Source organism: Frankia sp. CgMI4 (genome assembly GCF_001756285.1).
Classification (GTDB): domain Bacteria; phylum Actinomycetota; class Actinomycetes; order Frankiales; family Frankiaceae; genus Frankia; species Frankia casuarinae.
In genome coordinates this window covers 57,672-173,014 of record NZ_MAQZ01000003.1, presented here as the reverse complement: position 1 = coordinate 173,014, position 115,343 = coordinate 57,672, and the positions used below count along the sequence as shown (strand labels likewise).

General features: G+C 70.3%; 95 protein-coding genes, 1 tRNA gene and 2 pseudogenes (2 of these 98 cut by a window edge). 45 read left to right on the top strand and 53 right to left on the bottom strand.

Going from position 1 to position 115,343, the window contains the following annotated elements:
• Together Manayef4_RS01810 and Manayef4_RS01805 are read right to left on the bottom strand one after the other, a co-directional pair.
• On the bottom strand, positions 1-787 hold the 5' portion of the coding sequence (locus tag Manayef4_RS01810; RefSeq protein WP_011436113.1) for an enoyl-CoA hydratase/isomerase family protein. It extends 35 nt beyond the left edge of the window; the window shows 787 of its 822 coding nt (coding positions 1-787); it begins with the start codon at positions 785-787; the stop codon falls past the left edge of the window.
• 3 nt (positions 788-790) lie between these two features.
• Positions 791-1,009 (bottom strand): helix-turn-helix domain-containing protein, encoded by a 219-nt coding sequence (locus tag Manayef4_RS01805; protein WP_009399485.1) that lies wholly within the window; start codon positions 1,007-1,009, stop codon positions 791-793.
• A gap of 801 nt (positions 1,010-1,810) precedes the next feature.
• On the opposite strand from Manayef4_RS01805, the gene Manayef4_RS23745 reads away from it, so the two are divergent.
• Positions 1,811-3,151: a hypothetical protein gene (locus tag Manayef4_RS23745; protein ID WP_139139956.1), complete on the top strand. Its 1,341-nt coding sequence runs from the start codon at positions 1,811-1,813 to the stop codon at positions 3,149-3,151.
• Here Manayef4_RS23745 and Manayef4_RS01790 read toward each other — a convergent pair.
• From Manayef4_RS01790 to Manayef4_RS23740, 3 genes are all read right to left on the bottom strand, one after another.
• Positions 3,059-4,084 carry a cation diffusion facilitator family transporter gene (locus Manayef4_RS01790; RefSeq protein ID WP_023841552.1) on the bottom strand — a complete coding sequence of 342 codons (1,026 nt, stop codon included), beginning with the start codon at positions 4,082-4,084 and terminating at the stop codon, positions 3,059-3,061. The genes Manayef4_RS23745 and Manayef4_RS01790 overlap by 93 nt on opposite strands.
• Before the next feature lie 38 nt (positions 4,085-4,122).
• The gene (locus tag Manayef4_RS01785; protein WP_011436109.1) at positions 4,123-5,736 is read right to left on the bottom strand and encodes an ABC-F family ATP-binding cassette domain-containing protein; all 1,614 of its coding nucleotides are present in this window, start codon (positions 5,734-5,736) and stop codon (positions 4,123-4,125) included.
• Positions 5,737-5,943: 207 nt separating this feature from the next.
• Positions 5,944-6,192, bottom strand: coding sequence for a hypothetical protein (locus tag Manayef4_RS23740; protein ID WP_023841553.1), 249 nt, complete (start codon positions 6,190-6,192; stop codon positions 5,944-5,946).
• Between the two features lie 3 nt (positions 6,193-6,195).
• Between Manayef4_RS23740 and rfbB the strand changes: the two genes are divergently transcribed.
• Entirely contained in the window at positions 6,196-7,200 is a 1,005-nt protein-coding gene (gene rfbB / locus Manayef4_RS01780; RefSeq protein WP_023841554.1) for a dTDP-glucose 4,6-dehydratase, read from the top strand.
• A gap of 22 nt (positions 7,201-7,222) precedes the next feature.
• Here rfbB and glgA read toward each other — a convergent pair whose 3' ends face one another.
• From glgA to Manayef4_RS01730, 10 genes are all read right to left on the bottom strand, one after another.
• Complete coding sequence (gene glgA, locus Manayef4_RS01775; protein ID WP_070130412.1) at positions 7,223-8,458, bottom strand: glycogen synthase; 1,236 nt, start codon at positions 8,456-8,458, stop codon at positions 7,223-7,225.
• A 112-nt stretch (positions 8,459-8,570) separates the two neighbouring features.
• Positions 8,571-9,809, bottom strand: a complete 1,239-nt coding sequence (gene glgC, locus Manayef4_RS01770) for a glucose-1-phosphate adenylyltransferase (protein ID WP_011436106.1) — start codon at positions 9,807-9,809, stop codon at positions 8,571-8,573.
• Between the two features lie 227 nt (positions 9,810-10,036).
• Positions 10,037-10,486, bottom strand: coding sequence for a metal-sulfur cluster assembly factor (locus tag Manayef4_RS01765; protein WP_070130411.1), 450 nt, complete (start codon positions 10,484-10,486; stop codon positions 10,037-10,039).
• On the bottom strand, positions 10,483-11,001 hold the full coding sequence (gene sufU, locus Manayef4_RS01760; protein WP_070130410.1) for a Fe-S cluster assembly sulfur transfer protein SufU: 519 nt from the start codon (positions 10,999-11,001) through the stop codon (positions 10,483-10,485). Before sufU ends, Manayef4_RS01765 begins: the two co-directional genes overlap by 4 nt.
• A complete protein-coding gene (locus Manayef4_RS01755; RefSeq protein ID WP_011436103.1) occupies positions 10,998-12,326 on the bottom strand; it encodes a cysteine desulfurase in 1,329 nt (442 codons plus the stop codon). Before Manayef4_RS01755 ends, sufU begins: the two co-directional genes overlap by 4 nt.
• Entirely contained in the window at positions 12,323-13,117 is a 795-nt protein-coding gene (gene sufC, locus Manayef4_RS01750; protein WP_175443294.1) for a Fe-S cluster assembly ATPase SufC, read from the bottom strand. Before sufC ends, Manayef4_RS01755 begins: the two co-directional genes overlap by 4 nt.
• An 8-nt stretch (positions 13,118-13,125) precedes the next feature.
• Positions 13,126-13,503: a non-heme iron oxygenase ferredoxin subunit gene (locus tag Manayef4_RS01745; protein ID WP_011436101.1), complete on the bottom strand. Its 378-nt coding sequence runs from the start codon at positions 13,501-13,503 to the stop codon at positions 13,126-13,128.
• Positions 13,500-14,759 carry a Fe-S cluster assembly protein SufD gene (gene sufD, locus Manayef4_RS01740; protein WP_070130408.1) on the bottom strand — a complete coding sequence of 420 codons (1,260 nt, stop codon included), beginning with the start codon at positions 14,757-14,759 and terminating at the stop codon, positions 13,500-13,502. Before sufD ends, Manayef4_RS01745 begins: the two co-directional genes overlap by 4 nt.
• Positions 14,759-16,171: a Fe-S cluster assembly protein SufB gene (gene sufB / locus Manayef4_RS01735; RefSeq protein WP_070130407.1), complete on the bottom strand. Its 1,413-nt coding sequence runs from the start codon at positions 16,169-16,171 to the stop codon at positions 14,759-14,761. Before sufB ends, sufD begins: the two co-directional genes overlap by 1 nt.
• The gene (locus Manayef4_RS01730; protein WP_023841556.1) at positions 16,168-17,079 is read right to left on the bottom strand and encodes a helix-turn-helix domain-containing protein; all 912 of its coding nucleotides are present in this window, start codon (positions 17,077-17,079) and stop codon (positions 16,168-16,170) included. Before Manayef4_RS01730 ends, sufB begins: the two co-directional genes overlap by 4 nt.
• 327 nt (positions 17,080-17,406) lie before the next feature.
• On the opposite strand from Manayef4_RS01730, the gene Manayef4_RS01725 reads away from it, so the two are divergent.
• The 7 genes from Manayef4_RS01725 (at position 17,407) to Manayef4_RS01695 (ending at position 24,818) form a co-directional block, all read left to right on the top strand.
• Positions 17,407-18,111: a hypothetical protein gene (locus Manayef4_RS01725; protein ID WP_070130406.1), complete on the top strand. Its 705-nt coding sequence runs from the start codon at positions 17,407-17,409 to the stop codon at positions 18,109-18,111.
• 155 nt (positions 18,112-18,266) lie between these two features.
• On the top strand, positions 18,267-19,799 hold the full coding sequence (glpK, locus tag Manayef4_RS01720; protein WP_070130405.1) for a glycerol kinase GlpK: 1,533 nt from the start codon (positions 18,267-18,269) through the stop codon (positions 19,797-19,799).
• A gap of 241 nt (positions 19,800-20,040) precedes the next feature.
• Positions 20,041-20,580, top strand: a complete 540-nt coding sequence (locus Manayef4_RS01715) for a transcriptional regulator (protein WP_023841558.1) — start codon at positions 20,041-20,043, stop codon at positions 20,578-20,580.
• A 123-nt stretch (positions 20,581-20,703) separates the two neighbouring features.
• Complete coding sequence (locus Manayef4_RS01710; protein WP_070130404.1) at positions 20,704-21,828, top strand: ABC transporter ATP-binding protein; 1,125 nt, start codon at positions 20,704-20,706, stop codon at positions 21,826-21,828.
• On the top strand, positions 21,825-22,610 hold the full coding sequence (locus Manayef4_RS01705; protein WP_023841560.1) for an ABC transporter permease: 786 nt from the start codon (positions 21,825-21,827) through the stop codon (positions 22,608-22,610). Before Manayef4_RS01710 ends, Manayef4_RS01705 begins: the two co-directional genes overlap by 4 nt.
• Positions 22,611-22,766: 156 nt before the next feature.
• Complete coding sequence (locus tag Manayef4_RS01700; RefSeq protein WP_070130403.1) at positions 22,767-23,795, top strand: COX15/CtaA family protein; 1,029 nt, start codon at positions 22,767-22,769, stop codon at positions 23,793-23,795.
• A gap of 480 nt (positions 23,796-24,275) precedes the next feature.
• A complete protein-coding gene (locus tag Manayef4_RS01695; RefSeq protein WP_083282228.1) occupies positions 24,276-24,818 on the top strand; it encodes an NADPH-dependent FMN reductase in 543 nt (180 codons plus the stop codon).
• Positions 24,819-24,865: 47 nt separating this feature from the next.
• Here Manayef4_RS01695 and Manayef4_RS01690 read toward each other — a convergent pair whose 3' ends face one another.
• The 3 genes from Manayef4_RS01690 to Manayef4_RS01680 all read right to left on the bottom strand — a co-directional run bounded on the left by Manayef4_RS01690 (position 24,866) and on the right by Manayef4_RS01680 (position 26,998).
• On the bottom strand, positions 24,866-25,159 hold the full coding sequence (locus Manayef4_RS01690) for a hypothetical protein (protein ID WP_011436090.1): 294 nt from the start codon (positions 25,157-25,159) through the stop codon (positions 24,866-24,868).
• 396 nt (positions 25,160-25,555) lie between these two features.
• Positions 25,556-25,939 (bottom strand): hypothetical protein, encoded by a 384-nt coding sequence (locus tag Manayef4_RS01685; protein WP_070130402.1) that lies wholly within the window; start codon positions 25,937-25,939, stop codon positions 25,556-25,558.
• 189 nt (positions 25,940-26,128) lie between these two features.
• The gene (locus Manayef4_RS01680; RefSeq protein ID WP_011436088.1) at positions 26,129-26,998 is read right to left on the bottom strand and encodes a heme o synthase; all 870 of its coding nucleotides are present in this window, start codon (positions 26,996-26,998) and stop codon (positions 26,129-26,131) included.
• A gap of 811 nt (positions 26,999-27,809) precedes the next feature.
• Here Manayef4_RS01680 and tal point away from each other — a divergent pair.
• The 4 genes from tal to pgl all read left to right on the top strand — a co-directional run bounded on the left by tal (position 27,810) and on the right by pgl (position 32,527).
• Entirely contained in the window at positions 27,810-28,925 is a 1,116-nt protein-coding gene (gene tal / locus Manayef4_RS01675) for a transaldolase (protein WP_070130401.1), read from the top strand.
• Between the two features lie 142 nt (positions 28,926-29,067).
• Positions 29,068-30,600 carry a glucose-6-phosphate dehydrogenase gene (zwf, locus tag Manayef4_RS01670; RefSeq protein WP_083282227.1) on the top strand — a complete coding sequence of 511 codons (1,533 nt, stop codon included), beginning with the start codon at positions 29,068-29,070 and terminating at the stop codon, positions 30,598-30,600.
• Positions 30,601-30,620: 20 nt separating this feature from the next.
• The gene (locus Manayef4_RS01665) at positions 30,621-31,733 is read left to right on the top strand and encodes a glucose-6-phosphate dehydrogenase assembly protein OpcA (RefSeq protein ID WP_011436085.1); all 1,113 of its coding nucleotides are present in this window, start codon (positions 30,621-30,623) and stop codon (positions 31,731-31,733) included.
• Entirely contained in the window at positions 31,730-32,527 is a 798-nt protein-coding gene (gene pgl, locus Manayef4_RS01660; protein WP_011436084.1) for a 6-phosphogluconolactonase, read from the top strand. Before Manayef4_RS01665 ends, pgl begins: the two co-directional genes overlap by 4 nt.
• A 69-nt stretch (positions 32,528-32,596) precedes the next feature.
• Here the strand turns inward: pgl and Manayef4_RS01655 are convergent, their stop codons facing one another.
• The 12 genes from Manayef4_RS01655 to uvrC all read right to left on the bottom strand — a co-directional run bounded on the left by Manayef4_RS01655 (position 32,597) and on the right by uvrC (position 46,776).
• Positions 32,597-32,986, bottom strand: a complete 390-nt coding sequence (locus Manayef4_RS01655) for an SHOCT domain-containing protein (protein WP_011436083.1) — start codon at positions 32,984-32,986, stop codon at positions 32,597-32,599.
• A 228-nt stretch (positions 32,987-33,214) separates the two neighbouring features.
• A complete protein-coding gene (locus Manayef4_RS01650) occupies positions 33,215-34,819 on the bottom strand; it encodes a serine/threonine-protein kinase (protein WP_011436082.1) in 1,605 nt (534 codons plus the stop codon).
• Positions 34,820-34,930: 111 nt separating this feature from the next.
• Positions 34,931-35,266 (bottom strand): RNA polymerase-binding protein RbpA, encoded by a 336-nt coding sequence (locus tag Manayef4_RS01645; protein ID WP_011436081.1) that lies wholly within the window; start codon positions 35,264-35,266, stop codon positions 34,931-34,933.
• A gap of 257 nt (positions 35,267-35,523) precedes the next feature.
• Positions 35,524-37,290, bottom strand: coding sequence for an ABC transporter substrate-binding protein (locus Manayef4_RS01640; RefSeq protein WP_070130400.1), 1,767 nt, complete (start codon positions 37,288-37,290; stop codon positions 35,524-35,526).
• A gap of 74 nt (positions 37,291-37,364) precedes the next feature.
• Positions 37,365-37,595 carry a preprotein translocase subunit SecG gene (gene secG, locus Manayef4_RS01635; protein ID WP_011436079.1) on the bottom strand — a complete coding sequence of 77 codons (231 nt, stop codon included), beginning with the start codon at positions 37,593-37,595 and terminating at the stop codon, positions 37,365-37,367.
• A gap of 276 nt (positions 37,596-37,871) precedes the next feature.
• On the bottom strand, positions 37,872-38,798 hold the full coding sequence (tpiA, locus tag Manayef4_RS01630) for a triose-phosphate isomerase (protein WP_256388604.1): 927 nt from the start codon (positions 38,796-38,798) through the stop codon (positions 37,872-37,874).
• Positions 38,799-38,867: 69 nt separating this feature from the next.
• Entirely contained in the window at positions 38,868-40,070 is a 1,203-nt protein-coding gene (locus Manayef4_RS01625) for a phosphoglycerate kinase (protein WP_070130399.1), read from the bottom strand.
• A gap of 165 nt (positions 40,071-40,235) precedes the next feature.
• Positions 40,236-41,243 (bottom strand): type I glyceraldehyde-3-phosphate dehydrogenase, encoded by a 1,008-nt coding sequence (gene gap / locus Manayef4_RS01620; protein ID WP_070130398.1) that lies wholly within the window; start codon positions 41,241-41,243, stop codon positions 40,236-40,238.
• A 467-nt stretch (positions 41,244-41,710) separates the two neighbouring features.
• Complete coding sequence (whiA, locus tag Manayef4_RS01615) at positions 41,711-42,688, bottom strand: DNA-binding protein WhiA (RefSeq protein WP_175443295.1); 978 nt, start codon at positions 42,686-42,688, stop codon at positions 41,711-41,713.
• A gap of 14 nt (positions 42,689-42,702) precedes the next feature.
• Positions 42,703-43,785 (bottom strand): uridine diphosphate-N-acetylglucosamine-binding protein YvcK, encoded by a 1,083-nt coding sequence (gene yvcK / locus Manayef4_RS01610; protein WP_070130397.1) that lies wholly within the window; start codon positions 43,783-43,785, stop codon positions 42,703-42,705.
• Between the two features lie 7 nt (positions 43,786-43,792).
• On the bottom strand, positions 43,793-44,662 hold the full coding sequence (rapZ, locus tag Manayef4_RS01605; protein ID WP_070130396.1) for an RNase adapter RapZ: 870 nt from the start codon (positions 44,660-44,662) through the stop codon (positions 43,793-43,795).
• A complete protein-coding gene (gene uvrC / locus Manayef4_RS01600) occupies positions 44,659-46,776 on the bottom strand; it encodes an excinuclease ABC subunit UvrC (protein ID WP_070130395.1) in 2,118 nt (705 codons plus the stop codon). The genes rapZ and uvrC overlap by 4 nt, the downstream gene beginning before the upstream one ends.
• 250 nt (positions 46,777-47,026) lie before the next feature.
• On the opposite strand from uvrC, the gene Manayef4_RS01595 reads away from it, so the two are divergent.
• Positions 47,027-47,440, top strand: coding sequence for an SsgA family sporulation/cell division regulator (locus tag Manayef4_RS01595; RefSeq protein WP_011436071.1), 414 nt, complete (start codon positions 47,027-47,029; stop codon positions 47,438-47,440).
• Here the strand turns inward: Manayef4_RS01595 and uvrA are convergent.
• Positions 47,383-50,313: an excinuclease ABC subunit UvrA gene (uvrA, locus tag Manayef4_RS01590; RefSeq protein WP_070130394.1), complete on the bottom strand. Its 2,931-nt coding sequence runs from the start codon at positions 50,311-50,313 to the stop codon at positions 47,383-47,385. The two genes, Manayef4_RS01595 and uvrA, sit on opposite strands and share 58 nt — an antisense overlap.
• Before the next feature lie 245 nt (positions 50,314-50,558).
• Here uvrA and Manayef4_RS01585 point away from each other — a divergent pair, with 245 nt between their 5' ends.
• Complete coding sequence (locus Manayef4_RS01585) at positions 50,559-51,257, top strand: MBL fold metallo-hydrolase (RefSeq protein ID WP_070130393.1); 699 nt, start codon at positions 50,559-50,561, stop codon at positions 51,255-51,257.
• 97 nt (positions 51,258-51,354) lie between these two features.
• Here Manayef4_RS01585 and Manayef4_RS01580 read toward each other — a convergent pair whose 3' ends face one another.
• From Manayef4_RS01580 to Manayef4_RS01570, 3 genes are all read right to left on the bottom strand, one after another.
• Positions 51,355-52,380, bottom strand: a complete 1,026-nt coding sequence (locus Manayef4_RS01580) for a glycosyltransferase family 2 protein (RefSeq protein WP_254665411.1) — start codon at positions 52,378-52,380, stop codon at positions 51,355-51,357.
• A 326-nt stretch (positions 52,381-52,706) separates the two neighbouring features.
• Positions 52,707-53,711, bottom strand: coding sequence for a TerC family protein (locus tag Manayef4_RS01575; protein WP_070130391.1), 1,005 nt, complete (start codon positions 53,709-53,711; stop codon positions 52,707-52,709).
• Between the two features lie 42 nt (positions 53,712-53,753).
• A complete protein-coding gene (locus Manayef4_RS01570) occupies positions 53,754-55,076 on the bottom strand; it encodes a peptidase M50 (protein ID WP_070130390.1) in 1,323 nt (440 codons plus the stop codon).
• 211 nt (positions 55,077-55,287) lie between these two features.
• On the opposite strand from Manayef4_RS01570, the gene uvrB reads away from it, so the two are divergent.
• The gene (uvrB, locus tag Manayef4_RS01565; RefSeq protein WP_070130435.1) at positions 55,288-57,420 is read left to right on the top strand and encodes an excinuclease ABC subunit UvrB; all 2,133 of its coding nucleotides are present in this window, start codon (positions 55,288-55,290) and stop codon (positions 57,418-57,420) included.
• Between the two features lie 25 nt (positions 57,421-57,445).
• Here the strand turns inward: uvrB and coaE are convergent, their stop codons facing one another.
• Positions 57,446-58,135, bottom strand: coding sequence for a dephospho-CoA kinase (coaE, locus tag Manayef4_RS01560; protein WP_011436064.1), 690 nt, complete (start codon positions 58,133-58,135; stop codon positions 57,446-57,448).
• 163 nt (positions 58,136-58,298) lie between these two features.
• Between coaE and Manayef4_RS01555 the strand changes: the two genes are divergently transcribed.
• Both Manayef4_RS01555 and Manayef4_RS01550 read left to right on the top strand, forming a co-directional pair.
• Positions 58,299-58,970 (top strand): hypothetical protein, encoded by a 672-nt coding sequence (locus Manayef4_RS01555; protein ID WP_011436063.1) that lies wholly within the window; start codon positions 58,299-58,301, stop codon positions 58,968-58,970.
• A gap of 162 nt (positions 58,971-59,132) precedes the next feature.
• Complete coding sequence (locus tag Manayef4_RS01550) at positions 59,133-60,242, top strand: M4 family metallopeptidase (RefSeq protein ID WP_070130389.1); 1,110 nt, start codon at positions 59,133-59,135, stop codon at positions 60,240-60,242.
• A 9-nt stretch (positions 60,243-60,251) separates the two neighbouring features.
• On the opposite strand, the gene Manayef4_RS01545 is transcribed toward Manayef4_RS01550, so the two are convergent.
• The 5 genes from Manayef4_RS01545 to Manayef4_RS01525 all read right to left on the bottom strand — a co-directional run bounded on the left by Manayef4_RS01545 (position 60,252) and on the right by Manayef4_RS01525 (position 69,363).
• Entirely contained in the window at positions 60,252-62,204 is a 1,953-nt protein-coding gene (locus Manayef4_RS01545) for a bifunctional diguanylate cyclase/phosphodiesterase (RefSeq protein WP_254665407.1), read from the bottom strand.
• A 376-nt stretch (positions 62,205-62,580) separates the two neighbouring features.
• A complete protein-coding gene (gene polA, locus Manayef4_RS01540) occupies positions 62,581-65,301 on the bottom strand; it encodes a DNA polymerase I (RefSeq protein ID WP_070130387.1) in 2,721 nt (906 codons plus the stop codon).
• A 237-nt stretch (positions 65,302-65,538) separates the two neighbouring features.
• Positions 65,539-66,744 carry a branched-chain amino acid ABC transporter substrate-binding protein gene (locus Manayef4_RS01535; protein WP_175443293.1) on the bottom strand — a complete coding sequence of 402 codons (1,206 nt, stop codon included), beginning with the start codon at positions 66,742-66,744 and terminating at the stop codon, positions 65,539-65,541.
• Positions 66,745-67,055: 311 nt separating this feature from the next.
• Positions 67,056-68,615, bottom strand: coding sequence for a branched-chain amino acid ABC transporter substrate-binding protein (locus Manayef4_RS01530; protein WP_235186897.1), 1,560 nt, complete (start codon positions 68,613-68,615; stop codon positions 67,056-67,058).
• Positions 68,616-68,763: 148 nt separating this feature from the next.
• The gene (locus tag Manayef4_RS01525; protein WP_011436057.1) at positions 68,764-69,363 is read right to left on the bottom strand and encodes a response regulator; all 600 of its coding nucleotides are present in this window, start codon (positions 69,361-69,363) and stop codon (positions 68,764-68,766) included.
• A gap of 246 nt (positions 69,364-69,609) precedes the next feature.
• Between Manayef4_RS01525 and Manayef4_RS01520 the strand changes: the two genes are divergently transcribed.
• A tRNA-Leu gene (locus Manayef4_RS01520) sits at positions 69,610-69,685 on the top strand.
• A 453-nt stretch (positions 69,686-70,138) separates the two neighbouring features.
• On the opposite strand, the gene Manayef4_RS01515 is transcribed toward Manayef4_RS01520, so the two are convergent.
• The gene (locus Manayef4_RS01515; protein WP_070130385.1) at positions 70,139-70,921 is read right to left on the bottom strand and encodes a DUF899 domain-containing protein; all 783 of its coding nucleotides are present in this window, start codon (positions 70,919-70,921) and stop codon (positions 70,139-70,141) included.
• A gap of 168 nt (positions 70,922-71,089) precedes the next feature.
• Here Manayef4_RS01515 and Manayef4_RS01510 point away from each other — a divergent pair, with 168 nt between their 5' ends.
• Both Manayef4_RS01510 and Manayef4_RS01505 read left to right on the top strand, forming a co-directional pair.
• A complete protein-coding gene (locus Manayef4_RS01510; RefSeq protein ID WP_011436055.1) occupies positions 71,090-71,635 on the top strand; it encodes a hypothetical protein in 546 nt (181 codons plus the stop codon).
• 517 nt (positions 71,636-72,152) lie between these two features.
• On the top strand, positions 72,153-72,701 hold the full coding sequence (locus Manayef4_RS01505; protein WP_011436054.1) for a flavodoxin family protein: 549 nt from the start codon (positions 72,153-72,155) through the stop codon (positions 72,699-72,701).
• 193 nt (positions 72,702-72,894) lie between these two features.
• Here the strand turns inward: Manayef4_RS01505 and Manayef4_RS01500 are convergent, their stop codons facing one another.
• A complete protein-coding gene (locus Manayef4_RS01500; RefSeq protein WP_070130384.1) occupies positions 72,895-73,737 on the bottom strand; it encodes an SAM-dependent methyltransferase in 843 nt (280 codons plus the stop codon).
• Positions 73,738-74,434: 697 nt separating this feature from the next.
• Here Manayef4_RS01500 and Manayef4_RS24670 point away from each other — a divergent pair.
• Both Manayef4_RS24670 and Manayef4_RS01495 read left to right on the top strand, forming a co-directional pair.
• The gene (locus tag Manayef4_RS24670; protein WP_023840896.1) at positions 74,435-74,575 is read left to right on the top strand and encodes a hypothetical protein; all 141 of its coding nucleotides are present in this window, start codon (positions 74,435-74,437) and stop codon (positions 74,573-74,575) included.
• 60 nt (positions 74,576-74,635) lie between these two features.
• Positions 74,636-76,417, top strand: coding sequence for a GGDEF domain-containing protein (locus tag Manayef4_RS01495; RefSeq protein ID WP_070130383.1), 1,782 nt, complete (start codon positions 74,636-74,638; stop codon positions 76,415-76,417).
• 357 nt (positions 76,418-76,774) lie between these two features.
• On the opposite strand, the pseudogene Manayef4_RS22230 reads toward Manayef4_RS01495, so the two are convergent.
• Positions 76,775-77,105, bottom strand: a pseudogene (locus tag Manayef4_RS22230) (SAM-dependent methyltransferase); the annotation flags it as partial.
• A 244-nt stretch (positions 77,106-77,349) separates the two neighbouring features.
• Between Manayef4_RS22230 and Manayef4_RS23730 the strand changes: the two are divergent.
• The 11 genes and pseudogenes from Manayef4_RS23730 to Manayef4_RS01440 form a co-directional block, all read left to right on the top strand.
• Positions 77,350-77,553: pseudogene (locus Manayef4_RS23730) on the top strand (NlpC/P60 family protein); the annotation flags it as partial.
• A gap of 82 nt (positions 77,554-77,635) precedes the next feature.
• On the top strand, positions 77,636-78,136 hold the full coding sequence (locus tag Manayef4_RS01485; protein ID WP_011436050.1) for a hypothetical protein: 501 nt from the start codon (positions 77,636-77,638) through the stop codon (positions 78,134-78,136).
• A 91-nt stretch (positions 78,137-78,227) separates the two neighbouring features.
• Positions 78,228-78,911 (top strand): DUF305 domain-containing protein, encoded by a 684-nt coding sequence (locus Manayef4_RS01480; protein WP_070130382.1) that lies wholly within the window; start codon positions 78,228-78,230, stop codon positions 78,909-78,911.
• 195 nt (positions 78,912-79,106) lie between these two features.
• Positions 79,107-80,303, top strand: coding sequence for a chromate efflux transporter (chrA, locus tag Manayef4_RS01475; RefSeq protein ID WP_070130434.1), 1,197 nt, complete (start codon positions 79,107-79,109; stop codon positions 80,301-80,303).
• A gap of 181 nt (positions 80,304-80,484) precedes the next feature.
• The gene (locus Manayef4_RS01470) at positions 80,485-81,735 is read left to right on the top strand and encodes a cytochrome P450 (RefSeq protein ID WP_070130381.1); all 1,251 of its coding nucleotides are present in this window, start codon (positions 80,485-80,487) and stop codon (positions 81,733-81,735) included.
• Positions 81,736-82,070: 335 nt separating this feature from the next.
• Positions 82,071-83,087: a fatty acid desaturase gene (locus tag Manayef4_RS01465; protein ID WP_175443292.1), complete on the top strand. Its 1,017-nt coding sequence runs from the start codon at positions 82,071-82,073 to the stop codon at positions 83,085-83,087.
• A 12-nt stretch (positions 83,088-83,099) separates the two neighbouring features.
• Positions 83,100-83,357, top strand: a complete 258-nt coding sequence (locus Manayef4_RS01460; protein WP_011436045.1) for an acyl carrier protein — start codon at positions 83,100-83,102, stop codon at positions 83,355-83,357.
• 5 nt (positions 83,358-83,362) lie between these two features.
• The gene (locus Manayef4_RS01455; protein ID WP_070130380.1) at positions 83,363-84,265 is read left to right on the top strand and encodes a class I SAM-dependent methyltransferase; all 903 of its coding nucleotides are present in this window, start codon (positions 83,363-83,365) and stop codon (positions 84,263-84,265) included.
• A gap of 11 nt (positions 84,266-84,276) precedes the next feature.
• Positions 84,277-85,572: a cytochrome P450 gene (locus Manayef4_RS01450; protein ID WP_049760874.1), complete on the top strand. Its 1,296-nt coding sequence runs from the start codon at positions 84,277-84,279 to the stop codon at positions 85,570-85,572.
• Positions 85,569-86,369 carry an alpha/beta fold hydrolase gene (locus tag Manayef4_RS01445; RefSeq protein ID WP_083282226.1) on the top strand — a complete coding sequence of 267 codons (801 nt, stop codon included), beginning with the start codon at positions 85,569-85,571 and terminating at the stop codon, positions 86,367-86,369. Before Manayef4_RS01450 ends, Manayef4_RS01445 begins: the two co-directional genes overlap by 4 nt.
• 53 nt (positions 86,370-86,422) lie before the next feature.
• A complete protein-coding gene (locus Manayef4_RS01440; RefSeq protein WP_070130379.1) occupies positions 86,423-88,159 on the top strand; it encodes a fatty acyl-AMP ligase in 1,737 nt (578 codons plus the stop codon).
• A 90-nt stretch (positions 88,160-88,249) separates the two neighbouring features.
• On the opposite strand, the gene Manayef4_RS01435 is transcribed toward Manayef4_RS01440, so the two are convergent.
• The 3 genes from Manayef4_RS01435 to Manayef4_RS01425 form a co-directional block, all read right to left on the bottom strand.
• Complete coding sequence (locus Manayef4_RS01435) at positions 88,250-89,875, bottom strand: fibronectin type III domain-containing protein (RefSeq protein ID WP_070130378.1); 1,626 nt, start codon at positions 89,873-89,875, stop codon at positions 88,250-88,252.
• 542 nt (positions 89,876-90,417) lie between these two features.
• Positions 90,418-90,612, bottom strand: a complete 195-nt coding sequence (locus Manayef4_RS01430) for a (4Fe-4S)-binding protein (RefSeq protein ID WP_023840904.1) — start codon at positions 90,610-90,612, stop codon at positions 90,418-90,420.
• Positions 90,613-90,655: 43 nt separating this feature from the next.
• On the bottom strand, positions 90,656-91,855 hold the full coding sequence (locus Manayef4_RS01425) for a cytochrome P450 (RefSeq protein ID WP_070130377.1): 1,200 nt from the start codon (positions 91,853-91,855) through the stop codon (positions 90,656-90,658).
• A 558-nt stretch (positions 91,856-92,413) separates the two neighbouring features.
• Here Manayef4_RS01425 and Manayef4_RS01420 point away from each other — a divergent pair.
• The 3 genes from Manayef4_RS01420 to Manayef4_RS01410 all read left to right on the top strand — a co-directional run bounded on the left by Manayef4_RS01420 (position 92,414) and on the right by Manayef4_RS01410 (position 94,869).
• Complete coding sequence (locus Manayef4_RS01420; protein ID WP_011436037.1) at positions 92,414-92,662, top strand: hypothetical protein; 249 nt, start codon at positions 92,414-92,416, stop codon at positions 92,660-92,662.
• 304 nt (positions 92,663-92,966) lie between these two features.
• Positions 92,967-93,227 (top strand): hypothetical protein, encoded by a 261-nt coding sequence (locus tag Manayef4_RS01415; RefSeq protein WP_011436036.1) that lies wholly within the window; start codon positions 92,967-92,969, stop codon positions 93,225-93,227.
• Positions 93,228-93,375: 148 nt separating this feature from the next.
• On the top strand, positions 93,376-94,869 hold the full coding sequence (locus Manayef4_RS01410) for a hypothetical protein (RefSeq protein ID WP_070130376.1): 1,494 nt from the start codon (positions 93,376-93,378) through the stop codon (positions 94,867-94,869).
• A 54-nt stretch (positions 94,870-94,923) separates the two neighbouring features.
• Here Manayef4_RS01410 and Manayef4_RS01405 read toward each other — a convergent pair whose 3' ends face one another.
• Together Manayef4_RS01405 and Manayef4_RS01400 are read right to left on the bottom strand one after the other, a co-directional pair.
• Positions 94,924-96,846, bottom strand: a complete 1,923-nt coding sequence (locus Manayef4_RS01405) for an ABC transporter ATP-binding protein (RefSeq protein WP_254665406.1) — start codon at positions 96,844-96,846, stop codon at positions 94,924-94,926.
• A gap of 184 nt (positions 96,847-97,030) precedes the next feature.
• Entirely contained in the window at positions 97,031-97,705 is a 675-nt protein-coding gene (locus Manayef4_RS01400; RefSeq protein WP_254665405.1) for a DUF308 domain-containing protein, read from the bottom strand.
• Between the two features lie 406 nt (positions 97,706-98,111).
• Here Manayef4_RS01400 and Manayef4_RS01390 point away from each other — a divergent pair, with 406 nt between their 5' ends.
• From Manayef4_RS01390 to Manayef4_RS01355, 8 genes are all read left to right on the top strand, one after another.
• The gene (locus tag Manayef4_RS01390; protein ID WP_070130374.1) at positions 98,112-100,781 is read left to right on the top strand and encodes an AMP-binding protein; all 2,670 of its coding nucleotides are present in this window, start codon (positions 98,112-98,114) and stop codon (positions 100,779-100,781) included.
• Positions 100,782-100,879: 98 nt separating this feature from the next.
• On the top strand, positions 100,880-101,893 hold the full coding sequence (locus tag Manayef4_RS01385) for an iron ABC transporter substrate-binding protein (RefSeq protein ID WP_023840907.1): 1,014 nt from the start codon (positions 100,880-100,882) through the stop codon (positions 101,891-101,893).
• Between the two features lie 74 nt (positions 101,894-101,967).
• Positions 101,968-103,446 carry an iron ABC transporter permease gene (locus Manayef4_RS01380; RefSeq protein WP_254665404.1) on the top strand — a complete coding sequence of 493 codons (1,479 nt, stop codon included), beginning with the start codon at positions 101,968-101,970 and terminating at the stop codon, positions 103,444-103,446.
• Complete coding sequence (locus Manayef4_RS01375) at positions 103,443-104,585, top strand: ABC transporter ATP-binding protein (RefSeq protein WP_070130373.1); 1,143 nt, start codon at positions 103,443-103,445, stop codon at positions 104,583-104,585. The genes Manayef4_RS01380 and Manayef4_RS01375 overlap by 4 nt, the downstream gene beginning before the upstream one ends.
• A gap of 168 nt (positions 104,586-104,753) precedes the next feature.
• Entirely contained in the window at positions 104,754-105,146 is a 393-nt protein-coding gene (locus Manayef4_RS01370; RefSeq protein WP_023840909.1) for an RNA-binding S4 domain-containing protein, read from the top strand.
• A 381-nt stretch (positions 105,147-105,527) separates the two neighbouring features.
• Positions 105,528-107,396: a polysaccharide deacetylase family protein gene (locus tag Manayef4_RS01365; RefSeq protein ID WP_139139952.1), complete on the top strand. Its 1,869-nt coding sequence runs from the start codon at positions 105,528-105,530 to the stop codon at positions 107,394-107,396.
• Positions 107,393-108,727 (top strand): glycosyltransferase, encoded by a 1,335-nt coding sequence (locus Manayef4_RS01360; RefSeq protein ID WP_070130371.1) that lies wholly within the window; start codon positions 107,393-107,395, stop codon positions 108,725-108,727. The genes Manayef4_RS01365 and Manayef4_RS01360 overlap by 4 nt, the downstream gene beginning before the upstream one ends.
• A gap of 32 nt (positions 108,728-108,759) precedes the next feature.
• Positions 108,760-109,530, top strand: a complete 771-nt coding sequence (locus tag Manayef4_RS01355; RefSeq protein ID WP_175443291.1) for a class I SAM-dependent methyltransferase — start codon at positions 108,760-108,762, stop codon at positions 109,528-109,530.
• Here Manayef4_RS01355 and Manayef4_RS01350 read toward each other — a convergent pair.
• The 5 genes from Manayef4_RS01350 to Manayef4_RS24665 all read right to left on the bottom strand — a co-directional run.
• Positions 109,476-110,726, bottom strand: coding sequence for a hypothetical protein (locus tag Manayef4_RS01350; RefSeq protein ID WP_175443290.1), 1,251 nt, complete (start codon positions 110,724-110,726; stop codon positions 109,476-109,478). The genes Manayef4_RS01355 and Manayef4_RS01350 overlap by 55 nt on opposite strands.
• A gap of 118 nt (positions 110,727-110,844) precedes the next feature.
• Positions 110,845-112,743 carry a hypothetical protein gene (locus Manayef4_RS01345; protein ID WP_070130368.1) on the bottom strand — a complete coding sequence of 633 codons (1,899 nt, stop codon included), beginning with the start codon at positions 112,741-112,743 and terminating at the stop codon, positions 110,845-110,847.
• Entirely contained in the window at positions 112,740-113,129 is a 390-nt protein-coding gene (locus Manayef4_RS01340) for a hypothetical protein (RefSeq protein ID WP_011436021.1), read from the bottom strand. Before Manayef4_RS01340 ends, Manayef4_RS01345 begins: the two co-directional genes overlap by 4 nt.
• Positions 113,126-114,526: a glycosyltransferase gene (locus Manayef4_RS01335; protein ID WP_070130367.1), complete on the bottom strand. Its 1,401-nt coding sequence runs from the start codon at positions 114,524-114,526 to the stop codon at positions 113,126-113,128. Before Manayef4_RS01335 ends, Manayef4_RS01340 begins: the two co-directional genes overlap by 4 nt.
• Positions 114,523-115,343 carry the 3' end of a glycosyltransferase gene (locus tag Manayef4_RS24665; RefSeq protein WP_070130366.1) on the bottom strand. The gene runs 976 nt beyond the window's last position, so only the last 821 of its 1,797 coding nucleotides appear in the window; its start codon lies beyond the right edge, outside the window; its stop codon occupies positions 114,523-114,525. The genes Manayef4_RS01335 and Manayef4_RS24665 overlap by 4 nt, the downstream gene beginning before the upstream one ends.

Genomic DNA, 115,343 nt, shown 5'->3' with positions numbered 1-115,343 from the left:
GGGCGATGACGACGCGTTCCCAGGCCTCGTCCTCGGCCCGCTCGTTGAGACGGCCGGAGCGGGTGGCGGGACGGGAACGCCGCGCGCCGCGCATCAGCGCCTTCACCTCGGCCGCGATGTCGCGGGGAACCGCGAGGAGCGCCGCGACCAGCACGCCGACCTGCTCGTCCAGCAGCTCACGCGGCAGGACCCGCTGGGCCAGCCCGATCCTGGCCGCTTCGTCGGCGGCGAGCTCACGGCCGGTCAGGCAGAGGTCCAGGGCATTCGCGTATCCGAGGAGCTCGACCAGCCGACCCATGGCACCGGCCGCGGGCAGGAAGCCGTCACGCGCCCAGGTCAGCCGGAAGCGCGCATCCGCGGCGAGGACCCGCAGGTCACAGGCGACCGTCACCGCGAGACCGAGGTCGCCGACCGTCGTGTCCACGACGGCCACACTGATCAGGTCGGACCGGTCGGAGACCCGCCCCATCGCGTCGCGCCACGCGCGATAGCCCGCGGCCGGGGACAGCCGCCCCTCGGCGGACGCAGGTCCTCCCTCGCCCACCCGGGGTGCGGGGTCGGTGAGGTCAGCGGCAGGCGGGGGGCAATGACCTATCCGGACAACCAGGACCCGGACCTCACCGGTCAACCGACGCAGTTCGCCGACCAGCGCCGACGCGAGAGCCGGGAACGAACCGGCCCCGCCGGTATCACCGAGGTCCGTCATCCCGATCGTGACGAGAGGCCCGGCGACCCGCACGCGCAGCCCGGCCGCCGCCGCCGCTACAGCGGCGGCGGGGACCGCCATGATTCAGGCGCTTTTCTTCTTGGTGCCCCGGGTCGCACCACCCCGGCCGCGCAGGGTCGTACCGGACTCCGAGAGGATCCGGTGGACGAACCCGTACGAACGACCAGAGGACTCGGCGAGCAGGCGGATGCTCTGCCCACCTTCGTACTTCTTCCGAAGTTCGGCGGCAAGCTTGTCCCGCTCGGCGCCGGTGATCCGGGTTCCTTTCCTGAGCTCGGCCAACGTGGCCCCCTCCGTGTTCGATGATCTGCGAACCGATCTTCACTCAGCTTGAGTAAACGCGCCACTCGAAGCAGATGTGATCCATCACACGCGACGCCGGTGCATGACCGTGCCCTCGCGTTCCTTCCTCCATGCCGGCGGTCACCAGCGATGGCACGGGTCRCACCCACCCGCTGGCACAGCAGGCGCGCATGGCCGACAGTGCTACCGAGACCAGTGTCCCCAATCCCCGGTACGCGGCCCGACAACAGCATCGGCGCGTCGCCACGAACATCGTCATCTTCGCGATCAAGATCTTCTCTCGATGCAACGCTGCAGGTACGACCATCAGTCGATCACTGTACAGAGCGAGCCGACGGACCGCGAACGCGGYCGATCGATTCGACTGATTCCTCACATCCGACACCGGTTGTCCACCTCGTCGGGGCCGGGCCCGCTCCCGTGYCAAGGCCCGATCCGGCGAGACCGCGGACGGCTCGTCGCACCCCCGCCGGCACCTCCGGCATCCGGCTCGGGAGCAACTGCGGCGCTGGGAGCGAACCGGACTCGTTACCGTGCAGTGGTGGTCGGTGACGTAATGATCTCCGGGTCGGCACCGAAGGTGCCCAGCTACGCGGCCTGCCTCGGTACGGACCGGTGAGCGCGACGGACGGCGCCTCCGACCCGACCGCTGTCGCCGCCTCCAGCCGGTCGCCCGGACCGCGTGGCGGCCTGTCCCGGCCCTGGGCTGGGTCCGCCGGGCATACCGAGGCCAGCGAGGCGGCGCTGTGGCTCATCCTGGTGGCCTGCGGTCTCGTCGGCATGTTCCTCGTCTCCACCGGCGACCTTGATCTGGGCATCGGTGACCCGCCGCTGCGCGGCGGATGGGCTCCCCGTCTCGATTCCCTCGTCCTGGTCCCGCTCGCGATCGCCGTGGTCGTGATTGCCCTCACCGCCTGGTGGGCCTCGACCATCCCCCCGGCGGCCACCCCGAACACCCCGAACACCCCGGCCATCCCGAACACCCCGAACACCCCGAACACCCCGGCCATGGCGACCGGCCCGACGAACAGGCTGCCCTGGACCGTCCTGCTCGTCCTGGGCTACGTCGGATCGCTGGCGTGGAGCGGCACGCTCGCGCTGGTCGCACCCGGGGAGATCACGGCGGATCTTCGCATCCCGGCGGATCTCCTGGCGGCGGCAAAAGCCGTCGGTGACGATCCGCTCGGCTTCCTCGCCTCCTACACCGCGACCACCACGCACGCCGCCGCGGGGACTACGGCCGTCCTGCCGACCCATCCTCCGGGCCCCGTCCTGACCGTCTGGGTGCTCACCAGGGTGGGGATGCACGGCGCGGTCGCGATCGGGATGCTGTTCACCGCCCTGGGCACGCTGGTCGTCCCCGCCGTCTCGATCGCGGTGCGCTCGTTGTGCCATGAGACGRCCGCCCGGCGCCTGGTCCCCGTCCTCGTCCTGGCCCCGTGGAACGGATGGATGGCGGCGTCCCCGGACGCCGTCACGGCTACCCTGGCCACCCTGGCCGTCGCGGTGGGGGTGGTCGGATGCGAACCGGGTCGGCGCTCGATGTGRTGGGCGCTGGCAAGCGGGCTGCTGCTCGGCCTCGCGGGGCTGTTCGGCTACGCCTCGGTCTGGCTTGGCGTGGCGGTCGCGGCGGCCTACTTCGTCCGCCGTCGCCCGATCCTCAACGTCATGACCGGCCTGGGCGCGCTCCTGCCGCTGTGGCTCTTCTACGCGTGGGGTTTCTCCTGGCCCGACGGGCTGGCCCTGGCGAGCGCGCCACGGCCGGGGCTCGCCGGCACGCTGGCCTGGATCGCCGTGGATCTGACCGTGGTCGTCCTCGTCGGCGGGCCGGTTCTCGTCCGGGCGGCGCGCCGCCTGCGGCTGACCCCGGGCTGGCCGCTGCTGGTGGGGGCCGGCGCGACGATGCTGTTCGCGACGGTCCTCGGACTGGCCGAGGGCGACGTCGAAGAGTCCTGGCTGCCGGTTTTCCCCTGGTTGCTGGTGGCCGCGGTGGYGCCCCGTCCCCGACCGGAACTGCCTGGGGACAAGCTACGGGCGGGAAACCTGCCGGTGGTACTGATGTCCCTCGGCGCCCTGAGCGCGCTCGCGCTGCGGCTCTGCCTCGCCGGCGGCACCGGCTGACGGATCCCGTCGTCGACCCGGCTCGTCGCGGAGGATGTCGGGCTCGAGGAAGATGCGCAGCGGAACCGCCACCGCGGCCCGCAGCGCCGCCTCCGCGCCGTTGATGGTGGCGGCCACCTCGGGCATCGCCAGTTCCGCCCCGATACCGATCTTGGCGGCGACGAGCAGCTCGTCCGGCCCGAGGTGCAGCGTGCGCAGGTGGATGACCGTGGCGACGCCCGGGGCGGCGGCGAGCGTGCGGCGGATGGTGGCGACCATTGCCGGGGCTGCGGCCTCGCCCACCAGCATGCCGTACGCCTCGGTCGCCACGATGACGGCCACGATCAGCAGGAGCACGCCGATGGCCAGCGTTCCCGCGCCGTCCCAGATCGGGTCGTCTAGTGCCAGCGTCAGTCCGACCCCGAGCAACGCGAAGATCAGCCCCAGCTCGGCTGCCAGGTCCTCCAGCAGGACGATGGGCAGTTCCGGGGCCCGCGCCTCCCGAATAAACCGCCACCAGGACCGGTCGCCCTTCGTCTTCTTCGACTCGCGCATGGCGGTCGCGAAGGAGTAGGACTCCAGCAGCACCGCGATCAGCAGGACGACGACCGCGACCAGCCCGCTCTCCAGCTCATGCGGATGGCGCAGCTTCTCGACGCCCTCATACACCGAGAACAGCCCGCCGAGGCTGAACAACACGATCCCGACCAGGAAGCCGGCGATGTAACGCGCCCGCCCGTACCCGAAGGGATGCTCCTCGTCCGGCGGCTGGACGGAACGTTTCTGGCCGAGCAGGAGCAGGCCCTGGTTGCCGGAGTCGGCCACCGAGTGGATGGACTCGGCCAACATCGACGACGACTGAGTGACCAGGAACGCGACGAACTTCGCCAGCGCGATACCCAGATTGGCGGCCAGTGCCGCCATTACCGCCTTGGTGCCGCCCTGCGTACTCACAAAGGTTCTCCGTTCGGTTCCCGGCGCAGGGTCCCTGCTCAGGCCAGGGTGATGAGCTCGGCCAGATCGGGTGACCAGTTGTCCTCGACCCCGTCCGGCAGCATCAGGACCTTCTGCGGGTCGAGTGCCTCGACGGCCCCCGGGTCGTGGGTGACTAGGACGACCGAGCCCCGGTACGTGGCGAGCGCGGCAAGCACCTCGTCGCGCGAGGCGGGGTCGAGGTTGTTCGTCGGCTCATCGAGCAGGAGGACGTTGGCGGAGCTGCAGACCAGTCCGGCGAGCGCGAGGCGGGTCTTCTCGCCGCCGGACAGGGTCTCGGCGCGCTGCTCCACGCTGTCTCCGCTGAACAGGAACGCGCCCAGGATGCGACGCAGCTCCACGTCCGACGTCCCCGGCGCGGCGGCCCGCATGTTGTCCAGCACCGAGCGGCTGGTGTCCAGCGTCTCGTGTTCCTGCGCGTAGTACCCGAGACGTAGACCGTGACCGGGATGCACCTGGCCGACGTCGGGTGCCTCCTGGCCCGCCAGGATGCGCAGCAGCGTGGTCTTGCCGGCACCGTTCAGCCCGAGGACCACGACCCGCGAGCCGCGGTCGATCGCGAGGTCCACACCGGTGAACACCTCCAGCGAGCCGTAGGACTTCGACAGTCCGGTGGCGGTCAGCGGCGTGCGGCCGCACGGAGCCGGGTCCGGGAAGCGCAGCTTGGCCACCCGGTCCGCGACGCGCGCCTCGGCGAGCCCGGCCGCGAGCCGCTCGGCCCGCCGGTCCATCTGATGGGCGGCCCGCGCCTTGGTCGCCTTGGCGCGCATCTTGTCGGCCTGCGCCTTCAGYGAGTCGATCTTCTTCTCGGCATTGGCGCGTTCCCGGCGACGGCGGCGCTCGTCCAGCTCGCGCTGGTTGAGGTAGGTCTTCCAGTTCACGTTGTAGACGTCGAGGGTGGCCCGGTTGGCGTCGAGGTGGAAGACCTTGTTCACGCACTTGTCGAGCAGGTCGACGTCGTGGCTCACCACGATCAGGCCGCCCGTGTGGGCGCGCAGGAAGTCCCGCAGCCACCCGATCGAGTCGGCGTCGAGGTGGTTCGTCGGCTCGTCGAGCAGCAGGGTCGCGTCGGCGTTGCCGGACCCGGCGAACAGGATGCGGGCGAGTTCGACCCGCCGCCGCTGCCCACCGGACAGGGTGCCGATGGGCTGGGCGAGCACCCGATCGGCCAGGCCCAGCGACGAGCAGATCCGGGCAGCCTCCGCCTCGGCGGCATAACCGCCGAGCGTCCCGAATCGCTCCTCCAGGCTGCCGTAGCGGCGGATCGCCGCGTCCCGCGCCGTGGCGTCGACCAGCTCGGCCATCTCCAGCTGCAGCTTCTCCATCTCGCGCAGGAGAACGTCGAGACCGCGCGCCGACAGCACCCGATCACGGGCGGTGTCGGCCAGATCGCCGGTACGCGGGTCCTGGGGGAGGTAACCCATCTCACCCCGGATGTCGACGGTGCCGGCGAACGGCAGCCCCTCCCGGGCAAGCACCTTCAGCAACGTTGTCTTGCCGGCCCCGTTGCGCCCGACGAGACCGATCCGGTCGTTCGGCTGCACCCGGAAGGATACGGGCTCGATCAGAGTGCGGGCTCCGGCACGCAGTTCGAGCTCGGACACAATGATCATCGAGGTAGGGCCTCTTTCGGGCTTCCAGACAACGCCGGGYGAGCGTCAGAGCGTTACACCGGCGACGTCGGGTTGACACGGACAACGGCGGGGACCCCACCAGAGCACGGCGAACCGGGACGACCGAGGTCGGGCACGGGGTAGGTCGGGCACGGGGTAGACCGCGCACCGTGCCCACCAGGGACGGCACGGTCGGGCGCGCGACGATCACGATACGACGATGCTCATGACCTCAAGAGTACGGAAGCCATCGGGCGCCGTGGCCGCCGGATAGCCCTCGAACAGGTCCGCCACGCGCCAGAGCGTAAGGTGCCCCGTGCGCCCACGGTCACCCGCCGTCGTCCGGGTGGCCGCGCGCCGGCCAGGCCGCTGCCCGCCCGCCACGAGAACATGGGCGACGTCCGTCCACCGCCCAGCCGCATGCGTCGCCGCGCAGGCGCACCGATCGAAAGGCACACCATGTCGACGCTCCTCGTGACCGGAGCCGCCGGGTTCATCGGATCGAACTTCGTCCGCTACTGGCGGACGCGGCATCCGGAGGACGCGGTCGTGGCGCTCGACGCCCTGACCTACGCCGGCTGCCGGGAGAACCTCGCCGACGTCGCGGACCGCGTCACGTTCGTCCACGGCGACATCCGTGACCAGGAGCTCGTCGAGTCGGTGCTGCGGGAGCACTCCGTGGACGTGGTGGTGAACTTCGCCGCCGAGTCGCACAACAGCCTGGCGATCATCCGCCCCGGCGAGTTCTTCGCGACGAACGTGATGGGTACCCAGACCCTGCTCGAGGCGGCACGCACGGTCGGGGTGGCCCGCTTCCACCAGATCTCCACCTGCGAGGTCTACGGCGACATGGACCTCAACGACCCCGGTGCCTTCACCGAGGACTCCCCCTACCTCCCCCGCACGCCCTACAACGCGGCGAAGGCCGGCGGGGACCACGCCGTACGCGCCTACGGCTTCACCTACAACCTCCCCGTGACGATCACCAACTGCTCGAACAACTACGGTCCCTACCAGTTCCCGGAGAAGGTCATCCCCCTGTTCGTAACCCGGGCGCTGCAGGGCGAGTCGCTCCCGATGTACGCCTCCACCACGAACCGGCGCGAGTGGCTGCACGTGATGGACCACTGCCGGGCGATCGACGCGGTTCTGGACCGTGGGCGGCTCGGCGAGACCTACCACGTCGGATCCGGCGTCGAGGCGGACATCGAGACGATCGCCGACACGGTGCTCGCCGAGCTCGGTCTGCCCGCGTCGTTGAAGACGATCGTGCCCGACCGCCCCTCGCACGACCGCCGCTACCTGCTGGACTCCACCAAGCTGCGGACCGAGCTGGGCTGGACGCCGTTGATCGACTTCGCCGAGGGCATGCGGTCGACCATCGCCTGGTACAAGGAGAACGAAGCCTGGTGGCGTCCGCTGCTCGGTCGCTCCCCGGTCTCCGAAACGGCCTGGACGAGCTGACGGCTCCAGCCGAGCTGAGGCGTCAGCCGCCGGTCAGCGATGCGTACAGYCGCGCGGTGCGCTCGGCGATCGCCGCCCAGCCGAACTCGGTGACGGCCCGGTCCCGGCCCGCATGGCCCATCGCGGCCGCCCGGACCGGGTCCGCGAGCACCTCGTTGACGGCCCCGGCCAGCGCGCCGGGGTCGCCGGGCGGCACCAGCAGACCGGTGACGCCGTCGTCGACGACCTCGGGAATGCCACCGACCCGGGAGGCGACGACCGCGGTGCCGCACGCCATCGCCTCCAGGTTGACGATGCCGAGCGGCTCGTAGACCGACGGGCAGACGAACACGGTGGCATGGCTGAGCAGCTGGATCACCTCCGGCTTCGTCAGCATCCCGGGCAGCCAGACCACGCCGTCGCGGCCTGCGCGCAGGCCCTCGACCAGGTCGGTGATCTCCGTGAGCAGCGCAGGGGTGTCCGGGGCCCCGGCACAGAGCACGAGCTGCGCCCGGGGGTCGATCGCCGCAGCCGCCCGCAGCAGCACCGGCAGCYCCTTCTGCCGGGTAATCCGCCCCACGAAGATCACCGTCGGCCGGGCCGGATCCACCCCGTGACGTTCCAGCACGTCGGTCGCGGTGTCCGGACGGTACTCGTCGGTGTCGATGCCATTGCGGATGACGTGCACACGGGCCGGATCGACCGCCGGGTAGGCATCGAGGATGTCCACGCGCATGCCCGCGCTGACCGCGACCACGGCGGCCGCCGACTCGATCGCGACCCGCTCGCACCAGGACGACACCCGGTAGCCCCCGCCCAGCTGCTCGGCCTTCCAGGGACGCCGGGGCTCCAGCGAGTGCGAGGTCATCACGTGCGGGACGCCGCCGAGCAGCGCGGCGAGATGGCCACCGAGATTCGCGTACCAGGTGTGCGAGTGGATCACGTCCGCGCCGACCGCCGCGGCGGCCATGGACAGGTCCATCGACACGGTCCGCAGCGCGTCGTTCGCGTCGGCGAGCGCAGCCCAGCCCCGGTGCGCCGCGACCGCGGCGACCCCCGGGGCACCCGCCCTCTCGACCACCGGTCGGTCGACGGCGCCGGTCGACGGCGCCGCACCCGCGGGCCCGCCGCCCGCCGACCCGCCGCCCGGCGCCGGCCCCTCGCGGTGGACGGTGAGGTCGACAAGCCGGGCGAGCTCCCGGCTCAGGTACTCGACGTGCACACCCGCCCCGCCGTAGACGTCCGGGGGGTACTCCCGGGTGAGCATGGCGACGCGCATGTGCGGTCTCTCCCAACGGTGCCGTGACGGGACGGGTGCAAACGGGACGGGTGCGGGCGGTGGAGGCGAGGAGCGGGGCGGGTGCGGGCGGATGGGGCGGATGGCGGCCGGTTCAGTCGGCGATCGTGACGCCCTTGCCGACGACGGTGATGCCCTGCTCGCTCACGGTGTAGCCGCGGGCGCGGTCCCGGTCCTTGTCCACCCCGACCTGGGCGCCCGCCGGCACGTGCACGTTCTTGTCCAGGATGGCGTCGCGGACGACGGCCCCCCGGCCRACGAGCACGTTGTCCATGAGCACCGTGTGGTCGACCTCGGCCCAGGAGCTCACCCGCACTCCCGGGGACAGCACCGACGAGCGCACCGTGCCCCCGGAGATGATGACTCCATTGCTGACGATGCTGTTCACGGCCGTGCCGGTGCGCTGCAGGCCGTCGTGCACGAACTTCGCCGGTGGCAGCGAGGGGATGCTGGTGAGGATCGGCCACTCCCGGTTGTAGAGGTTGAACACCGGGTCGAGCGCACACAGATCCATCTGCGCCTCGAAGTACGAGTCGACGGTGCCGACGTCGCGCCAGTAGCCGCGGTCACGCACCGTCGTGCCCGGGACGACGTTGCCGGCGAAGTCRTACACCGCCGCCGCCCGCTGGGCCACGAGCATCGGGATGATGTTCCCGCCCATGTCGTGGACGCTGTCCTCGTCCGCGGCGTCCTTGCGCAGGGCGTCGATCAGCACGTCCGTCGAGAAGACGTAGTTACCCATCGAGGCGAACGTYTCCTCGGGGCTACCCGGCAGACCCGGCGGATCGGCGGGCTTCTCCAGGAACGCCTCGATCGTGCGGCCGTCGGGCGCCGTCTGGATGACCCCGAACGCCCTGCCCTCGGATCTCGGCACCCGCAGCCCGGCGACGGTGACGCCGGCTCCGCTGTCGAGATGCTGGGCGACCATCTGCCGCGGGTCCATCCGGTACACATGGTCCGCGCCGAAGACCACGACGATGTCCGGGGCGTCGTCGTAGACGAGGTTCAGCGACTGGTGGATGGCGTCGGCGCTGCCGGCGAACCATCGCGGCCCCAGCCGCTGCTGCGCCGGCACCGGCGTGACGTAGTTGCCGAGCAGGTTGCTCATCCGCCATGTCGTCGTGATGTGCCGGTCGAGACTGTGGCTCTTGTACTGGGTCAGGACCGCGATGCGCAGGTAGCCCGCGTTCACCAGGTTGGACAGCACGAAGTCGATCAGGCGGTACAGCCCGCCAAAGGGGACGGCGGGCTTCGCCCGGTCCGCGGTCAGCGGCGCCAGCCGCCGTCCGGCACCCCCGGCCAGCACCAGACCGAGGACCCGCGGGCTCGGCACAGACAGGCTCCCGTCTTCCGGCTCGATCTCCGAACGACCGGCGGGGCCGGACACCACGCCACGAGGCGGGAAGCCCGCCGAAATGGGCCGATGACGACGCCGATCGCCTGGTTCCGACCCTACAAGCCTGGCGGGCGGATACGGGCGGAGTGAGCGGTGGTTGCTGGGTAGCCAGCCGTACGTTGCGCGAACCCCACCGGTTGTTCATCCAGTGGGCCGGGGGGACGTCAGACGTTGAAGCCGAGCGCGCGCAGCTGCTCGCGACCGTCGTCGGTGATCTTGTCCGGCCCCCACGGCGGCATCCAGACCCAGTTGATGGTCACGTCCGCGGCCAGCCCGTCCGGGCCGTCGACCAGGGCGGAGCGGGTCTGGTCCTCGATGACGTCGGTGAGCGGGCAGGCCGCCGAGGTCAGCGTCATGTCGAGGGTGAYGGTGTTGTCGTCGGCGACGTGGATGCCGTAGACGAGGCCGAGGTCGACGACGTTGATGCCGAGTTCCGGGTCGACGACGTCGCGCATCGCCTCCTCGATGTCCTCGAAGCTGGYGAGCTCCGGCGGGGCGTCCGGTCCCGTCGGGTCCGGGTCCAGCACCGGCTTCGGGACCCCGGCGGGCTGATCCGCCGCCTCGGCGGTTTCTCCCGTCGCGKCCGAGCGCGTCTCGGTCACCGTCTCGCTCATGGCTTCTCCTGCTCGGGTACGTCGAGGGGGGCGACGCGGGGGTACGCGACAGAGGTGGATGCGCCGGCGACGGCGACACTCGGATCCATCGCCTTAGCGGTCGCGTCCTTCCACGCCATCCAGGACAGCAGGGCACATTTCACCCGGGCGGGGTACTTGGAGACGCCGGCGAACGCCACGGCGTCCTCCAGCACGTCCTCGTCACCCTCGATGGTGCCCCGCGACTGCATCAGCGCCAGGAACTCGCGTTMGAGCTTCAGCGCCGCGTCGACCGACTTGCCGATCACGAGGTCGCTCATGACGCTCGCCGACGCCTGACTGATCGAACAGCCCTCGCTCTCGTAGGAGACGTCCTCGACGACCCCGTCCGAGACCTTCACCCGCAGGGTCACCTCGTCGCCGCAGGTCGGGTTGACGTGGTGCACTTCGGCGTCGAAGGGATCCCGCAGCCCCCGGTGGAGCGGGTTGCGGTAGTGGTCCARGATGATCTCCTGGTACATGGAGTCGAGTTTCACCTCAGAAAGAACCTCCGGACCCCGTGCAGTCCTTCCACCAGGGCGTCGACCTCGCCGGTCGTCGTGTAGAGGTGGAACGACGCGCGGGTCGTCGCAGGTACCCCGAACCGCAGGCAGACCGGCCGGGCGCAGTGGTGCCCGACCCGCACGGCAATGCCGCGCTCGTCGAGGATCTGTCCGACGTCGTGGGGATGGATCGGCCGGCCGTCGTCCTCGTGCAGCACAAAGGAGATCGCCCCGCCGCGGGCGTCCGCCGCCGGCGGACCGATGATCCGCAACCCCGGCACCTCGGCGAAGGCGTCCAGCGCGTAGGCCGTCACCGCGTGCTCGTGCTCGGCGACGGCCGGCATGCCGAGCGCGGTCAGGTAGTCGACGGCCGCGCCGAGCCCGACCACCTGGGCAATCATCGGGGTGCCGGCCTCGAACCGGTGCGGCGGCGCCGCGTAGGTCGAGCCCTCCATGGTGACAAGCTCGATCATCTCGCCGCCGCCGAGGAAGGGCGGCATGACCCCAAGCAGCTCGTAGCGTCCCCAGAGCACCCCGACCCCGGTGGGCGCGCACATCTTGTGCCCGGTGAAGGCCAGGAAGTCCACCCCGAGCTCGGTGACGTCGACCGGGTTGTGCGGTACCGACTGGGAGCCGTCGAGCACGGTCAGCGCGCCGACCTCGCGGGCCCGCGCCACCACCTGCGCGACCGGGTTGATCGTGCCGAGAATGTTCGACTGGTGGACGAAGGCGACGACCTTCGCCCGCTCGGTGATGATCGAATCGAGGTTGCTCAGGTCGAGCCGGCCGTCGTCGGTCAGCCCGATCCAGCGCAGCGTCGCCCCGGTGCGCCGGGCCAGCATCTGCCACGGCACGAGATTGGAGTGATGCTCCATCTCGGTGACGACGATCTCGTCACCCGGGCCGACCCGGAACCGCTCCGCCTCGGCGCCGGCGGCCCCGGCGTTGCTCATCGCGTAGGCGACGAGGTTCAGCGCCTCCGAGGAGTTCTTGGTGAACACCACCTCCCGGCGGTCGCCCGCCCCGATGAAGGCGGCGACCTTGTCCCGGGAGGCCTCGTACAGCCCGGTGGCCTCCTCGGCCAGCACGTGGATGCCGCGGTGCACGTTGGCGTTGTGCAGCTCGTAGTAGGTCCGCTCGGCGTCGAGCACCGCCAGCGGCTTCTGCGAGGTGGCGGCGCTGTCGAGGTAGACCAGCGGCCGGTCGCCGTGCACCGTGCGGGCCAGGACGGGGAAGTCCCGGCGGACCTGCTCGACGTCGAACCCGCCGACGAGCCGGGGTCCGGACCCCGGGCGCACGGCCGCGTCGGTCAGCGTCATGACACCGCTCCCACGCCGGCCGGCGTGGCCGCGCCGCCACCCTTGACGTAGCGGTCGTAGCCGGACTCCTCCAGCACGGCGGCCAGTTCCGGGCCGCCCTCGTCGACGATCCGCCCCGCCGCCATGACGTGGACGAACTCGGGACGGATGTAGCGCAGGATGCGGGTGTAGTGGGTGATGAGCAGGATGCCCGTCTCCCCCTTGGCCCGCACCGACTCGATACCTGCGGAGACGATGCGCAGCGCGTCGACGTCGAGGCCGGAGTCGGTCTCGTCCAGCACGGCGATCTTCGGCTTGAGCAACGCCATCTGCAGGATCTCGTGACGCTTCTTCTCGCCGCCGGAGAAGCCCTCGTTGACGTTGCGCTCGGCGAACGCCGGGTCCATCTCGAGCGCGGCCATGGAGGTCTTGACCTCCTTGACCCAGGTCCGCAGCTTCGGCGCCTCGCCGCGCACGGCCGTGACCGAGGAGCGCAGGAAGTTCGACACCRAGACCCCGGGGATCTCCACCGGGTACTGCATCGCCAGGAAGATCCCGGCCCGGGCCCGGGCGTCGACGCTCATCGCGAGGACGTCCTCGCCGTCGAGCGTGATGCTGCCCTCGGTGACCGTGTACTTGGGATGGCCCGCGATCGAATAGGACAGCGTCGACTTACCCGACCCGTTCGGCCCCATAATCGCGTGCGTCTCGCCCTTGCGGACGGTCAGGTCCACCCCGCGCAGGATCTCGCGCGTGCCCTCGCCGTCCGTCTCCACCGAGACATGCAGATTGCGGATCTCCAGTGTGGACACCGCTGCCGTCACCCTCGTTCCGGGTTCGAATGTGTGACGTCGACGAGCACGTCGTCGCCGTCGATGGTCACTGCGTACGTGGGCACCGGCTCAATCGCCGGCAGGCTCAGCGGGACGCCGCTGGCCAGGTCGAACTGGGACCCGTGCAGCCAGCACTCGATCTTGCCGTCCTCGGCCTCGCCCTGGGAGAGCATCACGTCGGCGTGCGAGCACTCGTCACGCACGGCGTAGACCGCCCCGCCCGACCGCACCACGCACACCGGCACGCCCTCGATCTCGGTGCCGATCGCGGTGCCCTCGGCGAGGTCCGCGGCGGCACACACCCGGTGCCACCGCGGGGCGACCGAGGAGCCGCCCGCGGCAGAACCGCCGGTCGCGGTCGTCATCCGCCCACCTCCACCGACAACTCCGCCGACGACGGCTCCGCAGCCTCGTCCGGGAGGTCGGCCGACAGCTCGCCGGCAATCTTGATCATGATGCGTTCCCGCAGCTCCGGCACGTCGATCCGGTCGATGATCTCGGCGAAGAAACCGTGCACCACGAGCCGGCGGGCCTCCTCGGGCGAGATCCCCCGCGACTGCAGGTAGAACAGCGCCTCGTCATCGAACCGGCCGGTGGCACTGGCGTGACCGGCACCGGTGACCTCACCGGTGAGGATCTCCAGGTTCGGGACCGAGTCGGCCCGCGCGCCGTCGGTGAGCACGAGATTGCGGTTGAGCTCGTAGGTGTCCGTGCCCACGGCGCCGGCGCCGATGAGGACGTCGCCGATCCACACCGCGTGGGCGGCGTCCCCGCGCAGCGCGCCCTTGTAGGTGACCCGGCTGCGGCAGGAACGCGGCTCGTGCGTGACGAGCAGCCGGTGCTCCTGGTGCTGGCCGGCATCGGTGAAGAACACGCCGTAGAGCTCGGCGTCGCCGCCGGGCCCGCGGTAGTCCACGGTCGGGTTGAGCCGCACCAGATCACCGCCGAGGGTGATGGTGAACGAGCGCAGCCGAGCGTCGCGCCCCAGCGAGTAGGCGTGCGCGCCGAGGTGCACGGCGTCGTCGTCCCAGTCCTGCAGGGTGATGAAGGTGAGCGAGGCGCCGTGCCCCACGTACACCTCGACGTTGCCGGCGTAGGTGGCGCTGCCGGTGTGGTCGAGCACCACGGTGGCGGACGCAAACGGGCCCACTTCGACGAGGACGTGACCGTAGGCCACCCCGCCCGGGGAGCCGCGCCGCCCGCCGTCGCCGCTCGTCGCGACGAACCCGGCCGGGGACCTGGGGCTCTCACCGTGCAGGTGCACGACCACCGGCTCGGTGAGCGCGGCCTCGGCCGGGACGGTGACGGCGAGCGCGCCCGCCGACCGGGTCAGGGCGAAGGCGGCCACCCGGTCGGCCGGGGTCAGCACCCGACCGATCCGGGCGTCGGCGGCGGCGAGCTGCTCCACCTCGACCCCCGCGGGCGCGGTGACCGACACGGAGACCTTGCCGTCGGCCTCGGGGCCGGTCGGCAGTCCGCGCAGCCGGCGCAGCGGGGTGAACCGCCACGCCTCCTCGCGTCCGGTGGGCACGGCGTGGTCGAGCGGGTTACGGGACCGTACGGGACGGGGTACGGCACCGGAGGCGGCCGGGGGCCGACCGGTGGCGTCGATGACGAMCATCAGCCGACCGCACCTTCCATCTGCAGCTCGATGAGGCGGTTGAGCTCGAGGGCGTACTCCATGGGCAGCTCCCGGGCGATCGGCTCGACGAAGCCGCGCACGACCATCGCCATCGCCTCCTCCTCGGACAGACCCCGGCTCATCAGGTAGAACAGCTGGTCCTCGCCGACCTTGGAGACGCTCGCCTCGTGCCCGATGGAGGCGTCGTCCTCGCGCACGTCAACGTAGGGGTAGGTGTCCGAGCGGCTCACCGTGTCGACGAGCAACGCGTCGCACTTGACCGTCGAGCGGGAGGCCGACGAGCCCTCGTTGATCTGGACGAGCCCGCGGTAGGACGTCCGCCCGCCGCCGCGGGCCACCGACTTGGAGACGATCGTCGAGGAGGTGCGGGGCGCGGCGTGCACCATCTTCGCGCCCGCGTCCTGGTGCTGACCGGCACCGGCGAAGGCGATGGAGAGCACCTCGCCCTTGGCGTGCTCGCCGAGCAGCCACACGGCCGGGTACTTCATCGTCACCTTGGAACCGATGTTGCCGTCGATCCACTCCATGGTGCCGCCCTCGTGGCAGGCGGCACGCTTGGTGACCAGGTTGTAGACGTTGTTCGACCAGTTCTGGATGGTCGTGTACCGGCAGCGCGCGTTCTTCTTCACGACGATTTCGACGACCGCCGAGTGCAGCGAGTCCGACGAGTAGACCGGCGCCGTGCAGCCCTCGACGTAGTGCACGTAGGCGCCCTCGTCGACGATGATCAGCGTCCGCTCGAACTGGCCCATGTTCTCGGTGTTGATCCGGAAGTAGGCCTGCAGCGGGATCTCGACCTGCACGCCCGGCGGCACGTAGATGAAGGATCCGCCCGACCACACCGCCGTGTTCAGCGCGGCGAACTTGTTGTCCCCGACCGGGATCACCGAGCCGAAGTACTCCTGGAACAGCTCCGGATGCTCACGCAGCCCGGAGTCGGTGTCCAGGAAGAGGACACCCTGCTCCTCGAGGTCCTCCCGGATCTTGTGGTAGACGACCYCGGACTCGTACTGGGCGGCGACCCCGGCAATGAGGCGCTGCTTCTCCGCCTCGGGAATGCCGAGCCGGTCGTAGGTCGCCCGGATGTCCTCGGGTAGGYCCTCCCACTCCTCGGCCTGCTTCTCGGTGGAGCGGACGAAGTACTTGATGTTGTCGAAGTCGATGCCCGACAGGTCGGCACCCCAGGTCGGCATGGGCTTGCGCTCGAACAGCCGCAGCCCCTTGAGGCGCAGGTCGGTCATCCACGACGGCTCGGACTTCTTGGCCGAGATGCCGCGGACAACCGCCTCGGACAGGCCGCGCTCCACGTCGGCGGCGTAGGCGTCGGTGTCAGCCCATCCGAACCGATAGGAACCAAGGCCTTCCAGGGCGGTCTCGGCAGAGGTGGTCATAGGGCGAAACCCTCCGAAGACGAGGATGGTGGACAGGCCAGGGACGCGGGCCGGGCCGGGCCGGATCCGGCCACGGCGGAATCGGGCAGCACCCGAGCGGAGCCGTCCTTCCCGGACCCGCTCTGATCGGACCCGTTCCGATCGGACCGGGCACGCGAAGCCATGCCGGGCGCCGTGCCCGCGGGCGGATGATCCGCGGCGGTGTGGCTCACGGCAGTGTGACCCGCGGGCGGGTGACCCGCGGGCGGGTGACCCGCGGGGATGTGGGTCGTGCAGACGCCGTCGCCGTGCGCGATCGTCGCCAGGCGCTGCACGTGGGTGTCGAGCACGCGGGCCAGCACCGCGGTCTCGGCGTCGCACAACGCCGGGAAGCGCTCCGCGACGAACTGGACCGGGCAGTGATGCTGGCAGATCTGCAGACCGGTGGGCAGCTCGGAGACGCTGGCGGTGTACCCGGCGGCGGTCATCGCCTCGGCGAGCGCCGCCGGGCGATCCGCCGGCTCCGCCGCCACGACCGCCTCGCGCACCCGCCGCTCCAGGTCGACGGCGCGGGTATCGGCGAACTGGGTGACCGCGCTCGCGCCACCCACCTCGGCCAGGAAGTGCAGCGCACCGGCCGCGAGATCGGAGTAGGCGTTGGGACCGGCCTGATGGCCGGCTTCGGTGAGCGCGTAACGCCGGGCCGGGCGTCCCCGGCCACGCGGCCCCCGGGACCGGCTCTCCGTGGGCGTGATGATGCCATCCGCGACCATGGCATCGAGATGCCTGCGGATAGCCGCCGGGGAGACCCCGAGCTGACGGGACAGCTCGGCTGCCGTGGCCGAGCCGCCCTCCAGGAGCAGACGCACGACCCGGTCGCGGGTACGGCCGTCCGCCGTCCCGCTCGTCCCGTCGTGGTCGTATTTCACAACGCCAGTGTGCCTTATTTCCTGGGCGCAGTCGAACCGGGGTCGCCGGAACTACAGCCCAATGGGGCGATCTTCGCCACAGCCATGACGCAGATCACATCCGCCGGACGTGAGCACACAACGGATACCCACGGGCCGTACCCGACCGACGACCGCAGGCGGCGGAATGCCAGACTTGCGCCCACTGCCATACCTGCGCGCCCACCCGGGCGCGCACCCCGGGTGGGCACACCAGGTCGGCACACCAGCGGGCCGACGGTCGCGACGCGCGGTCGCGCCCGGCCGCCACCGACCCGGAGACGATCTCAGGCGGGAGGCGACGGGCGGATGCGATCACAACTGTGGCGCGGCGGGGTCCGGCGGGCGCTGCTCTCCCTCGGACTGACTTTCCTGCTCGCGACCTCGGCGGCCTGCAGTGGCGGCGGGGAGAAGAGCAACGGGCTGGAGAAGCTGCCTGCCGGCGAGGTCGGCACGCGCACCCTGCAGGCGTTGCGCACCGCGACCGGCGTCCACGTCGTCGGCACCGAGGCCGACCCGCGCTCGGACGCCCCCGCCGGTTACGACCTGGTGATGTCCGGCACGGTCACCCGCGGCACCATTGACGAGTACGGTCAACGGACCCAGATCTTCAAGATCAAAGACGACACCTACGTCCGCCGCGGCCGCGCCTACTACGAGGGGACCGGTGACGCCGCGGCCGGGAACCTCCTCGCCGACCGCTGGGTCCGCCTAGCCCCCGCCGACGCCGCGAAATACAGCTACTTTACCCTCGACCGGCTCRCCGCGTCGCTGACCAGCTACGTCGTCGGGCTGTCCGGCCCGGTGCGGACCGAGAAGCTGGCCGGCACCCAGGCCGTCCGGGCCGCGGGCCCCGACGGAACAGCCTTCTGGGCGGCCAACACCGGGCCCGGCTATCCGTTGAAGGTGGTCGTCGCCGGCCGCTCCACCAACGAGATCACTTTCGACGATTACGGGACGCCCGCGACCGGCACCCCGCCCGGCGACGTCGTCGACCTGTCCAACCTCGGCTGAGCCGCCGTTCCCGGCACGCCGGGTCCGCCTTACCTACCCCTTGTCTATCTTTCCTCCCCCGCGTCCCTCTCCTTACCGTGCATCGCTCCCCTACCATGCCTCCTTACCATGCGTCCTTACCATGCGTCAGCGGACCCGTGGGCGGGAGGAACGAGATGAGCGTGCCGGCACGCGGATCCCTGGTGGCGGCGGTCGACCAGGGGACCACCGGGACCACGGTCTGCCTGCTCGACCGGGACGGGGTGGTCGTCGGCCGCGGCTACACCGGGATCCGGCCCGGGTTCCCCCGGCCGGGCTGGGTCGAGCAGGATCCGGACGAGCTCTGGCGCAGCGTCGTCGACACCGTCGCCGCGGCCCTGGCCGGCTGCGGTCGCCGGGCCGGGGAGCTCGCCGCCCTCGGCATCACCAACCAGCGCGAGACCACCGTGCTGTGGGACCGGCGGACCTCCGCCCCGGTCCACCCGGCCATCGGGTGGCAGGACCGGCGGACGGCCGCGGTCTGCGAACGCCTCACCGCCGAGGGGCACGCGGGTGCGGTGGGGGAACGCACCGGGCTGGTACTCGACCCCTACTTCTCCGGTACCAAGATCGGCTGGATCCTGGACGACGACCCCGGGCTGCGCCGGCGCGCCGGCCGGGGGGAGATCGCCTTCGGCACCGTCGATTCCTGGCTGGTCTGGAAGCTGACCGCCGGGGCCGCGCACGTCACCGACGTCACGAACGCCTCCCGCACCCTGCTGCTCGACCTCGCCGCCGCGACCTGGTCCCCGGAGATGCTCGATCTGCTGGGCGTTCCCGCCGAGGTGCTGCCCGCTGTCGCGCCGAGCTCGCGGGTCTACGCCGAGACCGATCCGGACGCCTTCCTCGACGTGCGGATCCCGGTGGCGGCCGTGATCGGCGACCAGCAGGCCGCTCTGTTCGCCCAGGGCTGCTTCGAACCCGGCCAGGCCAAGAACACCTATGGCACCGGTTCCTTCGTGCTGGTGAACACCGGCTCGGCCCTGCCGGCGCCRCAGTCGACGCTGCTGCGGACCGCGGCGTTCCAGCTCGACGGCGAACCGGTGCGGTACGCGCTGGAGGGAGCGGTCCTGTCCACCGGTGCCGCCGTCGACTGGCTACGGGACTCCCTGGGGATCATCCGGGATGCCACCGAGACCGCCGACCTGGCCGCCTCCCTGACCGGCAACGACGGCGTCTACTTCGTCCCGGCGCTCGCCGGCCTCGGCGCCCCTCACTGGGATCCCCGCGCCCGCGGCGCACTGCTCGGGATCACCCGGGGGACCACCCGGGCGCACGTCGTCCGCGCGGTGCTCGAGGGCATCGCCTACCGCACCCGGGACGTCGTCGAGGCGATGGGTGCCGCGGGCTTCCCGGTGCGCGAGCTGCGGGCCGACGGCGGGGCCGCCCGCAACCACTGGCTCATGCAGTTCCAGGCCGACCTGCTCGGCGTCGAGCTCGACGTCCCGGACAACATCGAGACGACCGCGCTCGGTTCGGCCTACCTCGCGGGGCTCGCGACCGGGTTCTTCGCCGACCGCGAGGAGCTCGCCGGGCATCGGCGCAGCGCCGAGCGGTACCGGCCGAGGCTGTCCCGGGCCGAGCGGGACCGGTCCTACCGGCGATGGCTGCGCGCCGTGGACCGGGCCCGGGACTGGGCCAAGGACGCCGACGACGCCGACTGGGACTGACCGGGCCGACGGTGCCGACCGGGCCGACCGGGACTGACCGGCCGACCGGGCTGACGGGGCTGGCGCGGCCGGAAAAACACTGTCGCGATTCCCGGATTGCGCCCCGCGACCGCGGGACCACGCCAGGGCCACGTTCCCTCGCGGCTTCTYGGTCGAACCGGCTGCCAGACGAACCGAGGCCTGACAATCTGTCACAGGGGGCGGTTGGCGTCTCCTGTCGACCTTGACCCGGACGGAGACCGTGACCGAGGCGGACTACGCCCTGGAGCTCGGCCGCCGGCTTCGCGCGGCGCGCAACCGGCGTGGCTTGTCGCTGCTGGACGTCCAGGAGCGCACGCATGGCCGGTGGACTGCCGGGACCCTGGGCGCCTACGAGCGAGGCTCTCGGACCCTGCGCGTGCATCGACTGGTCGAGCTCGCCGAGCTGTACGACGTTCCCGCGACGCTGCTGGTACCGCCGGCCGCCGATCGCCGCGAGACCGACCATCTGCCGCCGCTGGTCATCGACCTGCGCCGGCTGCGCAAGCTGCCCCCGACCCGCACCGGACCGCTGCGGCGCTGGATCGCCATCGTGCAGGTCCTGCGGTCGGACAGTTCACGCGACGTCCTGCGGCTGCGTCGCTCCGACCTGCAGTCGTTGTCCCGGCTCTACAGCACCACGCCGGCGATGCTGTACGAGCGGCTGGGCGCCTGGGGAGCGCTGGTGGAGCCAGGCGAGCCGGTGGCGGTCGGCGGGCGCCGCCGGGCGCTGCCCGTCCGCCCGCCGCAGCAACGGGGCTAGCAACGGGACTGGCAACGGGACTAGGGCACGGCCGCCCGGTGGTGCCCGTTCCACCCAGCCGAAGGCCTCGTGCCGGGGCGGACCGGCCCTCCGCCCGACCCGCGATGTCCGTAGGATCGCAAGGTGGCCGAGATCCTGGCAGTCAGTGTCACGGACCTCGTGAAGACGTATTCCTCGCGGTCCGCTTCCCCGCGTTCCGGTCGTCGTCCTCACGGGTCCGGGCGGCGGACCCGCACCGGTCGGGCCGGGCGCGGTCCCGCGGCGTTCTCCACGTCCCCTACGCCGTCCCCTACGCCCCCCGTGCGCCAGGCGCCCCCGGCGCCGCCGGTCCCTTCCGGCGACGCCGCTCGACCGTCGACGACACCCGATGGTCGGATACGCGCCGTGGACGAACTGTCACTTACCGTCCCGACCGGCACGGTCACGGCGCTGCTCGGGCCGAACGGCGCCGGCAAGACAACCACCGTGGAGATCTGCGAGGGATTCCGCCGTGCCGACGCGGGCGAGGTGCGGGTCCTCGGACTCGACCCCTGGGCGGACGCCGTTGCCCTGCGCCCCCGGGTCGGGGTGATGCTGCAGTCCGGGGGGATGTATCCCGGCGCCCGCGCCGGCGAGATGCTGCGCCTCGTCGCCTCGCACTACCGCCACCCGCTGGATCCCGCGGCGCTGTTGGACCGGCTCGGGCTGGCCGGGTCCGCCGGTACCCCGTTCCGCCGGCTCTCCGGCGGCCAGCAGCAGCGGCTGTCGCTGGCGATGGCCGTGGTCGGYCGCCCGGAGCTGGTCTTCCTCGACGAGCCGACGGCCGGGTTGGACGTCCAGGGCCGGYGGGACACCTGGGAACTCGTCGAGGAGCTGCGCACGGCCGGGGTCACCGTCGTGCTGACCACCCACGCCATGGACGAGGCCGAACGGCTMGCCGATCAGGTGATCATCGTCGACCACGGCAGGGTGGTGGCGGTCGGCTCCCCCGCGGAGCTCACCCGGGGCGGCGCCGAGGGGCAGCTGCGCTTCCGGGCCCCCGCCGGGCTGGATCTCGGCCGGCTGCTGCTMGCGCTGCCCGACGGCACCACCGTGCAGGAGGGCCCGGCTGGGCACTACCTGTTGCAGGGCACGGTCGACCCGCAACTGCTCGCCGCGGTGACCGCCTGGTGCGCGGGTAACGRCATCCTGGCAGAGGATCTCCGGGTCGAACAACGCACGCTGGAGGACGTCTTCGTGGAACTGACCGGATCGGAGCTGCGCTCATGACCGGCGTCCCGCTGCTCGATCTGCGCCCGGCTCCGGCGCCCGCGTCGCGGGCCCGGATGCTGGCGGCACAGACCAGGCTCGAGCTGGTACTCACCCTGCGGCGCGGCGAGTCCGTCCTGCTCACCCTGATCATCCCGGTCGGTCTGCTGGCCTTCTTCACCGCCGTCGACGTGCTGCCGAGCTCCACCGAGCGGCCGGTGGACTTCCTCGTCCCCGGGGTGCTCGCGCTGGCCGTGATGTCGACCGCCTTCACCGGGCAGGCGATCGCGACGGGCTTCGAACGCTCCTACGGCGTACTCAAACGCCTCGGGGCGACCCCGCTGCCGCGCGTGGTCCTGCTCGCCGGCAAGACGTTGGCGGTGCTCGCCGTCGAGGTCATCCAGCTGGTGCTCCTGGTGGCGGTCGGATTCGCGCTGGGCTGGGACCCGACCGGCGGGCCGGTCGGGGTTCCGGCGGTGCTGGCGCTACTCGTCCTGGGCACAGCCGCGTTCTCGGGGCTCGGCCTGCTGATGGCCGGAGCCCTGCGGGCCGAGGCGACGCTCGCCGCCGCCAACGGCGTCTACCTGGTGCTGCTGCTGATCGGCGGGGTGGTGTTCCCGCTGTCGAAGCTTCCCGGCTGGCTGCGGGCGGTCGCCGAGGCGCTGCCGACCGCGGCGCTGTCGGACGGGCTGCGGGCCGTCCTGGCAGAGGGCGACGGTCCGGGGGCACGCCCCCTGATCGTGCTCGTGGCCTGGGCGGTGGCGAGTCTGGCGCTCGCCGCCCGCACCTTCAGTTGGGAGTAGAGCCGACTGGGAGTAGAGCCGACACCGCGACCGTCCGGTCACCGGGCACCATCCGGCCGGCAGGCACCATCCGGCCGGCAGGCACCATCCGGCCGGCAGGCACCATCCGACCAACGGAGAAGGATCCGAGCGGCCCGTGCCGGACAGGGCGTTACCATGGCAGTCGTGCCAGCTTCTACAGAGCGTCGGAGTTTGCCGCTGATCAGCCTTCGCGCCTTCCGGCTCCTCACCACGCTCAACGTGGTCTTGCTGTCACTGATCGTGGTGAGTRGCGGCGTGGTCCGCCTGACCGGCTCCGGCCTCGGCTGCCCGACCTGGCCGCAGTGCGGGGACGGCTCGTTCGTGCCGCACTCGGAATACGCCCTGCACGGAGCGATCGAGTTCGGCAACCGGGTCGTCGGCCTGGTGGTCGGCCTCGTGACGCTGATCACCCCGCTGGTCGCGCTCCGCCTGCGGGGCGGACGGCGGCGCGATCTTCGACTGCTGTCCTTCGGCCTCTGGGTGGGTTTCCTCGGGCAGGCCGTGCTCGGCGGGATCACCGTCCTGACGAAGCTGCACCCGGCGACCGTCGCCGCCCATTTCCTGCTCTCCATGGTCCTGCTGTGGAACGCGGTCCTGCTGGACCACCGGGYCCGCCAGGACGCGGGTGCGCCGACCCCGGGGGTCGGTCCCGCGCTGCGGTGGCTGGCGCGCCTGCTGGTGGTCGTCTCGGCGGGGGTGCTCGTCCTCGGCACGGTCGTGACCGGCGCCGGGCCGCACAGYGGTGACAGCGACCATCCGGCCCGCTTCGGGTTCGACCTCGTCAACGTCTCCCAACTGCACGCCGACGGCGCGATGCTGCTGGTCGGGCTCGTCGCGGCCATGGCGTTCGCGGTGCGGGTCGCCGAGGCCCCCGACGAGGCCAGGCGGACCTCCCTCGCCCTGGTCGGGACCGTCCTCGCGCAGGCCGCGATCGGATTCACTCAGTACTTCCTCGGCGTTCCCGCCCTCCTCGTCGCCCTGCACATGACCGGGGCGACCGTGATGTGGGTCGCCGCGCTGCGGCTCTGGCTCGCCCTGAGCTCCCGGCACCCCCGGCCGGCACCGGACGCGGCGCCCACGCTCGCGGCGGCCGGCGCCGAGGTCCCCGCGCCCGCCGGGCCGGTCGGGACCACCGCCCCCACCGGCGCCGGCATCGGCTCCTAGACCACCGACACCCTGGGACCACCGACACCCTGGGACCACCGACACCCTGGGACCACCGACACCCTGGCCACGGCGGCCACGCCCCGTTCCTGAGACGGGAAACAGTCCCGGCGGCCGGCTCGACGTCCGACGACCCGCCGCGRCACGGCCTCCGCCGAGGGGCCGACGTCGCGACGGAAACGCGACGGACAAGTGTGGAGGGTTGGGCATGGTCTGGAGACCGTCCCCCAGACCGGGCGCCAGCGCCACTACCGAGTGTAACCGATCACAGCCTTATGTGATCTTGTCGAGGCCCTGCCCCGACTCCTCACAATGCAACAGCGCCGTTGCGGGGGTCTCGCCGGATGACCGATGATTTGGAGCTCGRTTATGATGGATGGAGGCTTGGACAAGCCTGACCTTCCCAACTCAGGAGTAATTTTCCATTTCTGGCACACCCAACGAAGGACCAGGTGAAAGTCGGCGGCTAGAATCGGCCGTGTGGATGCCACCCAAAAAATTCYTCTGCTATGCGGAAGCCTCCGCGCCGGGTCGTCCAACTCGGCGCYGCTACGCACCACGCGAGCATTGACCCCGCCGGGATTCGTTGCGGACGACTACGACGGTATGGCCAAGCTGCCGCACTTTAACCCTGACGACGACCAAGATCCTTTGCCTGTGTCGGTAGTGGACCTGCGGGCCCGCATTGCATCGGCCGCTGCGATCCTGATCTGCACGCCGGAGTACGCGGGCGCACTGCCGGGTTCCTTTAAGAACCTGCTCGACTGGACCGTCGGTGGGATCGAGATCGGGGACAAACCCACGGCATGGATCAACGTATCGCCGTCCACGACAAAGGCCGCGGACGCGCACGATTCCCTGCGCAAGGTGCTGCGTTACACCGGCGCCATGATCGTCGAGGAAGCCTGCATGCACATCCCCGTCCACAGATCGACCATCAACGACCAGGGCGTGGTCACCGATGACCAGATCCGGGCCGGTGTGCTCAAGTCACTGGCCGCGCTGACCGCAGCGGTCTCGTGAACCAGACCGGTCCCCGGGGTGGAGCGACCCGGGGACCGGGTCGACCGCTACAACACCTGCGCCGATTCATGCAGGTCCCGCTGCCGGATGAAGAAGAAGGCAACCAGGGCGCCGACCGCGCACACAATGGCGCAGACGACCATGACGCTGGTGAAGCTATGCACGAACGCGGCCCGACCGGCGTCGCCAGCCCGGGTGATGTTGCCGACGGCAACTTCCCGTCCCACGGCCGAAGGTCCAGCGTACTTCGACAGCACCAGCTGCTGAAACAGCGCGCCGAAGCCGGCGATCCCGATGGCGACACCAACCTGCTGAAAGGTCTCGCCGATGCCGGTGGCCATGCCCGCCTTCGCGGCCCTACCTGCCAGCGCTGGCGTCGTTCGCCCGCCACCTCCGCAACGACTACGACGCCGTCGTCGCCGGGCTCACCCTGCCGCACAGTTCCGGGCCCGTCGAGGGCGCCGTGATTCCACGTAACTGTAAGTAGGCGGAATGAAATAACCTGTGCAACTTGAGCCTCTCGCGGCCCTGTGACCTGCTAAGATGCTCCCGAACATGCATTTGTTATTTCATTACGATTCCTAAAGATGGTGAAGAGGCAGATGTATGGACGGGCGAACTTCGATCTCCTGCGTAAGCGCGTGTTGATCAGACAACTCGGAAACCAGGCCATCACGTGATCGTCGCCAGAACCGAATAACGCGATCGCCTCCGCTGCCGCGGGAGACGGAACGGGATCAGGCGGGCGCGGACCCGGCGGAGGCTGGCCGGCCAGGACGGCAGTGTGCGGGTCGGGACCGGACGCGGGCTGCCGCCGGGTGGGGTGGTGGGTGTTCGGGGGTGTCGTGCCAGCACAGGCTGAACGCGCAGTTCACCAGGGCCGGGTGGCGGGCGATCGCGGTGGCGGAGCGGACCTGGACGTCGGCCCAGCCGAGTTCGTGTGTGATCTGTTTGTAGTCTTGTTCGACCCAGCCGTGCGGCCCGTACAGGCGGTCGATCTCGCTGTGGGCGGCGGGTGGGAACGCCGATGCCGCCGCGGTGGGCAGGTCGGGGTGGGGCAGGGTGGTGGCCAGATACCAGGTGCTGGTCGATGRCAGGGTCGCCGGGTCGGTGGTGGCCACGACCAGCCGCGGTGGTCCGCCGGGTCTGGGTGTGCCCGTCCGGTAGACGCGCCGCACTGGTGTCAACTGGCCAGGACGGGTGGGCCCGTCCCAGACCCGTTCGCGGGCGGCCCGCCGGCAAAACAACGCCCCGTCCCGCCCGGTGACACCGGGATCAGGACGGGGCGGGGTCGGTGGGGTCGGGCGAGATCAGACGAGAGCGGTGACGGCGATCGCCACGAACAGCAGGGTCAGATACGTGATCGACATGTGGAACAGGCGCATCGGCCTCGGGTCCTCGCCGTGCCGGGCCCGGCGGGCGACCCGGTGCGACTCGACCAGGAACCAGGCTCCCACCGCGACGGCGGCGACGAGGTAGACCGGGCCGGTGGAGGCGACGGGAGCGACCGCGAGCGAGGCGGCGACCATCGCGTAGGCGTAGCCCAGCATCCGCCGGGTGACGACCTGGACGGAGGCGACGACCGGCAGCATGGGGACGCCCGCCGCGGCGTAGTCGTCGCGGAACTTCATCGCCAACGCCCAGAAGTGCGGCGGGGTCCAGAAGAAGACGACGGCGAACAGCAGCACCGCGGCCCAGCCGACGGTCCCCGTGACCGCCGACCATCCGATCAGGACGGGGAAGCAGCCGGCCGCGCCCCCGATGACGATGTTCGACGGGGTGCGGCGCTTCAGCCCGAGGGTGTAGACGAAGACGTAGAAGGCGATCGCCCCGTCCGCCAGCAGCGCGGAGGGCCAGTTGACCAGGAAACCGAAGAGCAGCGTCGAGACGATCCCGATCACGATGCCGAAGGTCAGCGCCTCCGTGGGCGTGACGGTCGCCCGCACGAGCGGACGGCGCTTCGTGCGGCCCATCATCTGATCGATGTCACGATCGACGTAACAGTTGATCGTGTTCGCGCTGCCGGCGGCGAGGGTTCCCGCCACCAGGGTCACGGCGATCAGCCGGAGCGACGGCACGCCCCGTTCGGCGAGCATCATGACCGGGACGGTGGTGATGAGCAGCAGTTCGACCACGCGCAGCTTCATTAGGGCGACATAGCCGCGGGCCTTCGCCGACACGGCCGCCCAGCCCCCGCGAGTCGCGTGCCCGGCGCCCGGGAGCCCGTCGGCGGGCGGATCGGCTGCGGGGGCTGGCGGGCCGGCTGCGGGGGCTGGCGGGCCGGCTGCGGGGGCTGGCGGGCCGGCTGCGGGGGCTGGCGGGCCGGCTGCGGGGGCTGGCGGGCCGGCTGCGGGGGCTGGCGGGCCGCCGACCCCCGGCGCCGGTGCGGTCGTTGGCTTGGAGGCGCCCGCCCGCCCCGGTCCGCGGGCGGGGACATGCCGGTGACGAAGGACGGCCTCGGTAGACAGAGCGACCTCGCGATCGGCGGGATCGACGGGCGACCCACGCGGGACGGTGCCCCGAAAGTCGGAGCGGACGGTGTTCTACGACGTGTCGGAGTCTAGCCGCCGCGGCGCTGCGTACGCGCGTCGACCGCGCCCGGACCCCCGCCGCCGTCCTGCGTCCTCTCTCACAACCGCGCCACGCGGCCCCCCGGGCGGCGGCGACCGACATGTACTGGCGTGGGGCATCGGACAGCGACGGTGGGCATGGCGCATGGACGGCGGGCATCGGGCATCAGGCATGAACCGCAGGGACCGGGATTCCACTCGTCGTGCGCGTTGTTCTCCCAACCGCCACCCGACTGTCACGGGGATCCGCAGACTGGGATCAGACTGGAAACAGACTGGGATGGAGCCGGCCCCAGAGGGTAGTGCCCTGAAGGGGGTGCGCCCATCCGAAGCGCGAGAACGGCCATGAAGCGMGAGAACAGCTTGGAGGCCTTGGAGACATGGTGAGGACGCCACCGCCCGCGGAGAGGAAGTCAGCCCGATGAGCAATCCCCTGTCCGAGCTCTCAGCCGCCGGAGTGGCGGTCTGGCTGGACGACATCAGCCGGGACCGCCTACGCACCGGCAACCTCGCCCACCTGGTCGAGAACCGCGGCGTTGTCGGCGTGACGAGCAACCCGACCATCTTCCAGAAGGCGATCAGTTCGAGCGACCTGTACGACGAGCAGCTGCACGACCTGGCGATCCGCGGCGTGGACGTCGGCGAGGCCGTCCGGGCCATCACGGCCGCCGACGTGCGCGACGCCTGCGACGTGCTGCGCGGCGTCTACGACGCCAGCGGCGGCGTCGACGGCCGGGTGTCCCTGGAGGTCGATCCCCGGCTCGCCCACGAGGCCGAGCGCACGCTCGCCGAGGCGCGTGCCCTGTGGTGGCTGGTCGACCGACCCAACCTGTTCATCAAGATTCCCGCCACCCGGGCCGGCCTCTCGGCAATCACCGAGACGCTTGCCCAGGGCATCAGCGTGAACGTGACGCTGATCTTCGGACTCGACCGGTACGACGCCGTGATCGACGCGTTCATGACCGGTCTGGAGAAGGCCCTGGCCGCGGGGCGCGACATCACCGACCTGGCCTCGGTCGCGTCGTTCTTCGTCAGCCGGGTGGACACCGAGGTCGACCAGCGGCTGGAGAAGATCGGCACCTCGGAGGCGAAGGCGCTACGCGGCCGGGCCGCCGTCGCCAACGCCCGGCTGGCCTTCGAGCGGTACGAGAAGGCGTTCGCCACCCCCCGCTGGGCGGCCCTGGCCGCGGCGGGCGCGAAGCCCCAACGCCCGTTGTGGGCGTCGACGTCCACCAAGGACCCGTCCCTGCCGGACACGATCTACGTCACCGAGCTGATCGCGCCCGGAACCGTCAACACGATGCCGGAGGCGACCCTGGAGGCGTTCRCCGACCACGGGTCGGTGACGGGTGAGACGATCCGCCCCCGCTACGAGGAGGCCCACGAGGTGTTCGCCCAGCTCACAGCCGTCGGAATCGATCTCGACGACGTGATCGAGACCCTGGAGAGCCAGGGCGTACAGAAGTTCGAGGACTCGTGGACCCAGCTGTTGGACACCATCGCGGCGCACCTGGGATCAGCCGGTTCGTCCGCGTAAGGCCTGGCGCCGGCCGTGGCCGTGGCGGTCGCCACGGCCGTCGCCACGGCCGTGATGATCGTCTCAGCGTCGTTCATGGACACCCGACGGTCCCCGGTGAAACAACCTCGGAGAGACCACAAGCAGAACGAAGGGGGAACGGGTGGCGCCCACGGTGAGTACCAACCCGCTGCGGGACCCACGTGACCGCAGACTGCCGCGCCTGCCGGACGCGAGCGCCCTGGTGGTGTTCGGCGCTACCGGCGACCTGGCCCGCAAGAAGCTGATCCCCGCCGTCTACGACCTGGCCCACCGCGGCCTGCTGCCGCCGGGTTTCGTCCTGCTCGGGTTCGCCCGCCGGGACTGGCCCGACGAGGACTTCGCCGAGTTCGCCCGRCAGGCCGCCGAGAAGGGCGCCCGCACCCCCTTCCGTGCAGAGGTCTGGGACCGGCTGGCGGGCTCCGTGCGGTTCCTGCCAGGGTCCTTCGACGACGACGCCGCGTTCGACCGGCTCGCCCGCACGCTGGAGAGCCTGGAGCACTCCCACGGTATCCGTGGCAACGCGGCGTTCTACCTGTCGATCCCGCCGTCGGCCTTCCCGGTCGTGCTCAAGCAGATGCAGCGCACCGGGCTCTCCTCGGCCGCGGKTTCGGGCGGCTGGCGCCGGGTCGTCGTCGAGAAACCGTTCGGTCACGACCTGGAGTCGGCCCGGCAGCTCAACGCGCTCGTCGACGACGTCTTCACCCCGTCCGGGGTGTTCCGCATCGACCACTACCTGGGCAAGGAGACGGTCCAGAACCTCTTCGCGCTGCGCTTCGCCAACACGCTGTTCGAACCGATCTGGAACTCCCAGTTCGTCGATTCGGTGCAGATCACCATGGCCGAGGACGTCGGGATCGGCACCCGGGCCGGCTTCTACGACGAGACGGGCGCCGCTCGGGACGTGCTCCAGAACCACCTGTTGCARCTGCTCGCCCTGACCGCGATGGAGGAGCCGGTCAGCTTCGGCGCGGAGACCATCCGCACCGAGAAGCTGAAGGTGCTCCGCGCGGTGTCGCTGCCCATGGACCTCACTCGCTACGCGGTAAGGGGGCAGTACGAGCAGGGCTGGCTCGCCGGGGAGCGGGTCCCGGGCTACCTCGACGAACAGGACATCCCTGCGCAGTCGCGGACGGAGACCTTCTCGGCGGTGCGCCTCGGCATCGAGACGCGCCGGTGGGCCGGGGTGCCGTTCTACCTGCGGACCGGCAAGCGGCTGCCACGGCGGGTCACCGAGGTCGCCATCTTCTTCAAGAAGGCGCCGCACCTGCCATTCGACGAGACCGCCACCACCGAGCTCGGCAACAACCAGCTGGTCATCCGGGTGCAGCCCGACGAGGGGGTCACGCTCAAGTTCGGCTCCAAGGTCCCCGGCTCGGCGATGGAGGTCCGGGACGTCGCGATGGACTTCCTGTTCGGTGAGGCGTTCACCGAGGCGCTGCCGGAGGCCTACGAACGGCTGATCCTCGACGTGCTGCTCGGCGACGCGACGCTGTTCCCGAACAACGCGGAGGTCGAGGAGTCCTGGCGGATCGTCGATCCGCTGGAGCGGCACTGGGCGGGCACCACCCCGCACCGCTACCGGGCCGGCACCTGGGGTCCGGCTGCCGCCGACGAGATGCTCGCCCACGACGGTCGCCGGTGGCGGCGGCCATGACCATGGATTAGGAGCCCCTCGTGACCACATTGTGGGACACCACCGGTTCTGAGGTGGTCAAGGCCCTCGCCGCCGAACGACGGGCGGCCGGAGCCCTGGCCTTCGGCCTGGCGCTGACCCTCGTCGTCGTCGTCGACGAAAAGCACGTCAGCGCCGCCGAGGGCGCGGCGACGCTGGCGGCCTCGGCCCATCCGTGCCGGCTACTGATCGTCGTCCGCCGGCAGGTCGACGTGCCGCATCCCCGGCTCGACGCCGAGGTCTCGATCGGCGGTCGGCTCGGCCCGGGCGAAGCGGTCGTGATGCGGATGTCCGGCCGGTTGGCGCTGCACGCGGAATCGGTCGTGCTTCCCCTGCTCGCACCGGACGCCCCGGTGGTCACCTGGTGGCACGACGAGCCGCCGGCCCGGATCGCCTACGACCCGCTCGGCGTGTTCGCCGACCGGCGGGTCACCGACGTCACCGCCAGCCCGGATCCGCTGTCGGCCCTGTTCCAGCGGGCCGCGGACTTCGCCCCCGGCGACACGGACCTGTCCTGGACCAGGCTGTCGCCCTGGCGCACCCTGCTCGCCGCCGCCTTCGACGCGGTGGTCAGCGAGCGGCCGGACTCGGCCGTCATCACCGCCGGCCGGGCCGATCCGAGCGCCCAGCTGTTCGCCGGCTGGCTCCAGAACAGGCTCGCCGTCCCGGTGACGGTCGACGAGACGGGCGGCCGGCCCGGTATCACCGCGGTCGCCGTCGCCCTCGACGGGGACCGGCTGGCCGTCTCCCGCACCGACTCCCGCTCGGCGATGATCTCCCGCACCGGGTACCCGGACCGGGTACTGCCTCTGGCCGACCGGGGCGTCGGGGACCTGCTCGCCGAGGAGCTGCGCCGGCTTGACGAGGACGCCGTCTACGCCGAGGCCCTGGGTACCTGGAGCGGCCTGCCGAACCTGACCAGACGCTCGCCGCACCGAGAGCACATCTGGCGGGACCCGATGGACCAGACCGTGGGCACCACGGACGCGTTGGCCGCCGGCGCCGCGACGTCGGGCGCCGTGACGTCGGGCACCGTGACGTCCAGCACCGCGGCCCCGGGCACCGCCCCGATGACGAGTGCCCCGAACAACGAACGGACGGTGGGTGGCGCATGACGGCCGAGCCGGAGCTCGTCCTCCATCGTGACGCCGGGGTACTGGCCAGGGCGGCCGCGGCCCGGCTGATCACCCGGCTGGTGGACGCCCAGACGGCCCGCGGGGAGGCCTCACTCGTCCTGACCGGCGGTGGCATCGGCATCGCCCTGCTGCGGGCGGTGCGATCGAACCCGGCTCTCGACGCGGTGGACTGGGGCAAGGTCGACATCTGGTGGGGCGACGAGCGGTTCGTCGCGGCCGGCTCGCCCGACCGCAACGAGCGGCAGGCGCGGGAGGCGCTGCTCGATCACATCCCGGTGGATCCCAAACGGATCTTCCCGATGGGCCATCTGGCGGCCCCGACCGCGGGCGGTGACGTCGAGGGACGGGCCTCGGCCTCCGGCTATACCGATCCGGAGTCCGCCGCGGCGGAGTACACCGCGCTGCTGGCCACCCGTGCCGTCGCCGGATCGGCGGTGCCGAGCTTCGACGTGGTGCTCCTCGGGCTCGGCCCGGAGGGCCATGTCGCCTCGCTGTTCCCGGACTCCCCCGCGGTCGTCGCGACCGAACCGGTGGTGGCCGTGCATGACTGCCCCAAACCACCGCCGGAACGCGTCACGCTGACCCTGCCGGCCATTCAGTCCGCCCACGAGGTCTGGGTGATCGTCGCCGGGGAGGAGAAGGCCGATGCGGTCGCGGCGTCGTTCTCCGGAGCGGGACCGATCACGATCCCGGCGACGGGAGCCGTCGGCCGCGACCGCAGCCTGTGGCTCGCCGACCGGGCCGCCGCCTCCCGGCTGCCCGGCTGGCAGTGACACGGTCCGTGGACGACCTGTCCCGTAGACCTGTCCCGTGGGCCGGGCCCACGGGACGGCACCGGCGGATCAGGTCAGGATCTTGGTCTTGCCCCGCTCGAACTCGGCCTCGCTGATGATCCCCCGGTCGCGCAGGTGCGCGAGCTTGCCGAGTTCGTCGGCGTCGCTCGTTGTCCCGGCGGCCTCCTGGAGGTAGGCGCGCCAGGCCTGTTCGTCGCGCTGCGCCGCGGCGCGGCTGCGCTCGTGCATGCTGCCACCCCGCACGATCAGGTAGGCGATCACGCCGAGCCAGGGCAGCACCACGATCGCGACCGTCCAGGCGGCCTTCGCCCATCCGGACAGATCCTGGCTGCGGAACACATCCATGATCACCGCAAACAGCAGCCACAGCCACAGGATGAAAGCAAAAAACCACAGCATATAGAGGAAGACACTGAGTAGCGGAAAATCGGGATCCACGGAGTACCTCCTGTCCACCTGTCCACGCCGTGGTCGGGCGGTGGCCTGGACGGGCCACGGCCGTCCCGGCGTCCTGGGCCCCGGTTCCGGCCCGGACCCGGTTTCTGACCCGGTCCGTTCATACCCGCGCCGGGCCGTTCCCCCCGTCTCGCCGCCTCACCCGCCGGGGGTGGACCGCCCAGCGCGCTCACCCGCTCACCCGGCAGTCCGGTCAGCCGGCAGTCCCGGTCAGCCCGGAGGCGCGGGGGACGATGGGGACATGGGGGGCGCCGAGCGGCGCATGGTCGCCTGCCCCGCCGAACTGATCTCGGTCGCCGGATACGAGCAGTCGAGCGTGCCGTCGCCGTGGAGCACGAGGTCCAGCCAGGTGGCGGCGAAGCACAACGCCCCGACCCGGGTGAGACGTTCCTCGAGCCGGACCGAGGCGCCGGACACCCCCCGCAGCACGAGCTCGCCGGCGCATCCACTCTCCGGGTAGGCACTCGTGCCGATCACCTCGCCGATCCGGCCGCCCCGCAGCACCAGCTCGGCGTTGAAGTGCACGAACGCCTGCGTCACCGATCCGCTCCAACTGCCGATCATGCCCGGGGGCAGCGCCTCGCCAGCCTCGGCGCCCGGTTGCGACCCGACCCCCGCCGGATCYCGCGTGGCGACCGTCGGCGGCGAGGCACGACGCCGGTCGCCGTCGCCGCCGTCGTCCGCGCCGAACAGCTGGTACGCCCCGGCGGCCACGGCGGCGAGCAGCACCAGGAGGATCATCGCCCCGGCCATCAGCCGGGGTGCCCGCCACGACCGGACCCACCCGACCGCGCCGGGGGGCCGCGCCGTCCCTGGCCAGGCCGGCGGGAACGGCACGGGTCGCGACCCGTGCCGGCGCCGGATCACCGCGTCCGGCGCCGGGGACGGCGGCAATGACGCGGCCGGGGATGCCGGAGATGCCGGAGATACCGGGGATACCAGGGATGCCGGGGATACCAGGGATGCCGGGGCGGAATCGGCTGGGTGGGACGCGGCCCAGGTCAGCAACGCCTGCGCTCCCTCCGCGCGCAGCCGGCTCGCCGGGTTCTTGGCCAGCAGCCCGGCGATCGCTGCCGACAGCCTGCCGCCCCGGAGGAAGGGTGGCGGATCGGCGTGCAGCACGGCGCCGATAGTGGTGGGCAGCGTGTCGCGCTGGAACGGTGAGACCCCCTCGACGGCAAAGTAGAGGGTGGCGCCGAGGGCGAACAGGTCGCCGGCCAGGGTCGCGGGGCCGCCGAGGAGGCGTTCGGGCGCCATGTAAGCGGGCGTCCCGCCGCTGCCGATGCCGCCGGTGAGGGTCGGGTCGGCGGCGTGGGTGGCGATGCCGAAGTCGGTCAGCAGCACCCGGCCGTCGTCGGCCAGCAGGATGTTCGATGGTTTGACGTCCCGGTGCAGCACGCCCATCCGCTGACCCGCGACCAGGGCGTCGAGGACCGCGAGCCCGACCTGGATGGCACGCTCGGGCGGCAGGGGACCGTCCCGGTTGACCGTCGTGGCGAGTGTGCCGGCCCGGACCAGCTCCATCACGATCCACGGCAGGCCGTCGTGTTCCACGGCGTCATGGACGGTGACCACGTGTGGGTTCCCCCGCAGCCGGGCGGCGTTGCGGGCCTCGCGCATCGCCGTCTCCACTCCGGCGGCACGCTCGTCGTCGTCGAGGTCGGCGGAGACCCGGATCTCCTTGATCGCCACCTCGACCCGGAGCACGTCGTCGTGGGCCCGCCACACGGTGCCCATCCCACCGGAGCCAATCCGTTCGACGAGCCGGTACCGCCCGGCGACGAGCGGGCCGATGCCGACACCATCCACAGTCACAGGGGCATCCTCGGCGACGGCGCAACGGCTGCGGGAGCGGGGGCGGGGCGCGCGTGCGCCGACGGTCGCCGCCGGCGGCGACCGTCGGCCGGGGCCGGGGCCGGGGCCGGGCTAGGATGCGCCCCGAAGCTTGGCGAGCGCCTCGGCGAGGATCGCCTCGCCGTCCTTTTCGTTCCGTCGTTCCCGCACGTAGGCGAGATGGGTCTTGTACGGCTCGGTGCGCGGCGGGGCCGGGGTGTTGTCCCGATCCCGTCCCGCCGGAAAACCACAGCTCGGACAATCCCACGTGTCGGGGATCGCCGCGTCCGCGGCGAACGACGGTCTCGTCTCGTGCGCGTTAGCGCACCAGAAGGAGATACGTTGCCGGGGCGCGGTCTCGCCCCGTTCCGCCTCTCCCATCGGTCCTGCCCCGACCCGGCTCCCCCGGATGGCGTTGCCACCTGCCACGGCCCGCGTGCTCCTTCGTCTCGTCCCATGGGTGGTAGCACGGAAACCGTGCCTGCCGATTTCGCTGCCTCGAGTGCCKCGAAACCTCGTACCCGGTTTCGTAAACCTGACGTTCCCGGCGCTTTTCCCCAGATGTTCCTCCGGGTACGTCCTGGAGGGAGTGTAGGCCGCGAGAGCCACCCATGGATGCACCGGCCACCCCCGCCTGGTTACCCCTGGCGTTACCCCCGGTGGGAGGAGCGTGTTCAGGTCGGCTGTCATCCGGACCCCAGCGAGACCGCGGTCGGATCGGCGGTGCCGATCGACGGCACGATCGTGAACGCGGTGACGTTCGTGCTGTGGAACTGCGGGGTGTGCACGACGGCCAGCGGGATCACCGCGACCTGCTCGACCAGCGTGTGCTCCAGGTCGGCCCAATTGCTCGCGGCGGTCGCCTCGCTGGTGGCCCGCAGCGCCGTGGCGAGCAGATGCAGGGCGCCCGGATCCCGGTAGCCGCCGTCGGCCGGCCTGGGGCCGGCCCACGTCTCGTCCAGCAACGGCTGGAAGACGGTGCGGCCCGCGTCGCCGTACCAGTCCGGGGCGATAGTAGTGAGCGCCAGGTCCCAGAACTGCCCGGTGGGGTGGACGGCTGCCGCACGGTAGCGCTCGCCGGTCCGGATCCGGATGTCGAGGCGGATACCGGAACGGGCGAAGGCGGTCCGCAGTGCTTCGGCGGCCGCCACGTCGGTGGCGCTGTCCGTGGTGAGCAGGGACAGCGCCGTGACGGGTCCGCCGGGGGTATGGCTCAGCGCCTCCCGGCAACGGGCCGCGTCGCCGAGTCCCGCCGGGCTCGGGAAGGGATCCGCGTCGGTGTAGCCGGTCATCGTCTCCTGCAGCAACCCGGTGGCGGCAGCGGCGAACTCGGGGCCGCCGAGCGCCGCCGCGAGGCTCACCCGGTCGATGCAGTAGGGCAGCGCCCGGCGGACCGACAGCTCACGCAGCGCGGCYGCGGAGGGCCCATTGAACCCGACGGTGAGCGCCAGGGTGACCCCGACCCCGTCGACCACGAGACGGGGGTCGTTCGCCCTGGCGAGCTCCACGGCCCGGCTGTCGGGTATCTTCCCGTCGAGCGACATGTCCGCGTCGCCGCTCTCCAGCTCCTGCTGCATGGCCTCCGGACTCAGGCCGTCGAAGATCGTTATATGGTCGGGCAGGGCGCGGCGGATCCCGTCCGAGGACGCGCTCCACGATGGGCTGCGCGACAGCCGGTACCCCTCGCCGGGGGCGACCGTGAACCGGTACGGCCCGGCCGAGACCAGGTTGTGCAGGTACTCCAGCGAGTCCGGCGGGTAGGCCAGGGCCTCCAGCGGCACCGGGGAGGCCGCCGGCAGCGCCAGCACGTCCACGAAGTCGTTCACCGGGGCCAGTAGGTGGAACGCGAGCGTGTCGTCGCCGACGATCTCGATGCCCTCCACGGTGCTGCTCTCGACGAAGGCCGCGGCGTCGGCGACCGGGGTCGCCGCCAGCTGGGCACAGAACTCCCGGAATCCGACGATGGTCGCCGTGAAGTAGCCGCGCAGCGGTGACGGGTTCGGGGGCGTGCACAGTCGCTTGATGCCGCGGGCGACGTCGTTGGCAGTGATCCGGCGCTGGTTGGGGGTGTCCCAGCGCGCCGCGGGACGCAGCCGCACCGTGTAGACCAGCCCGTTCTCGGTGACGACCGGCGCGCCGACGGCGAGGTCCGGCCGCGGGATGGTCGACTTCGTCGTGTCCTCGTCGGAGGGATAGCTGTACAGCTGGCGGGTCACGAGCCGGCTGACCGCCCGCTCGCCGGGCTGGTCGGCCCAGCCCGGATCGCCACTGGGCATCCACTGGGTGACGATCCGCAGCGTGCCGCCCGGCTTGCCGGACGGAGGGGGCGTGGTGGTCGTCGCCGGGGTGGGACTGGCAGCGAGCYCACGCGATCCGTCCCCCGAGCCACCGCTGCAGGCGGTCACCGTGGCAGCCAGGACCGTGGCGAGCAGGATCGTGGCGAGCACGGACACGAGGCGAGGCAGCCGGCCTCCACGGCCGCGACCACTCCCGCGGCCGGGACCAGGGCGCGGGCCGAACTGGGCGTTCAATTCTTCAGCAGCAGACCGAGACCGACGATGCAGGTGAACCAGATGATCCCAACAGCGATGGTCAACCGGTCGAGGTTCTTCTCCACGACCGAGGACCCACCCAGCGACGAGGACACGCCGCCGCCGAACAGGGTGGACAGCCCGCCTCCCTTGGCTCGGTGCAACAGCACAAGCATGATCATCAGAATACTCGCGACAATCAGGGCGATCGACAGACCGATCGTCATCTAGACCAGCTCCCGCTCCTCGGGGAAGTGGCAGGCCGCTCGGTGCCCAGGCCGAACCTCCGACAAGGGCGGTTCCACCGTCCTAYACACCTCCTCGGCCTTCCAGCAACGTGGGTGGAACCGGCACGCCTTGAGGGGATCGGGCGGGCCGGACACGTCGCCACGCAACAGTATCCGCTCTCACCGACAGTGCTTCGCCTGGTCCGGTGGTCCGGCACCGGGACGGCCGGCGRCAGGGCGAGTGCGCGGTAGGCGAGTGTACGGACGCGTCCGCCGTCAGGCCGGCGGCCCGCTGCGCACGACGCCGACGAACTCCTCGGCGACCAGGCTCGCCCCGCCGACCAGCCCGCCGTCCACGTCCGGCATGGTGAACAGCTCGCCGGCGTTCRCTGCCTTCACCGAGCCGCCGTAGAGGACACGGATCCCCGCGGCGATCTCATCGCCGTACTGACTGGCCAGCTGGCCGCGGACCGCCGCGCACATGTCCTGGGCGTCCTGCGCGGAGGCGGTGCGGCCAGTGCCGATCGCCCACACCGGCTCGTAGGCGATGACGATCGTCGCGGCCTGCTCGGCGGTGATGCCAGCCAGCGACCGCTCGAGCTGACGCAGCACGTGCTCGACCTGGGTGCCGGCGGCCCGGATCTCCTCGGGCTCCCCCACGCACAGGATAGGGGTGAGCCCCACGGAGAAGGCCGCCTTCRCCTTGGCCGCCACCAGCGCGTCGTCCTCGTGGTGGTCGGCCCGGCGCTCGGAGTGCCCGACGACGACGTAGTCGCAGCCGAGCTTGGCCAGCATCGCCCCGCTGATGTCACCGGTGTGCGCACCCGACGCGTAGGGGGAGAGGTCCTGCCCGCCGTAGGCGATGGCGAGCTTGTCCCCGTCCACCAGGGTCTGCACGCTGCGCAGATCGGTGAACGGCGGGAGAACGACGACCTCGACGGTCTCCAGCTCGGCGGGCTTGAGATCGAAGGCGATCTTCTGCACCAGCGCGATCGCCTCGAGGTGATTGAGGTTCATCTTCCAGTTGCCGGCTACCAGCGTCCGTCGGCCGGTGCCCTTGACGCCGGCGGCGCCCTTTGAACCGGCAGCGCCCTTCACCGACCTGTCCTTGCCCACGCCGTCCTCGTCCTTCCCGGATCCCCTGTTCTTCCCGGATCCCCTGTCGGAACCTCGCTCAGATCTTCCCCGGCCCAGCAGGGCCATCAGCCGGCCCCGGCCCCGGAGGTCCCGCGGACGCCGGACGTCCCGCGGAGGCCGGACGTCCCGCGGAAATCAGACATCGAGGGCCGCGAGCCCGGGCAGCGTCTTGCCCTCCAGGTATTCCAGGCTCGCGCCGCCGCCGGTCGAGATGTGACTGAAGGCATCCTCCGGGATGCCGAGCGTGCGGACCGCCGCGGCGGAGTCGCCGCCACCCACGACGGAGAACCCCTTGCCGGCGGCGACCGCCTCGGCCACCCCCCGGGTGCCCGCGGCGAACGGCGCGAGCTCGAACACGCCCATCGGCCCGTTCCAGAAGACCGTGGCCGCTCCGGCCAGCCGCGCGGCGAACAGCTCCGTCGACGCCGGGCCGATGTCGAGCCCGAGCCAGCCGGCGGGGATGGCGTCAGCCGCGACGACGGCGGTGTCCGCGTCGGCGGCGAACCTGTCCGCGACGACGACGTCGGTCGGCAGCACGATCCGCTCCCCGCCCTCGGCGAGCAGCTCCTTGCACGTTTCGATCATCTCGGTCTCCAGCAGCGACCCGCCGACCCCGTGACCGAGCGCCGCCAGGAAGGTGAAGCACATCCCCCCGCCGACGAGCAACGCGTCGACCTTGGGCAGCAGCGCGCGGATCACGCCGAGCTTGTCGGACACCTTGGACCCGCCGAGCACGACACTGTAGGGACGCGCCGGGTCGCTGCTGAGCCGGCGGAGCACTTCCAGCTCGGTAAGCACGAGCCGACCCGCGGCGTGCGGCAGCCGCTTCGGGACGTCGGCGACGCTGGCATGGGCCCGGTGGACCGCGCCGAAGGCGTCCCCGACGTAGAACTCGGCGAGCGCCGACAGCTCGTCGGCGAAAGCCGSGCGGATCGCCGCGTCCTTGCTGGTCTCCCCGGCGGCGAAGCGCAGGTTCTCCAGCAGGGCCACCTCGCCGTCCCCGAGTCCGGCGACCACCTCGCGGGCATGCGCACCGGCGATGTCACCGCTGCCGTCGCCGGCGAACGCCACCGGCCGGCCCAGCAGCTCGGCGAGCCGACCCGCCACCGGCTCCAAGGAGTACTTCGGGTCCGGTTCGCCCTTCGGCCGGCCYAGGTGCGAGCTCACGACCACCCGGGCGCCCCGGTCCAGCAGCGCGGAGATGGTCGGGACGCTGGCGCGGACCCGGCCGTCGTCGGTGATGCGCGGGGTGTCACCGGAACGATCCAGCGGCACGTTCAGGTCACTGCGGACCAGCACTCGGTGCCCGGCGACCTGCAGGTCGTCGATCGTCCTCACGCTTCGTTACTCCATTGGGGAGAGAAATTGTCGAGGAAGAGCCGGAGAGGATCCTCTCCGGCCCGGTCGGGAGGAACGGCCGGGGAGGACCGGCGCCGCCCGACGGGTTTCGCCTGCCGGCGGCGCGCGGGCCCAGCGGCGCGCGGCGACCAGCGGCGCGCGGGCCTAGAGACGCGCGGCGACCAGCGCGGTCAGGTCGACCAGCCGGTTGGAGTAGCCCCACTCGTTGTCGTACCAGCCGACGACCTTCACCTGATTGCCGGCGGACATCGTCAGCAGCGAGTCAAACGTGCAGGACGCCGGGGTGTTGACGATGTCAGAGGAGACGATCGGGTCCTCGGTGTAGACAAGGTAGCCCTTCAGCGGGCCCTCCGCCGCCGCTTTGRACGCCGCGTTGACCTCTTCCTTGCTGGCCTTCTTGTCCAGGGTGGCCACCAGGTCGGTGACCGAGCCGTCGAGGACCGGCACCCGCATCGCCAGTCCGTCGAGCTTGCCCTTGAGGTGGGGCAGGACCAGCGCGGTGGCCTTCGCCGCACCCGTGGTGGTCGGGATGATGTTCTGCGCCGCAGCCCGCGCCCGCCGCAGGTCCGAGTGCGGGAAGTCCAGGATGACCTGGTCGTTGGTGTAGGCGTGGATGGTGGTCATCAGCCCCTGGCTGATACCGAAGGCCTCGTCGAGCACCTTCGCCATCGGCGCGACGCAGTTCGTCGTGCAGGATGCGTTGGACAGGATGTGGTGCCTGGCCGGGTCGTAGGCGTCGTCGTTCACGCCTATCACCACAGTGATGTCCTCGTCCTTGGCCGGCGCCGAGATGATGACCTTCTTGGCACCCGCCTGCAGGTGCTTGCCCGCATCCGCCGCCTTGGTGAAGCGGCCGGTGGACTCGATGACGACGTCCACGCCCAGATCGGCCCAGGGCAGCGCCGCCGGGTCGCGCTCGGCCAGCACCTTGATCACGGTATCACCGACGCGGATACCCTCGTCAACGACACCGACCGCAGCGGAAAGCGTACCCAGCGTGGTGTCGTACTTGAGCAGATGCGCGAGAGTCTTGTTGTCGGTCAGGTCGTTGACCGCGACGATCTCGAGATCGTTCCGGTTGCTCGCCGCGAGCGCCCGCCAGAAGTTACGACCGATTCGCCCGAAGCCRTTGACACCCACCCGCGTAGCCACGTCCAGGACTCCCTACCGTCTTGTCTCGTCGTTTCGATAGTCACGCCGTCGTTCCATCGCGACGTCGTCGTTCGGTTGTGACGTTCTCGTTCGTGTGGCGCTGTCGTTCGTGTGGCGCTGTCGAGGCAGGAGCCTAACGAGTTTGCACATCATCGGCGGGAATCCGAACCGTGCGATGTTGGTCTCCTCACACGGTGCGGGCACGCCCCACCCGGAAACTACATCCCATCACATGGCTGCGCTGCCRCACCGCCGGTGCGCCTCCGCGCAGGGCCGGGGGCCGGCAGATCCCGTGGACCCGCGCTGACGCCGGCCGAACCGCCCAGGCGGGCGCCCCACAGGGCGGGTCCCACCCCGAAGAGCCCCGAAGAGCCATCCGATCCCGATGGTGCTACTGGGCCAGTAGTCCACTTGCGGGTATGACTTGCAGGTATGAAATGTCTGGGCCTGACCTGGGCCGCTGTTGCTCAGGCGTTCTCAAGGAGATCCGGGGAGACGCTCGCCTCGGTGTTGGGGATACCGAGCGCGTTGGCCCTCTTGTCGGCGAGCGCCAGCAGCCGGCGGATCCGGCCGGCGACCGCATCCTTGGTCAGCGGCGGGTCCGCGAGCGCGCCCAGCTCCTCCAGGGAGGCCTGCGCGTGCTCGATGCGCAACCGGCCGGCCGCCAGCAGGTGCTCCGGGGCGTCGTCGCCGAGGATGCGCATCGCGGYCTGCACCCGGGCGCCGGCGGCCACCGCGGCCCGGGCGGAGCGGCGCAGGTTGGCGTCGTCGAAGTTCGCCAGCCGGTTGGCGGTCGCCCGGACCTCCCGGCGCATCCGCCGTTCCTCCCAGGCGAGCAGGCTGTCGTGCGCACCGATCCTGGTCAGCAGCGCGCCGATCGCGTCGCCGTCGCGGATGACGACGCGATCGACGCCGCGCACGTCCCGGCTTTTGGCCWGGACCCCCAGCCGACGCGCCGCGCCGACCAGGGCGAGCGCGGCCTCTGGACCAGGCGAGGTCACCTCCAGCGAGCAGGACCGACCCGGCTCGGTCAGCGAACCGTGGGCGAGGAACGCGCCCCGCCAGGCCGCCGCGGCGTCACAGGCGGAGCCCGTGACCACCTGCGGCGGCAGCCCGCGCACCGGACGGCCACGCTGGTCGAGCAGGCCGGTGGACCGCGCGAGCTGCTCGCCGTCTCGCTCGACGCGCACGATGTAGCGCACCGAGCGGCGCAGCCCACCGGCGGCCAGCACGGCCACCGTCGAGGGGAAGCCGAAGACCTCGGCGACCTCACGACRCAACCGGCGGGCGGTCGCGCCAGTATCGAGTTCCGCCTCGACCACGATACGACCACCGACGATGTGCAGCCCCCCACCGAAGCGCAGCAGGGCCGCCATCTCGGCCCGCCGGCAACAGGGCTTCGCGACCCGCAGCCGGCTCAGTTCGTCCTTGACGGTGGCCGTCATCGCCGCCACACCGATCACTCCTTGGCTTCACCGGATGGGGTCCGGCGGACCGGTCCGCCGGACGATGAGTACTGCGTGACCGGCCGCCGGGACGCGGGCGTCGGGCAGGTCGCCTCCGGGAGTCCCGCGAACACCGCACGGAAGGCCGCGGCGAGCCGGACCGGATCGTGCACGGGCGCGCCGGGGATCCGCACCGGCGCCAGATGGAGCCGGGCACCGACGTYCGCCGCSGCCCGGGCGAGCAGATCGGGGTCGGGCACGGCGGTCGGATCGGCGATCACCACGTCCAGCCGCAGGCCGGGAACGTGCCGGCCRAGGGAGTGGAGATGGGCCTGGGGGGTGTATCCCTCGGTCTCCCCCGGCTGGGCGGTCAGGTTCAACACCATCACCCGGTTCGCCCGGGACGTCGCGATCGCCCGGTTCATCTCAGGAACCAGCAGATGCGGCAGCATGCTCGTGTAGTGCGATCCCGGTCCAAGGATGATCCAGTCGGCCGCGCCCGCCGCGGTCACCGCCTCCGGACAGGCCGGCGGTGCCGCCGGCGACAGCCGGACACCCGCGACCCGTCCACCGGTCGTGGCCACCGCGGCCTGCCCGCGCACCTCGACCTCGGCGGTGGGCGCCGCCGGATCCAGCCCCACGACGTCGGCGACGATATCGATGCCCCTGGTCGACAGCGGCAGCACCCGCCCCCGCACGCCGAGGAGGGTGGCGGCCAAGTCGAGCGCGGCCACCGGTGATCCGGTGCGCTCGGCGAGCGCGGTCAGCACGAGGTTGCCGACCGCGTGCCCGGCGAGCGGCCCGTCGCCGCCGAACCGGTGCTGGAACACGTCCGCCCAGGTGGTCGACCATCCGTCCGGTCCGGCCAGCGCGGCCAGGGCCATTCGCAGATCGCCCATGGGGAGCGCGCCGAGCTCCGCGCGCAGCCGCCCGGAGGATCCACCGTCGTCACCGACGGTCACCACGGCGGTAAGCGCCGAGGTGATCTGCCGGAGCGCGGCGAGCGAGGCGGCGAGCCCGTGGCCGCCGCCGAAGGCGACGACCGCCGGTGCCCGGTCCGGACCGTCGGAGCGCGCGGCTACGCCCTTGAGGTTCACGGATGGTTCACTCCCGTCCCAGGTCACGGTGCACCACCCGGACTCCCACGCCGCCCGCGGCGAGCCGGATGCCGAGCTGCTCGGCGATCGCGACGCTACGGTGCTTGCCGCCGGTGCACCCGACGGCCAGCGTGAGATACCGCTTGCCCTCACGGGCGTAACCCTCGCCGACCAGGCGGAGCAGCGCCGAGTACTGGTCGAGGAAGTCCTGCGCTCCCGGCTGGGCCAGCACATAGTCGCGCACCTGCGGATCGCGGCCGGTGAACGGGCGCAGCGCCTCCACCCAGTGCGGGTTGGGCAGGAACCGGCAGTCGGCGACGAGATCCGCATCCAGCGGAAGTCCGTACTTGTACCCGAACGACACCACCGTGGCGTTGAGCCGGTYGGCGTTCGGCTGCCCGAACGCGGCGTCGATCTTCGACCGCAACTCGTGGACGTTCAGGTCGGTGGTGTCGAGGACCAGGTCGGCCTCGCCGCGCAGCTCGGCGAGCAGAATCCGTTCCCGGCCGATGCCGTCGACCACCCGCTCGTCGCGCTGCAGCGGATGCGGCCGGCGGACGTGCTCGAACCGGCGGATCAGCGCGTCGTCGCTGGCCTCGAGGAACAGCATCCGGGGATGCATGCCCCGCGCGTCGAGCGCCGCGATCGCGGCGCGCAGGTCAGAGAAAAACGGCCGGCCCCGCACGTCCACCACGACGGCGATGCGGCTGATTGCCCCACCGGAACGACGGCCCAGCTCAGCCATGGTGGACAGCAGCTCCGGAGGAAGGTTGTCGACGACGAACCAGCCCAGGTCCTCCAGACACTTCGCCGCGGTGCTGCGCCCGGCGCCGGACAGCCCGGTGATGATCGCCAGATCCAGGGTCGGGGTGGTCATGAGACGGTCTCCGTGTCGAGAATCTCTCCGGTGCGCGGGTCGACGACGGGGGCGGGCGCGTCGGCGCGGCCCGGCGCCGACCGGGCCAGCGCGGTGACGATCGCCGCCGCCGTCCGCGGGCCGATGCCGGACACCTGCGCGATCTGCTCGGCACTCGCCKCCCGTATCTTCGCCACCGAACCGAAGTGGCGCAGCAGGGCCTTGCGCCGGGTGTCACCCAGGCCGGGGACCTCGTCGAGGGCGGAGGCCACCATGGCCGTGGACCGCTTCTGCCGGTGGTAGGCGATGGCGAAGCGGTGCGCCTCGTCGCGCACCCGTTGCAGCAGGTAGAGCGCCTCGGACGTCCGCGGGAGGATGACCGGGTCCGCGGTGTCCGGCAGCCAGACCTCCTCCAGCCGCTTCGCCAGCCCGCACAGCGCCACCCCGCCGGGGCCGGCGTCGATGCCGAGCTCGTCGAGCGCCCGGGCCGCCGCAGCCACCTGGGGCGCCCCGCCGTCCACCACGACGAGGTTCGGCGGGTAGGCGAACCGGCGCGGCCGCCCGGTCCCCGGATCGATCGGCTGCGCGGCACCCGGCGCGCCGGCGATGTCGCCAAGCTCGGCGATGTCGGCGATGTCGGCGATGCGGGACCGCTCGGCGAGGTAGCGCGAGAACCTCCGGTGGATGGTTTCGTACATGCTCGCCACGTCGTCCCCGGCACCCTCCCGGCCGGCACCCTCCCGGCCGGCGATGCCGCGGATCGCGAACCTGCGGTACTCGGACTTGCGCGGCAGGCCGTCCTCGAACACGACCATGCTCGCCACGACGTTCGTGCCCTGGGTGTTCGAGACGTCGAAGCACTCGATGCGCAGCGGCGCGTYGGGCAGCTCCAGGGCCTCCTGAAGCTCGGCGAGGGCACGGCTGCGGGCGGTGAGGTCACTGGCCCGCTTCGTCCGGTGCAGCGCGAACGCCTGCTTGGCGTTGCGCTCCACCGTTTCGAGCAGGGTGCGCTTGTCCCCACGGCGGGGCACGCGGACCTCGACGCGGCTACCCCGGGCCGCGCCGAGCAGTTCGGTGACCGCCTCGACATCGGGCGGCAGGGCGGGCACCAGGATCTCGCGGGGGATGCCTTCCCCCTGGGATCCCGCGGTGGTCGTGGGCACCGTCGAACCGGCGGTCCCGGTCGAGGCCGCTCCCGTGCCGTCGAGGTACTCCTGGGTGAGGAACTGCTCGACGAGGTCCGCGGTCGTGACCTCGTCGAGCTTGTCGACGACCCAGCCCCRCTGGCCGCGTACCCGCCCGCCACGCACGTAGAACACCGCGACGGCGGCCTCCAGCTCGTCCTCGGCGAAGGCGATGACGTCGGCGTCGGTGCCGTCGGGCAGGACCACGGCCTGCTTCTCAACCGCACGGCGCAGGGCGCCGATGTCGTCGCGCAGCCGCGCGGCGCGTTCGTACTCCTGGGCCTGCGCCGCCTGCTGCATCTCCCGTTCGAGCCGACGCAGGTAACGGCCCGTCTGCCCGGACATGAAGTCGCAGAAGTCCTCGACTATCTCCCGATGGGTGGCCGCGTCGACCCGTCCCACGCAGGGTGCCGAGCACCGGTCGATGTACCCGAGCAGGCACGGCCGTCCGACCTGCGCGGCCCGTTTGAAGACCCCGCCCGAGCATGTGCGGGCGGGGAAGACCCGCAGGAGCAGATCGAGGGTCTCCCGGATGGCCCRGGCATGCGCGTACGGGCCGAAGTACCGGACGCCCTTGCGCTTGGGYCCCCGCATGACCTGCAGGCGCGGGAACTCCTCGTGGAGGGTCACGGCGAGACTCGGGTAGCTCTTGTCGTCGCGGTAGCGGACGTTGAAGCGCGGGTCGAACTGCTTGATCCACGTGTACTCGAGCTGGAGGGCCTCGACCTCGGTCGAGACGACGGTCCAGTCGACCGAGCTCGCCGAGGAGASCATGTGCTGCGTACGCGGATGGAGGGTGTGCAACTCGGCGAAGTAGTTGGCCAGCCGGGCCCGCAGGTTCTTGGCCTTGCCGACATAGAGCACGCGACCGTGCTCGTCACGGAAACGATAGACACCGGGTGTCTCGGGGATCGAGCCCGGCGCGGGCCGGTAGGACGCCGGATCAGCCATGAACCGAGCCTACGGCGACCTTCATCCCGAGCAAGCAGCACCTGCACGTAACCATTTCATCACGCATAGCGCGCGGGCTTGGCGGCGGGTTCCCTCCGGTGGTGGCGGTAGGGYGACGAGCGGCGACGGCCACCCGGCAGCATCGTGACCGATTACACACCTTCCGCTGTTTCGGGGGCCCCCGTTGGCGTCCGGGGCGGAGGGCTGCGACCCTCGAGACATCGGGCAAGCGAACCGAGGGAGCCAGCGCGTGCTTGGTAAGGACGTCACGGCGGAGTTCGTCGTGGACGACGCGTCCAGCCGTGGGCGGATCACCGTGTTCCAGATCTGCTGGGGCGCCCGCGACCCGTTGGCCGTGTCCATGACGCTGGTGTCCAGGCCGGAGCATCCCGCGCTGCCGCAGGGCAGCTGGGTCGCACCACGCGACACCCTGCGCGCCGGCCTGGAGACGGCGGTGGGCGACGGGGACGTCCGGATCGGTCCCGACGCGGATCGGCGCGGCGTGCGGCTCGACCTGGTGCACGGCGACCGCCAGTCCGTGGTAGTGGTCGCGGCGTCGTCGCTGCGCAGCTTCCTGGACCGCACCGAGCGGCTTGTCCCGACCGGTCAGGAGCACACCGAACAGGAGCTGGACGCCGTCCTCGCGGACCTGCTGCGGACCTGAGAGGGCGGGAGCGGTCCCACCTCGGCGACCCGGTCACTGAGGATCTCCCGGAGGAAGACCGCGGTGTGGCTCTCCTCGACCGCAGCCACGGCCTCGGGCGACCCCTGCGCGACGACACGGCCGCCTCCCGTGCCCCCCTCCGGACCCAGGTCAATGATCCAGTCCGCCGTCTTGATGACATCGAGGTTGTGCTCGATCACGATGACCGTGTTCCCGGCGTCGACCAGCCGGCCGAGCACGCCGAGCAGCTTGCGGATGTCCTCGAAGTGCAGACCGGTCGTCGGCTCGTCGAGCAYGTAGACCGTCCGGCCGGTGGAGCGCCGCTGCAGCTCCGAGGCGAGCTTGACCCGCTGCGCCTCGCCGCCGGAGAGGGTCGGCGCCGACTGGCCGAGCCGGACGTACCCCAGGCCGACGTCGTTCAGCGTCCGCAGGTGGCGGGCGATGGCCGGCACCGCGGCGAAGAACTCCGCCGCCTCCTCAATCGGCATGTCGAGCACCTCGGCGATGTTCCTGCCCTTGTAGTGCACCTCCAGCGTCTCCCGGTTGTACCGGTCGCCGTGGCAGACCTCGCACGGCACGTACACGTCTGGCAGGAAGTTCATCTCAATCTTGAGGGTGCCGTCACCGGAACACGCCTCGCACCGCCCGCCCTTGACGTTGAACGAGAACCGGCCCGGCAGATAGCCACSGACCTTCGCCTCGGTCGTCTCGGCGAACAGCCGGCGGATGTGGTCGAACACGCCGGTGTAGGTGGCGGGGTTGGACCGCGGCGTGCGTCCGATCGGGGACTGGTCGACCCGGACCGCCTTGTCGAGATTGTCGAGCCCGCTGACAGTGCGGTGCCGGCCCGGCACCTGCCGGGCGCCGTTGAGCTTGTTCGCCAGGACGGCGGCGAGGATGTCGTTGACGAGGKTGGACTTCCCCGAGCCCGACACCCCGGTGACGGCCACGAAACAGCCCAGCGGGAACGACACGGTGACGTCGCGCAGGTTGTGCTGCCGGGCCCCGTGCACGGTCAGTGCCCGGCCCTTGGCCGGCACCCGGCGGATGTCGGGCACCGGGATCCGCCGCCGCCCGGACAGGTAGGCGCCGGTCATCGACTCCTCGCTGGCGAGCAGCTTCTCGACCGGCCCGGAGACGACGACCCGACCGCCGTGCTCGCCGGCGCCGGGGCCGATGTCGACCACCCAGTCGGAGGCGCGAATCGTGTCCTCGTCGTGCTCGACGACGATGAGCGTGTTACCCAGGTCGCGCAGCCRCAGCAGGGTCTGGATGAGCCGGCGGTTGTCCCGCTGGTGCAGGCCGATCGACGGCTCGTCGAGCACGTACAGCACCCCGACGAGCCCGGAACCGATCTGGGTGGCCAGCYGGATGCGCTGTGCCTCGCCGCCCGCCAGGGTGCCGGCGGCCCGGTCGAGGGAGAGGTAGTCCAGCCCCACGTCCAGCAGGAATGTCAGCCGCGCGTCGACCTCCTTGAGCACCCGACCGGCAATGGTCCGCTCCCGTTCGGTGAGGTCGAGCCCGCGCAGGAACACGGCGCACTCGCCGATCGCCAGACCCGAAACCTCGGCGATCGACCGGCCACCCAGCGTCACCGCGAGTGACTCCGGCTTTAGCCGCGCGCCGCGGCAGGCCGGGCAGGGGATGTCGCGCATGTAGCCCTCGTACCGCTCCCGGCTGCTGTCCGACTCGGCCTCGCGGTGCCGGCGGCCCAGGAAACCGATCACGCCCTCGAAGGAGGTGTGGTAGGAACGCTTGCGGCCGTAGCGGTTGGTGTAGCCGACGTGGATCTCGGTGTCGCCGCTGCCGTACAGCACGGCCTTGCGGGCCCGCTCGGGCAGCCCCTCCCACGGGGTGTCCATCCTGAAGCTGAGGTCCTCGGCGAGGGCCGTGAGCAACCGTTCGAAGTACTCCTTGTTGTGGCCGCCCGACCAGGGGGCCACCGCGCCCTGCGCCAGCGACAGGGTGGGGTCGGGCACGACGAGCTCCGGGTCGACCTCCTTGCGGGTCCCGATCCCGGTGCACTCGGGGCAGGCGCCGTACGGCGAGTTGAACGAGAACGACCGCGGCTCCAGCTCCTCAAAGGAGAGGTCGTCGTAGAGGCAGGCCAGATGCTCGGAGTACATCCGCTCGCGCTCGGGATCGTCGGCGTCGCGGTCGACGAAGTCAACCAGGACGAGCCCGCCGCCCAGCTTCAGGGCCGTCTCCACCGAGTCGGTGAGCCGCCGCTTCGCTGACGACTTGATCGCGAGCCGATCGACGACGACCTCGATCGTATGCTTGCGCTGCTTCTCCAGCTTCGGCGGATCGGTGAGCGGCACCACCGTGCCGTCGACGCGGGCCCGTGCGAACCCGGAGCTCTGCAGCTCGGCGAACAGGTCGACGTACTCGCCCTTGCGGCCACGCACCACCGGGGCCAGCACCTGGAAGCGGGTGCCTTCGGGCAACTCCAGCAGCCGGTCGACGATCTGCTGCGGGGTCTGCCGGGAGATCAGCCGCCCGCACTTCGGGCAGTGCGGACGGCCGGCGCGGGCGAAGAGCAGCCGCAGGTAGTCGTAGACCTCGGTGATCGTGCCGACGGTGGACCGCGGGTTGCGCGAGGTCGACTTCTGATCGATGGAGACGGCCGGAGACAGCCCCTCGATGAAGTCGACGTCGGGCTTGTCCATCTGCCCGAGGAACTGCCGCGCATAGGCCGACAGCGACTCCACGTAGCGCCGCTGCCCCTCGGCGAAGATTGTGTCGAAGGCGAGGCTGGACTTGCCGGACCCGGACATACCGGTGAAGACGATCAGCCCGTCGCGGGGCAGGTCGAGGTCGACGTCACGGAGATTGTGTTCACGCGCGCCACGCACGACAAGACGATCGGCCATCGACAAACCCTCATGATCTTCAGTAAGACCGGACCTGGGCGAGTGTGGCCATGCTACGGATGAGGACCGACACTTTTCCGGGGGCGGCCACCTAACCATCAGCCGGACGAATCCGTCGCATCCGGCAGAGACCTCAGAGGCGTCAGAGGCGTCAGATCTCCCGGTGCCACCCGACGGACCGTAACGACCGGCAGCTATCCCCTGTTCCCGTCCCATCCGCGCCATCCACTCCGGAGAGGATCGTCATGAGCGACGCCAACGGCGGCGACACCAGCCGCACCGGCTACACCGAGTACACCGGGAAAGTCACGGTCGGCGGTCCGGCCGACGTGCGGACCCTGCCAGGCCTGACGATCACCAAGGTCGCCGTCGGCCCGATGAACAACAACGCCTACCTGTTGCACTGCCCGGTCACCGGGGAGCAGCTGCTCGTCGACGCGGCGAACGAGGCCGACACGCTGCTGCGGCTTGTCGGGGACGCGGGGCTGGCAACGGTGGTCACCARCCATCGGCACGATGATCATGTGCAGGCCCTCGCAGATGTGGTCACCACCACCGGGGCCAGCACGGTCGCCCATCCGGACGACGCCCCGGCCATTCCGGTGCCCACCGCGCGGCAGGTGCGCGAGGGGGACGAGATCGCCGTCGGGACGGCGGCCCTTCGGGTGATCCACCTGGTCGGGCACACACCCGGATCCATCGCCCTGCTCTACGACGCCGATCCCGCCGCTCCCCACCTCTTCACCGGAGACTGCCTGTTCCCTGGCGGCCCTGGAAACACGTTCGGTGACGAACAGGCCTTCACGACGCTGATGGACGATCTCGAACGCAAGATCTTCGGCCCACTGCCGGACACCACCTGGATCTACCCCGGCCACGGACACGACACCACCCTCGGCGCCGAACGCCCGCACCTGGCGGAATGGCGCGCCCGCGGCTGGTGACGGTGGGGGTGAGGCCGGCTGCGGCGAGCTCGCGCACTCACGCCACCGGATACGCTCACTCCCCCGAGACCCCCTCCGGCACGAGGTGATGCTGGCGCTACGTCCGCTGGCCAGAGGAGCCGGGGGAGCCGTCGGCGAGATCATCGATCAGATCGTCCTGCCGCTGCCGCGGCGTCCGCGGGACCGGGCGGAGATGGCCGAGACGCAGCCGCGTCTCGGCCGGGACGGCGTGCCACCGTGAGCTGACCGCGGGCTCCCAGCCTGGCCGGGCCAGCCCGCTCACCAGCCCGGAGAGGATCCGGACCGCGCGCAACGCGTCGTGCGACCGGCCCACGGCCAATTTGCGCGCGGCGAGGACGGTCAACTGGGCCGCGTGCACCGCGGTCCACGACCGGCCCACGTCGTGACGGTGCCGCCGGGCATAGGTGGCTGCCGACCGGCCGAGTTCGGCGTACAGCAGCCCGGACCGCCCGACGGTCTCCCCGCCCACATGAACGACCGGCCAGGCGTCGTCCGCCCAGACGATGCGCCCACCCGCGGCGTGCAACCGGGCGAACAGATCCGTCTCCTCGTAGTACATCCAGTACGACGGGTCGAATCCGCCCAGCCGTAGGAAAATCTCCGAGCGGACGGCGAAGAAGGCGCCGACCGGATAGCGCAGTTCCGGCCACCTCTCCACCGCGGCGATCTCGCCCCGTACCGCCGTGTAGGCGTTCGTCCGCGGGCGCGGCAGGACGGCACTCGCCCGTCCCCRCTCGCCCGCCGTGCCGCGGATCGGGAAGCCGACCACGTCGGCGGACGACGGGGCCCAGGCGAGYAGCTTCGGGATCATCGTCGCGGTGTCGGCAGGGACCGTCACGTCACTGTTGACCACCAGGATCCACTCCGGCCGCAGCCCGTCCTCCAGGGCACGGCGGACAGCGAGGTTCACCGCGGTGCCGTATCCGACGTTCCCGTGCCCCTGGACCACGCGCACACCGTCCGGCAACGCATCATGTCGGGATTTCCCATCATTTTCTACCAGAAACACCCGACATTCCGCCATGGCATCCAGTGTGGTCAGCAACCGGTACAGAGACGTCGATCCCCCGTGAGAAACGACGACCGCCAACAGCCTGTGCATCATCCGCCTTCGGCTAGTACGCCCGCAACGAGCTGCGAAATTTCGGGAAGAATCGGCAAGAAAGGACCACGACTCACACCGAACGAGTACACACGATCGGTCCCGGAACGTCGAGTATTCCCGCCCGCGCGTCTCCTCGCCCACGTCAGAGAGATACGTTCCGGCGGCTGGATGTGCACCGAATGTACCGCAGTACCCGCCGGAGCCAGCATAACCGCTGAGCCAGGACTGTCAGGCATCCTCGTTCCCGGCGCGTCGCGACACCATTCCTCGATATGTTTCCGGGCAAGTGGCGAACCGGGCCCGGTTCGCCACCCGCCCACCGGTCATCGGGGCACCTCCTGGGAGCCTTCGGCCACRCCCCCCGGCTCGGCTACCCCCYCCGGCTTGGTTACCCCCTCCGGCTCGGCCACGGACCGCGGGGCCGGCGGGGTGGTGCGCAGCGACCAGACGATGGCCACGATCAATGTCACCACAATGACACCGAGCGACAGCGCGATCGGCGGGTGCCACACGTCGGTGAGCAACATCTTCACGCCGATGAAGGCCAGGATGAACGCGAGCCCCGTCGCCAGGTGGTGGAAACGTTCCATCAGACCGGAGAGCAGGAAGAACAACGACCGCAGCCCCAGGATGGCCAGGGCGTTGCTCGTGTAGACCAGGAACACCTTGTCGGTCACACCGAGCGCGGCGGGCACCGAGTCGAACGCGAACAGGACGTCGGCGGTCTCGATCACGACGAGGACGGCCAGTAGCGGCGTGGCGACCAGCTTCCCGGCACGCCGAAACACGAAACGCTGCCCCTGATAGTCGTCGGTGACCGGAATGACCTTGCGAAGCAGCGCGACCGCCCTGCTTCGGCCCGGATCCATCTCGACGCCGTCGCCCCGGAGCATCGTGACCGCCGTGTAGAGCAGAAAAGCCCCGAAGACGTAGATGACAAAGCTGAACCGTTCGAGCAGCGCGATGCCGGCCGCAATGAACAGGAAACGGAGCACAAGCGCTCCCAGCACACCGTAGAACAGGACGCGGTGCTGGTAGGCGCGAGGCACCTTGAAATAAGAGAAGATCAGCGCGAAGACGAAGAGGTTGTCGACGGACAGGCTCTTTTCCAGCAGCCACGCGGCGGCGTACTCGCCGGCGGGCCCCGGGCCCTGCCAGGCCCAGATGACACCGGCGAATCCGATGCCCAGCGAGACCCACAGAACGCTCCACCACGCGGCCTCGCGAAAGCCGATGACGTGAGCCCGACGATGTGCCAGCAGGTCGATGGTCAGGAGTGTGAGCAGGACGCCGACGAAGGCGGCCCAAGCCCAGGGGGGCACGTACACAGATGATCTCCAGCGGAGTCGGGTGCCCGCCACGGCGGGCGGTCAGCGCCAGAAGCCGCCGGGATGGGCGGGGCGGACCGTGGTGGCGCGCCCGCGCAGCGGGGCGGTCTCCACCGCCTGCTTCAGCTCCACCGGGCCCACCGTTCCGATCAGGCGAAGGCGACCGTCATCCGGGGCGGCGCCAATGACGGCGACGCAGCCCGCGGMCGGCCGCTCCAGAAGCCGGCCGGTGACGTCCGTCAGCTGCTCGTCCGGACGGGCGGTGGCAACCATCTCCAGCGGAATCATGACCCGGTTGATCCGGGCGAGACCTCGATCGTCCATCGGCACGGCGGCGAGGTCACGCAACAGCGCCACCCCGGCGAGGGATCCGTCGAAGTCCTCGACTCCGAACACCGCCCTCCGCGACGGCAGTACAACCTCGTCCAGCGCGCTTGCGACGGTCGTCCAGGCGGACAACGGCGGCGGCGGCGGGCTCATCACGTCCCGGACGGTCAGACCCTCCAGCGCGACGTAGGTCCGCTGCTGCGCCTGGGCGAACCGGGAGGTGCCCAGCGCCAACCAACCCAGCAGGACAGCCCACAGCGCGACGAACCCGACCAGGAACGACCCGACCAACCCGACGGCGATCAGTGACCAGCCAGTGATCACGCCGGCGCGGGCCGCGGCCTGCTCGGCGCGCGCACGACTGCCAGTGCGGCGCTCCACCCGGGCTGCGATCAGCCGGCCGCCGGAGCTGCGCGGGGAGGGAAGGACGTCAACGAGGGTCACCAGCAGCGCGAAGGTACCCACCCACAGGGCCACCTCGCCGGCCAGTTCCCAGGTGCCGGCGGGTGCCAGGGCACCGAGCACGACAAGCAGGGCCCCGGCGGCAGCGGTGACGAGCAGGCCGGCCCGCGCGATCCGCGCCTCGACCTGGGTGCCGACCTGGGTGCCCGTCCCCGGCGTGGGATCGAGGGCCGCCACGGGCGGCGGCGCGAGATCGATACCGTGGAGTGCCGGCTGGTGGGCGGCCGGGTGAGGGGTTGTCGGGTGAGGGGCGACCGCCACGCCCGCGGAGCGGTCGGGCGCACCGGCCAGGACCAGCCGGCTTCCGAAGGCGCCGAGGGTGATGCCGAGAACGGTCACCCCCGACCGACGGGCCGACCGGGCCCGCATCAGATCGGCGGCCAGCAGGACGCCCACGAGCAAGCCCGCCCCGATCAGACCGCCGGACAGGTAGGCGAATCCGGGCCGGCCGGGCACGGTGGCCGGCAGCGTGATCGCGGAGAGGAGGACAGTGACGATCGCCACCGAGACAGCCAGTCCCGGACGCACCGTGATCGGCGGGAGATGTCCCCGTCGGGTGGCGTCGTGGGTGGTCATGTCCGCTCAGAGCTCCTTTCGCCTTCACCGGGCCGCGGTCACGACCGGGTGTCATACATGCTCAACGCATAGCCTGCCCGTCAACGTCCCGGCAGACACCGCAGGGAGTCCGCGACTTTGCCGACGATTTCGTTGCCGAGGTTCGGCAACATCGAAGTTCGGCAACATCGAGATTCGGAAACTGTCGGAGGCCTGTGGTGTGCTAGAAGCCGTGAGCACAACGTTCGAACGGCCCACCATCGACATCGAGCGGACGCGGGCGCCGTTTCAGGTCGTGTCCGACTTCTCCCCGTCGGGCGACCAGCCTGCCGCCATCGACGAGCTGGCCCGGCGGGTCGGGGCCGGCGAGTCCGACGTCGTCCTCCTCGGCGCCACCGGCACCGGAAAGTCCGCGACCACCGCGTGGCTGGTCGAGCGCCTGCAGCGGCCGACGTTGGTGATGGCCCCGAACAAGACGCTCGCCGCGCAGCTCGCCAACGAGTTCCGGGAGCTGCTGCCGCACAACGCCGTCGAGTACTTCGTCTCGTACTACGACTACTACCAGCCCGAGGCGTACATCGCGCAGACGGACACCTACATCGAGAAGGACTCCTCGATCAACGAGGAGGTGGAGCGGCTACGGCACTCGGCGACGATGAACCTGCTCACCCGTCGGGACGTCGTCGTGGTCGCGAGCGTCAGCTGTATCTACGGCCTCGGCACACCGCAGGAGTACATCGACCGGATGGTGCGGCTGAGGGTCGGCGACGAGATCGAGCGGGACCTGCTGCTGCGCCGCTTCGTTGACGTGCAGTACACCCGCAACGACCTCGCCTTCACCCGCGGGACGTTTCGGGTCCGGGGGGACACGGTGGAGATCTTCCCGGTCTACGAGGAGCTCGCCGTCCGAGTCGAGATGTTCGGCGACGAGATCGAGCGGCTCACCTACCTGCATCCACTGACCGGGGAGGTCGTCAGCGAGGCGGAGGAGATCTACGTCTTCCCGGCCACGCACTACGTCGCCGGGCCGGAGCGGATGGAGCGGGCGATCGCCGGCATCGAGGCGGAGCTCGCCGAGCGGCTGGCCACCATGGAGCGGCAGGGCAGGCTGCTGGAGGCACAGCGGCTGCGGATGCGCACCACCTACGACATCGAGATGATGCGCCAGGTCGGGTTCTGCTCGGGCATCGAGAACTACTCCCGGCACATCGACGGCCGCGAGGCCGGGAGCCCGCCGCACACCCTGCTCGACTACTTCCCCGACGACTTCCTGTTGGTGATCGACGAGTCGCACAACACCGTCCCGCAGATCGGCGGGATGTACGAGGGCGACATGTCCCGCAAGCGCAACCTCGTCGAGCACGGGTTCCGGCTGCCCAGTGCCATGGACAACCGCCCGCTGCGGTGGGAGGAGTTCCTCGAGCGCATCGGCCAGACGGTCTACCTGTCGGCGACCCCGGGCCCCTACGAGCTGGGCCGGTCCGTCGGCGTCGTCGAGCAGATCATCCGGCCTACCGGCCTGCTCGACCCCGAGGTCGTGCTCAAGCCGACGAAGGGGCAGATCGACGATCTCGTCCACGAGATCCGGCTGCGCGCCGAGCGGGACGAACGGGTCCTGGTCACCACGCTGACCAAGAAGATGGCCGAGGATCTCACCGACTACCTGCTCGAACTCGGCATCCGGGTGCGGTACCTGCACAGCGAGGTGGACACCCTGCGCCGGGTGGAGCTGCTCACCGAGCTGCGCCGCGGCGAGTTCGACGTGCTCGTCGGGATCAACCTGCTCCGCGAGGGTCTCGACCTGCCAGAGGTGTCGCTGGTGAGCATCCTCGACGCCGACAAGGAGGGCTTCCTGCGCTCGGACAAGTCACTGATCCAGACGATCGGCCGGGCCGCCCGTAACGTGTCCGGGCAGGTCCACATGTACGCGGATGCGATCACCMCGTCGATGCGCCGCGCCATCGACGAGACGAACCGGCGGCGCGAGAAGCAGATCGCCTACAACACCGAGCGCGGGCTGGATCCCCAGCCCCTGCGCAAGAAGGTCGTCGACATCCTCGACGACATGGTTCGCCAGTCGGCCGACGGCGAGCTGATTGGCGGCGGCGGCCGATCGCAGTCCCGCGGCAAGGCCCCGGTTCCGGGGATGAAGTCGCGCGCCGGCAGGGAGGGCGCCGTCGGCCGGTACGCCGCCGAACTCGCCGGCCTGCCCTCCCACGAACTCGCGCAGCTTATCCGCCAGCTCGACGACCAGATGCACGAGGCGGCGAAGGAGCTGCAGTTCGAGCTGGCCGCCCGGCTGCGCGACGAGATCGCCGAGCTGAAGAAGGAGCTGCGTGGCATGGGCGCCGCCGGCGTGCAGTGATGCCGTGAGCGCCGGCCTGCCACGATCAGCCGGCTGGGGCGGCGGTGTCCGTGCCGCTGGCGGCAGTATCCGTGCCGCTGGCGACGGTCTCGGCCTTGGCGGTGGCCTTGGCGGTGGCCTTGGCGTCGCGGCGGGCCAGCAGATCCTGCCAGACCTCCTCGATGCGGGCGTCGAGGTCGTCCAGGCTCCCGCCGTTGTCCACCACGATGTCGGCAGCGGCCCGGCGCTGGGAGTCCGTGGCCTGGTTCGCCATCCGCGCCAGCGCCTGGTCGCGGGGCAGGCCGCGGCCCTCGAGGCGGTGCAGCCGCAGCTCCCGCGGCGCCTCGACGACCAGCACCACGTCGTAGGTGCCCTCGGCGTGCACCTCGACGAGCAGCGGGATGTCGTGCACGGCGATTCCGCTCGGTGACACCTCCCCCATGCGCCGCGCCGTCTCCTCGCGGATCAGCGGATGGACGATCGCTTCGAGCCGGCCGCGGGCGGCGGGATCGGCGAACACGATCCGGCCGAGCGCCTCGCGGTCCAGGCCGCCGTCCGCGTTCGCCAGTTCGGTGCCGAACTCCGCCAGGACCGCGGCGAGCCCCGGGGTGCCGGGCGCCACCACGTCCCGGGCGACCTGGTCGGCGTCGATCAGCAAGGCGCCCCGGGCCGCGAGGCACGCTGACACCGCGCTCTTGCCCGAACCAATGCCACCCGTCAGACCTACTGTGAACACATCGCCGAGTCTGCCAGCTCCCGGAGCCAGCCACCCAGCCGGTCCGCCCGGCTGCGCCCTCGCGTACTTGGCAGCTCGCGTACTTGGCAGCTCGCGTACTTGGCAGCTCGCGTACTTGGCAGCTCGCGTACTTGGCAGCTCGCGTACTTGGCAGACTGTGCGGATGGAGGTTGCCCCGGTCGCGCACCGGCTCTGGCCGGCCCTGCTCACCGGCACGCTGCTCGGTCTCGGTGCCCTCGGCCTCGCGCTGGCACCGGCGCTCGCCGGTTCGGCACCGTTGCTGCTCGTTGCGCTGCGACCCACGTGGGCGATCCTGCTGCTGGTCGGCGGCACGGTGCCGTTCGTTCCCGCCCTGCTGATCGCCGCGTTTTTCCGCGGGCTGATCGACGTCGGCTACTTCGGTCTGGCCCGCAACAACATCCGCTCGGTGCTCCTACGGCGCATCAGCACCGGCCGCGTCGTGGCGGCGCTGTCCCGCCGCGGCACCCAGCGCCCGCTGCTGTGGTTCTGCCTGCTGAACACCAACGCGGCGGTGGACGCGGCGCTCGGCGCCGGCGACGTCCCGCTGCGCCGGTTCCTGCGCTTCCTGGTTCCCGGCTCCCTGCTGTCCTCGGCCCTCTACCTGACGGCGGCGCGTGCCGTGACGCCATGGATGCACGGCGTCGTCACCTGGCTCGACGAGAACATGACCTTCCTGATCCTCGGCAGCCTCACGTTGGCGATCATCCAGCTGGGGGCGCGGACGCTCCTGCGCCGTCGGGGTCGGCTCCGCACTGCATCCGGTTCCCCGCCCGGCCCATCGTCCGGCTGGTCGCCCGGCCGGCATCGCGGATAGGGTGGTAACGGAACGTTTCCGGCTAGCCAGAAGAAGGCGGTGGACCGGCACTCTCTGGACATCCTGTGTCGCAGGTAGCAAGGTCGGTGACTCCGGGGTCATCCGCGGCCGTCGACRCCCGCGGGAATCCACCGGCGATCATCTCACGCTACGGAGTCGACGATGCCCTGCCCCCGCCACGCCCTGCCCTGCGCGGTCCCACCCCACATCCTCGAACGCATTGTCCGCAACGGCACCGAGGAGCAGCGTTCCCGGGCCCTGTCCACCCTGCTCCAGGACACCTCTYATCGCACCATCCGGGTGCACAACGCCCTGATGCGCTCGACGCGGCGCGGTGCCGTCCCACCGCGCCCGGCGCCCGAGACCGGCCCGCGGCGTACCGTCAGCGACGCGGGCGGCACCGAGATCCTGCCGGGTGCGATGGTTCGCGAGGAGGGTGGCGCCGCGATCGACGACGCGGCGGTCAACGAGGCCTACGACGRCCTGGGCTCGACGTTCGCGTTCTACTCCGACGTCCTAGGCCGGAGCTCCATCGATGACGAGGGGATGGCTCTGCTCGCCACCGTGCACTACGGCGACCACTACGAGAACGCCTTCTGGAACGGCCGCCAGATGGTGTTCGGCGACGGCGACGGCGAGCTGTTCAAGCGTTTCACGGCGTCGCTCGACATCATCGGTCATGAACTGACCCATGGCGTCACCGAGGACGAGGCGGCGCTGATGTATGTGAACCAGTCCGGCGCGCTCAATGAGTCGATCAGCGACGTCTTCGGTTCCCTGGTGAAGCAGTACGTCCGCGGCCAGACCGCCGAGCAGGCCGACTGGCTGATCGGCGACGAGCTGCTCACAGACGCCGTCCAAGGCGTCGCGCTGCGGTCGATGAAGRCCCCCGGGACCGCCTACGACGATCCGGTACTCGGCGACGACATCCAGCCGGACCACATGGACCGCTACGTCCGGATGACCGCCGACAACGGCGGCGTCCACATCAACTCGGGCATCCCGAACAAGGCGTTCTACCTCGCCGCGACGGCTCTCGGCGGATACGCCTGGGAGAAGGCCGGCCGCATCTGGTACGAGACCCTGCGCGCACCGCAGATCCGGCCGAACACGACGTTCCGTGCATTCGCCTCGGTGACCGTGCACCAGGCCGGCCTGCTGTTCGGTGCGGACGCGCGGAAGGCCGTCTCCGAGGCGTGGCAGGCCGTCGGCATCGTCGTCCGCGTATCCGGGCAGGTCAGCGCAGCCGGGCAGGTCAGCGCARCCGGGTAATTCGGACCATCACGCCCGGCGACATCGAACGTCACCGCCCGGGACCACCTTGCCCGCCTTCGCGGCCCGGGTCCGCAGCAGCTCGCGGACGCGCTCCGCCGGCAGCGGAGGCGAGATCGCCTCTCCCTGCAGCAGATCGCAGCCGAAGTCGACCATCATCGTCAGGGTCCGTTCGTCCTCGATGCCCTCACCGACGACCCGCAGCCCCAGGCGATGTCCCAGATCGAGCACGGAACGCACGATCGCGGCGTCGGGCAGGCTCCCCCGGACGTCCGTGACGAACCCCCGGTCGATCTTGACCTCGTCAAACGGCAACGTCTTGAGGATCTCCATCGAGCTATACCCGGTGCCGAAGTCGTCGAGGGAGAGCGCCACGCCGTGGGAGCGCAACTGACCCAGCATCGTCGCCGCACGCGCGGGCTGGGTGACCAGGGCGCTCTCGGTGATCTCCAGGGTGAGGACGTCGGGGGCCAGCCGGTGCGCGGCGATCGAGTCCGAGACCACCCGGGGAAGATCGTCGATCACCAGCATCCGGGGGGAGAGATTGACCGACACCGGCAGGTGCAGGCCCCCCGCGTCCCAGGCGGYACACTGCCGCAGTGCCTCGTCGAGAACCCACCGGGTCAGGTCCGCGATCAGGGGGGACCGCTCGGCGATCGGCAGGAACTCGCCGGGGGGGAGCAGCCCACGGCTCGGATGTCGCCACCGCAGCAACGCCTCGGCACCGACGATCCCACCGGTCCGAGCTGACTGGACCGGCTGGTAGTACAGGACGAGCTCGTCGCGGCCGATCGCGGCGCGCAACTGGGCGTTCAACGCGATCTCCTCGGGCCGCACCCCGGCGATGCCGGCATCCCACAGGCCCACGCTCTCCCCGACCCGCTTGGCCCGCAGCAGGGCCGCATCGGCGCAGCTCATCAGGGTGGCCATGGTCGCGCCGTCGCGGGGGGCCACCGCGATGCCCACCGAGGCGTCCACCTCGACGTCGACCCCGCAGACCTGAAAGGGCCCCTGGATCTGGCGGAGGACCCGCCGGCCCAGGGTGCGCCGCCGCCCGGCGGCTATGGCCGCGGGCAGGGGGCCGCGGACGGCMGGCGCGCCCGACGGGCCGAGCGAGACAGGTGAAGCAGATGAGGTGGATGAGGGGGGCGAGGCAGATGAGACGGATGAAGCGGGCGGCGCCGGGATGATCTCGGGCCCGCGGAACACCAGCGCGAACTCGTCCCCGCCGGCCCGACCGACGAACACCGGCCTCGGGGTCAGGGTCGGCAACGTCTCAGCGATCATCCTCAGCAGCTGGTCGCCGCCGAGGTGACCGAGCGCATCGTTGACCTCGTGAAACCGGTTGAGGTCCACCAGGACGAGGACAGCCTCGTTCCCCGCGGCATTGATCTTCGCAACGGCGGACTGCCCGATTTCCATCGTCCCGCCCCGGTTGGCCAGGCGGGTGAGGGGATCGGAACGGTTCTGCAGCAGGCCCTCACGGAACAGGGCCTTCGCCACCGCGCCCACGAGCATGACGGCGGCGATGGTGGAGAACATGGGCGCGGCGGCCTCGGCCAGTCCGCCGTGGGCGGTGACGCCGGCGACGACGGCAGCGCAGACGGCCGCGGTGCCGGCGACGGCCCAGCCGACGGGGACCAGGGCGGCATAGGCGCACAGCACCGGGAACCAGGTCAGGTATGTGTCCGCGTTCCGGCCGGGCGCCGCGCTCGCCAGCGCGAAGGCGAGCGCGGCGGCGAGCGAGGCGACGGCGACGGGCGGAATCCAGCGCCCTCTCGGGTTGGCCACCAGCCCGACGACGGCGTTACCGACCGCGACCACCAGACCCAGCCAGTTTCCCCAGCGCAGATAACCCGGGGAGCCCGGAATGCACCCGGCGAGCAGGAAGAGCACCGCCGCGATCGCAGGGGTGACCACGAGAAAACGCCGACGGCCGGCGAACGTACGCCCGCTGATCAAAAACCGCTTCCTCCCGCACTGACCCGCGATGAGCCCGACCGAACGGACCGAGCGGATCAGGCGGACCGAACAGGGACGAACCGCACCGAACGGGACGTCGCTCCGGGTGTCGCAACGACCCCGCATCCGAGAGATCACGGTGCACGACGGCGACAGGGCCGGGTCAGGCTTCCTTCCAACATAGCCGTCGATCCGGCGTGACCRACATCATAGCCAGCAGCTTCCCGGCACCGATGCAATTTCACGGTTCGGTACAATTCCTCGACTGATACCGGAGACGACGGAAAATCCGGGAAGCCAGCGGAGTAATTCGGCACAAAAATGACATCCGGGTACAGGAACGCTCGGTAACAGGAACACTCAGTAACAGGAACACTCAGTGCGCCGCGTCGTCCCAGGTGCAGCCGGCGCCGACGCTCACGTCGAGCGGCACCGACATGGTGTACGCGGAGGTCATCTCGGCCCGGACCAGCCGCTCGACCGCATCGTGCTCGCCGGGCGCGATCTCGAGGACGAGTTCGTCGTGCACCTGGAGCAGCAGCCGGGAGGCGTACCCCCCGGCACACAGCGCCCGGTCGACCCCCAACATCGCAATCTTGATGATGTCCGCGGCGGAACCCTGGATCGGCGCGTTCAACGCCATCCGCTCGGCCATCTGCCGCCGCTGGGAGTTGTCGCTGGTCAGATCGGGCAGGTAGCGACGGCGGCCGAGGATCGTCTCGGTGTAGCCGTCCTTGCGGGCCCGTTCCACGACCCCACGCAGGAAGTCGCGGACCCCGCCGAACCGGGCGAAGTAGGCGTCCATGTGCTCCCGGGCCTCGTCCGGCGCGATGCCGAGCTGCCCGGCGAGGYCGAACGCGGACAACCCGTAGGCCAGRCCGTACGACATCGCCTTGATCCGCCGGCGCAGCTCCGGGTCGACCTCGGAGACCGGCAGGCCGAACGCCTCGGCGGCCACGAAGGTGTGCAGGTCCTCGCCGGAGCCGAACGCCTCGATGAGGCCCTCGTCACCCGAAAGATGAGCCATGATCCGCATCTCGATCTGCGAGTAGTCCGCCGTCAGCAGCGTCTCGTAGCCCGCGCCGACGACGAAGGCCCGGCGGATCTGGCGCCCCTCGGCCGTCCGGATCGGGATGTTCTGCAGGTTCGGGTCCGCGGAGGAAAGCCGGCCGGTCGCGGCGATCGTCTGGTTGAACGTGGTGTGGATGCGCCCAATATCGTCGATCATGGGGATCAGCGAGTCGACGACCGTCTTGAGGCGGGCCACGTCGCGGTGCCGCAGCAGCACCGGCAGGAGCGGATGGTCGGACTGGACCGCCAGCCAGGCGAGGGCGTCGGCGTCCGTGGTATAACCGGTCTTGATCTTCTTGGTCTTGGGYAGGCCCAGCTCGTCGAAGAGGATCTGCTGCAGCTGCTTGGGGGAGCCCAGGTTGAACGGCCGGCCGACGATCTCGTGGGCCTGCGCGGCGACCGCGCTGACCTCGCCGCCGTAGTGCTTCTGCAGCTCGGTCAGGTGCTCGGAGTCCACGGCGATGCCGGCCCGCTCCATGCCGGCCAGGACCGTGACCAGCGGGAGTTCGATGTCCCGCAGCAGGGTGGCGGCGGAGCGGCGTTCGAGGTCCGCGTCGAGGGCGTCGGCGAGCTCGAGGCAGGCCCGGGCCCGCACGGCGTCCGCGTGCGCCTGGTCGGCCTCGCCGGAGCCGTCGAGGGTCAGCTGCTGGCCGCCCGGGACGGGGTCGGCGGACAGGTCGCGATGCAGGTACCGGGCGACGAGATCGGCCAGGTCGAAGGACCGCTGGCCGGGCAGAGCCAGATAGGCCGCGAGCGCGGTGTCGCTGGTGACGCCGGCGAGCGGCAGGTCAAGCTCGGTCAGGGCCAGCATCGGCCCCTTCACGTCGTGGGCGGCCTTCGGCTGGTTCGGATCGGCGAGCCAGGCGCCCAGCGCCGCCACGTCCGCGGGGGTGAGCAGCGTCGGGTCGATCCAGGCCGCGGCACCGCCGGCCGCGGCCAGCGCGAGACCGGCGAGCACACCGGTGCCGCGCCCCCAGGTGCCCCGGGCGTGCAGGCCGGTACGGCCGACCCTGTGGGCGTGCTCGGCGAGCCACCGGGCCACCTCGCCCGGCCCGAGCACGGTCAGCTCGATCTCGAACCCCTCGTCGGCGGGAGGCGGCGCGATCGCGAGGGCCGCGTAGAGCCGCTCCCGCAGCACCCGGAATTGCAGCGTGTCGAACAGCTGGTGGACGGCCTCCCGGTCCCAGGGCCGCATCCGCAGGCCGGCGGGGACGACGTCGAGCGGCACGTCACGGGACAGCTCCGTCAGGGAACGGTTGCGGATGACCTCGGACAGGTGGGCGCGCAGCGACGCCCCGGTCTTCCCGCCGATCTCGTCGGCATGGTCGACCAGTTCGGCCAGCGAGCCGAACTGCTGGATCCACTTGGTGGCGGTCTTCTCCCCCACCCCCGGCACCGACGGCAGGTTGTCGGAGGGATCCCCGCGCAGGGCCGCGAAGTCCGGGTACTGCACTGGGGACAGGCCGTACTTCGCCTGCACCTCGTCGGGGGTGAAGCGGACCATGTCACTGATGCCCTTGCGGGTCATCAGCACCGTCACCCGCTCGTCGACCAGCTGCAGCGCGTCACGGTCACCCGTGACGACCAGCAYGTCCATCCCCTCGGCCGCGCCCAGGGTCGCGAGCGTGGCGATCACGTCGTCGGCCTCGTATCCCGGCGCGCTGACCCCCGGCACCGCGAGGGCGTCGCACACCTGGTGGATGAGGCTGACCTGGCCGACGAAGTCGGCCGGGGTCTCGCCCCGACCGGCCTTGTACTCGGCGTACTGGGTGTGCCGGAAGGTCGGGGTCGGCAGGTCCCACGCCACGGCGACATGGGTCGGCCGCTCGTCGCGCAGGACGTTGATGAGCATGGAGGTGAATCCGTACACCGCGTTCGTCGGCTGGCCCGTGGTGGTGGAGAAGTTCTCCACCGGCAGCGCGTAGAAGGCACGGTAGGCCAGCGAGTGCCCATCAAGCAGCAACAACCGGGGCGTTGCCGGGGTCGACTTCGCGGGGCTCGATGGCGCGGGACTCGGCGAGGACACGGCCGGGCCGGCCGCAGTGGCCGCAGTGGCCCCAGTGGCCCCAGTGGCGGACGCTGCCGAGCGGCTCCCGGACGGAGACGAGGTGGGGGACGAAGTGGTGACGGACACGCGGCGAGTTTAGGCCGTGGGTCGGACAGTTTCGCCGCGAGCGGGCGGACCGATGCGTCGACCACGTCGCTCCGCCGGCCGGGCAGGTCCGCCGGCCGGGCAGGTCCGCCGGCCGGGCAGGTCCGCCGGTTACGGTCTGACGAGGGAGCTGACCGGGCCGAGCACGGCCCGTTTCCCGGCCCGGACCTCGTACACGTAGACCGTCGAGCCCTCGACCTCACCATTCTTCCGGAATCTGATGCGCTTGGTGACGCCAGGAATGTCGACCGAGCCGAACCGGGCGAGCACGGCCTCCCGCGTCGCGCCGCTACCGAGCCGGCGCAGCACCTCGATGACGGCGTTCGTGGCGTCATAAGCCTCGCCGGAATAGGTTCCAGGCCGCGCGTCGGCGTTGATCGTCTTGTAGTCGGCGACGAACCCCGCCGCCGCGGGATCGCTGTTCGGGTCACCGCAGGGGCAGGTCAGCAGCGTTCCCTCGGCGTTGCCGGCACCGGCCTGGTGGATGAGTTGGTCGTCGTTCGCGCCGTCGCCGCTGACGACCTTCCCGGTGTACCCCTTGCTGCGCAGCGCCCTGGTCAGCAACGCGAGTTCCGCATAGTAGCCAGAATAGTACACKGCGTCCGGATTCTCGGCGAGGATCTTCGTGGCCTGGGACGTGTAGTCCTTCGTCGGATTGATGCCGTCGTGGATCACGCGGATGCCACGGCCGGTCAGGGCCTTCTCGAGCGCTCCGGACAAGCCGGTGCCGTATTCGCTCCGGTCGTCGAGAGAGTAGACCTTGTCCGCCTTCACGACCTTGGCAAGGTATTCCGCGGCGGCGGATCCCTGCACGGTGTCCGGTGCGATGACCCGGTAGAAGCTGGTGAACCCGAGATCGGTGAGCGCCGGATTGGTGGCCGACGGGCTGACCGACAGCAGCCCGGCCCCGCTGTAGAGCGGCTCACTCGACTTCGTCGGTCCGGAGAAGACGGGGCCGACGACGCCGATGACCTCCGGATTGTCGATCAGTTTCTGCGCGGCGGTGGGCCCCTGCTCGGCCATACCCTGATCGTCCGAGGCGACCAGGCGCAGCCTGAACGGCAGATCCTTGCGCCGGTTCGCTAGCTCGACAGCGGTCAGCACCCCGTCGTAGGCGTTGATGCCGAGCTGCTGGTTGTCGCCGGAGAGCGGCCCCTGAAAACCGATGGCGTATTCCTTTTTCCCGTCGTCACCGGACGAACCACCGCCGCAGCCGGCRAGGRCGGCCGCGGCTGTCAGCACACCCACGGATCCGAGGGCCCCCCACCGCGTCACGCTCGGTCGGGGCACGCCCCCTCGCCGTCCAGGACCCGTCATGACACGCCCTCCCACAGCACATCGCTGCCGCTACCGACACCCTCGGCGTCAGGACCCGGTCCGCCACCGCATCATCGGCAACCGATCGACAGCGGATAGTGACGAAAACGTAACCTTCGGAGGAGTGGAAGGGAAGCGCAACGTGAGCGTGTCGTAACTTGAAGGGGGTTTCGCCGGTGAGTCCGAAAGCAAACGACCCGATCGGAGAAGCGAACGACCCGGCAGAACCCGCAACGGCCCGGTCGGAGGATGTCGGTTGCCGCAGCCGCCGCAGCCATTACGGCAGCCGCCGACACGTCACCGCCGGTCGGTCAGTTCTCCGTCTTCAACGGGACGAATCTGCCGCCGAGTACCGTGTAGAGCACGACCGTGGGCGATCGGGTGTCCCCCCAGCGGTCGAAGGCGACGGAGCCGGTGATCCCCGCGAACGAGCCGCTTCCGATCGCCGTCACGAGGTCGTGTCTGGTGGCCGCGTCCACGGTCGTCCGGCCCGGCAGCACCGTGGCCGCTGCGCGGATGATCGCCCTGGCGGCGTCGTACGCATAGGCCGCGACCGCGGGGATGGCCTCGGCCCGCCGCAGCTCCAGCTCCGCGGCGGGGTCGTTCACCCCGGACGTACCGCGGGTACCGGCGGCCGGGGGCCCGTGGGGCCCCTCCTCCAGGCCCGGCCCCGGTGCCGATACCGGTGCCGAGGTGCCGTGGACCACCCTCGGGGTGGTGGTGGCGCCCCGGCCGGGCGAGGCGGTCTCCGCTGGATCCTCCTGGCTCCGCAGGTCCGCAGGGTCCTCCTGGCCCCGCGGGCCCAGAGTCCCACTCGACCGCCCACTCGCGCCAGGCGATTCCACGCCGCCCGAGGCCCCGGGACGGGTACTGCCCTCGTCATCCGCCGGTCCCCCGAAACGGTCGGAGTAGTCCGCGACGAAGGCACCCGAGGACGGCAGCCGGGTCGGCGGGACCAGCGGACCGATGATCAGATCGCCGTCGGCTGCCGACCTCGCCTCGTCGGTGTAGCGGGGCTGGAGCAACGCGTCCGAACCCACTACCTGGATCGACGTCCCCGCGTCGGCGAGCCGGGCCCGCAGTTTCCCGGCGAAGGCCGCACCCGTCGAGACGTAGACCAGATCGGGGGCGTCCTCCTCGATCGCCCGCGCGGTGTCGGCGATCTCGGATCCGTCCGCTTCGTCCCCCCGGACCTGGTACACCGATGTCACCGACGCGCCGAGAGCGGCGGCGCGCGCCGCGAAGCGGGCGCCCAGGGTCGTGCCGTATCTCGGTTCGCCGTCAACGACGACGATACGCCTGCGGCCGAGCGTCCTGACCGCGTACTCGGCTGCGACCCGGGCCTGGCGCTCGTCCGTTCCGGCCAGGCGGAAGTAGGACGGGAAGGGCCGGGTGCGCGGCCGGGAACCGGAGTCGGTCAGCGTCGGGTCCGCGTTCGACGGGGAGACGACGGGGATGCCAGCGGCGCTCAGCGTGGGCAGGGACACCTTCGCTACGAGTGAGCTCAGCGGCCCGACCACGCCGATGACATGATTGTTCGCCACGAAGGCGTCCACGGCCTGCGCTCCCCCGTCCGGACGGGACAGGTCGTCGTGGGCGGACAGCTCGATGCGCCAGCCCGGGACGGCCCCGGACTTGTTGGCCTCGTCGACCGCGAGCGCGACGGCGTTGCGCGCGCTCACCCCGTCCGTGGAGAGATCCCCGGACAGCGGCGCCATCACACCGAGGGTGGCGACCCGGGTGACGCCGGTGGCGGCTCTGGCGCCAGCGCCGCCACCGGCGTCATCGCCTGCGCCGAGGCTGGCGGCCAGCGTGAGCCCCAGGACCGAGGGCACCGCGAGGACCAGGACGGCGAGAGCCGCAAGCGCCACGCGTCCGCGACCGGTGCGCGATCTGGCCCGGGTCCACCGCCCGATCGAACCGGTCATCGACGCGAGAGACGTCCGCGACGAATCGCTCACCCGGCCTCCGGGATCACGGACACGAAGGTCACGGACGCGAAGGTCACGGACACGGAGGTCACGAGCCCGGCAACGCCTCACCCGACAGCACGGCCTCGGCGACCGCCCGCATCGTCCGGCGCTGGTTCATCGAGGTGCGCTGGATCCAGCGGAAGGCATCCGGCTCGGTCATGCCGTGCTCGGTCTGCAGCACGCCCTTGGCCCGCTCGATGATCTTCCTGGCCTCCAGGCGCCCCTGCAGGTCCTCCACCTCGGCCTCAAGGCTCACGATCTCGGTGAAGCGGCTCATCGCCATCTCGATCGTGGGCAGCAGGTCCTTCTTCTGGAACGGCTTGACCACGTAGGCCATGGCGCCGGCCTCACGGGCACGTTCCACCAGCTCCCGCTGGCTGAAGGCGGTGAGGATGACGACGGGAGCGATACGGTCCTTGGCGATCTTCGCACCGGCCTCGATGCCGTCCATCCTCGGCATCTTCACATCGAGGATGCACAGGTCGGGGCGGAGCTTGCCGGCGAGGTTGACGGCCATCTCGCCGTCGCCCGCCTCCCCGACCACCTCATAGCCCTCCTCCTGGAGCATCTCCCTGAGGTCGAGCCGGATCAGCGCTTCGTCCTCGGCGATCAGAACCCGGCGCGGGTTCGAGGAGGGGTGGCTCATCGAGTCGGACTCCTGGTCTCGGAGGTGCGTCCCTAGTGTGGCAGGACGGACGATCGGGGGGCCGTCCCGCCCCGGACACGGAGGGCGGGAGGTCGAAACGCACCCTACCCGGATAGAGTCTTCAAGGAGCGGTTCCGGCCAGGTTCGACGGCGATCTCCTCGCCCTCGTCCCGCCCGGTTCCTCCGCCCGTTCCACTTGCGCCAACTCGCCCCTGTTCCGTCTGATCCAACACGCTCCACCCGCCGGCCCCGGTACTCCAACGGCAGAGAGACGGTGCTCAAACCACCGACAGTGTGGGTTCGAATCCCACCCGGGGTACCAGATAGATCGTTTTCGAACCTTGGTCACGGTCAAGCCTTGGCCACGACCAAGATCCCCAACAGGGTCCAGATCGTGGCCGAGGCTTGTGTCCGCGGCCAGACCGGGCTTGTCACTGTCCCAGCCCGGCTCATGCCCGGSGCGGCCACCACCCCCGGCCACCGCCCGCCGAAACGCCTCTCCTGTCAGCGTGGCGTAGGGCTCGCGGAGGCGTACGCCGGTTACGACCRCCTCGTCCTCTTCGACCTCTGCCAAGAGCTTCGTGAAGAAAGCCTGGTTACTCATGCGCTGCACCTGCGGTCCGGACAGCTGGTACAGCTCGCCGCACCCGCCGACGAGTGTCAAGCTCCGTCCGCAGCCCCGCGCGGATTTTCTCCTGTTCATCCTCGTTAAGACGCACGCCAGCATAGAAACGCTCAACGGGCGCTTCCTGCCGACACCGTCGACGAAGGCGCGTCAGTGGTGGTGGCCGTGCCGACCGAGGGTCTCCACGGGGGTCGCGCCGGGGCGGGTCCACTGCGGCACGGGGCGGCTGGTCGGGCCCCAGGTGGCGTTCCCGTCCGCGTCCGAGCGCCAGAACCAGCACGAGCTGCGCCCCTCGGGCCAGGCCTCGGGGTTGTCCTCCCATGCCTCGCCGCGGCCGTAGGGCGTCATGTCGAGCAGGCCGAGGGACCCGTTGACCGGCTCGTTGCCACGGCCCGTCGTGGAGTAGGTGAGGAACACGCGGTCGCCGTCGCGCAGGAAGCAGGTGATGTAACCCATGCTGCCGCCGACCGGCCCGTCCACGTCGCGCACCGAGTACCAGGGCTGGGTGTAGCCCATGAACTCAACGTAGGAGGCCACCTCGTCCCAACGGCCCGTGGTCAGGATGGCGAACGAGACGCCGCGGGCGTTGAGGTAGACGGCGTCCTTCAGGTGCCAGGCCGTAGTGGTGCAGCCCTCGCACTGCCCCTGGTGCGGCGCGCCGTCATACCACATGTGCTTGTAGACCACTAGCTCGTCGCGGCCCTGGAACAAGTCCAGGAACGGGACCGGGCCGTCGGGCCCGACGACCTCGACCGTCCCGTCGAGCTCCACCATCGGCAGCCGGCGGCGGRCCGCGGCGAGGGCGTCGCCCTYGCGGGTGTGGGCCTTCTCGCGGACCAGAAGCTCGTCACGGGCGGTCTGCCAGGCAGTCAGGTCAACGACGGGCGGGCGGCCAGGCAGCGCTGTGGCCGGGCCGTCCGGTGTGGTCGTCATGGTCTCCTCCGTGGTGTCTCGTGCCGGGCGGCGTCCTACGACGTCCTACGACGGTCGCCAGAACAGACTCGCGACCCGGCCGGAACGCATCGCGGCAGGGGGCGGCGCGGAACGTGCTTTGGCAACTGGCAAACTGAGGATCGAGCAACGGCGCCGTGAGGAGGCAGGGTGACCGCGAATACCGGCGGGGGACCACTTTCCCATCTGCCCGTCGCAGGCGCGGACGTCGAGATCTGGGGGATCAACGACTTCCTCGCTGCCGACGAGCGGCGCCCGACCAGTTTCATCACCAATTTCGGTAACTGGCAGGTGCCCGACCCGGTCGCTGCTGCCCTCGCGTCGAGGGTCGCGCACCTGGAATGGTTCCACGACACGGGGGAACTAGTCGCGATCGGTGACGTTCCCCATCGAGGGGCGGCGACCGTCGAGATCCCGCGCGTCGAAGGAGCGGTCGGGGAGCTGGCTGACATGGTCGCCGGTCCGTTCGGCAGCGGCGGCATATCGTTCCGGACCGCCGACGGCGCGGTTCGCGAGTTCCCCGAGATGGTTGTCTCCGAAGGCACCCGCGTCGCGGTGCTGGCGGTCATCAAACAGGGCCCGCGGGTGCACGGGGTGCTGTGGGACTGGCACCGCTGGCACCGTCGCCCCGAAGGATGGGCCTGGCTGGAAGAGCGCCTGCTCAGCACCCGCCGCACGACAGGCGGCAACGACTGATCAGGGACCGGGACAGTTAACCGGTCGCTGCGGCGTGCCTTCTGCTCCTCTCACTCCTCGGGCACGGGCGGACGGCCGTGACGGCGTGGTGGGTGCGCGCRGAACAGGACGATCTGCGTAGCCGTAGGCGGAATCGCTCCAGCCGGGCACACGTTTGATCAGGCGCTCACTGTATGGGCATCGACGCGGACCGTGAAGGATGTCCGCGATCCTGCTCAGTCCCACCGCCGCGCTATGACCGGTTGGGCGAGGCCACCGGGCATCAGTGCTCTGCTTGGCCGGGACCTTCGCACCGGTGGATGCTGCCCCCGCTGGGGACCACTGAGGAGCACAAGGCGTGGAGGCCCGGGCCGGATCTTGGCCGGTCACGGCGAAGAGGAGACGAAGGGAACTATGCGGATGCTGCCTCCCGCGACGCGGCGGCAACGTCGGCTCCCGAGGCAGCGGCAACGTCGGATCCCGAGGCGGCGGCGTTTGCGGGTCATCGCCGTAAGTGAATCCGAGGAGGCATTTCGCCATGCGGGTTGTTGTTGTGTACGAGTCGATGTTCGGGAACACGAGGCAGATTGGCCAGGCGATTGCGGATGGCATCGGCCCGCTCCATGAGGTAGTCGTCATCCCGGTGCGTGACGCAAATCCTGAGGTGATCAGCGGTGCCGACGTCGTCGTCGTGGGCGGTCCCACGCATGTGCACGGCATGAGCCGTCCGGCCAGCCGTACGTCGGCCGGCGAGATCGCTCGGAAGCCACCGAGCGGTGTGGCGCTCGAGCCCGGCGCAGAAGGCCCCGGACTGCGGGAATGGTTCGCCCGCTGCGGCGTGATCGAGGGGTATGCGGCAGCGTTCGATACGCGCGCACACGGGCCCTCGATCTTGACTGGCCGGGCGTCAAAGCGCATTCACCGGCTGCTGCGCCGGCACGGAGCGCGACAGGTTTGCCCGCCGGAGAGCTTCTTCGTGACGAAGGACAACGCACTCGCACCAGGGGAGATCGACCGCGCGCGCCGGTGGGGCGAACACCTGTCGCACGTGGCCACAGAGCCGGCGAGGACCGAGTTTCCGGTCTGACCGGAGCCATGGATCAACGGCGAGCGGTAGTGGTCGAGCGGTTCGCGGTCACCGGCGTACAGCCCTCGGCCCGCCCGGGCGTTGCGCGTAAGCATTCAGGCATCTTGTAGATCTTGTTATGGGTAGGCACGTCTGGATGTCTGGATGTTGCGCGGCCTGACGGGTTCAGACCTGCCCTKGCCCGGATGGTGTGCTACGGCTTGCGGGCAACGCCGCCGTAGATGCTGACCCGCGCGTCGGTCAGCTCCTCGAYGGCGCTGCCGTCGGCCCGCCAGCGGTGAACGACCTGAACCCCGGGGTCGACCAGCTCCAACCCGTCGAAGAAACGTTCGACTTCGGATCGGCTGCGGGGCTGCACCGACATCCCCTTCTGCCGGTAGGCTTCCGCCGCCCGTTCCGCGTCCGGATCATAATCTCCGGTGCCGTGGGTGAGGACAAGATAGCTCCCCGACGGCAACGCGTCGAGGAGCCGACGCACGATCCCGTAGGGATCATCCGCGTCGGGGATGAAATGGAAGATCGCGACGACGGACAGGGCGATCGGCCGAGTGAGGTCAAGAGTGCTGTGCAGCTGCGGGGCAGCGCGGATCCCGTCAGGGTCGCGCAGGTCGGCGTCGAGGTAGGYGGTGCGCCCCTGCGGGGTGCTGGTCAGCAACGCGCGGGCGTGGGTGAGCACGATCGGGTCATTGTCGACGTAAACCACCCGGGTGTCGGGGGCGAGGCCCTGGGCGATCTCGTGCAGGTTCGGGCTGGTGGGGATGCCGGTACCGATATCCAGGAACTGGCGGATCCCGACCTCCCCGGCCAGAAACCGGGTCGCCCGCGTCATGAACGCCCGGTTCTCCCGGGCCGTGACGCGGGCGTTGGGGAACGCGGCGATGACCTGCTCGGCGGCCTCCCGGTCGGCCGGGAAGTTGTCCTTCCCGCCCAGGTAGTAGTCATACATCCGGGCCGTATGAGGAAGATCCATCCGCAGGTTCACCGGCTCCCGGTCCCCCGTCGTCGCTACCCACGCCGGGTCCCGTGTTTCCGTCACCGCTCCTCCATCCCCTTGCCACTCGGACATCCGCTCGCCACTCGGATGCCACTCGGATGCCACTGACGAGCACCCTAACGGCACGGGCAGGCACCATCCACAGCAACCCTGGAGAAGGCCCGACCCTGGAGAAGGCGGCCGCTGGAAACGGGCCCGGCCCGGCAGATCCCGTCGCCTTTCCCACCCACACCCGGCTACGGAAATGGGAACGTCCCCACCGCCGCAACGCCGGCTCCACGCACCCGAACCGCCCAGTCCAGGCGCGATACCAAAACTTTAGGTTCATGTCCATTCACGGGTGAACCCGTGGTTTTCCCGTCCGGCGATCGCCGGGTGGGTAGCCAGGGGCGGCCAGCCAGCGGCGGCCGGCCGCCATCCCGGTCCTGCACGCAGGCGAGCCGCACCAACACCGTCAGCAACGGGAGCACCGTCGGCGGACGTGGACGTTCGTGCCCTTGAGGTGGTGCCCGCCGGTCTTTCGACGGTGGCGGGAGCTCGGATTCGACCACCGCCCATGCTTCTCGCCACGCTMCGCATAAAAAAAGAAGATCTAAACCAGGATCTCCGGGAAGAGTGGCTTCGCTCAGGACACTGACCACCCGATTTCCAGCTATTGACTACCCGGAGGGGTGGTGCACCACCCCCCACCGACTGCAAGGCTGTGACTCACTTCATACAACAAGGCAGCGGAAAGCCGATGGGAACCCTTGTCAACGTCGACAACGCTGACACGCTCACCGACCTGTATGCGACGGACGGTGAACCTGTCACGCAGGTCAAGACGGTGACAGCACTGCACGATCAGGCGCGGTGTTTCGTCGACCGCCAACCGTCATGATCGTCGCTGGCTGTGCACGCAATACGGCGATCCGGGTTGACACCCCGCCAAGGAGAAATAATGACCCCCGTATACCCGATCACCCACGATAGGTGGTACACGCTGGCGAGGACGCCCGCCGTCGAGTTCTTCCAGACGAGGACTCGGGAACTTGCCCCGCAGCGGCCAGCCGAATCCGGCAAGACCTGGGGAAAACTGGTCGTAAATCCGGAGACCCCCCGAATCGCGTCGATTTTCCTCGACGCCGCTGCCCAACTGGCCACTGCGGCCGCCTGCTTCCGGACCGCCCGGCAGGTTCGCGGGACGGAGCGCCGCCGGCGGTTCGCCCGCCTCGCCGCTGGCGGCGTGCTGGTCGCCAACCTCGCGACGGCGGCGACGTTCCTCKCCGGCGGCTTCCTGACTGGCCGCATGTCCCCGAGCTATGCCATCTTCCTCGTTCTCTACGGGGTGGCCCTGGCCGGGCTGCTGTCCCTACCCACCGCACCGGTGGAAGGCCAGGGCGAGAACACCAGGACCGCGCGACACAGCGGATACCGCTGGCATACGATCACCCTGCTGGACTGTGTGCTGATCGTCGGCTCGATCATCCTGCTGGCGTGGGGGACGACTCTCGCCGCGCTCGTCCCGGYCGGCCCGCCCGACCCCATCCAGCTCTTGGCCGCCCTGCTCCACCCGGTCGCCAGCCTGATCCTCGCCACGGCGGTGCTGCTGATCACCTGCTTCCGCCGGCCGCGTTCCCCGGCGGCGTCGGTACTGCTCAGCACGGGCCTGCTGATCGACGGACTCACCAGCAACATCTCCGTCTACAGCACCGCGCCGGACAGCCACCACCTTCCCCCCTGGGCCATGATCGGATTCACCCTCGCCTTTATGATGATCTTCCTTGCCGCTCTGCTACCGGCGCGCACGCACCCGGACAACCCCACACCCGACAGCCTCACGACCGACAGCCTCACGACCGACAGCCTCACGACCGACAGCCTCACCCCGGGCGGCCCCCGGGCGGTGTGGGCGCACGCCGTGCTGCCTTACGCCGTGCTCGGTGCGGCCGGCCTGCTGATCCTGGGCAAACTGTCGACCGGTGCGCAGCTCGACCGGTTCGAGGCGTACGGCATGGTCGGACTGCTGCTGGTGGCGCTGGTCCGGCAGATGGTCACCCTGGCGGAGAGTAACCGACTGTTGGCCGAGGTACGCCAGCGCGCACGGCAGCTTCACCATCAGGCGTTCCACGACCCGTTGACCGGCCTGGCGAACCGGGCGCTGTTCACTCGGCGGCTGCAACGAGCCCTCACCCACGACCCCGACAACCCCGACAACCCCGACGCCTGCCACGCCGGCGACTCCGGGACGGTGTCCGTCCTGTTTTTGGATCTCGACGGGTTCAAGCTGGTGAACGACACGCTCGGCCATGCCGCCGGGGACGAACTCCTCAAAATCAGCGCGGAGCGACTGCGGGCGGACACCCGCGCGGTGGACACCGTCGCCCGGCTCGGCGGGGACGAGTTCGCCATCATTCTCGGCAGCGGCGGCGTCGACGCCCGGAAGGTGGGTGAGCGGCTCGCGATGGCAGTCCAGGAGCCGTGCCTGCTGGCCGGGCAGATCTACACCCCGCGGGCCAGCTTCGGCCTAGTCACGCTCGACGGCTCCACCACCCGGCCGGCCAGTCCCGACAGCCTGCTGCACCAGGMCGACCTGGCCATGTACGCGGCCAAGCGGGAACGCGCGGGYAGGCTGGTCGTCTACCGGCCGGAGCTGTCCGCCCTCCCCGAGCACCGCCACCCGGACCCACCCAGCCAGGACGACCCGGTGGGCGCCTACGGCCGAGTAGTAGGCCTGATGTGATCCATCTGCCTGCCCCGTTCCGCGCGCGTATCACCGGCCTGGGGAGGAGCGCCCCGTTCAGGTCGGTCGCCGTCTGATCGAGGTATCCAGTGACCGACCGCACCGTTCACCCCGGTGCTCGACTGGCCGGACCGCCAGTCGAGCCGGAACCCAATTTGGATCTTGAGTGGATCCTCGGCGACCTGCTCCGGTTCTTCACGGGTGGACCGGTGCGCCCACGCTGGTAGTGATCCGCCCCAGCGGCGAAGCGCCGAAGTTCGCCAGGGTTTCCTCGTTGTGTCTCCCCAGAGGTGATCTGGGGAGACACAGCTTCTCTGGAGGTGGGTACCRCCAGCATCGGGGCCGATCGGAGGGACGTTACGGTTTGCGGCCTACGGCGCCGTAGTTGTTGACCTGGGCGTCGGTGACGTCTTTCGGCGTGGTGTCGTCCGGCCGCCAGCGATGCACGACCTGCACGCCCGGCTCGACGAGTTCCAGGCCAGCCAGGAAACGTTCCACCTCGGCGCGGCTGCGTGGCTGCGTGGGATGCCGCGTTGCCGATAGGTCTCGGTCGCCGCCAGCAGGGTCGGGTCGAAGTCGACAGTGGCATGGGTGAGGGCGAGGTAGCTGCCGGACAGCAGGGCGTCGACGAGCCGTCCCCGATGCCGTACGGGTCGTCGGCATCGGGGACGAAGGGAAGGACCGCGATCCTGAATCATCGCGTCTCCTCTCAAGCCTGCTGGATCCGAAGGTCCCTGCCGCGCAACACCATGATCATAGCTCCTTGCTGGCTCGACGACGCCGGGGAGGAGACCACGGCGAGCCGTGCTGTCGCAGTTTCTCTGGGGCTGGATCGGGTCGACATCGTCAACAAGGGTCCGGCGGTGCGGTGGTCGGTGTACGGCGTCCGAGCCGTGCGGCATGTGCAACTCGGGTGCGGACCAGGGGCCGGCCAGCAGCAGTTCCAGGCCACGGTGCGCATCCCCAGGTCCGGGAAGAAGCCCGGCGACCTCATCTTCTTCGGGACTCCCGGCAACATCACCCACCTGGGCATCTACGCAGGCAACGGCTATATGTGGGCCGCGCCACAAACTCGACGAAATGTCAACCTACAGCCCATCTACAGCAGCAGCTACTACGTCGGCAGGGTCCGGTAAGCCGCTCTTTCGACCGTGCGAGAGACGAGCCGGCCCGGGCGCGGGTTTTACCGAGCGCCTGCGCGTGGAGCATCATGCAACGGTGAGGGTCCGGCGCCGAGGAAGAGAAAAGAGCACCCCGGGCAGGCTGCATCTGCTCCCGCTTCTCGTGCCCGTGCTCCTCGGCATTCTGCTCATGCACGGCGGCCTGTCCGCGCACGCCGGCCATACCGACTCCGGCACGCACGGGCTCCCCGCGGCCCGGAGCGAATCAATGACGATGCCCGACGCGACGATGCCCGACGGTGGGATGAATCCGCGCTCCGCGCCCGTCCACCTGGCCGGTCTCGACCCGCGGACCAGGGTCACGATGCCGGCCACAGACGCAGGCCACGACGGGCATGCCGGTCAGCTGTGCCTGGCGTTCCTTCGCCTGGCCGGCGTCCTGTTCATCGCCTTGCTGCTCACCCGCGCCGTCCGCTCGACCTTCACCGCCCGGAGCCGGCTACGTGTGGCGTCATCCCGGCCTGGACGATCGCCCCCCGGCGGACCGCCACCGTCCCACGCACCCTCACTCGTCTGCCTCTGCGTGCTCCGCCTGTAGACCGGTCGGCTTTCGCCTGCGCGTCCCCACGGACTTCCGCACGGCGAACCCGCACAAGGATCTACCGACACCTGGCAGACGAGGAACCAGCATGAGACGACTCATCCTGCTCATCCCGGCGCTTCTGGCCGCAGCCGTTCTTACCGCGTGCGGCAGCGGGGGAAGCAGCACCGGTGCCACCAGTGCCACCAGTGCCACCGGCAGCACCGACTACAACGCCGCCGACGTCATCTTCGCCCAGAACATGATCCCCCATCACYGGCAGGCCATCGAGATGGCCGACCTGGCCGGCACCCACGCCCAGAACCCGGAGGTGAAGACCCTCGCGCCGCAGATCCGCGCCGCGCAGACTCCGGAGATCACCACGATGGTCGGCTGGCTCACGGCCTGGAAGCAGCCCACCGCTCCCCCCGCCGGCGGCGGCGGATCGGGCCCCGGCATGGGCGGCCCCGGCATGGGCGGCCCCGGCATGAACGGCCACGGCATGAACGGCCACGGCATGAACGGCCACGGATCAGAAACCATGATGCCGGGCGACACCATGGAAGGAATGATGTCCAGCGCGGACATGACCGCGCTGGGGAACGCGACCGGACCCGCCTTCGACAAGATGTTCCTCACCATGATGATCGCACATCACCAGGGAGCCGTCACCATGGCGAAGACGGAAATCCGCGACGGACGCTATACCCCGGCGCAGCAGCTCGCCGAGAATATTCAGAACACCCAGAACGCCGAGATCACGAGTATGCGGAACCTCCTCGCTAAAATCTGAAAGATCTGACCGAGCTGCCTGGCTCGCAGAGATGGTGGCCGCGACACACCCTCGCGGCCACCATCTCGCGGCCAGCCGGTCGAGTGCTTCAGTCGAGTGCTTCAGGGGAGGGAGGGTTCGTGGATCGGCGCCGACCCTGACCACCCGGCCGGGTGCCGCGAGGCCCGGGAATCCCCTCCCTCGGGGGAGGAGAGGATGTCAACCGTGGAGCTCGATGCGCCGTCCGCGGCCACCCCCGCTCACCCGAGCCTGCTCGCCGTGTTACGGGAATGGGGCCGGATCGGCTGCCTCGGCTTCGGCGGCCCGCCGACGCACATCGCGCTGCTGCGCCAGCTCTGCGTGGAGCGACGGCGGTGRCTGACCGCCACCGAATTCGAAGACGCCGTAGCGGTCTGTAACCTGCTGCCCGGACCGGCGTCCACCCAGCTGGCGATCTACTGCGCTTGGCGGCTCCGGGGCCGGCCGGGTGCGCTCGTTGGCGGGATCGCGTTCATCGTGCCAGGTCTGATCCTGATTCTCGCGCTGGCGGCGATCTTCCTCGCCGGCTCGCCGCCGCGGTGGGTGCGCGCCGCCGGCGCCGGGGCGGGTTCCGCGGTCGCGGCCGTCGCCGTCCAGACCGGCGTCGCGTTGCTGCCGGCAAGCTGGCGGCGGGCCCGCACGGTCAGCCGCCTGCGCTGGCCGTGCTACCTGGCCACCGGGGCGACGGCTGCCGCCGCTGTCGGCCCGTGGCTGGTGCTCGTCCTGCTCGGCTGCGGCGCGTTCGAGCTGGCCGCCCGCCGCCACCATCGGCCCGGCCGCCAGCCGGGCGCTGCCGCGCCACCCATGCCCTTGCTCGCCGCCGCGGCAACCGGCACCGGCGGGCTGCTCGCGCTGATCTGGGTTGCCTTCAAGGTTGGTGCCCTGTCCTACGGCGGCGGCTTCGTCATCATCCCGCTGATGCAGACCGACGCGGTCGACCACTATCACTGGATGACCGCCGACCAGTTCCTCAACGCGGTCGCGCTCGGACAGATCACCCCCGGCCCCGTCGTGCAGACCGTCGCCGCCGTCGGGTACGCGGCAGCCGGGATTGACGGCGGGCTACTGGCCGCAGCCGTCGCCTTCGGTCCGTCGTTCGCGTTCATCCTGCTCGGCGGTCCCCACTTCGCCCGGCTGCGGGCCGAACCGCGAATCCGCGCCTTCCTCGATGGCGCCGCCCCCGCCGCGGCCGGCGCCATCCTCGGCTCCGCCATCCCGCTAGCCGGCGCGCTCGACCGGCCCTGGCAGTATGCCACCCTCGGCGGCGCCATGATCCTCCTGCTGCCCCTGCGCCGCGGCGTCGTTCTCACCCTGCTCATCGCCGCCGCGGTCGGGGTGGTCGTCACCGCCGCCGGCGGGCCTCTCCCTCAATGAGGGAGAGGCCGGTCGGCCTTCTCGGTCTCCTCGTCCTTCCCGTCCTTCCCGTTCTTCTCGTCGTCCGTTCGCGTTCCCTTCATCGGGAGTCCGGTTCGCCCTGCAAACGTCCTTCACGGTCGCACGCAGCGGCGGCGGCGCGGCTGCGGGGTCACCGACCACCGGAAGCGAGGAGCTGACAATGGATGCCGATTCCCCGTCCGGTGCGGYCGCGGTCGGCACGCCGCCGGCCTTCGGCGCGTTCGATCCGGCCCGACGCCATGATCCCTACCCCAGCTACCACGCCCTACGGGAGGCGGATCCGTTCTACCGTCTGCCGCTGGGCGCCCAGCAGGTCACGCTGCTCACCCGCTACCAGGACTGCATGCACGTTCTGCAGGACGCCGCCTGGGGCCGGGGTGAGGGGGGAACCAACGCCTGGCGTTCCGCCAACAGCTTCGACGRCGGGCTGCGGTCGCTCCTCGGCGTGAACCCGCCCGATCACACCCGGCTGCGCGGGCTGGTCAGCAAGGCGTTCACTCCCCGGGTCATCTCCGGGCTGCGGCCACAGATCACCGTCCTGGTCGAGTCGCTGCTCGACGCYGCGCTCGCGGCTGGCGAGGTGGATCTGATCGACGCGTTCGCCCGTCCCCTTCCCCTGAGAATCATCTGCGATCTGCTGGGTGTGCCCGTGCGGGACGAGGAGACGTTCCGGGCCTGGGGAACCGCCCTCACCCGCGGCCTCGATCCGGACTATCTGCTCACACCCGACGAGCTGGCCCTGCGAGGGAAGGCCACCGTCGAGTTCGACGCCTACTTCACGGATCTGATCGCGGCCAGACGGGCTCGGCCGACCGACGACCTGCTCGGTCTTCTCGTGGCGGTGCGGGAGCAGGGTGACAGCCTGACCGAGGCCGAACTGCTGGAGCTGTGCGCTCTGCTGCTGGTCGCCGGGTACGAGACCACGATCAACCTGATCGGCAACGCGGTGCTCGCCCTGCTGCGTGACACCGACCAGCTCACCGCGCTGCGGGCCGACCCCGACCTGGCGCCCGCACTCGTTGACGAGACGCTGCGCCACGACCCGCCCGTCCAGTTCGTCGGGCGTCTCGCGCTGCGTGGCACCGAGGTCGCCGGGCACTCCTTCGCCGCGGGCGAGGTCGGCGTCATCATGCTGGCCGCCGCCGGGCGGGATCCGCGGACCTTCGCGGAGCCGGACCGGTTCGACATCCGCCGGTACGCCGGGCCGACACCCGCCCCCCGTCATCTCGGCTTCGGGTTGGGGATCCACTACTGTCTCGGCGCGCCGCTCGCCCGACTGGAGGCGGAGATCGCCCTGCAGGCACTCGTGCGCCGGGCCGGTAGCCTCACGCCGGCCAGCGACCCTCCCTCCTATCGCCCGCATCTGGCCGTGCGTGGCCTGGAGACACTCCCCATCCGGCTGTCGCCCTGACCATGCGGTGTCGCCCTATGACGGTGCTGGGCGACACCCCGCACTACCGCGGCACCCGCACTACCGCGGCATCCGCACTACCGCGGCATCCGCACTACCGCGGCATCCGCACTACCGCGGCATCCGCACTACCGCGGCATCCGCACTACCGCGGCACCCGCACTATCCGTGGGCCGGAGAGCCGGCGGGTGCGGCTCAGCAGCGGACGATAACGAAACACAATCTCACGATCGATTACTCCGGCGCATGTTCCGGAACCGGCCACGACGGCTGTTACGATCGGAAAAGTTCGGGCCGACGACCCATCCGCAGCCCTCCGGAGGAGGCGGTCGAGAATGGCTGGCTTCCAGCCTGCAACGCACATTCCTGAAACCGGGTACTCTGAAAACGGGTACGGAGCCGATGGATCCACTCCCCGCCGGAAGACGATCAGCAATTCCTACCTGCATCGCCTGCAGCGCCGGCACTTCCTGCTGTTCGACGTCCTCCCGATTGCCGGCACCGCCGCCGCCATCGCGTTTCTCGCGGTACATCCGATCGGGGCCACCGAACTCGCCCTACTCTTCTCGATGTGGCTCCTGACCGGTCTGGGCATCACCGTCGGCTATCACCGGCTCTTCACGCACCGCGCGTTCAAGGCGGCGCCGGCCGCGGCGGCCGCGCTCGCRGTACTCGGCTCGATGGCCGGCCAGGGCGGCGTGGTGTCCTGGGTCGCTCTGCACCGGYGGCACCACGAGTGCAGCGATCGCGACGGAGACCCGCACTCGCCGAATCTCGCCGGCAACGGTCTGAAGGGCCGGCTCCGCGGCCTGGCCCACTCGCACTTCCTGTGGATGCGCCGCCACGAATATCCCAACGTCGTCCACTACGCGCCGGATCTGATCAAGAACCGCGCGCTGGTCCGGGTGGCCCGCCTCTACTACTACTGGGTGACGCTCGGGCTTCTGCTCCCGGCGCTCGTCGGTGGCCTCGTCTACCAAAGCTGGACCGGGGCGGTGAGCGGCTTCCTCTGGGGTGGTCTCGTACGGATGTTCGTCCTCGAACACGTCATCTGGGGGATCAACTCCTTCCTGCACATGTTCGGCACCCGCCCCTACGAGTCCCGGGAGAACAGCAGGAACGGCGGGATCTTCGCCCTGCTGAGCCTGGGCGAATCGTGGCACAACAATCACCACGCGTTCCCCGATTCGCCCTCCTTCGGGCTGCGGTGGTACCGCCTCGATCCGGGTTACTGGCTCATCAGGCTGCTCGCGGTCAGTGGCCTCGCCTGGGATGTCAAACTTCCGTCCGAAGAGCGGATGGCGGCGAAGCRCATCGCCGCCAGAAGATCCGCTCCGAGTACCGCGGTATAAGGAGCGAGCACGGTGGAGCCAAGCAGGGAAGAGATTGTCACCTGGTGCCAGGAGTATGTCGCGGGTCTCCTCGAGATACCCGCGGAGGAGGTCGATCCGGACGCGGACTTCGATCGACTGGGAATCGATTCCGCCCTCGCCGTCTCCCTGCTGATCGAGGTTGAGGAACGCTACGGCGTCGACCTACCGCCCGAGGCGTTGTTCGAGAACCCGAACCTCAACGCGGTCGCCACGTACCTGCACACGCAGCTCCCGCGGCACGTGGCATAGTCGTCATGGCCACCTCGGTYGGACACGATCGGACGGTCGGAGCGGCGGCGGCCATCCGCCACCACTACGACGTCGGAAATGATTTCTACCGGCTCTGGCTGGACCGCTCGCTGACCTACTCCTGCGCGCTGCGGGAAGGCGCGGACGACACCCTGGAAACAGCCCAGGAAAGGAAGCTGCGGTTCCACCTGGACGCGATTCGCGCCGACCGCGCCGAAAGCGTTCTGGACATCGGCTGCGGGTGGGGCTCGATCCTGGGGCGACTGGCGGAAACGCACGGGGTGCGACGCTCCGTCGGTCTCACCCTCAGTGCGGAGCAGGCGGCCTTCGTCCGGTCCCGCGGCTATCCCGGTGTCGAGGTGCGCACGGAGAACTGGGCGCACTACGAACCCGGCACCCGGTTCGACGGGATCATCTCCATCGGTGCCTTCGAGCACTTCGCCGGACCCGACGACTCGTCCGCCGAGAAGATCCGCCTGTACCGGGAGTTCTTCACCCGCTGCCACGGCTGGCTGAAGCGGGACGGCGTGTTGTCGCTGCAGACGATCGCCTACGCGAACATGTCCCGCGAGAACGCGAGCGCCTTCATTCAGCAGGAGATATTTCCGGCGGCGGATCTGCSGACGCTCACGGAGATCACCGCCGCGGCGGAGGGTGTCTTCGAGATCCAGTCGGTGCACAACGGTCGGCTCGACTACGCCTGGACATGCGAGGAGTGGGCCCGCCGACTGCGCCGACACCGCGAGGAGGCCGTGGGTGTCGTCGGACCGGAGGTGGTCGCCCGGTACGAGCGTTACCTGAAGCTGTCCGCCCTGGGGTTCCGGATGGGAAAGATCTGCCTGCTCAGGCTCGTCCTTCAGCCCTTCGGGAGCGGATACTTCGAGGGCCGCGGGGTGCGGGCGGGATGAGCACGGGCGGGATGACGTCCCCGACACCCAGCACCGCGACCGCCGACACCGCGACCGCCGACACCGCGACCGCCGAAGCCACCCGGGCACCGATCCGCTTCAACCCCTTCGGCGCCGAGTTCCGGCGCAGTCCGTACCCGCTCTATGCGCGGCTTCGAGGCGCGCAGCCCGTCCACCGGACGCTGGGCATGTGGGTGCTCACGCGGCACGCCGACGTGCGCGGTGTCCTGCACGACCGGACGTTCAGCGCCGGGCTCATCCCCCAGCTGGTCAGCCGGCAGGCGTCGCGGCTGTCGCGGGACGACGTGGCGCGGATCGGGCGGCTGGCGACCAAGTCGCTCGTCTTCACCGACAACCCCGACCACGCCCGGCTGCGTGGCCTGGTGAACCGGGTATTCACGGCGCAGGCGGTCGCCGAGCTGCGCCCCCGCGTCCACGAGGTCGCGGAGCGGCTGGTGCGGCGAGCCTGGGACGACGGCGGCATGGACGTCGTCGCCGATCTCGCGGGGCCCCTACCGCTCACGGTCATGTGCGACTGGATGGCCCTTCCGGACAGCCTGCGCGAGCGCGTCGGGCCTTGGACGCATGACATCCGCTTCCTGCTCGAGCCGGGGCTGATGAAGACCGAGGACTTCACCCGGGTATCCGACGTCGTCGAGACATTCGCGCAGGCCCTGGACGACGTGGTCACCGAACGCCGGTCCCGGCCGGGTGACGATCTGATCAGCCGGCTGCTCGCCGCGCGGACGGCCGGGGGCGACCGGCTCAGCGATGAGGAAGTCGTCTTCGTCTGCATCATGTGCTTCGTGGCCGGCAACGAGACCACGAAATCCCTCATCGGCAACGGTCTCCTCGCGTTGCTCCAGCACCCGGATCAGGACGCGCGCCTGCGCCGTCGGCCGGAGCTGCTGGGCGGCGCCGTCGACGAGGCTCTGCGCTACGACAGTCCCCTGCAGCTGACCAAGCGCGTCGCGACGCGCGAGGTCGAGATCGACGGAAGCCGGATCCGGGCAGGCGATCAGGTTCTGCTGTGCCTCGGCGCCGCGAACCGCGACCCCGCGGTGTTCAGCCGGCCGGACGAGTTCGACATCACCCGCGACGCACGAGGGCATCTCGCCTTCGGCCACGGGATGCACGGGTGCCTGGGCGGGATTCTGGCGCAGTTGCAGGCCCAGGTCGCCCTTGATCGGTTGTACCGGCGAGCCGAACGCCTGGAACTCCTGGTCACGCAACCCGACTGGCAGGATCACAGCTTCATCGTCCGCGGGCTGAAGCAGCTTCCGGTCTCGGTGCGGGGTGTCGGGTGACGGGCACCGGGGTATCGGGCACCGGGGTATCGGGCACCGGGGTATCGGGCACCGGGCTGACGGGCACCGGGCTGACGGGCCGGACGTGGCTGCGGTACGAACCGACGGATGCCGCCGTGYGGCTCATCTGCCTCCCGCACGCCGGTGCCGGAGCCAGTTCCTTCGCCAGATGGCTTGGGCTGTTCCCGTCGACCGTCGCGGCGGTGCGGGTCCAGCTGCCCGGTCGTGAGGACGTGGTGGCCGAGCCCGCGCTGCGCCTGGTGCACGATGCCGTCGACGCGTTGCTACCACAGGTGACCCGGCTGATCGACCCGCCCGTGGCGTTGTATGGCCACAGCATGGGAGCACTGGTCGCCTTCGAGCTGGCCCGCGCGCTGAGTGCGGCGGGTATCCCACCGGTGCATCTGTTCGTCTCCGGCCGCCGGGCGCCACACCGGCCCGCCAGCAGGGCACCGATCCATCACCTGCCGGACGACGCGCTCGTTGCCGCGCTGAAGACGATGGGTGACACGGGGGGCTCACATCGGAGTGCGGCCTTCCTGCGCTACACGCTAMGGCTCACCAGAGTCGATCTGACGCTCAGCGAGGAGTACGCGTACCGCTCCGAACCCAGGCTGCGCTGCCCGATCACGGCCTTCTACGGAACCGCGGACCCGGTTGTCGACCTGGCCGAGATCGAAGCCTGGCGGGACGAGACGGACGCGGCCTTCGCGGTCCACACCTTCCCGGGCGATCACTTCTTCCATCAACGCCACCGGGTGGCCATCGCGGCGCGCATCGCCGCGGCGTTGGAATGAGCTCCGTCGAGCCGCTCCCGGGGCGGGAGGGAAAGTCGAGGGAAGGAAAAAGGGTGCCGCACGCGACATTGCTGCCGGAAGTCCTACAGAACCGCGCCGCCCGCCAGCCGGCCAGGCGGGCCTACGTGTTCGTGGATGAACACGAGGCGGAAAAGGCGGTACTGACGTACGGCGACCTGCACGCGCGGGCGCTCGCCGTGGCCGGGGAGCTGATCCGGCGCTGCCGGCCCGGCGACCGGGCGCTGCTGCTCTTCCCGCCGGGTCTGGATTTCATCGTCGCCTACTTCGGCTGCCTCTACGCGCAGGTGATCGCGGTCCCCGTCAACCCCCCGCGCAGGAACCTGATCCAGGACGCGACCCGGAGCATCATCAAGGACTGCGAGCCTTCGGCCGTGCTCACCGTCGGCGCGATGGTCGAGCACATCAGGCCCGTCGTGGAATCGATCCGTGGCCCCCTCCCCTGGCTGCCGGTCGACCAGGTGGCGGACGAGACGAACGAGACGGACCAGGCGGGCACGAGCTTCCGCCCCCGGCCCTGTCCGCCGGATTCCGTCGCCTTCCTTCAGTACACCTCCGGTTCCACGTCCGATCCGAAGGGGGTCATGGTCTCCCACCGGAACCTCKCCGCGAACCAGGAGATGATCCGGCGCGCCTTCGACCACGATCAGGACTCGACGTTCGTCGGCTGGGCACCGTTCTTCCATGACCAGGGGCTGATCGGCAACATCCTGCAGCCGCTCTACCTCGGGGCGACCAGCATCCTCATGGCGCCGATGACGTTCATCCGGTGGCCCCTGMGCTGGCTGTCGGCCATCTCCCGGTACCGGGCCCACACCAGCGGCGGGCCCAACTTCGCCTTCGATGTCTGCGTCGCACGGGCCGCCCGGGGGGATGTGCCGGACCTCGACCTCAGCTGTTGGAAGGTCGCGTTCAACGGGGCCGAGCCCATCCGTCACGAGACCCTGCGCCGGTTCTCGGCGATCTTCGCGCCCCACGGGTTCGACGAGAAGGCGTTCTACCCGTGCTACGGCCTGGCCGAGGCGACCCTGCTCGTGACCGGCAGCCGGAAGGGCCGCGGTCCCCGCGCCCTCGAGGCGGACGTCGAGGCGCTCGGTCACCGGCGCTATGTGCCGGCATCGGGCGGACGCGGCCGGAGTCTCGTCGGATCCGGGCTCGTCCTCCCGGAGGAGGAGCTCCGGATAGTGGACCCCGAAACGGGACGCCCGTGCCCCGCGGACGAGGTGGGCGAGATCTGGGTCTCCGGCGACCAGGTGGCGCAGGGATACTGGCGCCGCCCGGAGGCGACGGCCGAGGTGTTCCACGCCGAGTTCGACGGCGAGACCGGCCGGGCTTACCTGCGCACCGGCGATCTCGGCCTGCTGGTCGACGGCGAGGTCTACGTCGTGGGCAGGCTGAAGGACCTGGTGATCATTCGGGGYCGGAACTACTATCCCCACGACATCGAGCTCACCGTCCAGTCGGCCCACCCCGCGTTGCGCCCCGGCGGGTGCGCCGCGTTCTCGGTTCCCGGTGCCGACAGCGAGAAGCTGGTCGTCGTGCAGGAGATCAGGGACGAGCAGCGCCTCACCGCCGACGCGAGGGACGTCGCTGCGTCGATCCGGGCGGCGGTGACGCGGGAACACGACCTCTCGGTGAACGACCTCGTGCTGGCCCTGCCGGGCCGGCTACAGAAGACCAGCAGCGGCAAGATCATGCGAGCCGCGGCCAGGAACCGCTACCTGGCGGCCGGGTTCGAGATCTGGGAACCGGGGATGTCCTCCGTCGCCTGACGGATCCGCCGGTCCGCCTGGCGGAATGCCGCCAGGAAAGCCGGACCGCGGCCCGGCGGCTACGTGCGCCGCCGGGCCGCGGGCGCGGACCTACCGCCGCAGCGCGGCGGCGGGAACGGACTCGGGTCGGTAGGTGGCGATGATCTTGCAGAAGTCGAACGGGTTCTGCTCGACGTAGGTGCACTTCGCCAGGTCGTTCCCGTTGAAGTCGGCGCATTCGGGCAGGCGGCCCTGGTTGTAGTCCCGGGTGGCGTCCCAACCGGAGACGGCGCCGATGTTGTGGGTACGGGCGAACTCCACGAGCCGGCGCATGTGGTCCAGCGTGAAGATCCGGCCGTTGATGTGGCGGCCGAACATCGGGCAGGCGCCGATCCGCCGCCAGACCTTCTGCTCGTCCCAGTCGCGCCAGGCCCCGGCGATGTGCGTGAACATGCCGTTAAGCGCGATCACGCAGCACTCATAGGCGTCCGAGGGGGCCGTCTGGCCGAACTCCATCAGCATGCCGTTGATCAGCGATGGCTGGACGCCCGCGTCGGCGAGCAGATGCAGCAGACGCACCCCGTCGGGGTTGAAACCCACCAGGCTGCCGGGAGCGCCGTCGACGGGAAGCGTGTAGGAGATCTTCAGGCCGGGGTAGGCCGGGAGCACCTGGGAGATGGCGGCGACGTGCCGCTCCAACCCCGCCCGGTTCTGGATGAACGCTCCCTCGAAGTCGAAGTCGACATGGCTGACCCCGTAGTTCGCGAGGATCGCCCGATACGTCGCCACAATCTTGGAAACGTCGGTCTCCACATCCTCCAGGGGGACGTTGGAAGCAYCCCCGAAGGAGAGGATGACCTTCCCGCCCTGCGCGGTGAACGCGGCGAAGTCCTCCTTGCCAAAATCGCCTGTCGCGGCCTCCCCGTAGCTCGGATAGCCGCCCCAGTACACCTTCTTGTCGCCGCCCGGCTGCGCCACCAGGAAGCCGACGAAGAAACTGTCGATTCCGGACAGGGAGCCGTATTCGGCGAGCTTCGGGTTCGGCCATGCGGTGTAGTCGACGAAGGGCGCTCGCGGCGCATCCCAGGTACCGGGGTCCGGGAGGGGGGCGGTAGTCGACGCGGCTACCTCCTCGGACAGCTCCGACCGGTTGCCGCTGACGTCGAACGCGCGGACCCGCAGAATGTACTCCGTCAACGAGTTCAGCCCCGACACCGTGGCCTCGGCGGCGGTGGTCGCCAGGACACGGGGTTCTCCACCCGGAGTCCGGTAGAACACCTCGTAGCCCGCCACCGCGATGTTGTCCGTGGACGGATCCCAGGTCAGGTGYAGGCTGTGCGGCGCCYAGCCGGTGATGCGCAGCTTCTCCGGCACCGTGGGCGGATCGGTGTCCTCGGGTGGGTTGGCGTTCTCCCCGTTGACCGTGAAGCCGTTCGGCAGCAGGGCGGGATCCGAGCCGGCGCCCGTACCACCGTTCTGCATCGCGAGGKTGAACTCCTGCGATCCCCTCGCCTGGATGATCTTCCGTTCGGACACCAGGCGGCCAGTGACGACGTCAGTCGGCCGATCAACTGGGTTGAACACCAGTCCGTAAACATTCCGGATGAGCCGGGGCGCGGCGAACGTACAGGATATCTCCGGATCCACCACGTCCTCGGTGGAGTAGTTGGAGATGGTCACCTTGAAGTTGGCCCAATGTTCGGTTCCGTTGGGCAGCCACTCCGCTGACGCGAACACAAGACCTTGCGAATCYGACACAGTCTGTCTCCTCCGAGGGTTTTGTCGGGTTCAGCCGGCATATCAGCGTGGCACCGCTAAGGAGACGTTACTCCGGACGCGGGACTGATATGACGCGACCCCAAGATATACGCCGCCGTCTCGGTGGACGTGCGGACGCGCCCGTTGGCTCATGGACCACCTTCGGCCGAGCGGGCCTACGGAAATTCTCGGTCGGGAAAGCCCCCAAAACCGGAAGCACGGTACCCCTGGAACACGGCGGTCCGGAACACGGCGGTCCGGAACACGGCACCCCGGAACACGGCACCCCGGAGCGGCACGGAACCACGCATCAGGGTCTTGATGCGCCGCGATCCGTCAGCTCATCAACCTATTATGATCAGCGGAGACCGGATCTCGCCCGCCATCCGGACGTGCGCCCGATGACCCCGGTCGCGACGCATCGGAGGTGCCATGTCCACGCCCCCGGGATCCACGCCGCCCACGGATGGCTTCACCAGCAACTGCACCGCGTGACGCCCGCCGGGCGGCCGACCCGTTCGTCAGTCGTCCAGCACGCGCAGCGCCTTCGACGGACACAGCGCGACCGATCGGCGCACAGCGTCCAGCCGACCGGCGGCGACCTCTTCGATCAGGGTGACGACGAGGCCGTCGTCACCCTGATCGAAGACCTCCGGCGCGGTCATCACGCACATCCCAGCGCCGACACAGACGGCGCGATCAGCGACAATCTTCATGCGACACCCTCCTGTTCCGCCCTCTTCCACCAGGGACCGGGTCTCACCAGGTGACCGGGAGTGCGTGCAGCCCGTGTACGACATGATGGGCACGGAACGCGACCTGTTCGTAGGGCACGGCCAGCGCGAGATCGGGGAAGCGTCGCAGCAGCGCGGGGAACGCGATGCGCATCTCCATCCGGGCCAGCGGCGCTCCCAGGCAGTGGTGCACGCCGTGGCCGAAAGCGACGTGGCCGGGAGCGCCACGGGTGATGTCGAGCCGGTCCGGATCCCCGACGAGAGYCGGGTCTCGGTTGGCCGCGGGTAGCGCCAGGAGCAGTTGTTCGCCCGCCGGGATGCGGTGACCGGCGATCTCCACCTCGGTCGTCGTCGTGCGGGGCACACCGGAGGGCACGATGGACAGCCACCGCAGCAGTTCCTCGACGGCGGGCTCGACCTGGGCCGGATCGTCGCGGACCATGGCGAGCTGGTCGGGATGGCGCAGCAGCGCCAGGGTGCCGAGAGCAAGCATGTTCGACGTCGTCTCGTGCCCGGCGACCAGCAGCAGCGAGGCGATGCCGACCAGCTCGGCGGTGCTCAGTTCGTCGCCGTGCTCGCGCACCAGCATGCCCAGCAGGTCCTCGCCCGGGGCCGCCTGCGCCCGCGTGACCAGCCCGGCCATGTACGCACGGGCCTCGCGCTGCAGGGCCAGCCGCTGCTCGATCGGCAACGAGGCGTCGATCTGCCGGCGGGTGCGCTGCTGGAACTCCGCGCGGTCGGAATACGGCACCCCCAGCAACTCGCAGATCACCAGCGACGGCACCGGAAGCGCGAAGGTCGCGACCAGATCGGCAGGCCGGCCGGCCCGTTCCACCTCGTCGAGCGCCGCGTCGACGATGTCCCGGATCCGCGGCTCCAACCCGCGCATCCGGCGCACGGTGAACTCCGGGGTGAGCATCCGGCGCAGCCGGGTGTGATCTGGCGGATCGAACGCGAGCATCTGCCCCGCCCGCAGTTCGGCGATTTCCTCATCACTCAGGACGGGACCGCCAGGACCTACGACCCACTGATTGACGTTGCTGAACCTGCCCGGATCCGCGAGTATCTCGCGGACGTCCTCGTACCGGCTGACCAGATACGCGGGTATCCCGAACACGGTGACAACGCGGCAGACGCCGTCGGTGTCCCGGATCCGGACGAGTTCCTCGATCGGATCGAACTGCGCTCGCCGTATATGCAGCGGAACTATCGGTGCCGCGGCCATCGCCTGTCCACCCTTCGTCGTTCACGCGGGACCTCGGACACCGACGACGCTACCATCCACGCGAAAAATTGCTGTCGTTTGAACGGACCGCATCCGGATATCCACCGCCGAAGATAGCCCCAAGGAAGAGAACATCCATCAACAAGTGGATCGGCATTGTTCGACACGTCAGTATTATTTTATATTTTTTGACAAAATTCACCATAGTTCAATATTGTCTACCATTTTTGATTTCCCATCTATCGCCATCGGGAAAAATGYCATGGTGAATCATCCGTAGAGAATCGGCCTTCCCCACGCCAGGCTCGCGCCCGGGCGCGGATGATGATCCGACCACCCGCCGAGTGGGCCTGGACCGGTCAGATCGACCGAGGACAAGATCCGTGTTGCGGAGGGTAACCGCGGCTCCTACAGTTCGGTAGTACCACCGGATGCCGCGGAATCCGCGCCCTCCGGTGAGTTCTKACCCCGCCCCGCGCCGGCCGATTCCTCGCCACCGGCCGGTGCCCACATCCTGCGTCATGACGGGTACCGAGCGACACACAGGGGAGCCAGAAGATGAGGGACCGCAGGGAGACAGACGTCGTCGAGCTGGCGCAAGAACACGCGGAGCTGCTGCCCGAGCGCATGACCCTGGCGGCGATCGAGATAAACCGCACCGAGTTCGACCCCACCTTCTACCCGGTCGGCTCGCCGGGCAGCAACAATGCCCAAATCGATAATCATCCGGAGCCGCAGACCGCCTACAGCGACGGAGCGTTCGTCAAGACCATCGCCAACAGCTGGAACCGCATCGAGCAGTGGTGAACTCCGGAACGATTCTGCTCCTCACGCCGGTCTCCCCGGCCGGGTAACCGCACCCGACCACGTTCTCCCGAGGTCGCCAAGGGCACCGTGCACCCGCGGCCACCGGCCGGCCGACTATCCTTCGGCCGGCCGGAAGGCATGCCCTCGCCTCGGTCAGGCCGATCCGAGAAGGCCAGCCGAAGTTTCGACCGACGCTGGCACGACCGTGACACACCTTGTGCAGGTGCTGGCCACCAGGTTGAGCGGTGGCTAGCGTTCCCACCGCCCGAATATCCGAGGCAACTCAGATCGGTGGGAAACAAGGATGAACGATATCACGGGCAACTGCGCCGGCGAGCTGAATGGAGAACTGTTCTTGGAATGGGCGGAACTACTACCCGAACGGACGACTCTCGCCGCGGTCGAGATCGGTCGGAAGGAGTTTGACCCAACCTTCTTTCCGGTCGGCTCCCCCTGGTCGAAAATGGCACAGATCGACGCTCATGCGGAGCCGCAGGTCGCCGGTGGATTCCTGCCCATTCTCATCACACTGGTACCGAGCATCAACATCATCATACAGAAATAACACCGACCGCTTTACCGCTTTACCGCTTTACCGCTACGACCGACAGATACACCGCCGGATTCCTCCGGGGTGGTCACCCGGCCGGCCGCCGGTCGACGGACCGGCGGCCGGCTTCCCGCCAGTTCATGACAATGAGGATGGGACGCAGATGACCGAGTCCACCCGGTCGTCCACCCGGCCGACAACGATGCCGCCGGTGCCTTCCAAACCGGACCGGACGCCCGACCTCACCGATATCACCGGCGTCACCGATATCACCGGCGTCACCGGCGTCACCGATCCGACGGGCGTTCCCGGGCCGACCGAGGTACCCGCCAGACCGAGCCGGGCCGACGGCCTGGCGCTACTCGGCGAGTTCACCGGGTCGGGCCTGGCCCGACCCGTCTTCCTGGCCCGCCGCGCCGACGGTCAGGTCGTCGCACTCACCGAACTGCTCGCGCACATCCTCGAAGCGGCGGACGGCGCCCGCGACGTCGCCGCGATTGCCGACCGGGTCACGGTGGTCTGCGCCCGCCGGATGAGTGGCGCCGACGTCGCGTACCTCGTAGCGGATCGGCTCATGCCACTCGGCCTGATCGCCAGCGAGAACGGCGTCACCCCGGCACCACGGGCGAAGGCGCTGTTCACACTCGCAGCCCGGCACACCCTGCTACCCGCGCCGGCCGTGCACCGGGTCAGCCGGGTGTTCGCGATGCTGTTCCGGCCAGCGGCCGTGGCCCTGCTGCTGGCCCTGCTGGTGGTCACCGACGTGTGGACGTTCGGCCGGCACAGCGTCCGAGACAGCGCGGCGGAGGTGCTCGCGACCCCGGCGCTGATCCTGGTGGTGGTCGGCCTGGCCCTCGCCGGCGCACTGTTCCACGAATGCGGGCACGCCGCGGCCTGCCACTACGGCGGTGCCCGCCCGGGAGTCATCGGTTTCGGCATGTACCTGGTGTGGCCGGCCTTCTTCACCGACGTCACCGACTCCTACCGGCTGAGCCGGCTCGGCCGGCTGCGCACCGACCTCGGCGGCATCTATTTCAACGGACTGTTCGTTCTGCTGCTCGCCGGGGCTCTCGCGCTCACCCACGCCGGTGTGCTGGTGACCGCCGTCGTCCTTGTCCACCTGGATGCCATACGCCAGCTTGCGCCCTTCGTCCGGCTCGACGGCTACTACATCGTCAGCGACCTGGCCGGGGTACCGGACCTGTTCAACCGGATGGGGCCGGCGCTACGCGCGACGCTGCCACGGCGGCGCAACCGCGTCCCGCGCGGGCGGCCTGCCCGATCAGCAGGACGGAGCCGACCGGACGGGCTGACCCCGCCGGACATCCGAAGCCGACCGGACGGGCTGACCCGGCCGGCCCGGATCGTGGTGACCGCCTGGGCGCTGCTCGCGGCGCCGCTGATCCTGGTGAACCTGGTYGTGCTCATGGTCTCGGTTCCGTTCGTGCTTACCCGGACGACCCGGGCCATGTGGGACTATCTCGGGCTGGCGGGCCGGGCGACCCGTGACGGGAAGCTGGTCACCGCATTCGCGGAGGTCGTCTCCGCGCTGCTGGTCGCGCTGCCGGCCGGCGGGATGCTGTTCGTGCTGTTCCTGCTCGCCCGGGGCGTGCTACGGGCGGTCCGGGCGCACCGGGAAGGCTGCCGACGCGGGTAACGGCCTCCCGCCGGCCAGCTCGCGACGGCACCACCACCGACAGCCCCCACCCGATCAGACGACGGTGGGCCGGTAGAGGCGGGCGTAGGCGCCGCCGTCGGCGAGCAGCTCGCTGTGCGTGCCGTCCTCGACGATCTGGCCGTGGTCCATCACGTAGATGCGGTCGGCGTCAATCACCGTGGACAGCCGGTGCGCGATCACCAGGCACGTCCGCCCCACCGCGAGCCGGTCCAGGGCGGTGCGCACGGCGGCCTCGGAGACGGTGTCCAGCGCCGAGGTCGCCTCGTCCAGCACCAGCACCCGTGGTGACTGCAGCAGGACCCGGGCGATGGCCAACCGCTGCCGCTCACCACCGGACAACCGGTAGCCCCGGGCGCCGACCCGGGTCGCCAGGCCCTCGGGCAGCCGGTCGAGCAGGGCGGAGAGGCTGGCGGCCGCCAGGGCGGCACGCAGCTCGTCGTCGGTTGCGTCCAACCGGCCGTAACGGAGGTTCGCCGCGATCGTGTCATGGAACAGATGCGGGTCCTGAGGGACGACGCCGATCATCGTGTGCAGACTATCCGGCGGGATGTCGTCGAGGGGAACCCCGCCGAGACGGATGCCGCCGCGCCGCGGCCGGTGCATGCCGCTGGCCAGATAGGTGATGGTCGTCTTGCCGGCCCCGCTGGCCCCGACGATCGCCGTCGTCGTCCCCGCGGCGACTTTCAGGGTCACCCCGCGCAGGTTCCACGTCGGGTCGTCGTCCGGCCAGTCGCCGTCCGGCCGGTCCTCGGCCGTGGCAAGATCGTAAGAGAACCATACGTCGTCGAACGTCAGATCGAGTCCCCGGCCGGCATCGACTCCCCAGCGAGCGGCGGCCGGCACCGGTTCCGTCCCGGACCGCGGTGCGCGGGGGACGGTCAGCGCGGGGGCCCGGGCCCCTTCGAACCTCAGGCGTACCTCGTCCTGCGGGACGTCAAGCAGGGAGAAGATCCGCCGGAAGGACGCGCCCGCACCCGCGAGCTCCGCACGCAGGTTGACAGCGGACGACAGTGGTCCGAAGGCCACCAGCAACGCGCCGCCCAGGGCTGCGACCGTCCCGAGCGTGATGCGACCGCTGGAGACCAGCCAGGCCCCCAGCGCCAGCACCGCCRTCATCGTCGCGATAATCCCGAGGTTGACCAGGAACCGGACCCGCGACATCAGCCGGGCCTGATCCTCGGCGGCGGCGAGCAGCTCGGCGCCCGCCGCGTCGAAGCGGGTCTGCTCGTAGTCGACCCGGTCGAACAGCCGCACGTGCAGCGCCCCGGAGACCGACGAGGTGTCGGCGACCTGGACCATGAGCAGACCGTCGAGCTCCCGCTGGCGGATGGACAGCGCGGCGAGCCGCCGCCGGCCCGAGYGGACGATCAGCAGCGTGGCCGGCGCGAAGACCATCACCGCCAGGCTCAGACGCCAGWCCAGCACGAAGACGACGATCGAGCCGACGACGATGTCCGCGATCCGGCAGACCACCGCCTGCACGGTGGCGGAAATCGCGTTCTGGGCGTTCAGGACGTCGGTGGACATCACCGTCATCACCTCCCCCTGCTGGCTGCGGGGAAAGAAGGCGAAGGGCARGCGCTGCAGGTGAGCGTTCACCGTCTGACGGATCCGCACGGAGACAACGCCGCCGAGCCGAGCGATGAGCGCCATGCGCACCGAAAGCACGCTCGACTCGAACACCAGCACCGCGCACAGCAGCAGAACGGGGACGACGAGGTCACGCACCTGGCCGGTGGGCAACGACGTGTCGATGAGATGGCGCAGGACGAACGGCCCGACGGCGACGGCGGCCGAACCGAGAACGGACAGCCCGACGAGGACCGCGACGACCCGGCCCTGGTCGGCGAAGAACCGGACGCTGCGCCGCGCCTCGGTCGCGCCGGTCAACCGCGCGAGCGCACGCGCATGCAAGCGGATCACCCACGACGGGACGGGCAGCGACTCACGGATCACGCCGCCGAGGCTATGCCGACGCGCGCCGAGGCGGCGAGGGGCCTCCCGCGGGGCACAACCCTGACGCCCCACCGCCCTGACGCGAGTCGGGGCGGTGGGGCGTCAGGGTCAGACCGACCGCGGTGGCGGAAGCCGATGGGCCGGGAAGAAACCGGGGCCGGGATCCGGGGACCACCCGGGATCGTCAACGGTTCCCGGACACGGGTCGTTGGACGCGCCCCTCCTCCAGCCGCCTGCCTTCCACCGCGCCGGCGCCGAAGCCGGGAATCGCCAGGCCCTCCAGCGAGGCGGGCGGTCGGGAAACGCCCCGCAGCCGGAACCCCATGGCAATCTTGGTCAGCCCGATCGCCAGGGCCRTGAGGCCCACCCACAGGGCCAGCAGCGGCAACGAGACCCGCTGGGAACCCACCACCYAGAACGCCGCCCCGATCTCCAACGCACCGACGATCAGCGGCATCCACCACTGGGCCGGGGTGGGGCGGCCCTCCGCCGCRGTGGCGTACTGCCCGGCCGCGGCCTGCTGCTCAGTCCGTCGGGCGACGAACGAGTTGACGACGTCGTAGAGACCCTTGATCAAAAAGAACCAGGCCGCGATCCGGCCCACTGCCTTGACCGTGGGATCCGGCCAGACCAGCGCCACCACCCCGCCGGCCACGAACAGCACCGCGAGCAGCGCATGGGACCAGCGCCAGTCCCGGGCCGTCGCCGCCGCCRCCAGCAACTCACTCACCGCACCGAGGAGCAGGACGATCCCGAGAAGCACGGCGATCGACCATACCGTGGTCAGATCGAACTGCGGAATGGCCAGCGCGAACAGGGCAAAAGCTGCTCCAACGGCGAGAAAACCAAACCAGGGCACATTTGTGGATCTTTCATGTGTACGACGATCTGAGGCAGTTATGTCGCTCACGATCCTATTCTCCCCTCGTCGGTCACCGATACAAGGACCTTGCCGTCAGCTGGCGCTCGACATCACAGGTCAACAAGCTGATGCCCGCCACCCGGCGAACCACGCTTATCCGCTGGACATCATTCCGAACYGACGACGACGCCATATCGCCCGCRGCGTTACTCAACTCCTCCCAGCAGGTGGGTGCCGCCCTGGGGCGGGGGGCCACCATCACCACCGCTGCCGCCGCCACTGCCACCGCCACACAGCAAGATCATCCATGGGCGGCTGCGGCACCGAACGTCACAGGTCGATGACGTAGGCGCAGTGAGAGGTRTGACTTAGGGTAGGCTTTCCTTACTTGTACATTGGCTGGGTGACCAAGGCAGGCCCGTCCCTCGCAAGCTCGACTGTGTTCCTCGCCCGCCACCTTGAACGGCACGGTGACCGCACGGCCGTTGTCACGGCTGAGGGCCGGCTGTCCTACCGCGAACTGGCGGCACGCGTCGACGCCGCCGCCGGTCGGCTCGGCGCCGGGCGGCGGCTGGTGCTCCTCGCGGCGGTCAACACGATCGACGTCCTCGTCCTGTACCTGGCGGCGCTGTCCGCCGGGCACGCGGTCCTGCTGGTGCCGGGTGACAACGCCGCGTCGACCGACGCCCTGATCACGTCCTATGACCCCGACGTGGTGATCCGCCCGGCCGGCACGCGGACCCGCGTCGAGCAGCGGCGGGAGGGCTCGAAGCACGACCTTCATCCGGACCTCGCGCTGCTGCTGAGCACGTCGGGCTCGACGGGCTCACCGAAACTGGTCCGGCTGTCGTACACGAACCTGCAGGCCAATGCCGAGTCGATCGTCGAGTGCCTCGGCCTTCGCCCCGGCGACCGCGCCGCGACGACCCTGCCCCTGTACTACTGCTACGGGCTGTCGGTCGTGCACAGTCACCTCCTGTGCGGGGCCGGTCTGATCCTGACGTCCCTGTCCGTCGTGGACGCCTGCTTCTGGAACCTCTTCCGGGACGGGCAGGGAACCTCGCTGGCTGGCGTCCCCTACACGTTCGACCTGCTCGACAGGATCGGTTTCGACGCGATGTCRCTGCCGCATCTGCGCTACATCACGCAGGCCGGCGGTCGACTGGCGCCGGACCGGGTGGCCCGCTACGCCGAGCTCGGACGACGCAACGGCTGGGACTTCGTCGTGATGTACGGCCAGACCGAGGCCACGGCGCGGATGTCCTGCCTGCCGCCGCACCTCGCGCCGACCCACCCCCACACCATCGGAGTCCCGGTCCCGGGCGGGTCGTTCCGGCTCGAGCCGCTGGCCGACCGCACCGGGAGCACCGACAGCACCGGGGATCTGGGGCAGCTCGTCTATTCCGGGCCCAACGTCATGATGGGTTACGCGCGGACGGCCTCGGACCTCGCGCTCGGTCCGACGCTCGACGAGCTGCGCACCGGGGACGTCGCGCGCCGCACCGATGACGGCCTGTACGAGATCGTGGGACGGCAGACCAGATTCGCCAAGGTCTTCGGGATCCGGATCGACCTGCAACACGTGGAAGACACCCTCGCCGGCCAGGGGCTCAGCGCCTGCTGCGTGACCGGCGACGACGCCGTTGACGTGATGATCGAGGGTGACCGGGACACGCCTTCGGTCCGCCGGCTGGTCGCGCGGGCCTGCCGGCTGCCGGAGAACGCCGTCCGCGTCCACCGCCTGGCCGCCCTGCCCCGCCTGGCCACCGGCAAACCGGATCTGGTCGCGCTGCAGGAGATCGCCCGCGACGCGCGACCGGCGCGCACGACCGCGCCCACCGGACGGGACGGACCGTCGGACGGAACAGCCGACGTACGCCGGCTGTTCGCCGAGCTGCTCCACCGCGACGATGTCACCGACGACAGCACCTTCGTGAGCCTGGGCGGCGACTCGCTGTCCTACGTGGAACTGTCACTGCGGCTGGAGGACGCCCTCGGACACCTGCCCGCCGGCTGGCACACCATGGCCGTGCGGGACCTGAAGCCGGCCACGCGACCGAAGCGCCGGGCTGGCGGCTCTGGCAGCTCGATCGAGACCAGCGTGCTGCTCCGGGCGGTTGCGATCGTGCTGATCGTCGGGACGCACGCCAACACCTTCGACGCCGTCGGCGGCATCCTCGGGGGCGCCCATCTCCTCATCGCCGTCGCCGGCTACAACTTCGCCCGTTTCCACCTGACCGCGGCGCCGCGGCGCGACCGGGTCCGCGGGCTGCTCCGCAGCATCGCGTACCTCGCGATGCCGAGCATCGTCTTCATCACCGTACTCGTGCTCGTCATGGACGAACACGAACCCGCCAACATCGTGCTGCTCAACAGCGTGTTCGGGCCGGACCGCGCGGGCCCACCCTGGGAGTTCTGGTTCGTCGAAGCCCTGGTCCAGATCCTGCTGGTCCTCGCGGCCCTGCTCGGCGTGCCGGCGTTCGACCGCTGGCAGCGGCGCCGCCCGTGGGCCGTCGCCGCCGGTGTCCTCGCCGCCGGTCTGCTCACCCGCTTCGACGTCGTGGCCCTACCGCCGGGACCACGCCACACCCAGACGTCGGTGGCGGTGCTCTGGCTGTTCGCGCTGGGATGGGCCACCGCCRCCGCGACCACGGTACGGCAGCGGCTGGCCCTCACCGCGGCGGCGGCGCTCACCATCCCCGGGTTCTTCGCTGACGCACGCCGGGAGCACGTGGTGCTCGGCGGCGTGCTCCTGCTGGCCTGGACCACGAGCGTCCGCTGCCCACGCCCGCTGCGCCGGCTGGCGGGCCCGCTGGCCGGCAGCTCGCTCTACATCTACCTGACCCACTGGCAGGTGTTCCCCCTTCTGCAGGACGACCATCCGGTCCTGGCGCTGCTGGCCTCGCTCACCGTCGGCGTCGCCGCGTGGAAGGTCTCGTTCCATGCCATGGGCCTTCTCAGCCGGCTCACGGCGGGCGTGCCGATCCCACTCGGCGCCAGGCGTCCGCTCCGCGGTTCGCCCGCCAGCGCTCCCGACTTGTGCCACTCGTCACATTCTACGGCGCTAAGGTAAGCATGAGTTAACTTCTACACCGATTAGGGGTTCGAGGTCGGTCGGACGTGTCTGTCCAGGTGGAGGGTTCAGGTGGAGTGTTCAGCTGGAGGAGCCCGATGGGTTCGTTAGGAAGAACCTTGGTCGTGCTGGTGACGGCCACCTGCCTGGCCGGCCTGTCAGCGTGCGGCTCGGGGGACGACGGGAAGACGATCACGCTCTACAACGCGCAGCACCAGGACCTGATGCGGGTGATGGTGGACGCGTTCACCAAGCAGACCGGCATCAAGGTCGAGTTGCGTCGCGGYGGCGACCCCGAGCTGGCGAACCAGATCGTCCAGGAAGGCGACAGCTCGCCGGCGGACGTCTTCGTCACCGAGAACTCGCCGGCCATGACGCTGGTCGACCGCGCCGGCCGCTTCAGCAAACTGGACCGGGCCACCTTGGGCCAGGTGCCTGACCAGTACGTCCCGAGCACCGGCAACTGGGTCGGTTTCGCGGCCCGGTCGACGGTGTTCATCTACAACCGTGGGCAGGTCGCCAAGAACGAGCTGCCCACGTCGATCATGGACCTGGCGGGACCGGCGTGGAAGGGGAAGGTCGGTGTCGCGGCGGCCGGAGCGGACTTCCAGGCCATCGTCAGCGCCGTACTCGCGGTGAAGGGCGAGGGGGCCACCGCCGAGTGGCTCGCCGGGCTGAAACGCAATGCGAAGATCTACGACAACAACATCGCCGCGCTGCGCGCCGTGAACGCGGGCGAGGTCCCCGCCGCTGTGATCTACCATTACTACTGGTACCAGGACCAGGCGGAGTCGGGCAAGGACAGCAGGAACGTCGACCTGCACTTCTTCGGCCACCGGGACCCGGGCGCGTTCGTCAGCGTCTCCGGCGCCGGCGTCCTCGCGGCCAGCGACCAGCAGGCCGAGGCGCAGCGGCTGGTCGCCTTCCTCACCAGCGACGCCGGGCAGAAGGCGCTGGTCGACAGCGGTGCCCTGGAGTACGCCGTGTCCGACGCGGTCCCCACGAACCCTGCGCTGAAGCCGCTGTCGACCCTCGATCCGCCCGACATCGACATCTCGACCCTGAACGGACCAAAGGTCGTCGAACTGATGCAGCGGGCGGGCCTGCTCTGAACGGCCAGCCCACGACGGCGGGATGGTGGGTACGCACCGGCCCGGCGTACCCGCGCCCGCTGCTGCTGGCCTGCGTGCTCGTCGCGCTGCTCGCGGCCGTCCCACTGTTCTTCGTCGTCGGATACACGGTCAGTGTGGGCTGGTCGGAGGCCTGGCGGCTGCTGATCCGGCCCAGGGTCGGCGAGCTGCTGGTCAACACCACCAAGCTCGTGACCGGCGGGATGGCGGCCAGCGCCGTCCTGGGCACGGCCGCCGCCTGGCTGGTGGAACGGACGGCCCTGCCGGGACGACGGGTCTGGCACGTGCTGCTCGCCGCTCCGCTGGCACTGCCCGCGTTTGTCGTCAGCTACGGTTGGGTTTCGCTGACCGCGGACGTCGAGGGATACCCGGGCGCCCTGCTGATCGTGACACTCGCCTACTACCCGCTGGTCTACCTCCCCGTCGGCGCGACCCTGCGGGGGCTGGACCCGGCGCTGGAGGAATCCGCCAGGTCACTCGGGCTCGGCCCGTGGCGGACGTTCACCAGGGTCGTGCTCCCGCAGTTGCGCCCGGCCGTCCTCGGCGGGTCGCTGCTGGTCGGCCTGCACCTGCTCGCCGAGTTCGGCGCCCTGCAGATGCTGCGGTTCCCCACCTTCACCACGGCCATCTACGACCAGTACCGCTCGTCGTTCAACGGCCCGGCGGCGAACATGCTCGCCGGCGTCCTGGTGCTGTACTGCGCGGTCCTGGTCGGCACCGAGCTGAGCCTGCGCGGTCGGCACCGCTACGCCCGGCTCGGGCCCGGAGCCAGCCGCACCGCGCAACCCGCCCGGCTCGGCCGGCTCACCGCCCCCGCCGTCGGCGGGCTCGGCGCGGTCGTGGGCCTGGCGCTCGGCGTGCCGCTGGTGAGCCTCGTCCGCTGGCTGCTGGTGGGTGCCTCCGCCGCCTTCCCCGCCGTCGAACTGGCCACCGCCGCCGCGACCGCGGCCGGACTCGGCCTCGCCGGCGCGCTGTGCACCGTCCTGTTGGCGCTTCCGGTGGCGTGGCTCGCGGTACGCCACCCGGGCCGGATCGGGACGCTGCTTGAACGCAGCACCTACACGRCCAACGCGCTGCCGGGCATCGTGGTGGCGCTCGCTCTCGTCACGGTATCGCTGCACATCCTGCCGGCCGTGTACCAGACCACCACCCTCCTGATCGCCGCCTACGCGATCATGTTCCTGCCGCGGGCCACGGTGGCGGTACGGGGCGCGATCGCGCAGGCGCCACCCGTCCTGGACGACGTCGCACACGCCCTGGGCCTGCGCCCGACGCGGGCCTGGCTGCGGGTCACCCTGCCGCTGATCGCCCCCGGCGTCGGCGCCGGCGCCATCCTGGTGTTCCTCGCTGTGGTCACCGAACTCACCGCGACCCTGCTGCTGTCACCCACCGGCACCGACACCCTGGCGACCGAGTTCTGGAGCAACGTCCGCGACGTCGATTACGGCGCGGCCGCCCCCTACGCGGGGTTGATGGTGCTGCTGTCGACCCCGGCGACCTTCCTGCTCACCCGTTCTGCTAGGAGAAGCACGTGACAGCGCTGAGTGTCAGCCAGGTCACCAAACGGTTCGGCGCCACGACAGCCCTCGCCGGGATCGATCTGCGAGTGCCCGACGGCAGTGTGACRGCCGTGCTCGGGCCGTCGGGCTGCGGCAAGACCACCCTGCTACGGCTGGTGGCGGGATTCGGCGACCCGGACGGCGGGACGATCGACTTCGGCGCCGAACGGGTGTTCGGCCCCGGTCGCAGCGTTCCCGCCMAGCGGCGGCGGGTCGGGTACGTCCCGCAGGAAGGTGCCCTGTTCCCGCACGTGGACGTCGCGGCCAACATCGGGTTCGGCCTGCCCCGCGCCGAACGCCGATCCGCCGGGCGGGCCGCCGAGCTGCTCGACCTCGTCGGGCTGGACGCGAGCCTGGCCCGCCGGTTCCCTCATCAGCTCTCCGGCGGCCAGCAGCAGCGCGTGGCGCTGGCGCGGGCCCTGGCCCCGCGGCCGTCCCTGGTGCTGCTCGACGAGCCGTTCTCCTCCCTGGACGCGGGGCTCCGCCTGAACACCGCCCGCGCCGTCGTCGAAGCGCTGCGTGCCAACCGGACCACTGCGCTGCTCGTCACGCACGACCAGAACGAGGCGCTGTCACTGGCCGACCAGGTCGCCGTCATGGCCGCCGGTCGCATCGCCCAGACCGGCACGCCCCAGGGCGTCTACGCCTCACCCGGCAACCCGACCGTCGCGGCCTTCGTCGGCGCCGCCGTGTTCATGCCCGCCGTCGTCACCGGGCTCACCGCCTCCTGCGACCTTGGCGAACTCGCCGTCCGGCCCGGGTCTCCCCAGGGCGAGGCGCGCCTGCTCGTCCGGCCGGAACAGATCAGGCTCCTCGCCGCGGCGGACGGCGACAAGAACCAGAACGAGAACCAGAACGAGAACCAGAACCAGCACGAGAGCCAGGACCGAAACGAGAACGAAGAGCGGAACGAAGAGCGGAACAAGGAGCGGAACGTGGTGGTCGGCCGGGTCACCGAGGTGCGGTACTTCGGCCACGACGCCACCGTCCAGCTCCGGCTCGACCGGTCCGGCCGCACCGTGACGGCGCGGGTGCCGGGGCGCCAGCTTCCCGAACCCGGCACCCGCGTGCGGCTGTCGATCACCGGGCCCGTCACGGCCTTCCCACCCCATTGACTCCGTCGCGGCTCTCACCGACGCCGGTCCCGGCGCCGGCACGGTCGCGGCGGTCACGAGCGCCCTGCTACCGCCACGCAGGTCGATCGTCACCGCCTGACCGTCCCCGAACGACGACAGGTCGGCCGGTCGATTCGTACAGTCAGACTTATGACGTCGCCCACGCCTATGACGTCGCCGGCGGGAACCGCCCGGATCGACACCTGGATCTGGTGCGTGCGCCTGGTCAAGACGCGATCGCAGGCGACCGCCGCCTGCCGCGCCGGCCATGTCCGCCTCAACGGCGAGCGGGTCAAGCCGGCCCATCCGGTGCGGGCCGGCGACGAGATCCGGGTGCGCCAGCCCGGGCACGAGCGGGTCGTCGTCGTCACCCGGATCCCGCACAGGCGGGTCGGCGCGCCCGTTGCCGCGGAGTCCTTCGTCGACCGCAGCCCGCCGGTCGCGCGCGAGGTGCCGCCGGTGGTGGCCGTGCGCGATCGGGGCGCCGGGCGGCCGACGAAGCGCGACCGGCGGGCGCTGGAACGCCTGCGCGACCAGCCCCGCCGGCCGGATGCGCGGTAGCGGCGCCGCTACTGGGTGCCCAGTAGCGGCGCCCCGGTCAGGCGACGCCTCGGTCGAGGGAGTTCGCAATCGCCCACACACCATGACCATCCCCAGGAACCTTGCCCTGGGATTACTAACCCTGGTACTACCCGCCATGGGATTACTTCGCATCAACGGTGTGAAGAAAACGAAGGAAGCGACCGGGTACGTTGCCGGTGACCGGGACCGGGCTCTGCCGCTGCGTGCCGCGTAGCGTTATCCGCGCTCGTGGAACGCGATCGTGAGGTTGATCTGCCTGGACGACACGACCGCGGGTCGCGTCCCGCCGCACCGACCGGCTCGAACTAGAGTCAGGCCCATGGGGCGAGCGTCATCCGGGTTGGCTCGGTGGAATTCGCGATGAGCTACCGTGAGAAACCGAGCGTGGACATCCCGGACCATTCGGCGGGGCAGCCCGCCCGTAATGGGCGTTCGGTCCGGTTCAGCATTGTGATGCCGACATACAACCGCCGAGACGTGGTATTGCAGAGTATTGCGGAACTCAGGTATCTCGATATGCCGTGGCCCTGCGAATTGATCGTCGTCGTCGACGGTTCCACGGATGGCACTGAGAAGGCTCTCCAGGCTGTCTCTCTGCCGTTCTCCAAGCGAATCCTGTGGCAGGAGAACGCGGGCGCGGCCGCAGCGAGAAACCGTGGCGCCGCGGGYGCGCTCGGCGAGTTCATCCTCTTTCTCGACGACGACATGGCGGCGGACCGGCGGCTCCTCGTCGAGCATGAGCGGCTTCTCGCCGCCGGCGCCGACGCCGTGGTCGGCCACATCCCGATGCACCCCGCCTCGCCTCCTACGGTGCTCACCTACGGAGTCGACCGGTGGGCCCGGGCACGCCGCCGGAGGCTGCTGCGGTCGGACGGGCGGCTGACCGTCGCGGACCTGCTCTCCGGGCAGGTGTCGATGCGGGCGTCGACCTTCGCCAGGCTCGGCGGTTTCGACACGGGTTTTACCGCCGGCGGCAGCTTCGGCGGTGAGGACACCGACTTCCTCTACCGGCTGCTGCAGAGCGGTGCGCGGGTTCGATTCGCCGCCGACGCCGTCTCCTACCAGCGTTACGTCGTTTCGCCCGAGGCGCACCTGAGGCAGTGGACGCAGGCCGGGCAGGCCGATGCCGCGCTTTCCCGAAAACATCCGGGTCTCGGTGACCTGCTCTTTGCCCAGCATGGCGGGAAGACGATCAGAGGAAGCCTCAMCAGGGCCGCGGCGGCGGCACCGCCCTGGGCGTCCCGCGTCCCGGCGGGTCTCGTGCTCGGAAGAGTCAGCGCCGGGAAGGTGGACCGGCCCACCAGATGGATGTTCCTGGGACTACGCGACTGCTCCTACTGGCGGGGAACCCACCAGCGCGGCGGTCTCCTGCACGCACCGGACGTTGGCCTGCGGATCCTTGCCTATCATGCGATAGAGGACGTGTCGGATCCCCTGCTGAGTAGGTATGCGGTTCCCCCGCCACAGTTCCGGGCCCAGCTGACAGCCCTGCTGGGCGCCGGCTTCACCTTCGTCGGGGTCGATGAACTCCTGCATCATCTCGACGRCCGGCCCGCCCGGCATCAGTCGCTGGTCCTCACCTTCGACGACGCCTATTCKAGTCTGTTCGAACACGCCGTGCCCGTCCTTCGGGAACTTGGTATTCCCGCGACGGTTTTCGTGGTCACGAAAGAGATCGGCGGTTGGAACAGGTGGGATGCGGTGAACGGCRCCGCCAGGCTGCCGCTCCTCGACGCGAGCCGGCTGCGTGCCCTTCACCAGGAAGGCTGGGAAGTGGCGGCGCACTCCCGCACTCACGGGCAGTTGACGAGGATGAGTGGGGCCGGCCTGTGGGACGATCTTTCCGCGGCGCGCGGCGACCTCGCGGCCATCGGGCTGCCCGTGCCACGCCTGTTCGCCTATCCCTACGGGGAACATGACGCGCGCGTGCGCATGATGGTGAAGAAGGCGGGATACGACGCGGCGTTCGCGCTGCAAACTCGGCGCGCCTTCCCCACGGCTCAGGACCGCTATGCCCTGCCCAGGATCGAGGTGGAGCGCCATACCCGCGTTGATGCGCTCGTCGAGACGGTGCGCAGATCGCAGGTTTACCGACGTCCCGACATCCGTCCCGACATCGAGCGGGAACTGGGTGGGGCATTGCGTCGAGTTCTCCCGGTCCAACGGACGATCCGCGGACACACCAAAGATCACGAGGCCGAAGATCACGAGGCGAGGAGCGTCGGATGAACCTGCACGGGAATCGGGAGTCCCCGGCCGGCCCAGCCGCGGCCGACGAGGGTATCTGGTGCTGTGAGCTCGAGGTGTCGGCCGGGGGCGTCGTGCGCTCGGTCGTGCCGCCAYGCGACCGTCAGCGACGTGCGCGGGTCCTCGCCCTGCTGCACGGTGAGCCGCTCGGCTACGCGGCGGCCGCCAGGACGGCCACCGGCATCGACGTCGATGAGCTGCTCGGCAGGGTCTGGTCGGAGTTCGGCGGGCGCATCAACGATCACCTGGTCGGCGAGGGTCTCCGCCCGCTCGAGCGCCTCGACGCCCGCACCAGGCCTGCCGCGGCCACCGAGGCCTGCCCGAACAAGGTTCAATCCACCGATCTCGATTCCACGGATCTCGTCTCCGTCGTCGTCGCCACCAGAGACCGCAGTGAGATCCTGGCCAACTGCCTGCGTCGACTCACGGAGGTCACCTATCCGGCCGTCGAGTTCCTCATCGTGGACAATGCCCCGTCGAGCGACGCCACGAAGCGGGTCGTCGACTCGTTTTCGGCCACCGACGAACGATTCCGCTATGTCCCCGAACCACGCCCGGGTCTCTCCCGCGCCCGCAACCGCGGGCTCGCGCTGGCGCGGGGGGTGTACGTCGCCTATACCGACGACGACGTCTCGRTTGACCCCGGCTGGATCGACGGGCTGGTTCGGGGTTTCCGGCGCCGGCCGGACGTTGCGTGCGTCACGGGACTCGTCTGCACGGCGAGCATCGTGAGCGCGGCCGAAGTCTACTTCGACGCCCGGGCGTCGTACTGGTCCACCCGCTGCGAGCCGGTGCTTTTCGACCTCGCCGACAACGAGCGRCACGGTCCGCTGTACCCCTATATAGGTTTCGTCGGCACCGGCGCGAATGTCGGGTTCGACGTCGCGTTCCTGCGGGACCTGGGTGGCTTCGACGAGGCGTTGGGAGCGGGCACCAGGAGCCGGGGCGGCGAGGACCTCGATCTCTTCGTGCGCATGTTGCGGGCGGGCCGAGCGATCGCGTACGAACCAGCCGCCTTCGTCTGGCATCACCACCGCGCCGACGACGCGGCGCTGCTCGCTCAGATGTTCGGCTACGGCTCCGGTTTCACGGCCTTCCTGGCCAAGCTGCTTCTCCAGCGGTCGACCCGGGGTGAGGTGGTACGTCGCATCCCACGAGGCCTGCGTGGGATGGCCCGCATCGGCCATGCGACGAGCCAGCGGCTCGACGGGCGGGTCCAGGCCCCGAAGGGTGCCCTGCTGCGGGAGTTCGCCGGCTACGCCGCCGGACCGTTGCTCTACGCCCGGGAGCGGCAAACGGCCGCCTGGCGGTGACGACGACCGGAAAGGCTGTGACGCGTGACGTGATGCAACGTGACAGGCCCAGGGCGGGGAACCCGGCGGTCGAGCGGGAGAGATTCCCGCCGGAGTGGGCTCTCGGCTACTACCGGCGATCGCCGCAAGTGGTGCGGCAGATRGCGTACTGGACGCTGCGGAACGCGCCTGGGCGCCGGGTGTCGTGGGGGAACATGAAACGGGTCAGGCCGTTCAGCGACCGTTACGGRTGGGACCGCGGGCTGCCGGTCGACCGGCACTATATCGAACAGTGGATCAGTCGGCATGCCAACGATATCCGGGGGCATGTACTGGAGGTCAAAAACGCGGAATACAGCTCGCGGTTCGGAACTCCGGGTCGGATTACGATCATCGACCGGGATAAGACGAACCATCATGCCGATCTTCATGTCGACCTCGATGTCGCGGACAGTCTGCCCGCCGCCGAGTTCGACTGTGTGATTCTCACTCAGGTCCTTCAGTACACCTCTCCGGGCTGCTGTCTGGAGAATCTGTGGCGGTCGCTTCGACCGAACGGCGTCCTGTTGATCTCGGTTCCGGCACTGGGACGTATTGACGTGGACGACGGGGCCGACGACAAGTGGCGCTGGACGCCGCCGGGTCTTCGCGCCGAACTCRCCCGAGTCGGGATCGAGGCCACGGTGGAGGGTTTCGGAAACGTCCTGGCCGGTGTCTCGGCGTTGTTGGGTCTGGCAGTCGGCGACGTCAGTCGCAAGGATCTCGATGTTCAGGACGCGCGCTTTCCGGTGCTGACCTGTGGGCGGGCGGAGAAGCCGCGGTAGGGTGGCGAGTCGACCTGGTCATCGCCGGTTCGACCCGCGGCGAGCACCACACACGCGGTCGCGGTCTGTGATCCGAACCAGGCCAGGCCGACCCCCGCCAGTCCCAGGCTCCCACCCAGCAGCCAGAGACTGGGCAGCACCAGCACCGCCAGCAGCGCCTCGATACACACGAGCCACCCGGCCCTCCGCTGCGCGCGGGCCGTGCACAGCTCCAGGATGACGACTGTGCGGGCGACCGAGCCCAACAGCAGCAGTCGAAGCACAGTGGTCGCGTCGGCCCGGTAGGAGGGGCCGAAGAGAGCCAGTACAAGCGGCGCGGCGACGATGAGGGCGAGGACGATTCCGATAACAATCGGGAGAATGCGGCGCAGCATCGCCCGTTGGAGGCGGCGAGAGTCGGCGCCGGGCTGCGYGCCTTCGACCGTGAGCGAGGTCCCGAGGCTCCAGGGGATTTCGTCGACCRTGCATATGATCAACCAACTGATTCCGAACGCGGCCCCTTCCGTCGCCCCGATCCGGGCGATGACAATCATCGGCAGGAGCGTCGTGCTGAGCTGGGACACCAGCTCCGCCAGCGAGTCGCCGGCCAGGTATTTTCGGAAGTCCGCGGCCAGCCCGGGTGGGCTTGGCGCACGTCCGGCGGGTCGCAGCCACACCAGCAGCATGACCGACGCCGGTATGACGGCTACCGCCGCGGGCATCACCCAGGAGGTGAACAATGCCAGTCCGCTCACCCCGCCACCGAAGGTGACGAGCAGAATGAGCTTGACGACGCTGTAAGCGGTGTTCTCGATCGGTACGACGACCGCCTTCCGCAGGCCAGTGAAGACGTTGTCCTGCAGTGCGAACAGCGACCAGATCGCCACCGAGATGGCGAAGAAGAGGGCGATCCGGGGTGACTGGAGAACTGCGAGAGCCGGGCTCATCCGGGCGGCCAGCAAGGCAAAACTCAAACCGACCAGCAGGCTGAGGCCGGCCGCGCCGGCGTAGGCGCCGACGACCAGGCGGCGCGCCTGGCCCCCCGCCTGCGGCAGGAAGGCGGTCAATGCGCCCCCCAGGCCCAGCTGGCACAGGTAGGACAGACCGGTGAGGGCCGAAATGAGGGCGGTGGCCTCGCCGACCGACGGCCGGTCGGCCTGCCGGGCGGCCAGCACCCAGTAGAGGCTGCCCACCAACGACGAGAGGCCGCCGCTCATCGCCAACGCCATGCCGTTGCGGTACAGCGCACCGCTCTGGGCACCGCTCTGGCCGGCGGCCCCGTTCGCCGATAGCGGCAGAGTCCGCGGCGAACGGGGCCGCGGCAGGGTCCAGGTGCTATCCGGCGAGTTCGTAGATACGGGTGTTCCGGGTCGCGTACCAGAGGCGGAACCGCGGCGAGGAGCGGACGGCCGTCTCCACCGCCCGCAGCGCACCGGCGGTCGCCGTCCGGTATACACGGTCATACACCTCCTGTGCCGTCGAGAAAACGAGGTAACCCCGTCCCGGGTACGTTCCGATGAAGTCGGCCACGGCATTCACCGWCGATGGCCTGATTGCGCGCTCGCCGAAGGTGTCGGTGATCAGGACATCGTCCACCTCGGGATATCGAGCCCCGTAGCGGCTCGGGAAGGTGGCCCCGGTCAGCACGGCCACCGACCCGGGCCGGGCGTGCGCGTACAGATAATCACCGGCCTGGACCTCGTCGGCGTTCATGAGATTCAGTTCCGTCTTCCCGAAGAAGGYGGGCATGAAGAGCGTGGCGAGGAGGAGAATCCCGCCGCAGCCCGCCAGGACGTGCCGCCGTCGCCACCGCCCGGTCATCGGCGCGACGGCGCAGCACACCAACGGCGCGCACCAGGGCAGGGAGAACAGAATCGCCCGCAGGATGCTTTCACCGCCGTAGCTCTGCCCGAACAGGATGACGCCCGGTGCGATGCTCAGCAGGATGAGCGGGAGCACCCGGCCGTCACCGCGGTGCAGCCGGCGCAGCCCGCCGACTCCGGCCAGGGCCCAGACCGTGCCKGTCAGGATCAGTCCGGTGGTTTTGGCCAGCTTCCCCGACGAAGGAAGCGGCGGCTCCTCTGACCGGGCGTTCGCGAACGGGTCGGGACTGCTGAAGACCCCGAAATGATCCTGAACATAGGCGAAGTGCGGGATCAGATAGGCGATCGTCAGACCGGCCATGGCGACCACCACCCACCGCGGCCGCACAAGCCCGGCCGCGGTCAGCGCACCGACTCCGAGGAGGAGCAGGTACGGGGTCAACTGGTGGCTGACCACCACCGCCCCGTCCAGGAGCAGCACGACGCCGACCGCCACCGGCAGCGGCCAGGTTGGGCCTGGCGGGGCGGCGAAGCGCAGCGGCGGCCTTCTGCTGTGGACTCCGGCGGACCGCACGGTCCGCCGCAGGATGGCCCTCGGCGCGCCGGTGCGGAGTTGCCGCAGGAGCACCAGGTACAGGGCGAGGGCCAGCGTCCGGCTGAGGGCCTGGGGGGCGAAATAGTCCTGCCCGACCCAGTTCGTCACGACGAAGACCAGTGCCGCGCCCGCAGCGATCCGTGGCTCGCGAAGCAGCGTCCTGGTGGCCGCCCAGACGAGAAGGGCGTCGATGCCGGTGAAGAAGACCTCGGTCCAGGCGGCGAAGGCGATCGGGTTGGGTCGGCCGGCAAGCGAGCCGAAGACCGCGGTACCGGCGAAGAAGCCGGGCCATCGGTGGTAGATATCGATGTCGATGTCGACGCCGCCATGCTGCTCGATATAGCGGACCACGCCGATGTGCTTGTACACCCAGGGGTAGTGCGGAACGTCCAGGATGAGCGGAAGGGTGCCGTAGAGCACGAGAATGCAGGCAAGCAGGTAGGCCGCCGCGATGAACGGCTGGAAGCGGGCCCGCCCGACGGCGCCGACAGCGCCGAGCAGGAGCACGCCCAGGCCGACGTACCAGGCGATGGGCAGTGCCGGCGGGAGACCGTAGTCGGTGAGGTTCTCGACGTGGATCCACCGCAGTGACAGCCCCCAGAGGGTGATGCCGACCGCCAGCGGAAACAGCCAGCGAAGGCCCGTCGCGAAGGGGCCTGACAACCGCGCCGGCCGCCGGATTCCGGGGTCCTCGGGCCGTCTTTGACGGACCGAGCGCAGGCGGGCCCGGGCAGCCGCGGCGTGGGGCTGGGAAGCCGCGTTCTGGCCGAGCCGGGGATCCGGTATCTCCGGCGGAAGCAGCGGTCTGCCGGTCAACGCCCTCGCACCTTCCCGTCAGCGCGCGGCCGGGCGCGCGGCTGGGCGCGCAGCTCCGCGCGCAGGCTGTGGATGAGGACCGCGCAGCAGGCAAGTCCCACGACGGACTGCATCACGGCTGGGTGCCACCATCCCGACCAGACCATGAGCATGCTGGTCAGGACGTCGACGGCAAGGCTGATGGCGACGGCAAGCCCGATCCATGCCGCCGTCCCGTCGACCGGGAGCCTGGCCAGCACGGCGGCCCCGGGAAGGAGGAAGGCGGCGGGGACGGCGAGCAGGACCCGTACCGGAGAATCTGTTCGGCAGACCACAAGAAAGGCGAGCATCACGGTTACCGCCACGAGCGCCGCCTGCGTTGTTCGGCGGGCGTACACGCTGCTCATGGTTGCGCTCCAGTGGTCACGGTGGAGATCCGCGGTTCGGGGATGGGCGCCCTGGGAAAGGGGGCGGGGGGAGCACCGGGAGTCGGTGCGTGGTCATGAGGAAGATCGCGCTGCCGGCGCCGGGCGAGGGCCCGGCTGGCGGCATAGCCGACCGGCCCTCGGGCCACACCGACCAACTCGATCAAGGTCAGGGACCGGGGATAGTCACGGGATTTGCCGGCGTTCTTGCTGCTGCGTGGGTGGAGAAGATGATGCAGGCCGCCGGGGACGAGACGGGCGATCTGGAGGCGTTCGGCGGGTTGAGTCGCGATGCGTTTGGTGACCATCGCCCCGAGGCCGGCCCCGTAGTCGTACATCTGGCGCCGCAGTTCGACAGTGGTCCGCTTGTGCAGGTGGYGGATCAGCGCGGCCGGCTCGTAGACCAGGACGTGGCCACTGCGCACCACGGACAGGAAGATGTCGAGATCCTCGCCACCGCGGGCCGCGGTGCCCGTGCCGAGAAATTCGTCGAAACCACCAAGCTGACGCAGCGTATCAGTCCGGAAAGCGCTGTTCGCGCCGCTGCCGAACACGCCCGCGGTATAGGGATAGAGCAGGTCGCCTGATCGATTTTCGGTGCGGTCGAACCGGCGTCCGACGAAGCCCTTGCCGAAGCCGCCGAACTGCTCGAACCACACCTGCGCCGGGGTTGAGAGCTCCAGTGGCCGGATCAGCCCGGTGACGCACCCCACCGTCTCGTCGACGACACCCGAGCCGGCGGCGAACCCGGACAGGAGGAACTCCAACCAGCGCGGGTCGACCTCGACGTCGTCGTCGGTGAAGACGACCACCGGTGTGGTCGCGGCGGCCAGTCCGGCGTTGCGGGCCCGGGAAAGCCCCCTCTCTGGCTCGGCGACGTAGCGCACCTCGCCGGCCATCCGACTGAGCTGTTCGCGGATGCCGCTCGTGCGCGGCCGGTTGTCGACCACGATGATTTCCTGCGCTGGCACGGACTGCGCCAGGATTCCCGCGAGCGTGGCCGCCAGCGAGGGGGAGGCGACGCAGCTTGTCACGACGACGGTCCCGGCGAGCTCGGCGGGGAGCACCGGCCGGCAGACGTCTGACGTCACAACTCCGTCGATCGGGACCGTTTCGGGAACCGCGAGCCCGTCCGCGGTCAGGTGGGCGGCCACGTCCGGCCCGAGTCTGTCCATGACCCGGCCGGCGAGCTGGTCCGGGCGCAGGCCGGCCGGGGACAGCGTCGCAGCGACCACCCCCAGGGGACGGCCGTGCAGCCGGACCAGCACCTGTGCCGGCCCGTCACCGGTGAGCACCGGAAGCGGCGCGGACAGTTCTACCTCGTGCAGCGCGATCGGACCGTCGCCCGGCAGCATCATGGCCGGCGGCGTGGTGGTCACGGCCGCACCTCCCCGAACGCCGCCGGGACGGCTGGTACGGGCAGATCGGCTGGTACGGGCAGATCGGTGACGATTGGTCGGTAGGGTAGACGCGGGCCGAGGAGCCGAGCCCTCGTTCGACGGGAGAGCCGGCTGCCCCGCGTACGCAGCAACTCCCGAGCGGGGGCCGCGCGGCCGGCCCCGTCCAGCCACGCCCTGATCTGCCGGTCCGGGGTGTCGACCGTCACGGTCAGTCGGGCAAGGGCGAACGGGTCGTCGGCGCCGTGCGACATCATGTTGCGCACCCCGCAGGCGGACGTGAAGCCGGCCTGCCCGACGAGCCGCCGAACGGCATGGTCGTAATTGCCGTGGGGGTAGGYGAAGGAGCCCACCGGTGCGCCGATCGCAGCGGTCAACCGGGCGTTGCAGTCGCTGATCTCCCGGCGCGCCTCGTCGGGGCGAAGCTCGTCGAGCCGGGGATGGGTGTGGCTGTGACCACCGATCTCGACCCCGAGGCCGGCCAGGGTCCGCAGGTCGGCGCCGCGCAGCATGCCGACCTGGCCGATCCAGTCGGTGACGACGTAGCAGGTCGCGGTGAGCCCGTGCGCGACGACCTCACGAGCGGCGGCCAGGTTGTCGGCGAATCCGTCGTCGAAGGTGATGAGGACCGGTCGCGGAGGCAGGGTCTGGTGYCGCCTCCGTTCGACATACTCGGACACCGTCAGCGGTACCCGGCCGGAACCGGCAATGAGGGTGAGATGGCGGACAAAGGTTGCGGTATCGACCGTCCAACGTCGATAGCTCGCCACCGGATAATCGGTCACCGAGTGGTACAGCA

Excerpts from the sequence above, each read along its gene's own strand:
- Manayef4_RS01705 (WP_023841560.1), top strand. The coding sequence starts at position 21,825 with ATGACCGGCGTCCCGCTGCTCGATCTGCGCCCGGCTCCGGCGCCCGCG.
- Manayef4_RS01430 (WP_023840904.1), bottom strand. The coding sequence starts at position 90,612 with ATGAAGATTGTCGCTGATCGCGCCGTCTGTGTCGGCGCTGGGATGTGC.
- Manayef4_RS01370 (WP_023840909.1), top strand. The coding sequence starts at position 104,754 with ATGACGTCGCCGGCGGGAACCGCCCGGATCGACACCTGGATCTGGTGC.
- rfbB (WP_023841554.1), top strand. The coding sequence starts at position 6,196 with ATGTCGACGCTCCTCGTGACCGGAGCCGCCGGGTTCATCGGATCGAAC.
- Manayef4_RS01745 (WP_011436101.1), bottom strand. The coding sequence starts at position 13,503 with ATGACGACCGCGACCGGCGGTTCTGCCGCGGGCGGCTCCTCGGTCGCC.
- Manayef4_RS01690 (WP_011436090.1), bottom strand. The coding sequence starts at position 25,159 with ATGGCCACCGGCATCGGCGAGACCTTTCAGCAGGTTGGTGTCGCCATC.
- Manayef4_RS01340 (WP_011436021.1), bottom strand. The coding sequence starts at position 113,129 with ATGAGCAGCGTGTACGCCCGCCGAACAACGCAGGCGGCGCTCGTGGCG.
- Manayef4_RS01525 (WP_011436057.1), bottom strand. The coding sequence starts at position 69,363 with ATGAGCCACCCCTCCTCGAACCCGCGCCGGGTTCTGATCGCCGAGGAC.
- Manayef4_RS01755 (WP_011436103.1), bottom strand. The coding sequence starts at position 12,326 with ATGACGCTGACCGACGCGGCCGTGCGCCCGGGGTCCGGACCCCGGCTC.
- Manayef4_RS24670 (WP_023840896.1), top strand. The coding sequence starts at position 74,435 with ATGGGAACCCTTGTCAACGTCGACAACGCTGACACGCTCACCGACCTG.
- Manayef4_RS01415 (WP_011436036.1), top strand. The coding sequence starts at position 92,967 with ATGAACGATATCACGGGCAACTGCGCCGGCGAGCTGAATGGAGAACTG.
- Manayef4_RS01555 (WP_011436063.1), top strand. The coding sequence starts at position 58,299 with ATGGAGGTTGCCCCGGTCGCGCACCGGCTCTGGCCGGCCCTGCTCACC.
- Manayef4_RS01450 (WP_049760874.1), top strand. The coding sequence starts at position 84,277 with ATGACGTCCCCGACACCCAGCACCGCGACCGCCGACACCGCGACCGCC.
- pgl (WP_011436084.1), top strand. The coding sequence starts at position 31,730 with ATGACGGCCGAGCCGGAGCTCGTCCTCCATCGTGACGCCGGGGTACTG.
- Manayef4_RS01505 (WP_011436054.1), top strand. The coding sequence starts at position 72,153 with ATGCGGGTTGTTGTTGTGTACGAGTCGATGTTCGGGAACACGAGGCAG.
- secG (WP_011436079.1), bottom strand. The coding sequence starts at position 37,595 with ATGACGATCGGTCTGTCGATCGCCCTGATTGTCGCGAGTATTCTGATG.
- Manayef4_RS01420 (WP_011436037.1), top strand. The coding sequence starts at position 92,414 with ATGAGGGACCGCAGGGAGACAGACGTCGTCGAGCTGGCGCAAGAACAC.